The organism is Pseudomonas sp. B21-054, assembly GCF_026016345.1.
In the GTDB taxonomy this organism is placed as follows: Bacteria; Pseudomonadota; Gammaproteobacteria; order Pseudomonadales; family Pseudomonadaceae; genus Aquipseudomonas.
Genome location: NZ_CP087204.1, coordinates 1,432,047 through 1,546,893, shown reverse-complemented (window position 1 = coordinate 1,546,893; position 114,847 = coordinate 1,432,047). Strand labels below are relative to the sequence as shown.

The window sequence follows — 114,847 nt, the reverse complement described above, 5'->3', positions numbered from 1 at the left end:
TAGGTTACTTCGTCTTTCTGCCCTGGCACCTTACCGAGCCAGGGCAGGAACTTTTCCCAGAGCAGCGGAATGTCCTGGGCGGTTTCCTGGGTAAAACGGGCACCAAAACCCGCGATCAGCTGAAAGCGTCCGTGCTCAAAGCGTGGTTCGGCTGCGTTATCGCGCTTGTGCTCTTCCATGCGTCAACACTCCGGAAAACATGAGATCGGGCTTGGCAGTATAGAAGCCAAACCGTGATTGCCAGGCCGTTTCGCTTATCAGAGTCCAGGCAGTACGGTCGCAGCGGTTTTTCCTACAAACTCGTTGTACCCAGAAACAATCACATACACCGCGAAATAGCAGAAGATCGCCGCCGATGCCCAATAGGAGTAGCGCAACAGTTTATCGCCCAACAATTTGCCGCCCTGGGTCGCTGCCAGGCACAGGGCTGCGCACCACAACAGCCCGGCACAGAGAAAACCGCTGAGGAACAGCGCCGAGCTGAGCAATGTCCCTCCGCCTGAACGAGCAATGAGCGTGCCGCCCACCGCCGCGAACCAGAGAATGGCACTGGGTGATGACATGGCCAGGAAAATCCCGCGAAAGAATGCCTGGCCAGAGGAATCGCCCCGCCCCTCACCCGCCGGCGCCAACACTGCGCTGTGGTAAATCGCCGAATGGATCATTTTCGCCGCAAAATACAGCAACAACACCGAACCGCCGATCCACAGCACCCAGCGCACCGCTGCGTATTGCAGCAGCACGGTCATGCCGGCCAAGGCCAGGACGGCATAGACCAGGTCGCCCACGCAGGTGCCCAGGCCCAAGGCGAAACCCTGGAAATAGCCACGCTGCATCGCCAGGGTAATCATCGCGATATTGGCCACGCCAATGTCCAGGCACAGGGAGAGGCTCAGCAAGAAACCGCTGGAAAATTCCATCATCATTCCGTTCGAATTGTGGCTAGGGCGGGTTGAACCGTCCGCGGGCGTGGATGAAGGTCGCACGTGCGGGTCGACAGTGTCGTCGAAAATAGTTCTGCGCCGCTACTGGACAATTTGCCATCAGCCCCATTATCTTCCGCCGCAGGCCACCGCAGTGGCCAACGTCGCTCGGACGGTTCCGGGCGCTCACGTATTTCGAGGCAACAATGGCCGAACAAGGTTCGCCGCGCCGCTTTGCGCGCATCGATCGACTCCCCCCGTACGTATTCAATATCACTGCCGAGCTGAAGATGGCTGCGCGTCGGCGCGGCGAAGACATCATCGACTTGAGCATGGGTAACCCCGACGGCGCCACACCACCACACATCGTGGAAAAACTGGTCACCGTCGCCCAGCGCGAAGACACCCACGGCTACTCAACCTCCAAAGGCATCCCGCGCCTGCGCCGCGCCATTTCGCGCTGGTACAAGGACCGCTATGAAGTGGACATCGACCCGGAAACCGAAGCCATCGTCACCATCGGTTCCAAGGAAGGCCTGGCGCACTTGATGCTGGCGACCCTGGACCAGGGCGACACGGTGCTGGTGCCCAACCCCAGTTACCCGATCCACATCTACGGCGCGGTGATCGCCGGCGCCCAGGTGCGTTCGGTACCGCTGGTGCCTGGTGTGGATTTCTTCGACGAACTGGAGCGGGCCATTCGCGGCTCGATTCCGAAACCAAAGATGATGATCCTCGGCTTCCCGTCCAACCCCACCGCCCAGTGCGTGGAGCTGGATTTCTTCGAACGGGTCATCGCTCTGGCCAAGCAGTACGACGTGCTGGTGATTCACGACCTGGCCTACGCCGACATCGTCTACGACGGCTGGAAAGCCCCGTCGATCATGCAAGTGCCGGGTGCGAAAGACATTGCCGTGGAATTCTTCACCCTGTCCAAAAGCTACAACATGGCCGGCTGGCGCATCGGCTTCATGGTAGGCAATCCGGAACTGGTCAACGCCCTGGCGCGGATCAAGAGCTACCACGACTACGGTACCTTCACCCCGTTGCAGGTAGCGGCCATCGCCGCCCTTGAAGGCGACCAACAATGCGTGCGCGACATCGCCGAGCAATACCGCCAGCGCCGCAATGTACTGGTCAAGGGGCTGCATGAACTGGGCTGGATGGTGGAAAACCCCAAGGCGTCGATGTACGTCTGGGCCAAGATCCCCGAGGCCTATGCGCACCTGGGCTCGCTGGAGTTCGCCAAGAAGCTGCTGGCCGAAGCCAAGGTCTGCGTCTCGCCGGGGGTGGGGTTCGGGGAGTATGGGGATGATCACGTGCGCTTTGCGCTGATCGAAAACCAGGACCGGATCCGCCAGGCGGTGCGTGGGATCCGTGGGATGTTCAGGGCGGATGGGTTGGTAAGCAAACCTAACGCCTGACCTAAACCAGCGGCGGGGGTTGGCTCCCGCCCTGGCTCTGCTGATCATCCGAAACCAGTGTGGGAGCGAGCTTGCTCGCGATAGCGGTACAACAGTCAGCGAAGTATCGACTGTAAGTGCGCCATCGCGAGCAAGCTCGCTCCCACAATGGGTTACATACCGTCGGTTAGACCACCAACGACAGCAGCAGGATAAAGATCAACCCCACCACCGACAGGATGGTTTCCATCGCGGTCCAGGTCTTGAAGGTCTCGGCCACGGTCATGTTGAAGTACTGCTTGACCAGCCAGAAACCCGCATCGTTGACGTGGGACAGGATCAACGAACCGGCACCGGTCGCCAGTACCAGCAGCTCACGGTTCACACCCGGCATCATCCCTACCACCGGCACCACGATCCCGGCACCGGTAATGGTTGCCACTGTCGCCGAACCCGTGGCGATGCGAATCACCGCCGCCACCAGCCAGGCCAGCAGGATCGGGGAAATCTGCGCGCTCACGGCCATATGGCCAATCACGTCACCCACGCCGCTGGTCACCAGCATCTGCTTGAAGCCACCACCGGCACCGATGATCAGGATGATCGCGGCGGTTGGCGCCAGGCTGGCGTCCAGCCACTTGAGCATCTGGCTGGAACCGATGCCCTGCTTGTAGCCGAAGGTGTACAGCGACAGCAACAAGGCCAGCAGCAAAGCCGAGATCGGGTGGCCGATCATGTCCATCCAGGCGCGGAAGATATTGCCGTCCGGCAGCGCCACGTCAGCGAAGGTCTTGAGCAGCATCAGGAACACCGGCGACAGCACGGTGACCAGGGTGATGCCGAAGCTCGGCAGATCGGCGGAATCCGTCTCGCGCGCCAGTTGATCCACCAGTTCCTGGTTCGGATGGCCGGGGATGTGCTTGGCAATGAACGTACCGAAGATCGGACCGGCAATGATGGCCGTCGGCAGCGCGACGATCAGGCCGTAGAGAATGGTCTTGCCGATGTCGGCGCCAAATATGCCAATCGCCAGCAACGGCCCCGGGTGCGGCGGCACCAGGCCGTGGACCGCGGAAAGACCGGCCAGCAGCGGGATACCGATCTTGATGATCGACACGCCGGTGCGGCGCGCAACGATGAACACCAGCGGGATCAGCAGTACGAAGCCGATTTCGAAGAACAGCGGGATGCCCACCAGGAACGCGGCGAACATCATGGCCCACTGGACTTTATCCTTGCCGAAGGCGCGGATCAGGGTCTGGGCGATCTGATCGGCCCCGCCCGACTCGGCCATCATTTTGCCGAGCATCGTGCCCAGCGCCAGGATGATGCCGACAAAGCCCAGCACGCCACCAAAGCCGTCCTGGAAAGCCTTGATGATGGTGCCGGTCGGCATGCCCGACGTCAGGCCGAGGAACGCGGCGGCGATGGTCAGGGCAATGAACGGGTGGAACTTGAACTTGGTGATAAGGACGATGAGTCCGATCACCGTGACCACTGCATCAAGCAGTAGGAACGTCTCGTGGGACATGCCGAACATGGGAGGTGTCTCCTGATTTGTTGTTGTTATTGAAGCAGTTATTTGTAAGCCGTCGGGACAGCGCTATCTTTCTGACGCAAATAGATTGAAGCTCAACTGGCCAGCTTCAAACCGTGTTCCAGCCACCAGGTGTAAGCCTGATGAGCCAATTCATCGACGCTGTGGCTGGACGCGTCCAGAGCCAGGGTCAGGGGCTCGCCGACAGGGGATTCAAGGGTGGCAAACTGGCTGTCGATCAGGGTCGACGGCATGAAATGGCCTGGACGATGGGAAACACGATCGGCGGCCACTTCGGGGGTCAATTCAAGGAATACGAAGCCCAGGCCAGGCAAGGCGCTGCGCAGACGCTCGCGGTAACTGTGCTTGAGGGCCGAACAGGTCAGCACCGGGCGCTCGCCCGTAGCGTCGACACGGCGCAACTCATCGCACAGGCTGTCGAGCCAGCCGGCACGGTCGTCGTCGTTCAGGGGAATACCGGCGCTCATCTTCTGGATGTTGGCCGCAGGATGGAAAGTGTCGCCTTCGATGGCGGTGGCACCGCTCAATTGGCACAAGGCCTGGCTGACGCAGGTTTTGCCGCAACCGGCAACGCCCATGATGACCAGGGCAGTGATGGGATTAGTCATGTAACACCTCAGCGCGCAGACAGCGCTACCTTTGCCAGTTATGACACCGTAGCAAAAGCAGAAGTTGCCGACGCCTTCTTGTCATTTTTGTGGTTGCAGCATGTTCGTTCACGACACCAACGGACGGGGCTCAGGCAAACCCCACTCACGCATTTGCAGCCGCGTCGAGACAGCGCTACCTTAGTGCCTTGATTTTTGTTTGGCAAGCCGCCCTGATGACCGCCCCTAAAAACGATAAGAATACTCGCACCACCGGTCGCCCTACGCTCAATGAAGTCGCACGCCTGGCCGGTGTCAGCCCCATCACCGCCTCCCGTGCCCTGCGTGGCGTCAGCACCGTAGCTGCCGACCTGGTGGAAAAAGTCCGCCAGGCCGCCGTGGAACTCAACTACGTCGTCAATCCCGCCGCCCGCGCCCTGGCTTCGGCCCAGAGCCATTCGGTGGTGGTGCTGGTGCCGTCGTTGTCCAACCTGCTGTTCATCGACACCCTGGAAGCCATTCATCGCGTGCTGCGACCCAAGGGCTTCGAAGTGGTGATCGGCAACTACCACTACTCCCGGGACGAAGAAGAAGACCTGCTGCGCAACTACATGGCCTATCAACCGCGTGGTTTGCTGCTGACGGGCTTCGACCGCACCGAAAGCGCCCGACGCATGATCGAGGCGAGCAATATTCCGTGTGTGTACATGATGGAGCTGGATCCGGGCGCCGGCCTCAATTGCGTCGGCTTTTCCCAGCTCAAGGCCGGCGAGACAGCGGCCGAGCACCTGATCTCCCGAGGTCGCAAGCGCCTGGCGTACATCGGCGCGCAACTGGACCAGCGCACGCTGTTGCGCGGCGAAGGATTCCGGCGCGCCCTGCAGAAAGCCGGGCTGTATGACCCGGACCTGGAAATGTTGACACCGCGCCCGTCATCGGTGGGCCTGGGCGGCGAGTTGTTCCTGCAACTGCTGGCCAGTCATCCAGACGTCGATGCCATCTTCTTCGGCAACGACGACCTGGCCCACGGCGCCCTGCTCGAAGCCCTGCGCTGTGGCATCAAGATCCCCGAGCAGGTCTCGATCCTTGGCTTCAACGACCTGCCCGCCTCGGCCCACATGGTGCCGCGCCTGAGCAGCATCAACACGCCACGGGAAGCCATCGGCCGCCGTGCCGCCGAACAGATGCTGACGTTGATGGCGGGTAACCGCATCGCTCAGCCGGTGGTGGACCTGGGCTTTGAACTCAAGGTGCGCGAAAGCACCTGAGCCGGCAACCTCCCCACACGGAGGCGGTCGATCCATGCCGTCCGACGGCAAGGGTTGGCCGCCTGACTCGTAGCCCTTGCGTCCACCGCCGTTGAAATCCAGGAGGCTCACGGCGGCGGCATGGGTTTTGCTCCTGCCCATCGCTCAGCCATTACCCACAGGAATTCATCATGTTGGTCAGTGCAAAACAGCAAGCGATGGTCTTGCCGCTCAAACACCCGGGCGAGGATCCGACCGCCGAAGCCGCCAGCGGCCTGCAAAGCGCCGCGTTGCAGGCGTTGCGCGATAACGTCCAGGCCCAGGCCAGTCAAGGAAGTGCCCAGGTCCAGGAGTCCTTCACCCGCCGCGCCACCCAACAGGTCAGTGCGGCCGCCGCCATCAACGACAACGTCGATGAGGCTTTCGCCAAGACCCGCGTGCAATTGCAAACCCTGGCCTCATCAGCGTCCGATGCGGCCAAGGCGCTGGGCGGCTCTGCAACCGCCGAGTTCAAGGACTACATGAGCAAGACCCCCGAAGAGCGCCTGCGCGACAGCATCCTCGAAGAGATGGGCATTACTGAAGAAGAGTTCGAGGCGATGCCGCCCGAGAAACAAATGGCGGTCAGCCAAGAGATTGCCCAGCGCATGCAGGACAAGTCAGCGATGGCCCAGGTCGAAAAAGCGCAGCAGAACCGTAAGGGCGACAAGGACCTGGTCACGGATACGTTTCTCGCCTCGCTTTGAGCCTGGGGCAGCGCCACGCTGTAACGGTTTCAGCGCATGAGTTGGGGTGACAGCCCCAGCTCATCCCTGGGGTCAACCGACGCAGTACCGGTTCAATGACCGAACAGATTCACCTTCTTGGTCTTTTTGTCAGCGCGTTTTTCATCGGCAGTCTTCGCCGGTTTTTTCTTTGCCGCTTTTTTTGAATCCATGCCTTTGGCCATGATACGTACTCCACTCATACGGGATGTGAAGTCAGGTATACACCTATCGCCGCACTCGTGTTCTTTTATAATCGCCCTCCCCTTATCGTCCGCGACCCCGCCATGTCCGAAATCCACTACACACAGCTCGAAGAACCGCTGTGGCCGCTGATGAACAAGTTCTATCGCGCCCAGCAATCCTCGATGAAAGCGGTACGTGAAGCTCAGCTGTGGGTGGCACGTCGGGATGAAATCGTCGCTGCGCTGTGCCTGCGGCCGGTGTCGGGTGGGCATTGGTTGACGGGGTTGTTTGTCGATCCGGCATACCGCGTACAAGGAATCGCGGCGCGGTTGATCGCTGAAGCGGTGAGAGGTATTGAAGGGCCGGTGTGGCTGTTCTGCCACCCGGACTTGCGCGGCTTTTATGAACGGCGCGGCTTCAGCTGCGATCCCGAGCTGCCTTATGCGATGGCTGAGCGCCTGAGCCGGTATGCCCGCAGCAAGCCGATGATTGCGATGGGGTGGGAGCTAAATACCCTGTCCTGAATGCAATACAGATCTCATGTGGGAGCGGGCTTGCTCGCGAAGACGGCGGCACATTCAACATCCATGCAAGCTGACCTACCGCTTTCGCGAGCAAGCCCGCTCCCACAAGGTTTTGTGTCCGGCGATCAGTCGTCCGCTGCCGGATCCAGATCGGGAAACATCACTTCGGTAAAGCCGAACTTGCTGAAATCAGTGATGCGCGACGGGTATAAGCGCCCGATCAGGTGATCGCATTCATGCTGCACCACCCGCGCATGAAAGCCCGACGCGTAACGCACGATCGGCTCGCCCTTGGGATCGAAGCCTTCATAGCGAATGTGCTGGTAGCGATCGACCGCCCCGCGCAGGCCTGGCACCGACAGACAGCCTTCGAAGCCCTCTTCCATCAGGGGACCCAGCGGGGTGATCAACGGGTTGATCAAGATCGTCTGGGGCACTGCCTCGGCATCGGGGTAGCGTTCGCTGTGCTCGAAACCGAAGATCACCAGCTGCAGGTCAACGCCGATCTGCGGCGCCGCCAGACCGACACCGCCGACGCTTTCCATGGTCTGGAACATGTCGTCGATCAGTTGCCACAGCTGCGGGCTGTCGAACATTTCGACGGGCACTGGCGGGGCGATGCGCAGCAGGCGTTCATCGCCCATTTTCAGGATGTCGCGAATCATGATCGGGCTTCGTCAGTGTGGGTATGAGGAATGGAATGGTCGCGCCCAAGGCCCGACACATGCTGCTTTTCGTGCTCACCGGCGACCTTTTCGCCGCGGTCCTTGCCCTCGGTGGACATGTGTTCGATCACCGCATTCATTTCCGCACCAAGCAATAGCACCGCCGCGGAAATATAGAAATACAGCAGCAACACAATGATCGCGCCGATACTGCCATACATGGCGTTGTAGTTGGCAAAGGTCTTGACGTAAAACGCGAAGCCCAATGACGCGATAATCCACACCACCACCGCCAGCACCGATCCCGGCGTGATGAAGCGAAACTCTTGTTTCACGTCAGGCATCACGTAATAGATCAGCGCCACGGCGACCATCAATAGAAACACGATCACCGGCCAGCGCACGATGGTCCAGAGGGTGACGATGAACTCCTCCAGCCCGACCTGGGCCGCGATCCAAGCCATCACCTGTGGCCCAAGCACCATCAGTGCCGCGGCGGCCAGCAGCATGCCGGCAATGCCGATGGTGTAGAAAATCGACAGTGGAAAACGCTTCCAGGCCGGACGGCCCTCGACCACATCATAGGCGGCGTTCATCGCGCTCATCATCAACCGGACACCGGCGGAAGCGGTCCATAACGCAATGACGATACCCACCGACAACAACCCGCCCTTGGATTGCTGGAGCTGGTCAATCACCGGGTTGACCTGTTCCAGGGCCTGGGGCGGCAGCACCAGCTCCGATTGCAGGCGCAACCAGGAGAAGAAGTCCGGCAGGTGCAGAAAGCCAATCAGCGCGATCAGGAACAGGATGAAGGGGAACAGCGAAAACAGCATCTGGTAAGCCAATGCCGAGGCGTAGGTTGACATCTCGTCGTCGAGAAACTCGGTCACGGTGCGCATCATCACACGATGCAAAGGCAAGCCTTTCAAGGCCGGGAACATCATGTGCGTCTCCTTTCGCCGCAAAAAAAGGGGGTCGCCTGGCGACTCAAGGGCCGTTATGTACAACAAAGTAGCCTGTTTGGTGACTTTGGAGCAATTTCCCCGGTGCAAGTTCGAGCCGACATGAAAACGGCCACCCGCGGATGGCCGTTACAAACGCTTTTCACCAGGCCGGTTATGCCTCGTCGACGCCTTTCTTGACTGCATCCTTGGCCTTGCCCAGGGTTTGCTGGGCCTCACCTTTTTTCTCCTGGACCACACCCTCGGCGCGCATGCGGTCATTGTCGGTGGCTTTGCCGACGCCTTGCTTGATGTTGCCGACGGCTTCGTTGGCAACGCCCTTCACTTTATCGCTCGTGCTACCCATGGTGTCTCTCCTGTGAACAACTGTACGAAAAGTCATTACATAAGGGTTGACCGAGGCGGTTTGCGGGGAGTTTCATTTTTTCTGCGGCACATTTCATCGTCGAATGCAGGTTGCACTTTATGTTTGTCGATCAACCCCCGAGAATGCGCCACGTATTCAGGCTGCGGCCCGAAGCTCCAATCCGGTAGGAACGTTATGAAACTCGATAAAAAGCAGGCCATTGCCCGCAGAAACCAGGAACTGGGCGGCGCCGTACTGGGCGTCAATAACTGCCATTTCAGCGAATTGAACCGTAACCGCAACATCTTCTGGTTCGATATCCCCGTGGCGCGCCTGGCCATCGGTCAATACGAATGGATCCACCTGCTGTTGCACACGCCGACCACCGATGAACTGTTGCACCTGAAAGTGCCAACGGTATTCCTGCGCGAGAAACTGGAAGGCCTGGAAGTGCGCAACCAGGGCAAGCGCAAGGCCGCCCTGAGCCTGGAACTGAGCGCCGACAAGGACTCTTACCTGCAGGACATGCGGCCAGGTGGCACCAACCTGGATTTTGCGCAGTTCAGGTTGTAACCGGACCCGAAAAATTTGCGAGGAGCTGATTGTGGCGAGGGGATTTATCCCCGTTGGGCTGCGAAGCAGCCCCCACGATTCATCAGCTACTGCCGATGTGTCAGGCAGAACTCAGGGGCTTGCTGCGCAACCCAGCGGGGATAAATCCCCTCGCCACAAAGGCGCTCTCGCTTCAGGTCATCGCCCAACAAAAAGCCCCGCTTCTGCGGGGCTTTTTGTCTACAAGACTTTTACTTCTTCAGCCCCAGCTTCCTGAGTTCTTCGTCACGCAACTCGCGCCGCAGGATCTTGCCCACGTTGGTGGTCGGCAACGCGTCGCGGAACTCCACCGCCTTGGGCACCTTGTAGCCAGTGACGTTGGCACGCATATGCTCCATCACCTGTTCCTTGGTGAGCGTGACACCCGGCCGGGCGACGATGAAGATCTTGATCGCCTCGCCGGACTTCTCGTCCGGTACGCCGATGGCCGCGCATTGCAGCACGCCTGGCAACGTTGCCAGCACGTCTTCCAGTTCGTTGGGGTACACGTTGAAACCGGAGATCAGGATCATGTCTTTCTTGCGATCGACAATGCGCATGTAGCCGTCCGGCTGGATCACCGCGATATCGCCGGTCTTGAGCCAGCCGTCGCTGTCGAGGATCTCATCGGTGGCGTCCTGGCGCTGCCAGTAGCCCTTCATGACCTGCGGACCTTTCACGCACAGTTCACCGATTTCGCCTAATGGCAGTTCGACGCCCGCATCGTTGATCACCTTGCACAGCGTCGACGGAACGGGGATGCCGATGGTGCCGATCTGGATGTTCTGGATCGGGTTCACGGTGGCCACCGGACTGGTCTCGGTCATGCCATAGCCTTCGCAGATCGGGCAACCGGTTACCGCCTTCCAGCGCTCGGCTGCCGCCAGTTGCAGGGCCATGCCGCCGGACAAGGTAACTTTCAGGGCCGAGAAATCCAGCTTGCGGAAGGCTTCGTTGTTGCACAGGGCCACGAACAGCGTATTGAGGCCGACGAAACCACTGAACTTCCACTTCGACAGTTCCTTGACCATCGCCGAGAGATCACGCGGGTTGCTGATCAGGATGTTGTGGTTGCCGATCAGCATCATCGCCATGCAATGGAAGGTGAAGGCATAGATGTGATACAGCGGCAGTGGCGTGATCAGCACTTCGCAACCTTCATTGAGGTTGGAGCCCATCAGCGCCTTGCACTGCAGCATGTTCGCCACCAGGTTGCGGTGGGTGAGCATCGCACCCTTGGCCACGCCGGTGGTGCCGCCGGTGTATTGCAACACGGCCACATCATCGCTGGTGGGGTTGGCTTCGCTGACCGGCTGGCCGTGGCCCTTGCTCAGCACATCGTTGAACTTGATGGCCTTGGGCAAGTGATAGGCCGGGACCATCTTCTTGACGTACCTGATCACGCTGTTGATCAACAGACGCTTGAGCGGCGGCAGCAGGTCGGCGACTTCAGTGACAATGACATGCTTGACGCTGGTCTTGGGTACCACGGTCTCGGCCAGGTGCGCCATGTTCGCCAGGCACACCAGCGCCTTGGCGCCGGAATCGTTGAACTGGTGCTCCATTTCCCGCGCGGTGTACAGCGGGTTGGTGTTGACCACGATGAGACCGGCACGGATCGCACCGAACACGGCCACCGGGTACTGGAGAACGTTGGGCAATTGCACGGCGATTCGATCGCCCGGTTGCAAATCGGTATGCTGTTGCAGATACGCGGCAAAGGCACCGGACAATTCGTAGAGTTCACCGTAGGTGATTGTCTTGCCGAGGTTGCTGAATGCCGGCTTGTCGGCGAAGCGTTGGCAGGACTGCTTCAACACCGCCTGAATATTCGGATACTCATCTGGATTGATGTCGGCAGCAATCCCAGCTGGGTACTTATCCTTCCAAAAGTCTTCAATCATGGAAGCCCACTCCTCAGCAACGCGAATTCTCACCGCATTTGATGCGATTATTATTGGTGTGTTTATTGGTGAATCTGGCTTGAATGAAGGCCGAGAAGTCACAAAAGCGCGCCGAGAGTAGCAGCTTTGCCAAGGGTCGCCTAGAGCCAAAATAAGGCCCTACAGTCACAAACATGACCCATGAATATTTTATGGTCATTTTTAGAGTAAAAATTCTAAGCCCTGGGTAATGGGCCCCAATACATAAAAAACTGTGGGAGCGAGCTTGCTCGCGATGGCGGTGTATCAGCCAACATCTCTGTCTCTGACCTACCGCAATCGCGAGCAAGCTCACTCCCACAGGGTTTCCATGAGGCAGGCGCCTCAGGCGATATCCCGTAACTCCCGCCGCAGAATTTTGCCCACCGGCGTCATTGGCAGAGAATCTCGCAACACGATGTGCTTGGGTATCTTGTAGCCGGTGAAATTCTCCTTGCAGTAGGCCTTGAGTTCTTCAAGGCTGACCCCGGTTTCCCGCGCCACCACGAACAACTTCACCGCCTCCCCCGAACGCTCGTCCGGCACACCGATCACCGCGCAACTGGCGACTTTCGGGTGAGCCATCACCACGTCTTCGATCTCGTTGGGGTACACATTGAAACCCGAGACAATGATCATGTCTTTCTTGCGGTCGACGATGCGCACGAAACCGTCCGGGTCGATCACCGCGATATCCCCGGATTTGAACCAGCCTTCGCTGTCCAACACTTCGGCCGTGGCTTCAGGTTTGTTCCAATAACCTTTCATGATCTGCGGCCCCTTGATGCATAGCTCGCCGCGCTCGCCGAAGGGTTGCTCGACGCCGTCATCGCTGATCACTTTCATGAGCGTCCCCGGCACCGGCAACCCCACCGTACCCAACCGAGACTTGCCGCCATACGGATTGGCGCAGGCCACAGGCGAGGTTTCGGTCAGGCCGTAGCCTTCGGTGATGCCGCAACCGGTGATCTGCTCCCAACGCTCGGCGGTGGCCTTGACCAGCGCGGTACCGCCGGAATTGGTGACCTTGAGGTTGGAGAAGTCCAGGGTCTTGAAATCCGGATGGTCCATCAACGCCACGAACAAGGTGTTTAGCCCCAGCAACAACGAGAACCGCCAGTTCTTCAGTTCCTTGATAAAACCTGCGATGTCCCGCGGGTTGGTGATCAGCACGTTGTGGTTGCCGGTGACCATCATGCACATGCAGTTCGCCGTGAAAGCATAGATGTGGTACAGCGGCAGCGGCGCGATCATCACCTCCTGGCCTTCGCGCAACAATGGATGACCGTCGTCACCGACCTGGCCCAGGCACGCCCGGGTCTGTTGCATGTTGGCGACCAGGTTGCCATGGGTCAGCATCGCGCCCTTCGCCAACCCGGTGGTGCCGCCGGTGTATTGCAGCACCGCGATGTCATCGAGACTGACCTTCAGCGGCTTGATGCCATGGCCCCGGCCCAGGCGCAAGGCGCTCTTGAATGAAACGGCCTGGGGCAACGAATAGTCCGGGACCATCTTCTTGACCTTGCTGATCACCGTATTCACCAGCCAGCCCTTGGCGGTGGGCATCAGGTCGCCCATTTTTGCTTCGATCAGGTATTGCAGATCCGTGTCGGGCAGCACTTCCTGGACTTTCTGCCCGAACAGGTTCATGTACACCAGCGCCCGGGCACCGGAATCCTTGAACTGATGACGCATTTCCCGCGGGGTGTACAACGGATTGGTGTTGACCACGATCAGCCCGGCGCGCAAGGCACCGAACACGGCAATCGGGTATTGCAGGACATTGGGCATCTGCACCGCGATACGATCACCGGGGACCAGGTCGGTGTGGGCTTGCAGATAGCCAGCAAAGGCCGCGCTATAGCGTTCGACCTCGGCATACGTGAGGGTCACCCCCATGTTGCTGAACGCCGGACGGTCGGCAAACTTCTTACAGGAACGTTCGAACACCTCGACTACCGACTTATAGGCCCCCAGGTCTATTTCCGAGGGCACGCCGGTCGGGCGTTTGTCATTCCAGAAATCAGGCTGCATTGTTTTTGTCCTCTTTACCTGAGCGTATCCGGGCCGCTTCTGTGTTGCTTGCAGAGGCGGAGCTCTTGGGACACTAGCAGCTATGGCCAATCAGGCAAATATGGCGACCTGCGTCATAGATTGTGTGAATCTTCCTGCCACAGCATAGGCTGATCAGGCGAGACGCAACGGATGCGCTATACAATGCAGCAACCCTGCGCAAAGGAAACGCCATGATCCACCAGTCATTCTGGCTGACCGCGACCGACCACAGCCGCCTGTTCGTCAATCAGTGGTTGCCCGAAGCCGAGCCTGAAGCGCTCATCATGCTGGCCCATGGCATGGCCGAACACAGCGGCCGCTACGCGCGCCTGGCCCAGGCGCTGTGCGATGCAGGTTATGGTGTCTACGCGCCGGACCTGCGCGGCCATGGCAAAACCGGCGAAGAAGCGATTCTCGGCCACTTTGCCGACGGGGATGGTTGGACCAAGGTGGTCGGCGACCTGGCCAGCCTCAACCAACACATTGGCCAGCAACATCCCGATACCCCGATTGTGCTGCTGGGCCATAGCATGGGCAGCTACATCGCCCAGGGTTACCTGCTGCATCACAGCGCCAGCCTGCACGGTGCGATTCTCAGCGGCTCGAATTATCAACCGGTGGCGCTCTATCGCACCGCCCGCCTGATCGCCCGCTTCGAGCGCCGACGCCAGGGCGCCAGGGGGCGCAGCGCCTTGATCGAGTGGCTGTCGTTCGGCAGTTTCAACAAGAAATTCAAACCGACACGCACGCCCTTCGACTGGCTCAGCCGTGACCCGAGCGAAGTCGACAAATACGTTCACGACCCATTGTGTGGCTTTCGCTGCACCAATCAGCTGTGGGTCGACCTGCTCGGTGGCTTGCAGCAAATCAGCAAAGCGTCCAATCTCGCCCAGATCGATCCGGGCCTGCCATTGCTGATAATCGGCGGCGAATGTGATCCGGTGAGCGAAGGCAAGCGTCTGAAAGATCTGGCCGACGCCCTGCGCGAGGCCGGCAGCCGGCATCTGCAATTGACGATTTACCCACAGGCCCGGCACGAACTGTTCAACGAGACCAACCGCGACGAAGTGACGGCCGACGTCCTGGGCTGGATTGCCCAGGCCCTGAGCCACAAGCGACCGCCACGAAGCGAGTAGGTATTCAGCGTTTTCCTTTACCCTCACAGGATTTGAGACAGATGACCCAGGTTACCAACATCCCGTACGAAGCCCTCGAAGTCGGCCAGACCGCCAGCTACAGCAAGACCGTCGAAGAGCGCGACATCCAGTTGTTCGCTGCGATGTCGGGCGACCATAACCCGGTGCACCTGGACGCCGAATTCGCCGCGGCGAGCATGTTCAAGGAGCGCATTGCCCATGGCATGTTCAGCGGTGCGCTGATCAGCGCGGCGGTAGCCTGCGAGCTGCCTGGGCCGGGCACCATTTACATCGGCCAGCAGATGAGCTTCCAGAAGCCGGTGAAAATTGGCGACACCCTGACCGTACGCCTGGAAATCCTGGAAAAACTGCCGAAGTTTCGCGTACGCATCGCCACGCGCGTGTTCAATCAGCGCGATGAGCTGGTGGTGGACGGCGAAGCCGAAATCCTCGCACCGCGCAAGCAACAGACCGTGACGTTGCCGACGCTGCCGCCGATTACTGTTGGTTGATTCACATGCATCCAGGGTGAGTGACCTGTGGTGAGGGGATTTATCCCCGCTGGGCTGCGAAGCAGCCCTAAACCCTGAAAACGCCATATGTCTGGTGGATTGAGTTGGCAGTGTTGGGGGCGCTTCGCGTCCCAGCGGGGATAAATCCCCTCGCCACAAAATTACTGCTGGTCTTCGCGCACCTGCACACTCGCCGTCATCCCGGCGCTCAGATTCACGCCCTCCGGGATCTTGTCCAGTTTGATCCGCACCGGAATTCGTTGGGCCAGGCGCACCCAGTTGAAGGTCGGCTCAACCTCGGCCAGTAACTGCGCATCGGGGTTGGTGTTGCGGTCGGTGATACCGCGGCTGATGCTTTCGACATGGCCCTCCAGCGCATGGTCGGCGCTCATCAGCCAGACCTTGACCGAATCGCCTACGCGAATCCTCGGTAGCTTGGTTTCTTCGAAATAGGCCTGCACATAAAACGTCGAATCGTCAATCAGCGCCATGACCGGCTGCCCAGCGTTCACGTAATTGCCTTCGGCCAGGCGCAGGTTGGTAATGTGGCCACTGCGTGGGGCCAGCACTTGGCTGCGGGCCAGGTTGAGTTCGGCAACCTTGGCCTCGGCCTGGGCTTCACGCAGTTCGCCCCGGGCGATGCCCGCGTTGATCTGGGCATTCTCCCGCAGCTCGGCACTGATGGCCTGGGGCCCCAGGGCCGCGCGGCGACTGGCTTCGTGCTCGCGCAGACTCAATTGCTGCTGACGGGTCTGGACCACCGCCCGCGCTTTCTCCACCGCGGCCTCGAAACGCTCGCGGTCGATGCTCAGTAATAAATCACCGGCCTTGACCGCCTGGTTATCCACAGCCTTGAGCTCGCGCACCCAACCCGACACGTCGGGCGCGATCACCACCACGTCGGCGCGGATCCGCGCATCGCGGGTCCAGGGCGTGAGCATGTAGTACTGCCACAAATGAAACCCGGCGAAGATCGCCACGACCACCACGCCCAGCGTGACGGCGACACGTACGGAGGTACGCATGTTCAACTCCTATAGCGGCCCGAGGACCACGGTAATAACAGTCAGGACACAGACATAAAGGGCGCAGTCGAACAAGGCTTCATGCCAGATCCAGCGCCCGGCCGGTACCAGGCTGAGCAACAGGCGCAACGCACCGGTGACCAACAAGGCCAGCACCACATAAATCAGGAACGGGCTGAGCAACACCCCGCCGATCGACCACTCACGCAAGCCCATGGCTGTGCTCCTGTCGTTCAGGTTCGTGCTGGCGGCACCAGGCGCGCCAACTGTTCTGCAATTGCACCACTGCGCCCTGGGCCAACTTCAACGCATCCCCGGGCGGCTGCATCGACAACACCTTCAGGAACTCGGCGCTCGCCGGGGCCAGCGCATCGGCCTGCCTACCGACCGGACCGCGTTCGAGCACCTGTTCCAACGTGTCGAAATAACGGCGCTGGGCCAGGTTGTCGGGCACTTGGGCGACGGCCAGGCTCAGACGCAAATGCAGCAGCTCATCGCCCATGTCCAAGCCCAGCAATCCATCATCCCAACGGCTGCGCGCCGGTACCGGCAGCTCGGGATAGTGCCGCGCCAGTTGCAACAGCCGGTCAGCCATGCGCCCTCCGAACCAACTCTCGGCGCCACGCAGATTGCGCCGGGTCAGGCGCACCAGATCGTGGAGGGTCGCGGCCAGCAAGCGACGGCTGTGCCAGGCCGGGTCGCGCAGAATCAGCAGATTGAATGCCAGCACCGCCGCACCGACGCCGATCATCATCGCCTGGGCGTTGTTGAAGAAAGCCGCGACGTCGTACTTCATGGTGTTGAGCGGCGACACCAGCACCACGAAATGCAGGCAGAACGACGTGGCCGTGGCGAATATCTGCGGCTTGGCCATCCCCAGCGCCCCGAAAAACAACGGCACACCCATGGCCATGCAGAGCATCGCGAAGCTGCTCCACTGCGGCAGCACGACTTCGCCAATTACAAACGCCGTCGGCACCGCCAACAGGATGCCCCGCAGGAAGCTCATACCAATCTGCGCGCCGTTTTCGCGACTGGCGAACAGGCTGCACACCACGCAGGTGAGCACCAGCGCGCCCGAGGCGGCGGGCCAGGCGGTCGCCAGCCAGAAACAGGCCACCGCCAGGAACGCCAAGGCACTACGGGCACCGAACACCATGGCCAGGGACAGATCACGATGAGGCGTCAAGGTTCGCGGTGGATCCGTCGCCTCCCTGCCCTCTTGTACGGCCGTCAGCGCGGCGCAGGCGGCCAGGGCGGTATCGATCAACAACGCGAAACGGGCCAGGCAGTAACTTTGCGCCGAGCTGATCTGTGGATCGTGAGACGCATCCCATACCCGGGGGCGCAAGGCTTGCAGAGTCGTGCTGTCGGCGTCGAGGGCCTGGCGCACCTCGTTCATCCACGGCTGCAGAGCCTCGGCTTCCTGGGGTTCGAGCTGTTGCCATTGCCGACGCACCGAACGGGAAAGGCGCAACAGCATGAGCAGTTTCTGGCTCAAGCCGCTGATGGCCCGGGCCCGCTGCCGGCCAAGGCGGCCTTCGAACCAGGCGTGTTCGCGCTGGGCATCCACCGCGACGATCTTGCCAAGGATTTCCAGCAACCCTTTACGGGCCTGGGCATCGCCGGCCAGGGTGGCCCGGGCCGCCTGCATGCCGCTCTGCCAGGCGGCCCGGGCCTGACCGGCCAATTGCCGCTCGACCCGCAACGGCCAGAGCAAGGCACTGGCCGCCGTGGCGCAGACAATCCCCAGGCTGATTTCGGTACAGCGCGCCACCGCCTGATCGAACACGCCCAACGGATGGGAAATGGCCGGCAAGGCGATGATCGCCACCGTGTAGCCAGCCAACACGAATGAATAGGACCAGGCACTGCGCAGCAGTGTGGAACAGGCGGTGCACAACCCCAGCCATAGCGCCAGGGCTAGAAGGAACAACCACGGCGCCTGGGCGAACAAGCCCATGAACACCACCGACATGACCGTGCCCACCAAGGTACCGAGCAATCGCGCCAAGCCTTTTTGCACGACCATCCCGGACAACGGCTGAGCCACGATGAACGCGGTCATCAGGGCCCATGACGGCTGCTCCAGGCCCCAGCGCAATGCCAACCATAGCGCCAGTCCACCACCGAGTACGGTTTTGATGGCGAACTGCACAGCGAGGCGGTCGGGGGCGAACAAGGCCTGGAAGGTAATGGGCACGCAGGAAACTCTTCTGGGGGGACGCAATAACGATAGATGCAATATAGGATGGTTGGCAGGCGCTAATTATTAGCTAGCTAACTATATGAGTCCAGAGGTGATTACTGGCGAATTTAACAACACACTTTTTCTGGAGGACGCCCAGTTAAAGGGAATCCTCAGCAGCTACTGAAGCGAACGCTTTTGTGGCGAGGGGATTTATCCCCTCGCCACAACGGTGTTCACTTTCAATCTGAGCAGCCTCCCACAAAAAAACGCCAGGCAAGCTGGCGTTCTTTTAGTTCAGGGCGCGTTTAAGAACGGGCGCGTGCCTGGTTACGCAGCGCCTTGACCTGGTCATGGTTGCGTTGAACGCCGTGGTACTGACGCTCGACCAGATCGCGAATACCGACCAGGTTGTGCTTGGTGATTTTTTCCAGCGCTTCTTTGTAAGCCTTGAGCGCATGGTCTTCGCCACGCTCGGCTTCGTTGAGCACCGCTTCCTCGTCCTTGCCGGTGAACATGGACTTCACGTCCACCCAACGGCGGTGCAGGTCACCGGCTACGCTGGTAGAAGTTTCCGGGTCGCCGCCCAGCGCACGAACGGCCGCTTGCAGTTCGGCAGCAGCGGTGGCGCAATCGGCGGCGCGCTGGACAAACAGCGATTTGAGTTCTGGATGCTTGATGTCTTCAGCGCAGGTCTTGAAGCCTTCCTGACCATCTTTGCTGGTCTCGATCAGGTCATTCAGGACGGAAATGGATTCTTTATTAATGTCGGTCATTTTTCAGTTCCTTTGCTCGGTGAATAAAACCTACAAGGGATATTGCATCGGCCGTGCCAGCCTCAAGCCACACATAAATTCATTTAAATTCAATACGTTATAAAACACCCAAGAATCTGTATCCGCGTTATTTGCATGATCTGTCATTTGGCCTGCATGCAGAATGCCTGTATTTTCCAAGTGGTTTGAATCAAGACGATCGCCATGAACCCGGAAAAGCTCGAACTGCTGGTCACACGCCAGATGCCCTTTGGGAAATACAAGGGGCGAATCCTCGCCGACCTGCCTGGCCAATACCTGAACTGGTTCGCCCGCGAAGGTTTTCCCCACGGAGAATTGGGCGGTTTACTGGCATTGATGCAGGAAATCGACCACAACGGCCTGTCGGATCTGCTCGACCCATTGCGCGCCAAGCACGGCAAACCCAAGCCTCGCCACTAACCGATTGAGCCCCGCCCATGCCTGAAAATACCCTGCGCGCCCACGATGAAGCCTTCTGGCAGACCTATGTCGGCCGTTATGAGGTCGACACCGAGGGGCCGCTCAATCTGGAAAACGGCTACTTCGGTCGCATGTCGCGAACCGTGGTCGAGGAATACCAGCGCAATATCGCCTTCATCAACCGCAGCAATTCGGTGTATGTACGCCAGCATTTCGACCAGGAACAGGACGAAGTGATTCGCCAACAAGTGGCGCAACTGATCCATGTAGCACCGCAAACCGTGGCGATGGCCACCAGCGCAGTGGATGCTCTGCAATCGTTGATCCGCAACTACAACAGGCTGAAGCCGGGGGATCAGGTGCTGGTCTGTGACCTGGAGTACGCGGCGGTCAAAAGCGCAATGCGCTGGCTGGCCCGACAGCGTGGCGCAGAGGTGATCGAACTGGTCCATCAGCACCCCGCCAGTTTGGAAAGCCTGGTGGGCACCTATCGCAAAGCGTTCATTGACCACCCTCGCGTGAAGCTGATGGCGCTGACTTACGTCAACCACCTCACCGGCTTGGTGATGCCGGTCCAGGCTATTGCCGAGACGGCCCAGGAGTTTAACGTCGATATCATTCTCGATGGGGCCCATGCCTTGGGCCAGATCGATTTCGACATCAAGAAACTCGGCATTCACTTCGCCGGATTCAACCTGCAGAAGTGGATCGGCGGGCCCCTGGCCCTGGGTTTCTTATACATTGCTCCGCAGCGGCTGGCCGACATCGACCCGGACATGGACGAAGGGCATTATCCCGTCACCGACGTCCGCTCGCGCACCCCCCATAGCACGCCCAACATCCCGGCCCTGCTGACCCTACCCCTGGTATTCGAGGAGCACTATGCCCTGGGCGGCGCTGCGGCCAAGGGCGCGCGGCTCAAGTACCTGCGGGACCTGTGGGTGAACGCCGTGCGTGATGTACCGGGTATCGAAGTCATGACCCCGGACGATCCGAGCCTGTATTGCGGCATCACCTCGATGCGCTTCACCGCCCAGACGGACCAGCAGGCGATGGCCGATCGACTGCTCAACGACTATGGGATCTTCACCGTGGTCCGCCACACCAGCGTCGGGCCGTGCATCCGTATTACCCCGGGACTGACCACCCTGGCCGGTGATATCCAGCGGTTGGTCCAGGCGCTGATGGAATTGAGCCGAACATAATTGTGGCGAGGGGATTTATCCCCGTTGGGGCGCGAAGCGGCCCTGTTTTTTTGGGGTCTGCTGCGCAGCCCAGCGGAGCGGTGCGACGTTTCGCTAAATCCCCTCGCCACAGGTTTAATGTCAGGCCCATTTGACGCGACAAATCCCGGTCCAAAAAAAACGGCGCGCCGACCAAGCGCACCGTAAAGCCGTAGAACACCCAACGAGGTTTCGGTAAAGCTAATCAGTCCAGCAGCGCCAGCGCCTCGGCGGTGCATTCCTGGATGCGGGCCCAGTCGCCGTTCTTGATCCACTCCGGATCAAGCATCCAGCTACCGCCCACGCACATCACGTTTTTCAATGCCATGTAGCTCTTGATGTTGGCCGGGCTCACGCCGCCGGTCGGGCAGAATTTCACTTCGCCGAACGGGCCGCCCAAGGCCTTGATGGCCGCGACGCCGCCGCTGACTTCCGCCGGGAACAACTTGAAGCGGCGATAGCCCAGGCCGTAGCCTTCCATGATGCCGGAGGCGTTGCTGATGCCCGGCAGCAATGGGATAGGACTGGCAACGCTGGCCTCGAGCAGGTCACGGGTGATGCCCGGGGTGACGATGAACTGCGAACCGGCGGCCTCGGCGGCGGCCAGCATGTGCCGGTCGAGCACGGTACCAGCGCCGGTCACCAGTTCCGGACGCTGTTCGCGCAGCACCTGGATGGCCTTGAGGCCGTACTGGGAACGCAAGGTCACTTCCAGCGCCGTCAAGCCACCGGCAGCCAGGGCGTCAGCCAACGGCAGGATGTCCTGTTCGCGAGCGATGGTGATCACCGGCAGGATCCGCGCCTTGGCGCAGAGGCTGTCGATCAGGGTAACTTTGTCCGCCATGGAAACGGTCGGGGAAGGGTTTTTCATAGCGGCTGATCCTTGGTTCATGGGCACCAGTAAATCTCTAACGTAGGTTGCAGAAACGCGCGGATCGGCATTTCGGCGACATCGTCACCGGCCACTGCGGCGTTCAGGGTGGTCAATTTCGACTGACCGGAAATCGACAGCACTTTGTGTTTCGCCGAGGCCAGCAAGGCGCGGCTCATGGTCAAGCGCTGGTGCGGCACGGTCGGCGCCAACATCGGCCAGCAACGGCGCGTACCGTTGACATCCAGGGCTTCGGCCAGGTTCGGACTGCCAGGGAACAGCGAGGCGGTGTGCCCGTCATCGCCCATGCCCAAGATCAGCACGTCGATGGGCGGCAGCTCGGCCAGCAAGCGATCCGCTTGTTCGGCCGCCGCCTCCAGATTGGCGCTGGCACTGTAGAGGCTCAGGAACTGGGCCTTGGCCGCGGCACCTTGCAGCAGATAACGCTTGAGCAGGCCGGCATTGCTGTCGGCATGTTCAACCGGCACCCAGCGCTCATCGGCCAGGCTCACCACCACCTTCGACCAGTCCAGCGGCTGTTTGGCCAGGCTCTGGAAAAATGCCACCGGGCTACGACCGCCGGACACCACCAGGGTCGCCGCACCACGCGCATCAAGCGCGGCACGCAACTGCTCGGCCACTTTCAACGCCAAGCCTTCAGCCAACAACACCGGGCTTTTGAATTCGAGGGCGCTGACGCCCTGGGGCAGTTTCACTTCAGATATCGCCATACCATGACCTCCCATCCCGCGTGATCAGTGCAATGGAGCTCATCGGCCCCCAGGACCCGGCCGCATACGGCTTGGGTGCATCGCCGGATTTCTTCCACCCGGCGATCAACTGGTCACACCACGTCCACGCGGCTTCAATTTCATCTTTACGGACAAACAGGTTCTGATTGCCGTTCATGACTTCCAGCAACAACCGCTCATAGGCATCGGGTATCCGTGCGCTGCGATAGGTGTCGGAGAAGTTGAGTTGCAGCGGACCGCTGCGCAATTGCATGCCCTTGTCCAGGCCTTGCTCCTTGGTCATCACTCGCAAGGAAATGCCTTCGTCCGGTTGCAGGCGGATGATCAGTTTGTTGCTGATCTGCAGGCGCTGCTCGGGCGCGAAGATGTAGTGGGACGGTTCCTTGAAGTGAATGACGATCTGCGACAGCTTCTGCGGCATGCGCTTGCCGGTACGCAGGTAAAACGGCACCCCGGCCCAGCGCCAGTTGCGAATGTCGGCGCGCAGGGCGACGAAGGTTTCGGTGTCGCTCTGGGTATTGGAATTGGGTTCTTCGAGGTAACCCGGTACAGCCTTGCCTTCGCTGTGACCGGCGATGTACTGGCCGCGCACCACCTGGGTGGTCAGGCCTTCCGGGCTGATGGGCGCCAGGGCCTTGAGCACCTTGACCTTCTCGTCACGGATGCTATCGGCGGACAAGTCAGCCGGCGGATCCATGGCGATCAGACACAGCAGCTGCAACAGGTGGTTCTGGATCATGTCCCGCAGTTGACCGGCCTTGTCGAAATAGCCCCAGCGGCCTTCGATGCCGACCTTCTCGGCCACAGTGATTTCCACGTGGGAAATGTAGTTCTGGTTCCACTGGGTTTCGAACAGGCTGTTGGCGAACCGCAACGCGATCAGGTTCTGTACCGTCTCTTTGCCCAGGTAGTGGTCGATGCGATAGGTGCGGTTTTCCGGGAAGAACTGCGCCACGGCGTCGTTGACCTTGCGCGAGGATTCCAGGTCCGAGCCGATGGGTTTCTCCAGCACCACACGGGTGTTTTCGCTCAAGCCGACCTTGGCCAGGTTCTCGCAGATTGCGCCGTAGACCGCTGCCGGGGTGGCGAAATAGGCGATCACCTGCGGGGCCGAACCGACCCGCTCGGCCAGGGCGACGTAGTCGTCGGCCTTGAGGAAATCCACGTGCAGGTAACTCAGTCGCGCCAGGAAGCGCTCGAGCACGGTTTCGTTGAGGTCCTTGTCGCCCACGTAGCGGCGCAGTTCAGCGGCGATGAACGCCAGGTGCTGCTGCTCGCTGCCGGGTTCACGGGCCAACGCGATGATCCGCGTGTCCTCGTGCAGCAAGTCCGCGCCATCGAGTTGATAAAGGGCAGGAAAAAGCTTGCGCAAGGCCAGATCGCCCAACGCACCGAACAAGGCAAATGTGCACGGTTCAACCGTTATGGAATGCATGATGTTTGTTCTTTTATCAAGTTAAGCTACAAATACCTTTTTTCAAGGTATCACTCAAGGAAAAATGTAGTAATAACCACAACATTTTTCGAAAATTCCGATTCCGAGTGGTGGTCCGTCAGAGCCATCAGTAGGATAGGCCACCGCAAAGGGTCGTATCAAAGACCCGTCTTTCTAGGAATCTTGTATGGACCGCGTGCGAAATTTACTGGAGCAGATCCAGAGTCGCCTTGAAGACCTGAACAAGGCCGAACGCAAGGTGGCCGAGGTGATCCTGCTCAACCCACAGCAGGCCACCCGCTTCAGCATCGCCGCCCTCGCCCAGGCCGCGTCGGTCAGCGAGCCTACGGTCAACCGTTTCTGCCGTTCATTCGGCGTCAGCGGTTACCCGGAACTCAAGCTGCAACTGGCCCAGAGCCTGGCCAGCGGCGCCGCTTATGTCAGCCGTGCGGTGGAGGCCGATGACAATCCGGAAGCTTACACCCGGAAAATCTTTGGCAGTGCCATTGCCTCATTGGACAGCGCCTGCCAGGCCCTTGATCCGAATTTGATCAGCCGGGCCGTCGATCTGCTGATCCAGGCCCGCCAGATCCACTTCTTCGGCCTCGGTGCTTCGGCGCCTGTGGCGCTGGATGCCCAGCACAAGTTTTTCCGTTTCAACCTGGCGGTGACCGCCCACGCCGATGTGCTGATGCAACGCATGATTGCGTCGGTGGCCCATACCGGTGAGCTGTTCGTGATCATTTCCTACACCGGTCGTACCCGTGAGTTGGTGGAAGTGGCGCGCATCGCCCGGGAAAACGGCGCCTCGGTATTGGGCCTGACCGCCGAAGGCTCGCCCCTGGCCAAGGCCAGTACCTTGAGCCTGAACATTCCGCTGCCCGAAGACACCGACATCTACATGCCGATGACCTCGCGGATCATCCAGCTCACCGTGCTGGATGTGCTCGCCACCGGCATGACCCTACGCCGGGGCGTGGACTTCCAACCGCATTTGCGCAAGATCAAGGAAAGTTTGAATGCCAGCCGGTATCCGGTGGGGGATGAGTTCAACTGAACCGGCTTGAGTATTGTTTCGCCTGATGGATCGCTATCGCGAGCAAGCTCGCTCCCACAGTGGTTTTGTACCGGATACAAATCTTGTGTCCATCCAAACCCCAACGTGGGAGCGAGCTTGCTCGCGATGAGGCCAGCAGCGACACCCACAAACCTGAATCAAGCCCCCATCCGCGCCTGCAGACTCAGGTGCGCCCGTTCCCCCGGCGCCAGGCACAGGCTATCGGTGCCGCCACTGGCCGCTTCGACACAGACGAATTCCGACACCTCGTCCCAACTCACCCCCAGCAATGGCCGCGCGCCGGGATGCCACACCACGGTGTCGGCGCTGTCGCCCGTGTCGATGCACAGTTCCCGCTGCCAGGCGTGGTCCTTGAGCTGCAATTCTCCCTCGTGCTGGAACACCCGCTGACAACCACCCTCGACCCGCAACTCGCCTTCCTGCTGGCAAACTGCACGGCTCAACTGGTCGTATCCCTGCGCGCCTTCGAGCCCGGACAGCGCTACCTCACCGATGTCACCAATACGCCAATAGGCGTGCAAAGCCTGGCTCAGCTGGCAAGGCAAGCTGTCTTGATGCTCGGTGCTCAAGCGCAACTCCATGCGCTCACCCAGGTCGGCATGCAGATCAACCTGCCAGTCGCACAGTTGCAACTGCCAATGCAGGTGCACGCCTTCGTCATCACTGCGGCTGTCGAGCAGTTTCCAATCGATCAGGCGCGCCCAACCATGGGACGGCCAGGCGTTTTCGCTCGGATGACGGCCATACCACGGCCAGCACACCGGCACCCCGCCGCGTATCGCCCCGACCTGTGGCCACTTGGCCGCACACCACAACCAAGGCTTCTGGCCGCGCGGTTGAAAGTGCAGCAACTGCGCACCCTGGCGGCTGAACACCGCCTGGCACAGCGGATGATCGATCACCAGCACATCGCGCTGCCGATAACGCTCCCACGCAAACACCGGGCGTTCGCGCAAGGATCTGAAAAAGCGTTGTAGCGGATGCTCATGCATGGGCCGCGGTCCTGGAGATCATTGAATACTCAATTTTTTGTGACGCGCTAACCATGCGCTCCCCAAAAAAAAGCGGACAGCCTTGGCTGTCCGCAAATATGCGCACATAGAGAGGAGCTTATCGCAACAGCGTTAGAACACCGACTGAATTTTCAGGCCGGCCACCAGCGCGTTGTCGACTTCATCCACACCGCCCGGGTGAGTGATGTATTGCAGGTTAGGACGCACGGTCAGCCAGTTGGTAACGTGGAAACCGTAGTTGACCTCGTAGTTGTATTCAGTGCTACGCAACGGCGTGAACAGCGGATCATCGTAGTCGGAGACACCATTGGCAACGTTGACCAGCTCGGCGTTTTTCTTCACATCTTCGTTGACATGGATCCGGGAGAAACCGATCCCGACATCATCTTTAGGACGCGCATCGAACGGCCCCTTGTACACGAACATCAGCGACTGGTAGTTGTCGACGATGTTGGTTTCCTTGTCGTGGAAGGTGGCGTTGGCCGCAATGTTCAGACCGCGCGAAGCGTCACCGTTGTGAGTGGTGAGCTGTTGCTGCGCGACGAACCAGTAGCCGTCCTTACTGCTGTGGCTGCGATAGGCGTTACCGCTTCTCGCGGCGTCGTCACCATTGTCATCCTCACGGACGTCATCAGCCTTGGCCGTACTTTTGTAGTAACCCACACGGTACTCGCCCGGCAGATTATTGAGCTTGGGCGACCAGACCAACTCGACCGGAATGAGGGTGCCCTTGGTGCCACTGCCGCTGAGCTTGTAGCGGTTCTTGTTTTCCAACTGCGAAGGGTTCTGGTTGTACGCGCCGATTTGCGCATAAAGCTCAGGCGTGAGGTTGTATTTAACGCGAATGGCCGCCTGCATGATCGGCCAGTTGTACCAGATGCCAGTGGCCCAGTTACCCGCCTGGGAACCGCAGAACGCCAGGTTCTGGAACTCGCACGGGAAGGTGTTGAAGTCTTCGCCTTCACCGAAATAACCGGCTTTGACATCCAGCTTACTGTCGAAATACTTCTGCTTGATCCACAACTGGGTCAGACGGGTGGTTTGCCCACGACCCCACACTTCCTGGGAAGAACTGAGGGTACCGGCACGTGGATCACCGATACGGTCGTTGGAGATGTTGCGACCATCACGTCGGGTGAACTGTATCTTGGCCTCTGTATCTCCCCAACCCGCCAGCTTCTCCAGGTCGAGGGCTACGCCCAAGCCAAACTGCTGGGACCAGCGCGCTGTCTTGTCATCGTTGTAGCCGCCGTGGAGATTGGCACCCATCTCACCGACGAAGTCAGCCTTGATATCGATGCCTTGCTCGATCAGCTTGGTCCGTTCACCGCCCCAGTCACCCGTCATCCACTTCGAGTCGGCGCTGAACGCGTCGGCCGCGTGTGCGCTACCGGCCAGCATCATCGCCGCAACGGCTGACAGCTGGCAGATTAGCTGGGCGTTGTTTTTCTTCTTCATCCCTACATCCTCGTCTTTATTGTTATTAACTGTTTTTATCTAACGCGGTTTACAACGATTGCGGCGGGTGGTCCCCCACTCACCGCATACTCCTTCTTTGTGGGCGCACGCAGGCTCCCACATTTGTTCTTCATCGGCCTTTGAACTGCGCCACGTTGGCGCTCCGCACGTCAGCCTGTGGCTGGCCGGCCACGCCCAGGCGTTCGCCGGACTGGGCGTCGAACAGCAGCACTTTCGACGGATCGAATTGCAGCGTCAGGGTTTCCCCGGGCTGTGGCGCCACGTCCGGCGCCAGGCGGCAGCACACCTTGGTGTCGTTGAGGTTGACGAACACCAGGGTGTCCGGCCCGGTAGGCTCGGTGACCTGCACTTCAGCGCGAATGGTCGGCAAGCCATTGGCCTCGCTGCCCGCCAGCGCGATCTGTTCCGGACGCAGGCCGAGGATCACTTCGCGGTCTTCCAGGCCGGCGTCCTGCATGCCCATTGGCAACTCGCAACGGGCCTGGCCACTGTCGAGCAGCGCCAGCAGGCGGCCGTCCTTGCGTTGCAGGCGCAGGGGGATGAAGTTCATCGGCGGCGAACCGATGAAGCTCGCCACGAACAGGTTGGCCGGGTTGGTGTAGATGTCTTTCGGCGTGCCGAACTGCTGGATGATCCCGTCCTTCATCACCGCCACTTTGTCGCCCAGGGTCATGGCTTCGATCTGGTCGTGGGTCACGTAGACCGTGGTGGTCTTCAGGCGCTGGTGCATCAGCTTCATTTCGGTACGCATCTCGACCCGCAGCTTGGCGTCGAGGTTGGACAGCGGTTCGTCGAACAGGTAGATCTTCGGCCGCCGCGCCAGCGCCCGGCCCATGGCCACGCGTTGTTGCTGGCCGCCGGAAAGCTGGCCGGGCTTGCGATTGAGCAGGTGTTCGATCTGCAACAGCTTGGCCACGCGGTTGACTTCTTCGTCGATGGCCGACTGGTTCATCTTGCGGATCTTCAGGCCGAACTCGATGTTCTCGCGCACGCTCATGGTCGGGTACAGCGCATAGGACTGGAACACCATGGCGATGTCGCGATCCTTCGGGCTCATGCCGCTGACATCCTGGTCACCGATCATGATCGCGCCGCCGGTGATGGTCTCGAGGCCGGCGATGCAGTTCATCAGCGTCGACTTGCCGCAGCCCGAAGGGCCGACGAGGATCAGGAACTCGCCGTCCTTGATCGACAACTCGATGTTCTTCAGGGTGTCCGGCAGGCCGGCACCGTAGGTCTTGTTTACATTGCGAAGTTCGAGCGTTGCCATGATTACCCCTTGACTGCGCCGGCCGTCAGGCCGCGCACGAAATACTTGCCTGCGACCACATAGACCAGCAGGGTCGGCAGCCCGGCGATCATCGCCGCCGCCATATCAACGTTGTATTCCTTGGCCCCGGTACTGGTGTTGACCAAGTTGTTCAGCGCCACCGTGATGGGCTGCGAATCGCCGCTGGAGAACACCACGCCGAACAGGAAATCGTTCCAGATCTGTGTGAACTGCCAGATCAGGCAGACCATGATGATCGGGGTGGACATCGGCAGGATGATCCGCCGGAAGATGGTGAAGAAACCCGCACCGTCCAGCCGCGCAGCCTTCACCAGCGCGTCGGGAATGCTGACGTAGTAGTTGCGGAAGAACAGCGTGGTGAACGCCAGGCCGTAGACCACATGCACGAACACCAGGCCCGTGGTGGTACTGGCCAGGCCCATCTTGCCGAGGGTGAACGAGGCTGGCAGCAGGACGGTCTGGAACGGCAGGAAGCACCCGAACAGCAACAGGCCGAAGAACAGCTGCGAACCACGAAAGCGCCACATCGACAACACGTAGCCGTTCAGCGCTCCGATGGCGGTGGAGATCAGCACCGCCGGAACGGTGATCTTGATCGAGTTCCAGAAGTAGCCATCCACCGTGGCCCAGGCCTTGACCCAGCCGATGCCGCTGACCACGGTCGGCCAGCTCAGCAGGTTGCCGGTATTGATGTCTTCCGGCGTCTTGAAGCTGGTCAACAGCATGACCACCAGCGGCACCAGGTAAAGCAATACAGCGAGGATCAACACCGCGTAGATCGCGATCCGACTCAGGCTGATGGAAGGTTTGGCAGCGAGACTAGTCATGACGCTTGGTCCTCAGCTCGGAGTACAGGTAAGGCACGATGATCGCGAGAATCGCACCGAGCATCAGGATTGCACTGGCCGAGCCCATGCCCATCTGGCCGCGACTGAAGGTGAAGGAATACATGAACATGGCCGGCAGGTCAGAGGAGTAACCCGGGCCGCCGGCCGTCATCGCCGCCACCAGGTCGAAACTCTTGATCGCGATGTGCGCCAGGATCATCACAGCGCTGAAGAACACCGGACGCAGGCTTGGCAGCACCACTTTCCAGTAGATACGCGGCATGCTCGCGCCATCGATCTGCGCGGCACGAATGATCGATTGATCGACACCGCGCAGGCCAGCGAGGAACATCGCCATGATGAAGCCCGAGGCTTGCCATACCGCCGCGATCACCAGGCAATACACCACCCGGTCCGGGTCGATCAGCCAATCCAGGCGGAAGCCTTCCCAACCCCAGTCACGCAACAATTTGTCCAGGCCCATGCCGGGGTTGAGTAGCCATTTCCAGGCGGTACCGGTGACGATCATCGAGAGCGCCATCGGGTACAGGTAAATGGTGCGGATGAACCCTTCGCGACGAATACGCTGGTCAAGAAACACCGCCAGCAGTACGCCGATCACCAGGGTGATGCCGATGAACATGCCGCCGAACAGCGCCAGGTTCTTGCTCGCCACCCACCAGCGGTCGTTGTCCATCAGCCGTGCGTATTGCGCCAGGCCCGCCCATTTGTAGTTGGGCAGGAACGTCGACGTGGTGAACGACAGGACGAACGTCCACAAGATATAGCCATAGAAGCCCACCAGAACGATGAACATGCTCGGCGCCAGCACCAGTTTTGGGAGCCAGCGCTGCAATGCATCGAACGGCGAGGCCTTGCTGAACACAGCAACAGAACTCATGGGGAAATCCAGTACAGATGAAAGATTACAAGAACATTCCCTTGTGGGAGCGGGCTCTGTGGCGAGGGGATTTATCCCCGATCGGCTGCGAAGCAGCCGCAAAACCATTGCATGCGGTGTTTCTGACACTCCGCCATTGCAACTTTTCGGGGCCGCTGCGCGACCCATCGGGGCGGTGCGACGTTTCGCTAAATCCCCTCACCACAAAAACTCGCTCCCACAAGGGACCGCGGCGCAAATTACTTGGCAGACTGAACCGCTGCGCCCAGTTTCTTGGCGGCATCGGCAGGGTCGGCTTTCGGGTCGTTGATGTAGTTGGTCACCACGTCAAAGAACGCCCCCTGGACCGCCAGCGTGGTCGCCATGTTGTGCGCCATGCTCGGCTGCAGGCCGCCAGACTTGGCGTCAGTCAGGAAGTCCTTGGCAGCGGTCTGGGCGCAGGAATCGAAACCGTACTTGGCCATGTCAGCCAGCATGTCGGTACGCACCGGGATCGAGCCTTTGTTGATGCTGAAGACCTTTTGGAAATTTTCACCCAGCACAACCTTGGCGATATCCTGCTGACCGGCCGCAGTACCTTTGTCTTTCTGCTTGAACACCGCCAGGGAGTCGATGTTGTAGGTGAACGCCTTCTCGGTGCCCGGGAAGGCTACGCACTCGTAGTCCTTGCCAGCGACTTTCTTCGCCGCGGTCCATTCGCTCTTGGCCCAGTCACCCATGATCTGCATGCCGGCCTTGCCGTTGATGACCTTGGCCGCTTCCAGGTTCCAGTCCTGACCCTTGCCGTCGGCGTCCATGTAGGTCGCGACTTTCTTCAACTCGGTCAGCGCCTCGATCATGGCCTTACCGGTCAGCGCCTCGCTGTCCAGGTCGACCAGGGCCTTTTTGTAGCCATCGGCGCCCATGACCGAGAGCACCACGGCTTCGAACACGGTGCTGTCCTGCCAAGGCTGGCCACCGTGGGCGAGCGGAATGAAGCCCGCGGCCTTGAGCTTGTCACCGGCGGCGTAGAACTCTGCGAGGGTGGTTGGGTTCTTGGTGATGCCGGCCTTCTTGAAGACTTCCGGGTTGATCCACAGCCAGTTGACGCGGTGAATGTTCACCGGCACGGCCACGTAGTCACCTTCGTACTTCACGGTATCGGAGACTTTCTTGTCGAGCAGGCTGTCCCACTTTTCTGCTTTGGCAACGTCTTTCAGGATGTCGGTGTCGAGCAGCCCGGTGGACGCCCATTCCTGGATGTCCGGGCCCTTGATCTGGGCGACGCCCGGTGGGTTGCCGGCCACGGCACGACTCTTGAGCACAGTCATGGCAGTGGAACCGCCACCACCGGCGACAGCGCCGTCCTTCCAGGTAAAGCCATCTTTCTCTACCTGAGCCTTGAGCACATCGATCGCGGCTTTTTCACCACCCGACGTCCACCAGTGGACGACTTCCACGGAACCTTTGGATTCGGCGGCAAGGGTGGTGACAGGGAAGGCTGCGACGGGAAGCAGGGAAGCAAGAGAAATGACAGTAGCGAGGCGAGAAATCGCATTCATCTAGAAGTACCTTTCTTGTTGTTATGCATGCAAGTCTGGAGCTTGCGCTGCACGGATTCTAAACAGGGGAAATCCCTTCGCAGGTAACGAAGGGACGTGCAAATGTCACGACATGGTTACACAGGGGCGGGACTGGAGAGTCTCGCCAGGGCCGTGGCCATGCTGGGTGCCAGGGGCAAGCGTGGAATCAGCACCGCCTGCCAGGCGTGATACAGGTCCGGCTTGCCTGGCCAGATGTCGGCGCTAGGGCTGTTTTTCGGGTCGAGTTCGTGATGCCAACTGCCGTTGCAGCGGTCGATGAAATGCTTGTCACAAAACTCCCAGAACAGTCGGTACCAGGCTTCGTATTTCGCCTCGTCGGTGCGCTTGAGCAAGGCGCTGGCAGCGGCCGCCGCTTCGGCGTGCACCCAATGCAGGCGATGGCGAACCACCGCGCGATTGTCCCAATCCAGCGTGTAGACAATGCCTGGCGCACCATCGACATTCCAACCGTGACGACAGTTCTGGTCGAAGAGCTTTTGCGCATCCTGGGCCAACCAACCGGGGGTCAGCATACCGATCTGCACCCGCGCCGCTTCAAGGTGCAGCAGCAACCGCGCCCATTCGAAACCGTGGCCGGGGGTAGTGCCGTACGGGCGGAAACCGTCGGCGGGATTGTCGTGGTTGTATTCGCGCAACGGCTGCCAATCGCGATCGAAATGCTCCACCACCAGGTAGTCGTTGGCGGCGGCATGGCCGTGGATCACTCGTTCGACGATGTGCAGGGCACGGGCCAGCCAGCGCGGATCGTCGGTGGCATCGGCCAGGGCCAGGAACGCTTCGGTGGCGTGCATGTTGCTATTGGCACCGCGGTACGCCTCTTCCTCGCTCCAGTCACGATTGAAGGACTCGCGCAGGGCGCCCTCTTCCTCGCTCCAGAAATGCTCGTCGATGACCCGCACCGCTTCGTCCAGCAGTGCCTGGGCGCCGGGACGCTGGGCCACCACCGCGGAACTGGCGGCCAAGGCCACGAAGGCATGCAGGTAGGCGGCCTTGCCGGTGTTGTCTTCAGGGGGCTGCGCCGTGGCGAACCAGCCGCCATGTTCGGCGTCGCGCAAAGGGCCGCTCAGGGCCTCGACGCCGTGATCCACCAGCTCGGTGAACCCCGGCAGGCCCTGGATGTGTGCCATGGCGAAACTGTGGGTCATGCGCGCGGTGTTCATGGTCTCGGCCCGGGCATTGGCCGGCAGGCGCCCCAGCTCGTCCAGGTTGCCGAAGCCATCCGGCAGCTTCGATGCCTTGGCGAACGCCAGCAGTCGCAAGCCTTCGGCGGCCAGCCATTGCTGGTGGGCAGGCGCGTTCAGCCAACTGCTGAAGGCCGGTTGGAAGGTGTCCATCAAGCGGTACCTTTTTTGTTGTTTTGACGCAGGGAGTCTAAACAAGGGATGAGGAGTGGCAGGTAACGAAAGGGGCGAGTTATGTCACCGACTTGTGACATAACTCTGAATGAGAGATCGGAGCTACTGACGCTATCGCGAGCAAGCTCGCTCCCACACGGAGTACACAGTGTTCATGGATTCTATGTTCAACCCAAATCCCTTGTGGGAGCGAGCTTGCTCGCGATGAACGATAACGCGGTCCGGCTATTCCACACTGCGAGGCAACTGCAACGTCACCCGCAACCCACCCTCGCGCAGGTTCTGCAGGCTGACTTCGCCGCCATGGCTGTGGGCGATGTTGCGGGCAATGCCCAGGCCCAGGCCATAACCCTGCTGTTGCCCGGCGAGGCGGAAGTGCGGTTCGAAGACTTGCTCCAGGCGCTGTTCCGGCACACCCGGGCCTTCGTCGTCGACGTGCAGGATGAACGCGATTTCATCGTCATCGATGTGCAGATGGGCGTTCTGTCCGTATTTCAAGGCATTGTCGATCAGGTTGCCGATGCAGCGCTTGAGGGCCAGCGGCTTGCCGGGATACGGCGCCAGCGCCCGGCCATCCTGGGTCACCCGGCCGTTGCCGTTGGGCGCCAGGTAAGGCTCCACCAGGCAATCGAGCACATGGTTGAGGTCCACCGGCTCGATGTTCTCGTGGATGTCAGTGTCCTTGACGCATTGCAGCGCGCCTTTGACCAACAACTCCAACTCGTCCAGGTCGCGGCCGAACTTGGCCTGCAGGTTTTCGTCTTCCAGCAGCTCGACCCGCAAGCGCAAGCGGGTGATGGGCGTGCGCAAGTCATGGGAGATCGCGCTGAACAGTTGGCTGCGTTCGGTCAGGTAACGGCTGATGCGCTCGCGCATGGCATTGAATGCCCGGCCCACCTCCACCACTTCGCTGCCACCGCCCTCGGCCACCGGTTCCACTTCAGCGCCCAGGGACATGTCCCGCGCGGCCCGGGCCAAGCGCTTGAGGGGCCGGCTCTGCCAATGCACCAGCAAGCCAATGAACAGCAACAGCAGGCTGCTGGTGAGGACGATGAAGCCGACCTGTTGCTTGGGCAGGTCTTGCTCTTCGAGCGCGGTGTAAGGTTCGGGCAGCAACGAGGCGATGTACAGCCATTCGCCCGGGGCCATCTGGATTTGCGTGACCAGCACCGGCGGGTTCACAGGCTCAAGCGTCAAGGCGTAGTGGGCCCATGAACGGGGCAGTTCGTCGAGCTTGAGCCCGGCGTTGAAAATCCGCAGATCGTCCGGGCTGACAAAATTGACCGAGATATCGGCGCTATTACCCAGGGACCGGCGCAGCACATCGTCCACCGCCTTGAGCACCGCCAGCTTGCGCGGTGTGACCGGCAGCACGTCCATGCCCAGGGGCTTGTCGTTGAGCGTGACGACAAATCGCGTACCGCCCATGCTGCGCAACTGATCCAGCACCAGCGGCCGGTAAGCCACCGGCAGCGAGCGCAAATAGCTGACGCTGGCGGTCATTGAATGGGCCAGGCTGCGGGCGCTGGTGACCAGGCCTTCGAGCTGGGTGGCGCGCAACTGCGAGACCCAGATCAGGCTGGACAGGGTCTGGGCGAACAGCACCACCAGCAAGGTCAGCAACAGCATCCGTCCCAGCAGCGAGCGCGGCACCGGTATTCGTCGAGCGACTTTCCTGATCCAATCAATGACCATTGCTGGCAACCACACTGGCCGCCAGTTGATAACCACTGCCGCGTACCGTACGGATCAACCGCGGCGGCTTGTCGGTGTCACGCAGACGCTGGCGCAGGCGACTGACCGCCATGTCGACGATCCGATCCAAGGGCATCAATTCACGGCCACGGGTAGCATTGCCGATGGTGTCGCGGTCGAGGATTTCCTGGGGATGGTCGAGAAACAACTTGAGCAGGGCGAAATCGGCGCCGGAGAGAATCACCTCTTCACCGTCGGTGTGGAACAGCCGGTGACTGACCATGTCCAGCCGCCACTCATCGAAGGCCAGCACTTCGCCGCCGGAACGTTCCTGGCCGAATTGCGCCCGGCGCAGCAGGGCCTTGATGCGCGCCTGCAACTCCCGGGGGCTGAAGGGTTTGCCCAGGTAGTCATCGGCCCCCAGCTCCAGGCCGATGACCCGGTCGGCCTCGTCGGAACTGGCGGTGAGCATGATAATCGGCACGTGGGCCTGGCGCGGGTGTTGGCGAACCCAGCGGCAAAGGCTGAAGCCGTCCTCGTCGGGCAGCATCACGTCGAGGATCACCAGGTCGCTCGGCGCCTCGTTCAGCGCCTGGCGAAACCCGGCCCCATCAGGCGTGGTGCGCACCTGGAAACCCGCGCGGCTGAGGTAAGTGTCCAGCAGTTCGCGAATCTCCTGGTCGTCGTCGACCAACAAAATCGATTTGTTCACTGAACTCACGGGCCTCGTCCTTGTTATTTGGATTGGGGCGGATTATGCCTGATGGATGAGGACTACAAACACACTACAAACCCCCTGTGGGAGCGAGCTTGCTCGCGATAGCGGTGTAACAGTCAACCTTAATGGCGACTGACACTCCGTCATCGCGAACAAGCTCGCTCCCACAAGGTCCGCAGTTCAAACTTCAAGCTTGTGCCGATTGCTCCAACGCCACGCCCGCCCCCATCAAGCCCGAATACGGCGCGGTCACCAGCCAGACCGGAATGCCCTTGAAGTAATCGCTCATGCAGCCCTTGTCGGCAAAGCAACGGGCGAAACCGCTTTCGAGGAAGAAATCGGCAAAACGCGGGACCACGCCACCGACGATGTAGACGCCGCCGCGTCCGCCCAGGGTCAACACATTGTTGCCGGCCACGCGTCCCAGCCAGCGGCAGAACTGTTCGAGCACTTCCAGAGCAATGGGATCGCCAGCCAGGCCGGCTGCGGTGATGGATTCGGGGGTATCGAGCACCGGCGTGTGCCCGTCCACTGCGCAAATGGCTCGGTACACCCGAGGCAAACCGCTGCCGCTCAAGGCGGTTTCGGCGCTGACGTGGCCGATCTCGTTGTAGATGTGCTGCCAGAGCTGGGTCTCTCGCGGGCTGCTCATGGGCAGGTCGACATGGCCGCCCTCCCCTGGCAGCGCCGCGAAACGGCCTTCACCCAGGTCCAGCAGCGTACCGACGCCCAACCCGGTGCCCGGGCCGATCACCACCGCCGGGCGCATCGGCTCCGGGGTGCCTTCGCACACGACCCGGTATTCATCGGGACGCAGACAGGTCATGCCCAGGGCCATCGCCGAGAAGTCGTTGACCAGCAGCAGCTTCTCCACCTGCAAGGTCTTGCAGAACGCCTGGTTGCTCAGGCGCCAGTGGTTGTTGGTGAAGCGAAACTCATCGCCGCTCACGGGACCGGCCACCGACAGGCACACCGAACCGATGGCCCCCGGCTGCATGCCCAGGCCGCCCAGGTAAACCTGGATGGCCTCTTCGGGGCAGGCATAGTCTGCCGTCGCCAGCACCTGGATGTTCTCCAGGTTGTGGTTCTTCCACAACGCGAAACGTGCGTTGGTCCCACCGATGTCACCGACCAAAGCCAGTTTCAATTAAGCGTCTCCAGGGCAGAAGTGAAGGCGCTGGCGCCCTGCTCTGCCGAGCTGAAGGCCATGCGCATGAAACCAAACAGCTCGCGACCGGTGCCGATGTTGTTGCCCAACAGGCCCTTGGCAGGTTCGCGCGCTGCGAATTGCGCGGCGTCCACCTTCAATTCCAAGGTACCTTCGACGCCATCGACGCGAATGATATCGCCCTCCTGCACCCGGGCCAACGCGCCACCGACATAAGCTTCGGGGCTGACGTGAATGGCCGCCGGGATTTTCCCCGACGCGCCGGACATGCGCCCGTCGGTCACCAGTGCCACTTTGAAACCACGATCCTGCAACACACCCAGGAACGGCGTCATCTTGTGCAACTCCGGCATGCCGTTGGAGCGCGGCCCCTGGAAGCGCATCACCGCGACGAAATCCTTCTCCAGCAGACCGGCCTTGAACGCGTCGGCCAGGTCCTGCTGATCCTGGAAGACCATGGCCGGGGCTTCGACGACCTGGTTTTCCAGGGCCACGGCGGAGACCTTCATCACGCCGCGCCCCAGGTTGCCTTCCATCACCCGCAACCCACCTTCCGGCGAGAACGCGCGGGCCACCGGGCGCAGGATGTTTTCGTCGAGGCTTTCGATCGGGCCATCGCGCCACACCAACTCGCCATCTTCCAGGAACGGCTCCTGGGTGTAGCGGCTCAGACCGTGACCGAGCACGGTGTTGACGTTTTCGTGGAGCAGACCGGCTTCCAGCAATTCGCGGATCAGGAACGACATGCCGCCTGCCGCCTGGAAGTGGTTGATGTCAGCCTTGCCGTTCGGATAGACGTGGCTCAGGGTCGGCACCACCTCGGAGAGGTCGGCCATGTCCTGCCAGGTCAGCTGGATGCCCGCCGCCATGGCGATGGCTGGCATGTGCAGCGTATGGTTGGTGGAGCCGCCGGTGGCGTGCAAGGCAACGATGGAGTTGACCAGCGAACGCTCATCGACGATCTCGCCGATAGGCATGAAGTTGCCGCTCTGCTTGGTCAGGCGCGTGACCTGGAACGCCGCTTCGCGAGTCAGGGCATCGCGCAGCGGGGTGTTCGGGTTGACGAACGAAGCGCCGGGCAAATGCAGGCCCATCACTTCCATCAGCAATTGATTGGTGTTGGCCGTGCCGTAGAAGGTGCAGGTGCCTGGGCTGTGGTAGGACTTCATCTCCGATTCCAGCAACTCTTCGCGGGTGGCCTTGCCTTCGGCGTAGCGCTGGCGCACGTCGGCTTTTTCCTTGTTGGAAATGCCCGAGACCATCGGCCCGCCCGGCACGAAGATCGTCGGCAAGTGACCGAAGCGCAGCGCGCCCATCATCAGGCCCGGGACGATCTTGTCGCAGATGCCCAGCATCAACGCGCCGTCGAACATGTTATGGGACAACGCCACCGCCGTGGACAGCGCGATCACTTCGCGGCTCGGCAGGCTCAGCTCCATCCCCGCCTCGCCCTGGGTCACGCCGTCGCACATGGCGGGCGTGCCGCCAGCGAACTGGCCGACCGAGCCGATCTCGCGCAGGGCTTTCTTGATCTGTTCCGGAAAGGTTTCGTAAGGCTGGTGGGCCGAGAGCATGTCGTTATAGGAGGACACGATGGCGATGTTGGCGGCGTTCATCATCCGCAGGTGGTGCTTGTCTTCGGTGCCGCAACCGGCCACGCCGTGGGCGAAGTTGGCGCATTGCAACTTGCCGCGCATCGGACCGTCGCTGGCGGCTCCACGGATCAATGCAAGGTAAGCCTCACGCGTGGCGCGGCTGCGGGCGATAAGCCGTTCGGTGACCTCAAGGACGCGGGGATGCATGTGTAGAACTCCAGGCTAACGGGTGTGGCGACCTGATTGTCTATGCTGGTCAAAAGCCCCCTGGCGTTGGGCGACAGACGGTTTATTGACCATTCGGACCAGTTGATTCAGGTCACTCGTTGTAGATAAAACAAAATATTGCCACTAAAAAGGCTTGTTTTCTATTTTTATGCGAATAATCTTGTAATTCCAACAACAAATCGATGGCGGCGCAGTTAATGACTCTTCGAATTGCAATCAATGGTTTTGGCCGCATCGGCCGCAACGTTCTCCGTGCACTGTATACCCAAGGCTATCGCCGCGACTTGCAGATCGTCGCCATCAATGACCTGGGCGACAGTGCGATCAACGCTCATCTGCTCAAGTTCGACACGGTTCACGGCACCTTCGATGCCGACGTCCAGCACGATCACGAAAGCCTGACGGTCAATGGCGACCGCATCTCGGTCAGCGCCATCCGCAACCCGGCTGAACTGCCCTGGGCTGCCGAGAAGATCGACGTGGTGTTCGAATGCACCGGTCTGTTCACCGACCGCTCCAAGGCCGCGGCCCACATCACCGCCGGCGCCCGCAAGGTGATCATTTCGGCCCCGGCCAAGGGTGCCGATGCCACCGTGGTGTATGGCGTGAACCACGACATCCTGCGCCAGTCCCACCAGATCATTTCCAATGCTTCGTGCACCACCAACTGCCTGGCCCCGGTGGCCCAGGTGCTGCACCGCGAGCTGGGCATCGAGAGTGGCCTGATGACCACCATCCACGCCTACACCAACGACCAGAACCTGACCGACGTCTACCACACCGACCCGTACCGCGCCCGTTCGGCCACCCAAAACATGATCCCGAGCAAGACCGGCGCCGCCGAAGCGGTGGGTCTGGTACTGCCGGAACTGGCGGGCAAGCTGACCGGCATGGCGGTGCGTGTACCGGTGATCAACGTGTCCCTGGTGGACCTCACCGTGCAGCTCAAGCGCGAAGCCTCGGCAGAGGAAGTCAACGAGCTGCTGCGCCAGGCCAGCCAGCATTCGAAGATCCTCGGCTACAACACCCTGCCGCTGGTCTCCAGCGATTTCAACCACAACCCGCTGTCGTCGATCTTCGACGCCAACCACACCAAGGCCAGCGGCAAGCTGCTCAAGGTACTGGCCTGGTATGACAACGAATGGGGCTTCTCCAACCGTATGCTCGATAACTGCCTGGCGTTGTGCAACGCCGAATAACTGACACGGCAGTATTGAGCTTTTCTGTGGGAGCGAGCTTGCTCGCGATAGCGGTGTGTCAGTCAAAATAACTGTGCCTGTTACTCCGCCTTCGCGAGCAAGCTCGCTCCCACAGGGGGCATGGGCATGCCTGCACAAAGCCACATGAACCGCCGTCCCTCAAAACTCACCCAACTGCTCTTCGGCCTGCTCGCCTACACCAGCCTGGCCATCGGCCTGGTCGCCATCGTCGTGCCGGCTGCTGCCGCTGGGCCGAGAAGCGACCGCCAACGGAATTTTGATCTATGCTGGCCCTCTCGTTTTGGAGGGCCCTCGATGACCGATCTGCTCACGTCCATGCAAGCCGCGCTCGGCTTGCCCAAGACTCCGATCCCCTTCATTGGCGAAGGCGCCCTGCCCTCGGCGTTCGCCGTCACGGAGCTGGCTTGTGGCAGCATCGCTGCAGCCGGCCAGGCCGCCGCTGAGCTCATCCACCAGCAAACCGGTCGCCTGCCGCCCCTCGAAGTCGACCGGCGCCTGGCCGCGTTCTGGTTCTCCACGTCCCTGCGCCCCATCGGCTGGAGCGTGCCGCCGATGTGGGACCCGGTGGCCGGCGACTACGCCTGCGCCGACGGCTGGATTCGCCTGCATACCAACGCGCCGCATCACCGCCTGGCCGCCGAGAAAGTCCTCGGCCCCTGCATCGACCGCACCGACATGGCGAGCAGAGTGGCCCGCTGGAACAAGACCGAACTGGAACAAGCGGTGATCGACGCCGGCGGTTGTGCCGCCCAGATGCGTTCGTGGCAGGCCTGGCAGGCACATCCCCAGGGCGCGGCGGTGAATGCCGAGCCGCTGGTGCACTTGGACAAAAGCGTCGACGAACAGCACCAGCCCTGGCTCGGTTCCGTGGCCCAGCCACTGGCGGGCCTCAAGGTGCTGGACCTGACCCGCGTGCTGGCCGGTCCCATCGCCAGCCGCTTCCTCGCAGGCCTGGGCGCCGATGTCCTGCGCATCGACCCACCGACCTGGAACGAACCCGGCGTGGTGCCGGAAGTCACCCTGGGCAAACGCTGCACCCGCCTCGACTTGCATCGGCCCGATGATCGCGCGGTGTTCGAGGCGCTGCTCAAGGACACCGACATCCTCCTGCACGGCTACCGTGCCGATGCCCTGGAGCATCTGGGCTATGGCGCCGAACAGCGTCGGCAATTGGCCCCGGGCCTGATCGACGTCAGCCTCAACGCCTACGGCTGGAGCGGCCCGTGGCAGAACCGGCGTGGCTTCGACAGCCTGGTGCAGATGAGCAGCGGCATCGCCGAAGCGGGCATGGCCTGGAAACACACCGACAAACCGACTCCGCTGCCGGTGCAGGCGCTGGACCACGGCACCGGGTACCTGATGGCGGCCAGCGCCATCGTGTTGTTGTCCCGACGCCTGGAAAGCGGCCGCGGCGGCTCGGCACGTCTGTCATTGGCCCGCACGGCGAAGCTGTTGATTGAACAGGGAGCGCACGCCCAGCCCGCATTGCGGCCTGAAGACGAAGACGACCAGGGGTTGCTGATAGAACAAACACCGTGGGGACCGGCCCATCGGCTGCAAGTGCCGCTGAAAATCACCGGAACGCCGTTGCAATGGGCACTGCCAGCAGCCGAGCTGGGCGCCCATCGCCCACAGTGGTGATGGCCGCCCAATCGCGAGCAAACCTTGCCAACGTGTCGATCACAATCCGTTGTGGCGAGGGGATTTATCCCCGCTGGGGCGCGAAGCGGCCCTGAAACCTGGCGCCTCGGTGTGCCAGGAAAATCACGAACGTTCTCTGGGGGCGCTTCGCACCCCAGCGGGGATAAATCCCCTCGCCACACTGACCGCCTCTATTCGCTAGAAAGGCAACCTTCGCCTCACAACGCCAAAAACCCACTGTATAACCCATACGCCGCCACGCCTGCCCCGGACATCACACACACAAAGACGCCTTTCTCCACATGGGTGAACAACGGCTGCCGCTGCTCACGCTTGGCCTGGGCAAACAGGATGACCCCCGGTGCGTAGAGCAGCGCCGACAGCAACAGGTACTTCACGCCACCGGCATACAGCAGCCACACCGCATAGCACAGCGCAACGCCGCCAATGCACAGGTCTTTCAGGCGCTGGGCCGAGGCCTGCCCATAGGTTTCGCCCCGCGCGCAAAGCAACACCGCATAGGCCGCCGACCACAGGTAGGGCACCAGGATCATCGATGAGGCGAGGTAGATCAGGCTGGTGTAGGTGCCTGCGGAAAACAGGGTAATCAGCAAAAACAACTGGATCATGCCATTGGTCAGCCATAACGCGTTGACCGGCGCATGGTTGGCGTTTTCCCTGGTCAGGAACGCCGGCATGGTCTTGTCCCTGGCGGTGGCGTAGAGAATTTCGGCGCACAGCAGCGCCCAGGACAGCAATGCCCCCAACAGCGACACCGCCAGGCCCAGGCTGATCAACAACGCGCCCCAGGGTCCGACGATATGTTCCAACACGCCGGCCAGGGACGGGTTCTGCAACTGCGCCAGTGCGGGCTGGCTCATGATGCCCAGGGACAACACGTTCACCAGCACCTGCAGCGCCAGGACCCCGAGAAAGCCGATCACCGTCGCACGTCCGACGTCCGCGCGTTTTTCCGCCCGCGCCGAATAAACGCTGGCGCCTTCGATACCAATGAATACGAACACCGTGACCAGCATCATGTTGCGCACCTGGTCCATCACGCTGCCCAAGTCCGGATTCATTGCACCCCAGATATCCCGGGTGAATACCTCGGCCTTGAACGCCACGGCGGCGATGACGATGAACATGACCAGCGGCACCACCTTGGCGATGGTGGTCACCAGGTTGATGAACGCCGCCTCCTTGATGCCGCGCAATACCAGGAAATGCACCGCCCAGAGCAGCAACGATGCGCAGCCAATGGCCACTGGCGTGTTGCCCTGGCCGAACACCGGGAAAAAATACCCCAGGGTGCTGAACAACAGGACGAAATAGCCGACGTTGCCCAGCCAGGCACTGATCCAGTAACCCCAGGCCGACGAGAAACCCATGTAGTCGCCAAAACCCGCCTTGGCATAGGCGTAGACGCCCGACTCCAGTTCAGGCTTTCGATTGGCCAGGGTCTGGAACACGAAGGCCAGGGTCAGCATGCCGACGGCGGTGATCGCCCAACCGATCAGCACCGCCCCGACATCGGCCCGGGCCGCCATGTTTTGCGGCAGGGAAAAGATCCCGCCGCCGATCATCGACCCCACCACCAGCGCGACCAGCGCACCGAGTCGTAACTTTTCAATCGGCTGCGGCATCTTTTCTCACTGTCAATTAAGTAAATAAAGCGACATAACGTTTTTGAATAACGTCATGCGCTCAAAGTTCAAGACCTTATTAGCCGGTTATTCTCCAAGACGCTAATAAAAAAGTCATGACCCAGGATTATTTTGGTCATGAAAGCAGCCTGAAAAATAATTACGGCTGCGCAGAAATCAACTAGCTTGAATACCCTGTATTGGAGGAAACCGGCCTCGCCAGAGCCTGTGAAACAGGCCTTCCGGACATTTTTTGGAGATGAAGAAAGCTTCAACTCCTTCAATAACAATGGAATGTTGTCAGGCACTGACCTAGATCAGGAATTCAACTTTCAAATCGACTTAGGCTGTCGACTCTCTTCTCCTGCATTGGAGTCTCACACATGTCTGATACCCCCGGAAAACTTCGACTGGGTGCGCTGGTCGCACTGGTGGTCGGCTCCATGATCGGCGGCGGGATCTTTTCCCTGCCACAAAACATGGCCGCCAGCGCCGACGTCGGTGCCGTGCTGATCGGTTGGGCCATTACGGCCGTCGGCATGCTGACGCTGGCCTTCGTGTTCCAGACCCTGGCCAACCGCAAACCCGATCTGGACGGCGGTGTGTATGCCTACGCCAAGGCCGGTTTCGGCGACTACATGGGTTTCTCGTCGGCCTGGGGTTACTGGATCAGCGCCTGGCTGGGCAACGTCGGTTACTTCGTCCTGTTGTTCAGCACCCTGGGGTATTTTTTCCCGGTTTTTGGTGAGGGCAATACCGTAGCGGCAGTGATCGGTTCGTCTGTGCTGCTCTGGGCGGTGCACCTTCTGGTACTGCGCGGCATCCGGGAAGCGGCGTTCATCAACCTGGTGACCACCATTGCCAAGGTCGTGCCGCTGGTGCTGTTCGTGCTGATCGCCGTGTTCGCCTTCAAGCTGGATATCTTTACCGCTGACATCTGGGGCCTGAAGAACCCGGACCTGGGCAGCGTGATGAACCAGGTGCGGCACATGATGCTGGTCACCGTGTGGGTGTTCATCGGCATTGAAGGCGCGAGCATCTTCTCCGCCCGCGCCGAAAAACGCACCGACGTGGGCAAGGCCACCGTAATCGGCTTCATCACCGTATTGTTGTTCCTGATGCTGGTGAACGTGCTGTCCCTGGGGATCATGACCCAGCCTGAACTGGCCAAGTTGCAGAACCCGTCGATGGCCGCGGTGCTGGAGCATGTGGTGGGTCACTGGGGCGCGGTGCTGATCAGCGTCGGCCTGATCATCTCGTTGCTCGGCGCGCTGTTGTCCTGGGTGCTGCTGTGCGCCGAGATCATGTTCGCCGCCGCCAAGGACCACACCATGCCCGAGTTCCTGCGCCGGGAGAACGCCAACCACGTACCGGCCAACGCCCTGTGGCTGACCAACGCGATGGTCCAGTTGTTCTTGATCATTACCCTGTTCTCAGCCAGCACTTACCTGTCGCTGATTTACCTCGCCACCTCGATGATCCTGGTGCCGTACCTGTGGTCGGCGGCCTACGCCGTGCTGCTGGCGGTACGCGGCGAGACCTACGAAGGCTTCGTGGCCGAGCGGCGCAAGGACCTGGTCATCGGCGCCATCGCCCTGATCTACGCGATGTGGCTGCTGTACGCCGGCGGGATCAAGTACCTGCTGCTCTCCGCCCTGCTCTACGCCCCCGGCGCGATCTTGTTCGCCAAGGCCAAGCGCGAGGTGGGCAAACCGGTTTTCACCTCTGTCGAGAAGCTGATTTTCGCTGCAGTGGTCGCAGGCGCCCTGGTGGCCGCCTACGGGCTCTACGACGGCTTCCTGACCTTGTAGCTGGCTGACTGTTTTAACTGGAGGATTTGTAATGACCACGGAAAAAGTGAAATACGGCGTTCATTCCGAAGCCGGCAAATTACGCAAAGTCATGGTGTGTTCCCCAGGCCTGGCCCATCAACGCTTGACCCCGAACAACTGCGACGAACTGCTGTTCGATGACGTGATCTGGGTCAACCAGGCCAAGCGCGACCATTTCGATTTCGTCACCAAGATGCGCGAGCGCGACATCGACGTACTGGAAATGCACAACCTGCTGACCGATATCGTCGCCATTCCCGAAGCCCTCGACTGGATCCTGCAACGAAAGATCACCGCCAACTCGGTGGGCCTGGGCCTGGTGAATGAAGTCGGCTCGTGGCTGCGCAGCCTGGAGCCGCGCCATATCGCTGAGTTCCTGATCGGCGGCGTCTCGGCCGATGATCTGCCGGACAGCTTCGGTGGCAAGACCATCCAGATGTTCCGCGACTTCCTCGGGCATTCCAGCTTCATCCTGCCGCCGCTGCCCAATACCCAGTTCACCCGTGACACCACTTGCTGGATCTACGGCGGCGTGACGCTGAACCCGATGTACTGGCCGGCACGCCGCCAGGAAACCCTGCTGGCCAGCGCCATCTACAAATTCCACCCTGAGTTCACCCAGGCCGACTTCCAGGTCTGGTACGGCGATCCGGACCAGGAGCATGGCAACGCGACGCTTGAAGGGGGCGACGTGATGCCCATCGGCAACGGCGTGGTACTGATTGGCATGGGCGAACGCTCGTCACACCAGGCCATTGGCCAACTGGCGCTGAACCTGTTCAAGCACAACGCCGTGGAACGGGTGATCGTCGCCGGCCTGCCAAAATCTCGCGCGGCCATGCATTTGGACACCGTGTTCAGCTTCTGCGACCGCGACCTGGTGACGATTTTCCCCGAAGTGGTGAGCCAGATCGTCGCGTTTTCCCTGCGCCCTGACGAGAGCAAGCCCGGTGGCATCGACGTACGCCGCGAGAATGGCAGCTTCCTCGACACCGTGGCCGCCGCCCTCAAGCTGCCGGCACTGCGGGTAGTGGAAACCGGCGGCAACAGCTTCGCCGCCGAGCGTGAACAATGGGACGACGGCAACAACGTGGTGGCCGTGGAGCCGGGCGTGGTGATCGGCTACGACCGCAACACCTACACCAATACCCTGCTGCGCAAGGCCGGGGTGGAAGTCATCACCATCAGCGCCAGCGAGCTGGGCCGCGGCCGCGGCGGTGGCCATTGCATGACCTGCCCGATCATTCGCGACCCGATCGACTACTGACCTTCGAGCCTGGGCCGCGTTTATCGAACGCAGCCCAGGGGATAACCGAAACCCAAGGAGATCCATATCATGGCGTTCAACATGCGCAACCGCAGCCTGCTGAGTCTGATGCACCACACCAACCGCGAGTTGCACTATCTGCTGGACCTGTCCCGCGACCTCAAGCGTGCCAAATACACCGGCACCGAACAGCCGCACCTCAAGGGCAAGAACATCGCGCTGATCTTCGAAAAGACCTCGACCCGCACCCGCTGCGCCTTTGAAGTGGCGGCCCATGACCAGGGCGCCCACGTCACCTACATCGACCCGGTGTCGTCGCAGATCGGCCACAAGGAAAGCATGAAAGACACCGCCCGGGTCCTGGGACGGATGTTCGACGCCATCGAGTACCGGGGCTTCGAACAGGAGATCGTCGAGGAACTGGCCAAGTTCGCCGGGGTGCCGGTGTTCAACGGCCTGACCGCCGAATTCCACCCCACCCAGATGATCGCCGACACCCTGACCATGCGCGAACACAGCGACAAGCCGCTGCATGACATCAGCTACGCCTACCTGGGCGACGCGCGCTACAACATGGGCAATTCGCTGTTGATGATCGGCGCCAAACTGGGCATGGACGTGCGCATCGGCGCACCGAAAGCCCTGTGGCCGCATCAGGATTTCATCGACCAGTGCCAGGCCTTCGCCGTCGAAAGTGGCGCACGCATCACCATCACTGAAGACCCGAAAGAAGCCGTCAAGGGCGTGGACTTCATCCACACCGACATCTGGGTGTCCATGGGCGAGCCGGTGGAAGCCTGGGATGAACGCATCGAGCAATTGCTGCCCTACCAGGTCAACGCGCAGATGATGAAAGCCTCGGGCAACCCACGGGTAAAATTCATGCACTGCCTGCCCGCGTTCCACAACAGCGAAACCAAGGTCGGCCAGGACATCGCCGCCCGCTATCCGAACCTGGCCAACGGCGTGGAAGTGACCGAGGAGGTCTTCGAATCCCCGGCCAACATCGCCTTCGAGCAAGCGGAAAACCGCATGCACACCATCAAGGCGATCCTGGTATCGGCGCTGGCGGATATCTGAAGCCAACGCAGTTCCCTTGTGGGAGCGAGCTTGCTCGCGATGGCGCAGGAACAGGCAACATTGATGTCGACTGACACACCGCTATCGCGAGCAAGCTCGCTCCCACAAGGGACCGCGTTGTTCGTTCATTTTTTGGAAGGACAACACCATGCGCATCGTCGTTGCCCTGGGCGGTAACGCCCTCCTGCGTCGGGGTGAACCCATGACCGCAGACAACCAACGCAGCAATATCCGCACCGCGGCCGGACAGATCGCGAAAATCCACCCCGGCAACGAGCTGGTCATCGCCCATGGCAACGGCCCGCAGGTCGGCCTGCTGTCGTTACAAGCGGCGGCCTATACCTCGGTCACGCCCTATCCGCTGGACGTGCTCGGCGCCGAAACCGAAGGCATGATCGGCTACATCATCGAGCAAGAACTGGGCAACCTGTTGGACTTCGAAGTGCCGTTCGCCACGCTGCTGACCCAGGTCGAAGTGGATGGCAACGACCCGGCGTTCCAGAATCCCAGCAAGCCCATCGGCCCGGTCTACAGCAAAGCCGACGCAGAAAAACTCGCCGCCGAGAAAGGCTGGGCCATCGCCCCGGACGGCGACAAGTTCCGCCGGGTGGTCGCCAGCCCACGACCCAAGCGCATCTTTGAAATCCGTCCGATCAAGTGGTTGCTGGAAAAAGGCAGCATCGTGATCTGCGCCGGCGGTGGCGGCATTCCGACGATGTACGACGCCAACGGCAAGCTGCAAGGCGTGGAAGCGGTGATCGACAAGGACCTGTGCTCGGCGCTGCTGGCCGAACAGCTGGAAAGCGATCTGCTGGTGATCGCCACCGACGTCAACGCCGCGTTCATCGACTTCGGCAAGCCAACCCAGAAAGCCATCGCCCAGGCCCACCCCGACGAACTGGAGCGGCTCGGTTTCGCCGCCGGTTCCATGGGGCCGAAGGTGCAGGCCGCCTGCGAATTCGCTCGCAACACTGGCAAGGTCGCGGTGATCGGGTCGCTGTCGGACATCGATGCTATCGTCCAGGGCCAGGCCGGCACTCGCATCAGCACGGCCACAGCGGGCATCACTTATCGATAACAGGAAACTTGCAGGGCGGATCCGGGGTCTGCCCTACACCCACGCCCTTGAGGAGAGTCGTTTATGGCCATGTTCGAACCCGGTCACCTGCACATGGAACGCCATGCGCTGAACAAGGAAGATTTCAGCTACAACCTGTGCATCGATTACGAGGTTGCACAGGATCCCAAGGAAGGCACCGGCATGTCGTTCCGGGTGCATGGCACGGTGGAGGACAAGTCCCTGGACGAGACCTTCTTCCTGGCCAAGGACCAGGCCTTCGACTTCGCCCGCCACGCCACGCGTATCGCCCAGCAATATGGCCTGCCCAAGACCGCCAGCATCGGCTCGATGCACGAGTACTACGACAAAATGTTCGAAGACGTGCGCCAGCAACTGGACGTCAAGCCGGGCGATCCGATGAAGCCGGAACACCTGGCATAACTCCCCCGAAAAACACCTCTATCCCTGTGGGAGCGGGCTTGCTCGCGAAGACGGAGCAACAGTCGACATTGATGGTGACTGACACACCGCTTTCGCGAGCAAGCCCGCTCCCACAGGGGATATCAGCATTCTGAATGTCGGGTTAAATGCGACGCTTACCAGGCTGGCAACCCGCCACGGCTGACCTATGCTGAAAGTAGTACCCCCGGGTATTCGTTCAGAGGTCACCGCCATGAACATCAAAACAAAAAGACGCCTCGCCATATTTGTTACCTGCACCGCCACGCTGGCGCTGTATGGCACCGCGGCCTATCGGGTCGAGCAGACCCGGCAACTGCCTCGTGAATACGCCAGTTGCAACTTCGAACGCTGCATCCCTCACAGCGCGACCCTGAACGCGTTGCGCTGAGGCGTGGTCAGTCGTCCTGTTGATCGGTCTTGAGCCGGTCGCGGAAGGCTTTGGGCGAGATTCCCACGCGCCGGCGGAACAGTCGGGTGAAATTCGTCGGGTCGGAGAACCCGAGCATCTCGGAAATCTCGTAAATCGTCAGGCCGGTGTAGGTCAGCAGCCGCTTGGCTTCCAATAACTGGCGCTCATGCATGATCTGCAACGCCGGTTGCCCCGCCAGTTCCCGACAGGTGCCGTTGAGGTGCGACACGGAAATCCCCAGGCGATGGGCCAGGTCTTCGACCTTGACGTGCTGGCGATAGGTTTCTTCCACCAACTGAATGAATCCGTTGAGGTATTCCCGGGCCCGTTGCGGGCGCTGGGCCTGGGTGTGTCGCTGCATCACCTGGCGGCTGACCCAGACCATGATCACGCTGACCAGCGCATGCATCAGCATTTCCCGAGCCGGCTGATGCCCCATGTATTCATTCTGCAGGGCGCTGAACAGGCTGTTGAGGTACTCGGCATTCTCGAGGGCCGGGTAGCTTTCGGCCTGGGCCAGCACATTGACCGAATGCCCCAACTGCGCTTGCAGGTGCGTGACCAGCGGCGCCGCCAGGGTCACCACGTAACCTTCCACATCCTCGGAAAAACGAAAGCCATGAACCGACAGCGGCGGCAGGATCTGCACCGCCGGCTCGGTGAGCTGCGTGCGCCGGCCTTCGATTTCCAGTTCCGCCTGGCCCTTGAAGACAAACAGCAACTGACACAGATCGGCATGCCGATGGGGTTTGATTTCCCAGTGATGCTCGCGGCTGCGCTTGGAAATGGTTTCGCAGTGCAGCAGATCCGGGGTCGGCCAGTCCTGGCTTTCGCCGTAGAGCTTGAACACCGGGATCGAAGGCAGGTCAGGTTTTTTCATAACGTGGATCCGGGCCTGGGGTTGCGGGCGATAATCGCACCGATTGGCAGAAAGTACAGGTATCGGCTCAGTTTTCCCCTTCAATTGACAGGCCAGCAAGCGAAAAATGCAAGCACTCGGTCCATAACAATCAACACCGACCCTGGTCGCGTGCTTCGTGCGAGTCATAAGAACAATGAAAACCCTCAAGACCCAAGTCGCGATTATCGGCGCCGGCCCCTCTGGCCTGCTGCTTGGCCAGTTGCTGCACAACGCCGGCATCGACACTGTCATCCTCGAACGCCAGACCCCGGACTATGTACTGGGCCGCATCCGCGCCGGTGTGCTGGAGCAAGGCATGGTCGAACTGCTGCGCCAGGCCGGCGTCGGCCAACGCATGGACGCCGAAGGCCTGCCCCATGACGGCTTTGAACTGGTGCTCAACGATCGGCGGGTGCACATCGACCTCAAGGGCCTGACAGGCGGTAAAAACGTCATGGTCTACGGCCAGACCGAAGTCACCCGTGACCTGATGGCCGCCCGCGAAGCCGCCGGCGCCCGCACGTTGTACCTGGCCAGCAACGCCCAGCCCCACGACATGCAAACCGAGCACCCTTTCGTGACCTTCGAGCATGAAGGGCAAACCTTGCGCCTGGACTGCGACTACATTGCCGGTTGCGACGGTTTCCACGGCGTGGCGCGACAGTCCATTCCGGCGGAAAAACTCAAGGTCTTCGAACGCGTCTACCCATTTGGCTGGCTCGGCGTGCTGGCCGACACCCCGCCGGTTCACGAAGAGTTGGTCTACGCTCGGCACGCCCGCGGCTTTGCCCTGTGCAGCATGCGCTCCAAGACCCGCACCCGTTACTACCTGCAAGTCCCCGCCGAGGAGCAAGTGGCCGACTGGCCGGACGAGCGTTTCTGGGATGAACTGAAAAACCGCCTGCCCACCGACCTGGCCGAAGCCCTGGTGACCGGCCCGTCCATCGAGAAAAGCATCGCGCCGCTACGCAGCTTCGTGGTCGAGCCGATGCAGTACGGGCGGATGTTCCTGGTGGGCGACGCGGCCCACATCGTCCCACCCACCGGGGCCAAGGGGCTGAACCTGGCCGCCAGCGATGTCAGTACGTTGTTCAACATCCTGCTCAAGGTCTATCGCGACGGCCGTGTGGATTTGCTGGAAAAATATTCCGCCATCTGTCTGCGGCGGGTCTGGAAAGCCGAACGGTTCTCGTGGTGGATGACTTCGATGCTGCACCGCTTCGACGACGATGCCTTCAACCAGCGCATCAGCGAAGCCGAGCTGGAGTATTTCGTCGACTCCGAAGCCGGTCGAAAAACCATTGCGGAAAATTACGTCGGACTTCCTTATGAGGCTATCGAATAGCCGCCTACCGACTTAAACTGCGGGCTTCGTCCCATTCGCCGACTTGGCGTGATGCCCGCAGGTTCCTCCGTGACACAGCTCAACACCCTCCAAGCCCCGACGCCAGCCATCCGCAGCGTGCTGGTGGCCCTGATGCTGGCGATTTTCCTCGGTGCCCTGGACCAGACCATCGTCGCCGTGTCGATGCCGGCCATCTCCGCACAATTTGCCGACATCAGCCTGCTGGCCTGGGTGATTTCCGGCTACATGGTCGCCATGACCGTGGCCGTACCGATCTACGGCAAGCTCGGTGACCTCTACGGTCGCCGCCCCCTGATGCTGTTCGGCATGGGCCTGTTCACCCTGGCCTCGCTATTCTGTGGCCTGGCGCAAAACATGGAGCAACTGGTGCTGGCGCGGATCGTCCAGGGCATCGGCGCCGGCGGGATGATTTCCGTGAGCCAGGCGATCATCGGCGACATCATCCCGCCCCGCGAGCGGGGTCGCTACCAAGGGTATTTCAGCAGTATGTACGCGGTGGCCAGCGTGGCCGGGCCGGTACTCGGTGGCTACATGACCGAGTACCTGTCGTGGCGCTGGGTGTTCTGGATCAACCTGCCGCTGGGCCTCACGGCCTGGTGGGTGGCCCGCCGCACCCTGGTGGGGCTGCCAGTACCGCAACGCACGCCGATCATCGATTACCTGGGCACCGTGTTGCTGATCATTGGCTTGACCGCGCTGCTGCTGGGCATCACCGAAATCGGCCAGGGCCATGCCTGGCACAGCCGTGAAGTGCTGGGATTACTGGGTTGCGCGGGGATGGCCCTGGGAGCGTTCGCCTGGTACGAGCGCCGGGCGCGGGAACCGTTGCTGCCGATGCACCTGTTCGCCAACCGCAGCGCGGTACTGTGCTGGTGCACGGTGTTCTTCACCAGTTTCCAGGCGATTTCCCTGACGGTGCTGATGCCGTTGCGCTTCCAAAGCGTGACCGGCGCCGGTGCCGACAGTGCGGCGTTGCACCTGTTGCCACTGGCGATAGGGCTGCCGATCGGTGCGTATTTCGCCGGCCGCCGGACCTCGGTCACGGGGCGCTACAAGCCGATGATCCTGAGCGGTGCCCTGCTCTTTCCCTTCGCCATCCTCGGCATGGCCTTCACTGCGCCTGACGCGTTCTGGTTGAGCGGTCTGTTCATGCTGCTCAGCGGCATCGCCTCCGGCATGCAGTTCCCCACCTCATTGGTGGGTTCGCAGAACTCCGTACACCAACAGGACATCGGCGTCGCCACCAGCACTACCAACCTCTTCCGCGCCCTTGGCGGCGCGGTGGGCGTGGCGTTGATGTCGGCCTTGCTGCTGGCCTTGCTGCAGGACTCAAGCCTGGCCCAACTCGCCGGCGCGTCGCTGATCGGTGAAGGACATGCCGGCAACGTCTTGCTGGACGGCCTCAACGCCGCCCCGGGCGAAGCCCAGAACGCCTTGCGCCAGGCATTGCAGGCGACATTCCGGCAGTTGCTGTTGATCAGCGCGGCGGTATCGCTGTTGGGGCTGGCGGCCGCGGTGGCGATGCCCAATCGCTTGCTGCGTGGGCGGGATGAGAAGGTTCGCTAGGCACAATTTCGCTGCCATGCACAACCTGTGGCGAGGGGATTTATCCCCGTTGGGCTGCGCAGCAGTCCTAAACCCTACAGCACGGTGTGTCAGATTAATTGAGTGCTTTTGGGGGCTGCTTCGCAGCCCAACGGGGATAAATCCCCTCGCCACAAAAGCAGGCCCATCACCGGAGCTGAGTCAGGTGCTATCAAGCCGTCGCCGCGACACCCTGCGACATCACCTGCGCGCTCATCCCGTCCTTCATCCGCTTGGCATCGCGCACGAAGCAGCGTGACGCCAGGAACAGGAACACCATGGTCAACAGCAGCGCCACCGGGATCAGGTACATCGCATCGTGCAGGCCGATGGCCTTGAATGCTTCGGTCATCTGGTCGACACCCGCGCTGGCCATGGCCGTGCGGGCGAAGTAGTCGGACAAGCCGCCCACCACCACCGGCCCCAGGCCGCCGCCGAGCAAATACAACCCGGCAAAGTACAATGCCATCGCCGTGGCGCGCAAGCGTGGTTCCACCACGTCCTGGATCGCGGTGTAGACGCAGGTGTAAAAGTTATAGGCAAACAACCACCCCACGCTGAACACCGCTACGAACACACCGATTTCAATTCGCCCGGCATGCAATGCCCACGCCGTGGTGACCGTCGAAATGGCCAGGCTGAACGCCGCGAACAGCAGCCGACCATTGGCCACTCGCTGATGAATCTTGTCGGCGACCCAACCGCCAAGGGTCAGTCCGAACAACCCGGTCACGCCCACCATGATCCCAGTGGCCACGGCGGCCTCGTGCAGCGGCATCAGGAAGTAACGTTGCAGCATCGGCACGAGGAATGAATTGCAAGCATAGGTGGCGAAGTTGAAGCACAGCCCCGCCAGCACCAGCCACAGGAACGTAGGAATCGCCAGCACCCGACGAACCGGCCGGTCGACTTTTTCCTGGGACACCTGCACGGTTTCCGCCGCGCCGCGCTTGGGTTCCTTGATGAAGAACATGAACAGCGCCAGCACCAATCCCGGCACGGCTGCGATAAAAAACGGTGCGCGCCAGCTGTCGAAAGCCTTGACCATCGCCCCGATGGTGAAGAATGCCAACAGCAAGCCAATCGGTAGGCCCAACATGAAGATACCCATGGCCCGCGCCCGGCGATGGGCCGGGAACAGGTCGCCGATCAGCGAGTTGGCCGCCGGCGCGTAGCTGGCCTCGCCGATGCCCACGCCCATGCGCACCACCAGGAACGCCCAGAAACTGCCCACCAGGCCGTTCACCGCCGTCAGCCCGCTCCAGGCCGCCAGGCCCCAGCCCATCAACTTGCTGCGCGAACCGGTATCGGCCATGCGCCCCAGCGGCAAGCCGGCAATGGCGTAGACGATGGTGAAGGCGGTGCCGATGATGCCGATCTGGAAGTCACTGAGGCTCCATTCCATACGGATCGGCTCGATGATGATCGCCGGAATGGTGCGGTCGAAGAAGTTGAACAGGTTGGCCAGGAATAACAGGAACAGAATGCGCCAGGCATTCGCCGCTTGGGTCGAGTTCTGCATGGGTCCGTCTCTTTTATTGTTATGGGCCAACGGTCCGTGGCCTGGATATGCAATCTAGACAGCGACACGGGAGCTGTCTCCAATCATTCGCAAGGCTGATACCCAACCATGGGAAGTGGCGTATTTCTTGATGCTGATCAACTTGCTGCAACAATTGCCATCATTTCGCCTTTTGCGGGTTAAAGATCGAGGTCCGGTGGCCGATCCACCATGATCAGGAAAAAGATTATCCCGAGCGCTGCTCAGGCTGCAGCCCTGACCGCTTGGACCGACATTCGCGTTTATCCAGGCGTGAATTCCCATCCGCGAGGGTTCGATGACTGCAATCGTCGAGCCACCAGTTCAGGCACATGGCGCACAATGACCTCAAAAAAAACAGCCACTGCGGTATCCGATCTGACCTTGAGCCCGGCCGCCAACGGCCCTGAAGTCTCGAAGCCGTCGAGCCCCCCGCGCCCTCTGTCGAGCCAGCAGTACCTGTATTTCACCGAAACCAACACCGACCGTATCCTCGACAACCTCGACGGCCTGCGCGACACCGTATTCCCACGCCCGCCGCACCTGGTGGATGACAACAGCGAGCGTGACCAGCAGGAGTTCCCGTCGGTGTGCCTGATCGGCCTGGGTCGCTGCGGTTCCAACATCGCCCTGGACGTGGCCGAGTTGGTGTACAACGCCCGCAAGTTCTACCTCAACGAATTCAACGCCGAAGATAAAGGCTACAGCGACAAGGGCTACAGCCCTGCGCAGTGGATCCGCAACAACCTGCGCCTGGGCACCAGCAAGGCCAGCAAACCGGTGTTCCTGGTGGAACCGTTGGTGATGCTCGGTGACTTGGACAAGGACATCGCCGGGCGCATCCGCTTCTCACGCAAGGGCGAGAAAAGCGGCTTCTTGCGCGACTACAGCAAAATGAAAATCATGGACCTGTCGGAAGTCCATGCCGGTGGCGCCGGTAACGCGCCGATCCTGGGCCAGTACCTGGCCAAGATCATCCTGAACAAGGACACCCAGCGCTTCTCCAGCCCCGACTGGAAAATGATCCACTCGTACCTGATCGACAGCTGTGGCATCAAGGCCAACCAGTCGCGCCTGTACTTCTCGATTTTCAGTGCTGGCGGCGGTACGGGTTCGGGCATGGCCTCGGAGTTCGGCCTGGCCCAGCAGTATTCGTACATGAACAAGACGTTCGACACCAAGCCAATGGACGAACACGACAGCAAGAGCGGCCACTCCTTCGTCTTCGAGCCGATCTTCACCAGCGGCATCTGCGTGCTGCCGAACATCTCCGACCACCGTAGCGAAATGTCCGAAGCCCTGCACATCAACGCCGGACGCCTGCTGTGCAAATACCTGTCGGAAGAATGGGATTTCTCGTACAACTTCGCCAACGAAGACAGCAGCGAAGCCAGCGTCATGGGCCGTATCCGCCCGTGGAACGCGATGATGCTGATCTCCAACGACATCATGCGCTATGCCGAAGAAAGTGATGACGGCAACATCCAGAACATTGATGTCAATGCCATGGAAAAACACGCCAACCAGTACATCTCCCAACAGATCTTCAACATCCTGACGGCCCAGGCCGTGACCACCGACTACGACCAGAACTATTTCCGTCGTGCCGGCATCGACATCGGCGAAACCATTCGCCTGGACGCCAACGACCTGTTCATGAGCCTGGCCGGCCCAGTGGCGATTGCCTACGCCGAATCCGTCGTCCCGGAAACCCCGGCGCCAAGCGGCGACAAGTTCAAGGTGTTCGAGAAAGAGCCGCCGCGCCTGAACATCGACGACCTGTTCTTCCGCTCCATCGACCTGCCGCACTTCAACAAAGTCACCCAGGCCATCGAAGGCATCAGCCTGCTGCCAATCGAATCCAAGCGCTACCGCGCCTCGCTGGAGCAGTACAAGAACTCCGGCTACGACGCCGCGGCCCTGCATGACCTGCACTTCTTCAAGAACTGCTCGTCGGTGGTGTCCATCGTCTCGTTGCCCAAGGACTACAAGCTGTCCTACATGGACCTGAACCGGCTCAAGACCCACCTCAACAGCCTGTTCCCCAACACCACGCTCAAGCGTTACGCGCTGGTGATCGGCGCCTCGGCCAACTTGTCGCTGACCACCCTGATCGCCAAGAGTCCGTGCCTGTCGGATGATTTCCTGACCCTGATCGTGGCCTTTATCAAACGCTGCTTCGCCCGTAACCCGTACCGTTTCGACGACACCCTGGACAACTCGATCCTGGACTTCATCATCAATGAAGACTTCGACGAAGAACGGATCGACGAGCTGCTCAACGAATTCGAAAACCCGGCGAAAATCCTCGACACCAATTGGTACGCGATCAAGCCGATGTATGAGAAGAAGTACCGCGAGCTGATCAGCGACAAGGACAAGTTCGTCTCGATCAACGACATCCGCCTGTCCCGCGACTGCGTGAAGAAGGCCATCAAGTACCTGCGTGAGATTTACCGTCACCGCATCGGCAAGACCAAGGTTATTTCCCTGAATAACCATACGGGCAAGACTTACTGAGGCCCGGCGCAAGACCGAGTCGCCCCTTTCGCGAGCAAGCCCGCTCCCACATTGGACAGTGTTCACAACGCCTGTGGGAGCGAGCTTGCTCGCGATGGCGGCCTTAAAGCCCCCAAACAAACAACATCCAGAAACAATTGAGCAGCTCAAAGGCCACCCCATAAACTGTTCCCGTTACGTATACGTCACCCTACCCTGTGGCGTTTCGCCACGGCAGGCTGCCATCACGCTACTCACCTACACACTTTTGCGCGACCAAAATAACGACCCAAGTTGGTGCATTGATCAGTTCGACGCTCTTTCCTGGATCAAAATCCAGGGTGAAACCACCACTGCCCAAAGCCGCGGATCACGCTCCAGGAAATCCAGCGCCCGCGTTTCAGACAGCTTGGCGAGCTGCTCGGCGGCCAGCCAGGCGGCGACTTTGGTACCTTCGTCCCGGGCAACGGCCTCGGCAGCTGCGATCAAATCCAGTGCCGGATCGACCCACAATAGGGCACCCTTGGCGAAGAACGGCTCCAGCTCTTTCCAGGTAATGGGTGCGGTTTCACCAAGCAGTTTGGCATAGAGGGTGCTAGGTTCTTGATTCATGGGACCTGTCCGGAAAAGAAATCGGCGCGAATCATAACGTCGGTGGTCTGGCAGAAAAACCCGGTAGCAATTTGCAGCACCGATTGAAAAACGCAGGAAAGCCAAGGATTGCCGATATGTCCGGACAAACCCCGCCGCCATTCTGTCTTTTTCTTTCAATAAAGCGACACCCTCAGGTTTTGCCCCCAAGCGCCAGCTTCCCTTGCCAACAATCGGCGCTCTACACTGTACCGGTACAGTTGCCGGGGGCATTTTCCGCGGGGATATCCAAGATATCTGACCCGGTTCTGCTGCTACGGCGCCAGGACTATAAAAATTACAACAGCATGAGTGGAGCACTATGACTAAGGCTACTAAGCAGATTTCCAAACTGTTTGCCGCTATGGTTCTGGCCGGGGTTGCCAGCCATTCGTTTGCCGCCGACACCATCAAGATCGGCATCGCCGGCCCAAAAACCGGCCCTGTAGCCCAGTACGGCGACATGCAGTTCAGTGGCGCCAAGATGGCCATCGAACAGATCAACGCCAAGGGCGGCGTCGACGGCAAGAAGCTTGAAGCCGTTGAATACGATGACGCCTGTGATCCAAAACAAGCGGTCGCGGTCGCGAACAAAGTCGTCAACGACGGCATCAAGTTCGTGGTTGGCCACCTGTGCTCCAGCTCCACCCAGCCGGCTTCGGACATCTATGAAGACGAAGGCGTGATCATGATCACCCCGGCCGCTACCAGCCCGGACATCACCGCTCGCGGCTACAAGATGATCTTCCGCACCATCGGCCTGGACAGCGCCCAAGGCCCTGCGGCCGGCAACTACATCGCCGACCACGTCAAGCCGAAGATCGTTGCGGTCCTGCACGACAAGCAGCAATACGGCGAAGGCATCGCCAGCGCCGTGAAGAAAACCCTCGAAGGCAAGGGCATCAAGGTTGCCGTGTTCGAAGGCGTGAACGCCGGCGACAAAGACTTCTCCTCGATGATCGCCAAGCTCAAGCAAGCCAACGTCGACTTCGTCTACTACGGCGGCTACCACCCAGAGCTGGGCCTGATCCTGCGTCAATCCCAGGAAAAAGGCCTGAAAGCCAAGTTCATGGGTCCGGAAGGCGTGGGTAACGACTCGATCTCGCAAATCGCCAAGGACGCTTCCGAAGGCCTGCTGGTGACCCTGCCGAAATCCTTCGACCAGGATCCGGCCAACGTTGCCCTGGCTGACGCGTTCAAGGCCAAGAAAGAAGACCCGAGCGGTCCGTTCGTGTTCCCGTCCTACTCTGCAGTGACCGTGATCGCCGACGCCATCAAGGCTGCCAAGAGTGAAGACGCGGGCAAAGTGGCTGAAGCCATCCACGCCGGCACCTTCAAGACCCCTACCGGTGACTTGAGCTTCGACAAGAACGGCGACCTGAAAGACTTCAAGTTCGTGGTTTACGAGTGGCATTTCGGCAAACCTAAAACCGAAGCTTCGCCTCAGTAAGGCCTGGCCTGACTGACTGCCAATAAAGCCCACGGCGTGCCGTGGGCTTTGTTTTAAATGTATTGGGCCGCGCTGGCGTGATCCGCCAGTCTCCCCACCTGAAAATCTCAAAACCGTCATCAGCGGTTCGCTGGCAAACCTCGTGCTCGAAGTGGATGCAGATCCACGGGGCCGGGCGGGAAAATGACTCCACCAGTGAAATGCGTATCAGGTTTTTAGGAGCGCTGTAATGCCTGACATCTATCACTTCTTCCAGCAGCTGGTTAACGGCCTGACCGTTGGCAGCACGTATGCCTTGATCGCCATCGGCTATACGATGGTTTACGGCATCATTGGAATGATCAACTTCGCCCACGGCGAGGTGTACATGATCGGCTCCTACGTGGCGTTCATCGCCATCGCCGGGCTGGCCATGATGGGACTCGACAGTGTCCCGCTGTTGATGACCGCGGCCTTCATCGCGAGCATCGTGGTCACCAGTTCGTATGGCTACAGCATCGAACGGATCGCCTACCGCCCCCTGCGCGGCAGCAACCGTCTGATTCCACTGATTTCCGCCATTGGTATGTCGATCTTCCTGCAGAACACGGTTCTGCTTTCGCAAGACTCCAAGGACAAATCCATCCCCAACCTGATTCCGGGCAACTTTGCCATCGGGCCAGGTGGCGCACATGAAGTGCTGATTTCCTACATGCAAATCGTGGTGTTCGTGGTGACCCTGGTCGCCATGCTCGGCCTGACGCTGTTCATCTCCCGCTCCCGCCTGGGCCGTGCCTGCCGCGCCTGCGCCGAAGACATCAAGATGGCCAACCTGCTGGGCATCAACACCAACAACATCATCGCCCTGACCTTCGTCATCGGTGCGGCCCTGGCGGCCATCGCCGCGGTGCTGTTGAGCATGCAATACGGCGTGATCAACCCCAACGCCGGCTTCCTCGTGGGCCTCAAGGCCTTCACCGCCGCCGTACTGGGCGGCATCGGCAGCATTCCCGGAGCGATGCTCGGCGGGCTGGTGCTGGGCGTGGCGGAAGCCTTTGGCGCCGACATCTTCGGCGACCAGTACAAGGATGTCGTCGCGTTCGGCTTGTTGGTTCTGGTTCTGTTATTCCGGCCGACCGGCATCCTGGGCCGCCCGGAGGTTGAAAAAGTATGACTAGGCATCTCAAATCGGCGCTTTTCAGCGCCCTGCTGGTCTGGGCCGTGGCCTACCCGGTACTCGGTCTCAAACTGACCATCGTCGGTATCAATCTGGAAGTGCATGGCACCAGCCCGGCCATCCTGGCGACCATCGCCGTGTGTTCGGTCTTGATGTTCCTGCGCGTGCTGTTCAGCACGCAGATCAGCGCGGTGTGGAAGTCGTCTCCCGGCCTGCCGGTGATCCCGGCCAAGGCCAGCCACTTCCTGACCCTGCCGACCACCCAGCGCTGGATCGTGCTGGCCCTGATCGTTGGCGCACTGGTCTGGCCGTTCTTCGGCTCCCGTGGCGCGGTGGACATCGCCACGCTGATCCTGATCTACGTGATGCTGGGCCTGGGCCTGAACATCGTGGTCGGCCTGGCCGGCCTGCTGGACCTGGGCTACGTGGGTTTCTACGCCGTCGGGGCCTACAGCTACGCGCTGCTGTCCCACTACTTCGGCCTGAGCTTCTGGATCTGCCTGCCCATCGCCGGGATGATGGCCGCCACCTTCGGTTTCCTGCTGGGCTTCCCGGTGCTGCGCTTGCGCGGCGACTACCTGGCGATCGTGACCCTGGGCTTCGGCGAGATCATCCGGCTGTTCCTGCGCAACCTGACCGACATCACCGGCGGCCCGAACGGCATCAGCAACATCCCCAAGCCAACGTTCTTCGGACTGAGCTTCGATAGAACCGCCGCCGAAGGCCTGCAGACCTTCCACGAGTACTTCGGCCTGGAATACAGCTCGATCAACAAGGTGATTTTCCTCTACCTGGTTGCGCTGTTGCTGGCCCTCGCCGCGCTGTTCGTCATCAACCGCCTGCTGCGCATGCCGATTGGCCGTGCGTGGGAAGCGTTGCGTGAGGATGAAATCGCCTGCCGTGCGCTGGGTCTCAACCCGACCGTGATCAAGCTGTCGGCCTTCACCCTCGGTGCCGCGTTCGCCGGTTTTGCCGGCAGCTTCTTCGCCGCCCGTCAGGGCCTGGTGACGCCGGAATCCTTCACCTTCATCGAGTCGGCGATCATCCTCGCCATCGTGGTGCTGGGCGGAATGGGCTCGCAACTGGGGGTGATCCTGGCCGCCATCGTGATGATCCTGCTGCCGGAAATGATGCGTGAATTCAGCGAATACCGCATGTTGATGTTCGGCGCCCTGATGGTGCTGATGATGATCTGGCGTCCTCAAGGTCTGCTGCCTATGCAACGCCCCGTACTTAAACTAAGAGCGGAGCTGCGCAAATGAGCCGCGAGATCCTCAAGGTTGAAAATCTAAGCATGCGCTTCGGCGGTTTGCTGGCGGTCAACGGCGTGGCCCTGACCGTGAAAGAGAAACAGGTGGTGGCACTTATCGGGCCGAACGGCGCGGGCAAGACCACCGTGTTCAACTGCCTGACGGGTTTCTATCAGCCCACCGGCGGTACCATCCTGCTGGACGGCGAGCCGATCCAGGGCCTGGCCGGCCACCACATCGCCCGCAAAGGCGTGGTGCGCACCTTCCAGAACGTGCGGCTGTTCAAGGACATGACGGCGGTCGAGAACCTGTTGATCGCCCAGCATCGTCACCTGAACACCAACTTCTTTGCCGGCCTGTTCAAGACCCCGGCGTTCCGCAAGAGCGAACGCGAGGCCATGGAGTACGCCGAGTACTGGCTGGAAAAGGTCAACCTCAAGGAGTTCGCCAACCGTACCGCCGGGACCCTGGCCTACGGTCAGCAACGGCGCCTGGAAATCGCCCGCTGCATGATGACCCGTCCGCGGATCCTCATGCTCGACGAACCCGCCGCCGGCCTGAACCCGAAGGAAACCGAAGACCTCAAGGCGCTGATCGGCGTGCTGCGTGAGGAACACAACGTCACCGTGCTGCTGATCGAGCACGACATGAAGCTGGTCATGAGCATTTCCGACCACATCGTCGTGATCAACCAGGGCACGCCCCTGGCCGATGGCTCGCCGGAACAGATCCGTGACAATCCTGAAGTGATCAAAGCCTACCTGGGGGAAGCGTAAATGCTGCAGTTCGAAAACGTTTCCACCTTCTACGGCAAGATCCAGGCCCTGCACAGCGTCAACGTCGAAGTCCGCCAGGGCGAGATCGTGACGCTGATCGGCGCCAACGGCGCCGGCAAATCCACCCTGCTGATGACGCTCTGCGGTTCGCCCCAGGCCCACAGCGGCAGCATCCGCTACATGGGTGAGGAACTGGTGGGCCAGGACTCGTCGCAGATCATGCGCAAGAGCATTGCGGTGGTGCCGGAAGGCCGTCGGGTCTTTGCCCGGCTGACCGTGGAAGAAAACCTCGCCATGGGCGGTTTCTTCACCGACAAGGGCGACTATCAGGAACAAATGGACAAGGTACTGCACCTTTTCCCACGCCTGAAAGAACGCTTTACCCAGCGCGGCGGCACCATGTCCGGCGGCGAACAGCAAATGCTCGCCATCGGCCGTGCGCTGATGAGCAAACCCAAGCTGCTGCTGCTCGACGAGCCTTCCCTGGGCCTGGCACCGATCATCATCCAGCAGATCTTCGACATCATCGAACAGTTGCGCAAGGATGGCGTGACGGTGTTCCTGGTGGAGCAGAACGCCAACCAGGCGCTGAAGATCGCCGATCGGGCGTATGTGTTGGAGAACGGTCGGGTGGTCATGCAAGGCACCGGCGAGGCGCTGCTGACCGATCCGAAAGTGCGCGAGGCGTACCTGGGCGGTTGAGGCTGTAGCCATGGAAAAACGGCCTTCGGGCCGTTTTTTTTTGCCTGAATTTCCAGCGAACACAGCCCTGGTGGGAGAACACATTTGTGGAGAGGGGATTTATCCCCTCGCCATAGTTTTTCAGCAGTCGCTAGCGCTGGAGCCGATCCAACGCCTCCCCACTGCGCTTGAACCAGTCAATCAGATAGTCGGCCAACACCTGAGTACGCTTGGGCAACCCGCCTTGATACGGGTGCACCAGGTACATCGGCATGCGACGGGTCTGGTAATCGCGCAGCAACCAGCGCAGGCGCCCGTCAGCCAATTCTTCATGCAGCAGGTACGACGGCAACCGGGCGATGCCAGCACCAGCCAGGGCGGCTTTTTTCAACAGGCTGTAATGATTACTGGCGAACGGCCCCGACACCCGCACTCGCAACAATTCATGCTGCTGGTGATACAGCCATTCTTCGCGACCACTGTAGTGGCTGTTGAGCAGGCAACGGTGTTCCGCCAGGGCCTGGGGGGTTTCTGGTTCGCCATATTGATCGAGGTATGCCGGGCTGGCGCAGGTCATTTCGTGCCACGCCAGCAACGGCCGGGCTACCAATCGCTCATCGATGGCGGCGTCGGAGCGGATCGCCAGGTCGAAGCCATCGCGGGTCAGGTCGCGATAGCCGTTGTAGAGTTCCAGTTCAATCTGCACGTCGGGGTACGTGCGAGCGAACTCCAGCAGCAAACCTTCAAAGAAGGTTTCGCCCAACGAAACCGGAACCGTCATACGCACCGGCCCGGAAATATCGTCCTTCAACCGAGCCAATGCCTGACGCGCCCTCTCCACCTGCACCAGCAACGCCTGGGCCTGGGGCAACAACGCCGCACCGGCCGCCGTGAGGCTCAAGCGCCGTGTGGTGCGTTGCAGCAACACCACCGAAAACCGGCTCTCCAACAGGCTGATGCGCTTGGACAACTGGCCCTTGCTGCACCCCAACTGCTGGGCCGCCAAGGTAAAACTGCCGGCCTCCATCAACACGGCAAACGCCGCCAGGTCATCCATTTCGCTCATTGGATTGTTTCCAAATGAAAACCAAAGGTTGCCTATTAGCATGATTATCAATGGAAAGAACCCCTCTAGACTGAAAACTCGTTCAACCCACTAAGGAACAGCTCATGAAAATCCTGTTGATCGGCGCCAACGGCACCATTGGTTCGGCCATTGATAATGAACTGTCGCCGCGCCACGAAATTATTCGGATTGGCCGCCAGAGCGGTGAACTGCACGTGGATATCAGCGACAGCGCCTCGATCCGCGCCCTGTTCGAAAAAACCGGGCGCTTCGATGCGCTGATTTGCGCGGCGGGCAATGTCACCTTTGCGCCCCTGGGCGACATGACCGAAGAAAGCTTCGCCCTCGGTTTGAAAGACAAGCTGATGGGCCAGGTCAACCTGCTGCTGATCGGTCGCGAATTCGCCAACGACGGTGCGTCCTTCACCTTCACCACCGGCGTGCTCAGCCACGACCCGATCAAGAGCGGTGCTTCGGCGGCCTTGGTCAACGGCGCCCTGGACAGTTTCGTGCGCGCCGCGGCAATCGAGTTGCCACGGGGCATGCGGGTCAACTCGGTGAGCCCCAACGTGCTGCTGGAAGCCATGGACAAATACGCGCCTTATTTCCGCGGCTTCAAACCCGTACCCGCAGTGGATGTGGCATTGGCCTACGCCAAGAGCGTCGAAGGCCTACAAACCGGTCAGACCTTTCACGTGGGCTAATCCCCCTTGTGATGCAGGATCAGTCTGATAACGTGGCGGCACTTGTCTGGAGACCCAATGATGCGTGCCGCCCGCTCCCTGCTGTTTGTCGCCCTCCTGCCGCTCTTTGCCGGCTGCCAACTGCTCGATACCCGTCAGAGCGCCTCCCACGCTGGTCAGACGCGCATGCAAGGCGAACTCACGGCGGTCGATGGCAAGCTGGTGTTCCAGCCGTGCCAGGAACAGCGCCGCTACATCGTCAGCGACAGCGGTGGCACCAGCGTGCTGCAACAAGCCGCCAGCCTGGCCGATGACCGGGGCAAGCTGTTTGCCGATGTGCGTGGTCGTATCGTCTCCAGCGCAGCCGCCGGTACCGACAGCCAGCTGGACTTGGAACAGTTGTATCGCCTGGAGCGCTCGGGCACCGCTTGCGATGACGGGAACTTCAAGTTATTGATTCTGCGCGCCGCCGGCCATGGTCCCGAATGGAACCTCAAGGCCAGCGGCAAGGGCCTGGTTCTCGAACGTGAGGGCCAACCGCCGCTGGCCGTGCCTTTCATGGAGGAACAACTGGGCGATGGCCGCTTCAATCTCAGCACCGAGGCCAATGGCCAGAAGGTCGAGCTCTGGGTCACTCCCCAGCGCTGCATCGATAGCGTCACCGGCAGCGTTCAGCACATGAGCGCCGAACTGCGGGTCAACGGCCAGGTCCAGCGCGGCTGCGGTTACTTCGGTGGTGCGCGCGACGACTGATTCGACGGTTTTGGCTTATAATCGCCGGTTCACGCCTTGGCGCAGTTGTGCGCCCCGCGAACCGGATCCCGCCATGTTACGAATCACCGAACTCAAGCTGCCAATCGACCATCCCGAAGAAGACCTGCGCCCTGCCATCGTGCAGCGCCTGGGCATCGCCAGCGATGACTTGCTCGACTTCACCTTGTTCAAACGCAGCTACGACGCACGCAAAAAATCCTCCGAACTGTGCTTCATCTACACCATCGACCTGACGGCGCGCGATGAAGCCAGCCTGCTGCGCAAGTTCGCCGATGACCGTAACGTCAACGAAGCGCCGGATGTCAGCTACAAAGTGGTGGGCCAGGCCCCGGCCGACCTGAACCAACGGCCGATCGTGGTCGGTTTCGGCCCGTGCGGGATCTTCGCCGCCATGTTGCTGGCGCAGATGGGCTTCAAGCCGATCATCCTCGAGCGCGGCCCGGAAGTGCGCCAGCGCACCAAGGACACTTGGGGCCTATGGCGCAAAAGCGTGCTCAATCCCGAGTCCAACGTGCAATTCGGCGAGGGTGGCGCGGGAACGTTTTCCGATGGCAAGCTCTACAGCCAGATCAAGGATCCGAAGTTCCTGGGCCGCAAGGTCCTGCACGAGTTCGTCAAAGCCGGGGCGCCGGAAGAAATCCTCTACGTCAGCAAGCCACACATCGGTACGTTCCGTCTGACAGGCGTGGTGGAAAACATGCGTGAGCAGATTCGCGCCCTGGGCGGTGAAGTGCGCTTCCAGGAGCGGGTCACCGATGTGCTGATCGAGGACGGTCAACTGGTCGGCGTCGAGCTGGCCAGCGGCGAACGAATTCATTCAAGGCATGTGATCCTGGCCCTGGGCCACAGCGCCCGGGACACTTTCCGCATGCTCCACAGCCGCGGCGTGTACATGGAAGCCAAGCCATTTTCGGTGGGTTTCCGTATCGAACACCCGCAATCGCTGATCGACAGCGCGCGCCTGGGCAAGTACGCCGGCCACCCGAAACTGGGGGCCGCGGACTACAAACTGGTGCACCACGCCAAGAACGGTCGCTCGGTGTACAGCTTCTGCATGTGCCCGGGCGGTACCGTGGTGGCGGCGACTTCCGAGCCGAACCGCGTCGTGACCAATGGCATGAGCCAGTATTCACGCAACGAGCGCAACGCCAACTCCGGCATCGTCGTCGGTATTACCCCGGAAGTGGATTATCCGGGCGGCCCACTGGCGGGTATCGAGCTGCAAGAACGCCTGGAATCTCACGCCTTCGTCCTCGGTGGCAGCAACTACGAAGCCCCGGCGCAGTTGGTGGGCGATTTCATTGCCGGCAAACCGTCAACGGCACTGGGTAGCGTCGAACCGTCCTACAAGCCAGGCGTCTCGCTGGGCGACCTGGCCTTGGCCCTGCCGGACTTTGCCATCGAAGCCATCCGCGAAGCCTTGCCAGCGTTCGAAAAACAGATTCGCGGCTATTCCCTGCACGACGCCGTGCTGACCGGCATCGAGACCCGCACCTCGTCACCACTGCGCATTACTCGTAATGAATCGCTGCAGAGCCTGAACGTCAAGGGTCTGTTCCCGGCGGGTGAAGGCGCCGGTTATGCGGGCGGAATCCTCTCGGCGGGCGTGGACGGGATCCGGATTGCCGAGGCTGTGGCGCGGGACATTCTCGGCCTCGAGGCCTGACAGCAGTCCCCCTGTGGGAGCGAGCTTGCTCGCGATGGCGGCTTAACATTCAACACTGACGTTGACTGACCCACCGCTATCGCGAGCAAGCTCGCACACAGGGATTTCAGCGTCTGGAAGATTCAGATATTAGCCCGCAACACGCTTTCCGGCAGCGCCTCACCCCGCTCCACACTCGCCGCCACGGCAGCCATCAGCCCACTCAACTCATAGCCCTGGGCCTTGAGCCACGCCGGATCGTAATAGGTCGTGGCATAGCGCTCACCGCCGTCGCACAAAATCGCCACGATCGACCCCGACTCCCCCGCTTCAACCATCTGCCTCGCGGCGATCAGCGCGCCGATCAGGTTCGTACCACTGGACCCACCGACCCGCCGCCCCAAGCGCTCGGCCAGGTAATGCATGGCCGCCAGTGACAAGGCGTCCGGGACCTTGACCATCGCATCGATGACTTTCGGCAAGAACGACGCCTCGACCCGTGGCCGGCCGATACCCTCGATTCGCGAGCCGCAATCCAGGCGCAGGCTGGCATCGCCGCTGCGGTAGTAATCGAAGAACACCGACCGTTCGGCGTCGGCACACAGCACGCGGGTGCCATGCTGGCGATAGCGGACATAACGTCCCAGGGTGGCCGTGGTACCGCCCGTGCCGGGGCTGGAAATCAGCCAGCTCGGCTCCGGATGTCGCTCGAAGCGCATCTGCTGGAAGATCGACTCGGCAATGTTGTTATTGGCCCGCCAGTCCGTGGCGCGTTCGGCATAGGTGAACTGGTCGATGAAGTGACCGTCATGTTCACGGGCCAGGCGTTCGGACTCGGCGTATATCTGCGTAGGATCGTCCACCAGGTGGCTCTGGCCGCCATAGAAAGCGATCTGTGCGATTTTTTCCCTAGAGGTGGTCGCCGGCATCACCGCGATAAAGGGCAGGCCGAGCAGCCTTGCAAAGTACGCTTCCGAAATGGCTGTCGAGCCGCTGGAAGCCTCGATCACCGGCGCACCGGGCTTGAGCCAGCCGTTACACAACGCGTAGAGAAACAGCGAACGAGCCAGCCGATGCTTGAGACTGCCGGTGGGATGACTGGACTCATCCTTGAAATACAGCTCGATTCCCGGCAGGCCTGGCAGCGGCAGGGGAATCAGGTGTGTATCGGCACTGCGCTGGAAGTCAGCCTCAATGATGCGAATCGCTTCGCGCGCCCACTGGCGGTGGTCGTTCATGGTGTCCTCTCACTGGATCGGTTCGACGCGGGGAAACCTGACGGTCATGCAGGCGCGACGTGGTCTCGGAAAAACCAGGCGCAAGCTTAGGAAAAAACCGACATCACGCACAGGTACAGCTAAGGTCCAATATGCCCCGTAACTGCCCGACTGTGCGGCGCACGCGTCGTAACGACATATAACAAAAAAGAATATAACTTTTGTTTTAACAACTAACAGTACGGGTTAGGGTGTGCCATCTTTTTGATTCGATAGGGAGAGCGATCGTGCCTCTACGTAACTCCTTGACACGTTTTTTCCAGCTGGAAGCGGCCAGCGGCCTGCTGTTGATCGCCGCCGCCGTACTGGCCCTGGCCATCAACAATTCGCCGCTCTCCTGGTTGTACAACGGCCTGCTGGACACGCCGGTAGTGGCCCAGGTCGGGGCGCTGAAGATCGCCAAACCGCTGTTGCTGTGGATCAACGACGGCCTGATGGCAATGTTCTTCCTGCTCATCGGCCTCGAGGTCAAACGTGAGGTACTCGGCGGGCAATTGTCCAAACCCTCGCAAATCGTCCTGCCGGGTGCGGCAGCGATTGGCGGCATGGTCGTACCGGCGCTGATCTACTGGTTCCTCAACCGCGACAATCCCCCCGCCCTCGCAGGCTGGGCGATTCCAACGGCCACTGACATTGCGTTCGCCCTCGGCGTGCTGGCCTTGCTGGGCAAGCGGGTGCCGGTGTCGCTCAAACTGTTCCTGATGACGCTGGCAATCATCGACGACCTGGGCGCCATTATCATCATCGCGATCTTTTACTCCGGCGCTCTGTCCAGCTTGTCGCTCATATTGGCGGCCGTCTGCATCGCCGTGCTGGTGGCGTTGAACCGGATGGGCGTGGTCAAGCTCGGGCCCTACATGGTCGTCGGCCTGATCCTGTGGGTCTGCGTGCTCAAGAGCGGTGTCCACGCCACCCTCGCCGGGGTGACCCTGGCGTTCTGCATTCCGCTGCAGACAAAAAACGCCGAAACCTCGCCGTTGCTGACTCTGGAACACGCCCTCCATCCCTGGGTGGCCTACGGCATCCTGCCACTGTTCGCCTTCGCCAATGCTGGCCTGTCCCTGAGCGGCGTCACCGTCGAAAGCTTCACCCACCACGTGCCGATGGGCATCGCGATCGGCCTGTTGCTGGGCAAGACCGTCGGCGTCTTCGGCCTGACCTGGCTGGCGGTGAAAATCGGTATCGCCAGCCTGCCCGCCGGGGCTAACTGGGGGCAGGTACTGGGGGTGGCGATCCTGTGTGGCATTGGCTTCACCATGAGCCTGTTCGTCGGCTCCCTGGCGTTCGAGCCTGGTGTCAGCGACTACGCCGGCATGGATCGGATGGGGATCCTCACCGGTTCGATCCTGGCGGCGTTGCTGGGTTATGCGGTGACGGCGGCGGCCAGTCGTAAGCGGGCTGTGTTGTCTTCCTGATCTCTCATTCTAAAAGCTGAGGTTGGTGTGTATATCCGTTGCTGCGGTAACGGCTGCTGGCGGTTCCGCCCTGACGGCGGGTCACTTTCGAAAATCCGGAAGCCGGCCCAGGCGAAAGTAACCAAAGCGCTTCTGCCCCACCACTCGGTGCCTCGCCTAGGCTCGGCATGCCTGAACGCAGGCATTGCTCCGTGGGCCCGCCGCGAAGGGCCATCCATGGCCCAGCGCGGCTAACCCGGCATCCATGCCGGGTTGCCCACTGCGCAATACCTGCGTTCAGCCAGCGTGGTTAATGGGGCTCCGAGATCAACGTCCAGAGCAAAAGCAAGAGCAATAGCAAGAGCGTCTAAGTTGAATAGCAACTATCGCGAGCAGGCTCGCATTAAATTTTCAGCAAACACAAAACTTATATAAAACATAGACCACTGTGGGAGCGAGCTTGCTCGCGATGACGACAGCAGGTCCAACATCTATGTAACTGAACTACCGCCATCGCGAGCAAGCTCGCTCCCACAGGAGGAACGCGTTCACGCTAAGCCAGGTCGGCTATAAGGCCGCCTCGCGTACGCTTTTGATCGTGGGCGCCCCGTTAGACCACGCTGGCCGAACGCAGGCATTGCGCAGTGGGCATCCCGGCATGGATGCCGGGATAGCCGCGCTGGGCCATGGATGGCCCTTCGCGGCGGCCCACGGAGCAATGCCGGAGAGAGGGCATGCCGAGCCTAGGCGAGGCACCGAGTGGTGGGGCATGAGCGTTTTGCTTACTTTTGCGCTTCTCAAAAGTGAGCCGCCGTAAGGGCGGAACCGCCAGCAGCCGTTACGGAAATAACGGATATACACACCAACTCAGGAATCCCGCCCGTAAACCCGTAAATTAGTGCGACACGCGACTCGTGCCACCCACAGTGGAAATACGAACCCGCTCACCCACACGGAACACCTCGTTTTCCTGAACCTGCTGCACATAGGCACGCATGCTGCCATCGTCCTCACGAACAGTGATTTCCACACCCTGAGTACGAGTCAAGCCTTCTTCAGTAGCCGAGCCAATCAAGCCACCCGCCACGGCACCGATCACCGCCGCGACAATACTGCCACGGCCGCCACCAATGGCACTGCCGCCTACACCACCGACCACAGCACCGGCCGCACCGCCGATTGGGGTCTTGGTGCCTTCGATCTTGACCGGACGCAGGGATTCGATGGTCCCCATGCGAATTGTCTGCACGCGACGCGCTTCGTCACGGGAGTAGGAGTCACCGGTCAAGCTCGACTGACAGCCAGTGAGCAACATCGCCATCGTGGAAAAGGAAGCAACCAGCAAAACAGACTTACGCATAGCATCAACTCCAAAAGACAGGTATTCATTAAACTCCGCAGCTTGCCGCCTGTCACGGCCTCGCCGGGATAAAAAGGGTTTCATTCAGGTGGGATACAGGCATGCCCGAAAATTCATCTCACAGTAGCGCCAATTTCCGATATCCGCGTTACCGACCCAAGGATTTTTCATGGATTATTTCATCATAGTCGCTACCACCGTGGCCGGTCTGTACTTCCACTGGTGGCTATATGTACGCATCAAACGCTGGATGGATCGCGACCTGGCATTGTCGTTGGCGGGGCAGGATGAGCAGAAAAAAACCTACATGCTGCAACAACTGGCCCGCGCCAAAGAGCAAGGCATCAAGCGTCGGGACCTGCAGCCATGGCTTCAAACCGCTGCCGCAGGGTATCCCAATGCTAAGGCGCCAGACGCTCGCGAGTCCAGTTCGCCCCTTGCAGGCGGTAGTTGAGGCGGTCATGCAAGCGGCTCGGGCGGCCCTGCCAGAACTCGATGCGCTCGGGCAGTAGACGATATCCGCCCCAATGTTCGGGGCAGTGCGGCTGGTTGTCGCTGAAGCGCTGTTCCGTGGCCTTGAGCAAGTCTTCCAACTCGCCGCGACCGGCAATCACCCGGCTCTGAGGTGAGGCCCAGGCGCCGAGACGGCTGCCCAGCGGGCGCACCTGATAATAGGCGTCCGACTCCTGCGCCGTGACCTTGACCACTTTGCCTTCGATGCGCACCTGACGTTCCAGGGTCGGCCAGAAAAACGTCATGGCCGCGAAAGGATTCGCTGCCAGTTGCTGGCCCTTGGCGCTGTCATAATTGGTAAAGAACGTGAAGCCCTCGGCGTCCAGTCCCTTGAGCAGCAGGATCCGACAGTGCGGGCGCCCGTCAGCGTCCACCGTCGCCAGGGTCATGGCGTTGGCCTCTACCGGAGCCTGCTCGGTTTTCACCGCGTCGGCGAACCATTGGTGGAACAGCGCGAATGGCTCGGCCGGGGCTTGCGCCTCGGTCAGGCCGTCGCGGGTATAGTCGCGGCGCATATCAGCCAGCGCTTGGGTCATGGCGCGTTCCTTGTGGTTAGCCCATCACTGTTTGGGGGTATCGGCGGCCGCGACTTTCTTGGTATCGGTGGCGGCTTTGGCCGGTTGCGGTTTCTTCGCCGGAGTTGCCTTGGCCGGGGTTTTCTTCGTCGCAGCCTTGGCTACGGCTTTTTTAGCCGGGGCTTTTTTGGTCGTCGGGGTCACGGCTTTCTTAGCCGCAGGCGCTGGAGCTGGCGCCACCACCGGCTTCGCGTCCTGGGCAGCCACCAGCGTCACTGGCGCAGGCGCAGGCATGTTGTATTTGCTCAGCAGCGCAACCATGGTGTCCGCTGGCGTGACCAGCAGTTCCACGCGACGGTTCAAGGCACGGCCTTCCACGCTGTCGTTGGCCGCACGGGGCGCAACCGCGCCCATGCCACGCAGCATCAAGCGATCACGTTGCAAGCCGCTGAGACGGAAAATCGCCGCCACGGACTGGGCACGTTCCTGGCTGAGTTTCAGGTTGGCCGGCGCAGCGCCCGAGGTGTCGGCGTGGCCGAGGACCAGCACGGCGGTTTTCGGGTCGGCTTCGAGGATCTTGGCTACGCGCGTGAACGGGCCAAGGGTCACAGGCAGCAGCATCGCCGGACGGTCGGGGTTGAAGGAGCTGTCCACCGGCGCGGTCACCACCAGCACATCGTCGCGACGTTCAATCTCGAGCTTGCTGTCCTTGATAGCGGTGCGCAATTTCGGCTCGTAATCGTCGAGCCAGGCCTGGGTGACTTTCGGGTCAGGCATCGGCACCGCCTTCGCGGTTTCCTGATCCTTCCCACCGAACGGCCACCACCACTTGCCATTGTTTTCAGCAGCAGCTTCAGCCTTGGCAACGGCGACCGGTGCCTTGGCTTCAGGCTTCGGCTCGTCTTTTTTGGCGACATCCGAAGTCGCATCATCGGAAGAGAACGGCCACCACCAGTGAGTGGCGCCCTCGGCCTTCGCTTGCGGCGCAACGGCGGCCGGCTTCAAAGGCGCGGCTGGCGGCGTCTCTTTGACCGCCACTTTGTCCGAAGAGCCGAACGGCCACCAGCCACCGCTGCCCTCGGCATCATTTTGTGGGGTTTGAGCGCAACCGGTAATAGCGAAGCACAGCGCCAGAGCGAGGGTTTTATTCGATGACATTGGATATCCACAAAATGATGTAAATGAAAAAACAAAAGGCCATGTTTGGGCCGCATAAACAGACGCTTTGAAACTGGAAAGGGCACGAGGTTCCGGTACCCATCGCCTTCAATGGCGGTTTACAGACAAGTGGCAAGGACCCTCGCCAGGCTCTGCGCGCGCGGGTCCATCAACACGTAGGGCCCGAGTGTGTTCGTCACGAAGCCGAACGCCACATCATGCTCCGGATCGGCAAACCCGATGGAGCCTCCCGCCCCCGGATGACCGAATGCCCGTGGCCCGAGGCCGTAGGTGGCGTTCGGCACATCCGGCTGGTCGAGCATGCAGCCCAAGCCGAAACGGGTCTGGGTCAGCAATGTCTTGTCTTCGCCGAAGCTGTGCTGGCGAGTCAGCTCGTCGAGCATTTCCCCTTCCAGCAGGCTTCCGTCCAACAGACCGGCGTAGAACCCGGCGAGGCTGCGGGCATTGCCGTGGCCATTGGCCGCCGGTTGCTGCATGCGCCGCCATTCCGGCTTGTTGGTGCTGGTCATGATCGATGGCGGGTTGGTGAACGCCCGGGTGGTCATGGCCGTGGGTTCACGCATCGTCACCTGCAGCAGGCGCTGGGCCGCCGCATCGCCGACATTGCCTTTGCCGCGGGCGATGTGGGCCACGCGATGAAACTCTTCATCGGCCAGGCCAACGTGGAAATCCAGGCCCAACGGCTTGGCCACTCGGGCGCCGATAGACTCGCCCGGACCACGACCATCGGCCCTGCGCAGCAGTTCGCCGATCAGCCAGCCGTAGGTGATCGCGGCGTAGCCATGGCCCTCGCCTGGTGTCCACCAGGGGGTTTCAGCAGCCAGGGCATCGACCATGGCTTGCCAGTCATAAAGCGCCTCGGGCGGCAGCAACTCACGCAACGCCGGCAACCCGGCCTGATGGCAAAGCAATTGACGCAAAGTAATGGATTGCTTGCCGGCTACGGCGAACTCGGGCCAATAGCGGGCGACCGGGGCATCCAGCTGCAACTTGCCCTCGGCCACCAGTTGCAGCGCGGTGACGGCGGTGAACGTCTTGGTGCAAGAAAACAGATTGGCGATGGTGTCGCTGTGCCAGGCTTCACTGCCATCCTTGTCGGCCGTGCCGGCCCACAGATCGATGACGGTCCGGCCACCGACCTGAATGCACAACGCCGCGCCGCGCTCCTGGGGATCGTCGAACAGCGCCGCGAACGCTTCACGTACTGACTCGAACTGAAGCTCATAATGGCCTTGAATCTGCACCCGCAACTCCCTTGAAACAAAGACTTTTTAGAGTGGCTGGCATTGTTTCAGGCATTAGGTCATTTGGGAACCGCCACAGGACGGCTGGCTGGACACTGTCCTTGTGGCGAGGGGATTTATCCCCGCTGGGTTGCAAAGCAGCCCCCCCCCCGAACAGCCAATGCTATTTATCCTGGCACTCTGAGTCGCCTGGCTTCAGGGCCGCTTCGCGCCCCAGCGGGGATAAATCCCCTCACCACAAAATAAGCTTCCTGAACGCAAAATTACGGCGTATCAGGAAATCTCCCGCCGAAACGGCGGCAACGCATTGAGAATCGCCTTGCCGTAGCGCTGGGTGACCAGCCGTCGGTCGAGCAAGGTGATGGTGCCGCGATCTTCTTCGGTACGCAGCAACCGACCGCAGGCCTGGACCAGTTTCAGCGAGGCGTCCGGCACGGAGATTTCCATGAACGGGTTGCCGCCACGCGCCTCGATCCACTCGGCCAACGCCGCTTCCACCGGGTCGTCGGGAACCGAGAACGGGATCTTGGCGATCACCACATGCTCGCAATAGGCACCGGGTAAATCCACGCCTTCGGCAAAACTCGCCAGGCCGAACAACACGCTGGAATCGCCACCGTCGACCCGCGCCTTGTGCTTGTTCAGGGTTTCCTGTTTCGACAGGTTGCCCTGGATGAACACTTGCTTGCGCCAGTCACGGTCAAGGCCATCGAACACGTCCTGCATCTGCTTGCGCGAGGAAAACAGCACCAGGGTGCCCCGTGAGCCTTCCACCAGTTCTGGCAGGTCGCGGATGATCGCGGCGGTGTGGGCGGCGGCATCCCGTGGATCGGCCTTGAGATCCGGCACCCGCAGCACGCCGGCGTCGGCGTGGTGGAACGGGCTCGGGACCACGGCGGTCACGGCCTTCTTCGGCAAGCCGGCGCGCATGCGGAAACGGTCGAAAGTGCCCAGGGCGGTCAGCGTGGCGGAAGTCACCAGCGCGCCGTAGGCCACGTTCCACAGGTTGCGACGCAACATTTCCGCGGCCAGGATCGGGCTGGCATTGACCTCGATATCGAACAGCGAACCGCTTTCGGCCAAAGTCAGCCACCGCGCCATGGGCGGGTTGTCTTCCGGGTCTTCGGCGGTGAATGCTGTCCACAGCTCCCAGTTACCCTGGGAACGGGACAATAAGCTGCCGAACAGCGGGTACCACTCCTCGGCCTGGTTGCTGGCGATACCGATGTTGACCTCGCCATCCATGCCTTCCTTGAGCAAGTCGGTCAGACGCGTGAACAGATCGGTCAGGCGCGCAAAACCTTTCTTGAGTTCGATGCCCATTTCGCGCATGTGCTCTGGGATCACGCCACCGACGAAACGATGGCGTGGCCGCTCACGGCCCTCGACGTCTTCGCCTGGCTTGAAATCGGCCACTTGCTCGCAGGCGCTGAACATGAACTGCTGGTTCGTCTTGATTTCCCGCGCCAGCTCCGGCACTTGCTCGATGAACTTGCCCAAGTCGCCCGGCAGCGGGTGCTGGGCCAACAGTTTGGTGAGGTTCTTGGCGGTGGTTTCCAGCCAGTCGGCGGTGGACCGCAACCGGGTGTAGTGGGCGAAATGGCCGATGGCCTTGTCCGGCAGGTGATGGCCTTCGTCGAACACGTAGATCGTGTCCCGTGGGTCCGGCAGCACCGCACCGCCGCCCAGGGCCAGGTCGGCCAGGACCATGTCGTGGTTGGTGACGATGACGTCGACCTTGCCCATGCCTTCGCGAGCCTTGTAGAAGGCGCACTGGCCGAAGTTCGGACAATGTCGGTTGGTGCACTGGCTATGGTCGGTCGTCAGACGGGACCAGTCGGCGTCTTCCAGGGCCGTGGACCAGCTGTCGCGGTCGCCGTCCCACTTATTGCCCGCCAATTTCTCGATCATGCTGGTGAACAGCTTCTGGCTGGCCTCATCGACTTCGATCTTGAAGCCTTCTTCTTCGAACAGCTGGGCCGTGGCGGTCTGCGCCTGGCCTTCCTGGAGCAACATGTCGAGCTTGGACAGGCACATGTAGCGCCCGCGGCCCTTGGCCAGCGCGAACGTGAAGTTCAGCCCACTGTTGCGCATCAGGTCAGGCAGGTCCTTGTAGACAATCTGTTCCTGCAGGGCGACGGTGGCCGTGGCGATCACCAGGCGCTTGCCGGCGGCCTTGGCCGTGGGGATCGCCGCCAGGCTGTAGGCCACGGTCTTGCCGGTACCGGTGCCGGCTTCCACCGCCACCACGGCGGGCTCGCCACTGCGCCGGCCTTCGTCGTCGGTGTCGATGTCACCCAGGACTTTTGCCACTTCGGCAATCATCAGGCGCTGGCCATATCGCGGCTTGAGGCTCTTGGCTTCGAGAAAACGCGAATAGGCGCCCTGGATCGTGGTTTTGAGTTCGGTGCTGATCATGAATGGTCGGGCGCTAAAAACGCTGGATAAATTTTCAGTGGTTCGGATCGGCGGCTATCATACCCCGCTAATGAATCCTGCGCAGAACGGAGTAACTCAATGACACCCTTTGCCCTCGTCTACACCCTGCATTTACTCGCGGCCCTGGTCTGGGTCGGCGGCATGTTCTTCGCCTGGATGATCCTGCGACCCGCCGCAATGACGGCGCTTGAGGGCCCTGCCCGGCTCAAGTTGTGGGTCGAAGTGTTTCAGCGTTTTTTCGTTTGGGTCTGGGTGGCGGTGGTGCTTTTGCCGATCAGTGGCGTTGGCCTGATTCATCTGCGTTTCGCCGGTTTCGAAACCGCGCCGCGCTATGTGCAGGTGATGATGGGGCTGTACGTGGTAATGACGGCGCTGTTTATCCGCATTCAGGGCTTGCAGTTGCCGTCGTTGCGTACGGCTGTGACGGCACAGGACTGGCCGGCGGGCGCCGCGGTGTTGGGGAAGATTCGCAAACTGGTGGGGATCAATCTGTTGATCGGCTTGCTGGTAGTGGCGATTGGCGCGGCGCGGCCGATGTTCTGAAGAAAATCTTCAGGTATCACACAGAACCTGTGGGAGCGGGCTTGCTCGCGAAAGCGGTGGATCAGTCAACATTGATTAACCTGACACGCCCTCTTCGCGAGCAAGCCCGCTCCCACATTAGGCTCGTCCCACGCTTAGAACCGCTGCACCGTCACCGCGCCCGCCGCTCCAGCCGGTCCTGGCTGGCCATCGGCACCCGGGCGGCCGCTTTTACCGCCATCAGCGGTATAGACCAGGCAACCCTTGGCCTTGCCCCCCGTCCCAGGCTTGCCGCCAGGTCCGGCAGCACCACCGGCACCGCCGTCCACCGCCACCTTGATCTGTTCGGCGGGATACTCGCGAGGCACTTCGAGGCGCACCAGCGCACCGGCGGCCCCCGGTTGCCCATCGCTGCCGTTGCTGCCGTCGGCACCGCGACCGGCCGAACCCCAGGTGCAACCCGGCGCCTGGCCATTGGCACCGTCGAGGCCCACGAAACCCGGGGCACCGGTACCGCCGCGGGCATCCACCGACAACAGCGGTGCATTCAAGGCATTGAACCGCAGGTTGAGATCGCGCCCCGGCCGGGCCGCCTTCGTATAAGTGCCCGGCGCGCCCCGGGAAGTGATCTGGCTGCCGTCGGCCAATTCAGCCTGGGCGACCTTCATTTCCAGCGCCTGCTGCGCAGGCACAATGGCGATCCGCGCCTCGCGCCCCAAGTGCAATTGGCCGATGGACAGCTCAGTGACGTTGGAGGGCACCAGCAACGTGCCGTAATCAGCCACGTCCAGCCGCTCCAGGGTCAGGGTGCTGGTGGTGTTGGGCAGGCGCATCAACGAGTGGCTTTCTACCTGGAGCACTTGAGCCGACGCCCATGGGCACACGAAGGCGATGAGCAGACACAATTTACGCATGGGAAGCCTCTGGCGCGGTCGGGATGGTTTGCAGGTGAAAGAGGCCGAACAACAGTACCCTGAGGCGATCGCGGCCAGGCGAGGGGCGGCCACGAAAGCGGGCCCGGAACAACAAAAGCTCCAGCAAATGGACCGCCAGCAACATCGCTCCAGCGATGTTGACCAGCCCATGCAGCGGATAGACGAACGGCATGATCAGGTTGACCAGTACCACCAGCCAGAACAGCAGGGTCAGCAAGCGCCCCAGCCCCCAAAACACCTTCATACGCCCCCCGATGAGTATTATTCTTTGGGCGCACAGTAACGGCTTGCGCGCAGGATAAGCCAGAGGGAAAGGCAAATTTAATTTACCGTCGACCAGCGACCGCCGAACCGCCCTGGGCGCGATCCGACGGCTCTGGCTCAGGCCTCAACGCTGCAGATGCAGTTCAACCCGACGGTTCTGCGCCCGTCCTTCGTCGGTCTCGTTGTCGGCCACCGGCTCGCTTTCGCCCTTGCCTTCGCTGGTGAGTTTGTCCGGGGCCAGCCCCTGGGTCAGCAAGTACTCCACGACGCTGCTGGCGCGCCGTTCGGACAACCCCTCATTGTAGGCATCGGTCCCGACGCTGTCGGTGTGGCCCACCACTCGGATGCTGGCGATATTGGCCTGGCTCAATTTGCCCATCAGCCCATCGAGCTGGCGACGAGCCTCTGCCGTGAGATCGGACTTGTCGAAATCGAACAGCACCTTGCCGGCGTCATTGAGGGTGATGACTTCGGAGGCCGGTGCTTGAGGTTCGACCGGTGGCGCACTGGCCGGGTACTGCGGCAGCGGGCAACCGTGATGTTCGACGGGGGTATTGGCCGGTGTGTCGGGGCAACGGTCCCGGCGGTCGAACACGCCATCGTCGTCTTCATCGCCATCCTGGGCGTAACAGATCAAGCCGCCGCCCAGCAGCCCCAAGGCGGCGCCGCCAGCAGCCCAGCCGCTGCTTTCAATGGCGCCAAGCCCACCGCCGACCAGTCCGCCGATCAGACTGCAGATTGGCCAGGTGCGTTGATTGAGAGGGGCGCTGCCATCGCTGTGAGTGGCGCAACCGGACAACAGACTGCCCGCCAGCAATACCGGTAAGGCGGTCTTTATTAGAACATTCATGGTGAAGGCTCCTGTGTCACCGGCCCATACCGGTCACACAGGAGTAAAGACCCGCATCCGCGACTGTACAAGCCGCGGATGACAAGGGTTTCAGCGGTTTATCTTGATTTCCGTGCGGCGGTTCATCGCGCGGCCATCGGCGGTTTTGTTGTCGGCCACCGGCTGGCTCTCACCAGCACCGGACACCGAGACGAAACTGGCACGAGGCACGCCGTTTTCAACCAGGTATTGCACCACCGAATTGGCCCGTTTCTCGGACAACCGTTGATTATAGGCATCGCTGCCAACGCTGTCGGTGTGGCCAGTAACCCGCAACTGCGCGGTGGATGCTTCTTGCTTGAGCCGGGTCGCAACGGTACTCAGGACCTCCTTGTCGCCCGGGGTCAGCGTGGCTTTGTTGAACTCAAAGTGCACGTCACGGATCACGATGGTTTCTTCCTTGACCACCACGACTTCTTCAACCACCGGCGCCGGAACGGGCGGCGGGCAGCCGTCAGCATCGACCTGCACGCCCTTCGGTGTGCCCGGGCACTTGTCGCGGCTGTCCGGCACGCCATCGCCGTCTTCGTCGCCATCGCCGTGCACCCAGCAATAGGCCGCCGCCATGGTGCCGACGAACAGCGCTCCGCCGCCAGCCCAGGAGGTACTTTCGGTGGCGCCCAAACCCGCGCCGATTACGCCGCCGACGGCCGCACAGGTCGGCCAGTCGGTTTTCTGCAAACCTGCGCAACCAGTCAACACACCGGTTAGCAGAACCAGGGGTAACGCTGTCCGAACTATGCTCATCGGGTTTTCTCCTTGAGGGATCGGCGTGTGCGCCGATCCAGGGGAGTAAAGACCCGAGTTAGGATCTGCGCCAGCATCACGCTAGCGCCGGTTTCGCCCAGTGTTTACGGCACTTCGACAGGTTCAGGCGCAAACCGCTCTAGGCCGAGATGTCCGCGCAGGCTATCGTGATGATTCTGACTGAGGAACTTCGATGACCGTTGCCATTTCTTCGCGCACGCCCCAGCAAGCCCTGGCCGCCGTGCTTGATCGCTACGCCCCGCAAAAACTGTTGTTGATCGGAGCCAGCAGTTTCCCCGCACTCGAGGCGTTCCGGCAGGCGCATCCCGACACCGAAGTGGTCCATGCCGGCCCCGGCTCGCTGCCGGCGGACGTGGCGGCGCAGCGTTTCGACCTGGCCCTGGCACTCGATTGCCTGGAGCATTTGCCCAAGCGCGACGGTCTGAACCTGTTGGGTGGCATCCGCAATCTCAACGCCAGCCGCATCGCCGTGCTCGCCGACCTCAACGCCTGCGGCTGGCAAGAAACCGACTTTTTCTCCCTGGCCCTGCAAGCCAGTGAGCGATTCCAGCGCGAGGAGCAGGTGCTGACCCTGTTTACCTACGATCTGCTTGAATACAAACAGGTCCCCGACTGGCTCAACTCACGCTTTTGGGCCAACCCGGAAAACTTTGGAAAATACTGGTGGTAGCCGTGAACACAAGCATGCACACACCCATTTGCCCCTGCGGCAGTGGCAACCCATTGGACACCTGCTGCGGCCATTACCACGACGGACACCCGCCGCCCTGCGCCGAAGCCTTGATGCGCTCGCGCTATAGCGCCTATGTGCTGGGGCTGGTGGATTACCTGGTGGCCACCACCCTCCCGGCCCAACAGCAAGGCCTCGATCGCCAGTCCATCAGCGAGTGGAGCGCCAACAGCACCTGGCTGGGGCTGGAGGTGGAAAGCAGCGAGGTGTTCGGCGGCCAACCGGAACACGCCTTTGTCACGTTCACGGCGCGCTGGCATGACGGCCAGGGAGAGCATAGCCACCGCGAGCAGTCATCCTTCGTGCAGAATAACGGGCGTTGGTACTTCATCGACCCAACCGTGCCGGTCAAGATCGGACGCAACGACAGCTGCCCATGCGGCAGTGGACATAAATTCAAGAAGTGCTGTGCAGGCTACTTCACACGTTGATATCGGAATCGTCCGACGCTCGCCCGCCCACCAGCGGGCTAGACTGGGAATAGACCAGAGGCACGGACATGACTCACTCATCACGCTGGCTACGCCTCACTTGCCTGCTGCTGTTCGTCGGGCTTGGCGGCTGTGCGTCCTGGCAACGTGACGAAGCCCCTGAACCGCAGGTGCACCTGGTCAAGGTCGAGGTGGTGCGGGCCCGGTTGCTGGAACAGAAGTTCATGCTGCACTTTCGCGTCGACAACCCCGGCGACAGCGACCTCACCGTGCGCGGCCTGACCTACCGCATCCACTTGGGTGATCTGCTACTGACCGAGGGTGAGCATGAACACTGGTTCACCGTGGGTCCTCAACGCAGCGGCTACTTCAAGGTGCCGATCCGTACCAATCTGTGGCCACAAGTGCGGGACGTGGTGAAACTGCTCGAGAAACCCCGCCAGCAGATCCCCTATCGTCTGGAAGGTGAGCTGGAAACCGGATTATTCCTCGCTCACTACGTGCACCTGGAGCGCAATGGCGTGATAATCGCCGCCGATTTTATTGCGGAGTAACCCCGATGACCCAACAACCCCATGTTCACGGCCCTGATTGCAATCACGATCATGACCATCAACACAATCACGATCACGAGCACGGCCATGTCCACGGTCCGAACTGCGGCCACGCCCACCAGGAACCGGTGCGCAACGCCCTGAAGGATGTCGGTCGCAACGACCCTTGCCCTTGTGGCAATGGCAAGAAATTCAAGAAGTGTCACGGGGCTTGAGGGGCCAGGCGAAAATTTTCTTCGCCTGCTAGACCTTCATCGCGAGCAAGTTAGCTCCCACAGGGAAATGGCGGTGAGGCGATGTCCAGTGATCGCCGCAGACCCCATGTGGGAGCGAGCTTGCTCGCGATGAGGCCGGCGCTGTCAATACCTACCTATCAGCCCGCCTGCAGAATCCGCTTCACACTGGCCACGGTCGCATACTCGCCCTGCAAATTGCCCAGCGACATGGCATGCACCTCGCTGGCCGTACGGGCATTGCCGAAATAATCGGCCTTGTCGAAGGTAAAACAGGCGTCCTCGGCCACCCAGGTGTCGAATCCCAGGTTGCCGGCCGTACGCGCCGTGGACTCCACCGAGTTGTTCGTCGCCACGCCGACGATCACCAATTGCTCGATCCCGGCCTTGCGCAGATCCGCCTCCAGAGCGGTGCCGCTGAACGCGTCCGGCACCTGTTTCTGAATCAGGCCTTCCCCGGCCATCGGCTCGAACCGTTGCTGAACCTCCACGCCCGACTGCCCCGGCCAGAACACCGAGTCCGGAGAGCGGGACAAATGATGGACATGAATCACCGGCCGCACCGAATGCCTCCAGAACGCCAGCAATTCCAGCATGCGCAGCTCCGCCTCGGGATTGTTGCGAGGGCCGAGCCTGGGATGCAGGATGCCTTTCTGTTGATCGATGAGGATCAGTGCCGCGTTTTTCTGTAGCTCCACGCCAGTTTTTCCATTGCTCGTCATTGGATTTTCCGTACTTGAGCATTACTGTTTCCTACAGGCAAGCCTTATCCGGAACCGTGGCCCCGGGCTTTCATCGCCAAATCAACAAATAACCCTCGCCCCCGCTTGCGCGGCCCCCTCCTGCTCACTAACGTAGCGCCTTTATTGGTGCCCCCCCTCCCGCAGGAGCTTTGCCATGGCCTCGCCAGCCTCTATTTCTTTCATCCCCCGGCTCGGCGTTGCCGCCGCGGTGGCCAGTGTGCTCGGTTTGAGCGGTTGCCAGGCCTGGAACACGCAGGACACCGTAGCGCCCACTTCCGGCGTGCAGCCCCTCAAGGGGCTGGCGCAGAACGTCTCGGTTCGGCGCAATGCCATGGGCATGCCGCTGATCGAAAGCAACAGCTTCCACGACGCCCTGTTCACCCTCGGCTACGTCCACGCCAGCGATCGCCTCACCCAGATGGTGACCCTGCGCCTGCTGGCCCAGGGGCGGTTGGCGGAAATGTCCGGGGCCGAGCGGCTGGATGTCGACCGCTACATGCGCGCCATCAACCTGAAGAAAAACGCCGATGAGCTGTACAAAGCGTCTTCGCCCCGGCTCAAACGCTTCTTCGAAGTCTATGCCCGCGGCGTCAACGCGTACCTGTTCCGCTACCGCGACAAACTGCCATCGGACCTGGCCGCCACCGGCTACAAACCCGAGTACTGGAAGCCGGAAGACTCGGCGCTGATGTTCTGCCTGCTGAATTTCAGCCAGTCGGCCAACCTGCCGGAAGAAATCGCCAACCTGGTGCTGGCCCAGACCGTCACCCCTGACAAACTCGCCTGGCTGAGCCCGTCCTACCCGGACGAGCAACTGCCGATGGCCGAGGCCGATAAATTCCAGGGTATCCGACTCAACGGCCAAGTCCCGGGCCTGGACGAAATCAGCAAGGCCACCGGCCAGTTGGCCGGGCTGAATCTGTTGAATGTGACGTCTTCGAGCAACTGGGCCATCGCGCCGCAACGCAGCCGCGGCGGCAAGAGCCTGTTGGCCAGCGACAGCCATGGGCCATTGGGCACGTCGTCACTGTGGGTGCCGGTGCAGATCCGTGCGCCAAAGTACCAGGCGGCCGGGGTTTCCGTGGCGGGCATTCCCATGATTCTGGCGGGCTTCAACGGCAAAGTGGCCTGGAGCATGACCAGCGTACTGGGAGACAACCAGGATCTATTCCTGGAAAAAATCCGACGCCAGGGCAATGGCCTGTCCTACGAGGTCAACGGCAAATGGCAGCCGGTGATGGTGCGTAACGAAACCTACTTCATCAAAGGTCAGCGACCGATTCGCGAGGCCGTATTTGAAACCCGCCACGGCCCGCTCCTCAACAGCGCCCAGGGCCCGGCCATGGCCAACGGCTTCGGCCTGGCCTTGCAGACCCCGAGCTTCACCGACGACAAGACCCTCGACGCGCTCTTCGACCTGTCCCGGGCGCAGAACGTCGAGAAAGCCTCCGATGCCAGCCGGGAAATCCGCGCCATGGCGGTGAACATGGTATTCGCCGACGCCGGCAACATCGGCTGGCAAGTCACTGGCCGCTATCCGAACCGCCGCGAAGGCGAAGGCCTGTTGCCGTCGCCGGGTTGGGACGGTCGCTACGATTGGGACGGTTACGCCGACCCGATGCTGCATCCGTACGACCAGGACCCCGCCCAAGGCTGGCTCGGCACCGCCAACCAGCGGGTCATTCCCCACGGATACGGGATGCAGTTGTCCAATTCCTGGGCCGCGCCGGAACGTGGCGAGCGCATGGCCGAACTGGCCGGCGGGGGCAAGCACGACACCCGCAGCCTGACCGCCATACAGTACGACCAGACCACCACGTTCGCGGCCAAGCTCAAGAAAGTCTTCGAAGCACCAGGCATGACCCAGCCGCTCAAGCAAGCGATCGAAGCGCTGCCGGTGGCTGACCGGGCCAAGGCCCGCGAGGCTTACACCCGCTTGATGGCGTTCGATGGCCGGCTCAGTCCGACTTCCGCCGACGCAGCGATTTATGAGCTGTTCCTGCAAGAAAGCATGAAGCAGATTTTCCTCGACGAGTTGGGCCCGGACAGCAGCCCGGCGTGGAAAGCCCTGGTTGCCAACGGTCAATTGTCTTACTCGGCCCAAGCCGATCATCTGCTGGGTCGCGAGGACAGCCCGTTCTGGGACGATGTGCGCACACCGCAGAAAGAAGACAAGGCGGTCATCCTCGCCCGCAGCCTGGCAGCGGCCATCAGCGCTGGTGACAGCCAGTTGGGCGGCGATCACAAGGCCTGGCAGTGGGGCACGTTGCATCACTACGCCTGGAAAAACAGCAGTGGCCAGACAGTGCGCGGCCCGGTACCGGCCGGTGGCGACGCCACCACGCTCAACACCGCGGCGTTCGCCTGGGGCCAGGATTTCAACACCACCCTGGCGCCGGCGATGCGCTTTATCGTCGACTTCGGCCAGCCTGAGCCATTGATGATGCAGGGAGGCACCGGCCAGTCCGATAACCCGGCCAGCCCGAACTACGTCAATGGCCTCGACCCGTGGATCAAAGGGCAGTATCAGAACCTGCCCCTGCAACCGCAGAACTTCGATCGGGCGTATGGCAAGACGCGGTTGACCCTGGTGCCCGGCAAATAGACTGCCCCCTGTGGTGAGGGGATTTATCCCCGTTGGACTGCGAAGCAGTCCCAAAGCAGCCAACTCAATTTGCCTGACACACTGAGTTGCCTGGTTTCAGGGCTGCTTCGCAGCCCAACGGGGATAAATCCCCTCGCCACATTTGCCCATCCAGCCACCTGATCCTGCGCCTTCAAAACCTGATAGAACTTCTCTCCCCGCCTGCGCCTCTACCTGACAAGCCCATCGCCCCGGTGAATGCATGGATCTTGTCATTGCCCGCCCCGAAGGCCTGTACTGTCCGCCCGGAGATTTCTACATCGACCCGTGGCGTCCGGTTGAACGCTCGGTCATCACCCACGCCCACGGTGACCATGCCCGTGGCGGCAACCAACACTACCTGGCAGCGGCACCCGGCGAAGGCATCCTGCGTTCGCGGCTCGGCCAGGACATCAACCTGCAAACCCTGTCCTATGGTGAACGCCTGCTGCATCACGGCGTTATCTTGAGTTTTCATCCCGCCGGCCACGTGCTGGGCTCGGCCCAGGTGCGGCTGGAATATCAAGGTGAGGTCTGGGTGGCGTCAGGGGATTACAAAGTCGAGCCCGACGGCACGTGTACACCGTTCGAGCCGGTGAGATGCCATACCTTCATCACCGAATCCACCTTCGGCCTGCCGATCTATCGGTGGCAGCCACAGGCACAGGTCTTCGACGAAATAAACCAATGGTGGAGCGGCAACATCGCTGCGGGCCGGGCGAGCGTGCTGTTCTGTTATTCCTTCGGCAAGGCCCAGCGGATTCTCCACGGCATCGACGAAACCCTTGGCCCCATCCTCGCCCACGGCGCGGTGGAACCGCTGAACCGGGTCTACCGCGAGGCCGGGGTTCATCTGCCACCGACAATCTATGCCGGCGACGTGAAAAAGAACGACCCGATCATGAGCCGGGCGCTGGTGATCGCCCCGCCCTCTGCCGGTGGCAGCAGTTGGATGCGCCGTTTCGGCGACTACAGCGATGCCTTCGCCAGCGGCTGGATGCGCCTGCGCGGTACCCGACGGCGGCGCGGAGTGGACCGGGGGTTCGTGCTGTCCGACCACGCTGACTGGCCCGGGCTGCTCTGGGCCATCGAACAGACCGGCGCCGAGCGGGTCATGGTCACCCACGGTTCGGTGGGCGTGCTGGTGCGCCATTTGCGCGAACTAGGCCTCGACGCCCAGGGCTTCGTCACCGAATACGGCGATGATGAAGAAGACGTCGCCGCGGCCGCCGACACCGGCGAGGACGCGTCATGAAGGCCTTCGCCGAGTTGTACGCCGAACTGGACGCCACCACGTCCAGCAATGCCAAGTTGGCCGCCATGCAGGGCTATTTCACCCAGGCCCCGCCCCAGGACGCGGCGTGGGCGGTGTACTTCCTCTCCGGTGGCCGCCCACGGCAACTGGTACCGGTAAAAATCCTGCGGGAGCTGGCGGTGCAGGTGTCCGGATTGTCATTGTGGCTGTTCGAAGAAAGTTATCAGGCCGTGGGCGACCTGGCCGAAACCATCTCGCTGGTGTTGCCGGAGTCGCCCCATAGCTCCGACGAGGGGCTGGCGTTGTGGATCGAGGAGAAACTGCTGCCCCTGCGCGGTGAGTCACCCGAGGTGTTGGCACAGCGGTTACCGGCGTTGTGGGCGCAACTCGACCGGCCAAGCCTGATGCTCTGCATCAAGCTCATCACCGGCAGCTTCCGGGTCGGCGTGTCCAAACTGCTGGTAACCCGGGCCTTGGCGGGCATGGTCGGGCTTGACAGCAAACGGGTGGCCCAGCGCCTGGTGGGTTACACCGACCTGTCCCATCGTCCGACGGCGGCCGGTTACCTCAAGCTGATCGCCGCCGAATCCGACGACGAACATGCCCAACGCGGCGGTCAGCCCTACCCGTTCTTCCTGGCCCACGCTTTATCGCAACCGCTGGAGCAATTTGACACGTTGCTGGGCCCGGCCAGTGACTGGCTGGTGGAATGGAAGTGGGACGGCATTCGTGCTCAGGTGGTCAAGCGCGAGGGGCATTTGTGGGTCTGGTCGCGGGGCGAGGAGCTGGTGACCGAGCGCTTCCCCGAACTGCATGTCCTGGCGCAGGCGCTGCCAGACGGCACGGTGATCGACGGGGAAATCGTGGTGTGGAAAACCTCGCAACCGGTGACCGAGGACGCCTTCGATCCGGATACGCCGTTGCAACCGGCGGTCCAGCCTTTCGCCCTGTTGCAGCAGCGCATCGGCCGCAAGACCCTGGGCAAGAAAATCCTCGAAGACGCGCCCGTGGTGGTAATGGCCTACGACCTGCTGGAATGGCAAGGCGAAGACTGGCGCAGTCGTCCGCAAACCGAGCGCCGCCAACAACTGGAGGCATTGATTATCCGTAGCCACAGCCCGGTGCTGCTGTCGTCGCCGATTGTCACCGGGGATAATTGGTCCGACCTCGCCCGGCAGCGCGAGGCCTCACGCAGCCTGGGTGTCGAGGGCATGATGCTCAAGGCCCGCGATGCGCTGTACGGCGTCGGGCGGACCAAGGACATGGGCGTGTGGTGGAAATGGAAGATCGACCCCTTCAGCGTCGACGCGGTGCTGATCTACGCCCAACGCGGCCATGGCCGGCGCGCCAGCCTCTACAGCGACTACACCTTCGCTGTGTGGGACAACCCACCGGGCAGTCGCGAACGCACCCTGGTGCCATTCGCCAAGGCCTATTCAGGCCTGACCGATGAAGAAATGCGCCAGGTCGACAGCATCGTACGCAAGACCACTGTGGAAAAATTCGGCCCGGTGAGCAGTGTCGCCCCCACCCTCGTTTTCGAGCTGGGTTTCGAGGGCATCGCCTTGTCCAAGCGCCACAAGAGCGGGATCGCCGTGCGGTTTCCACGGATGTTGCGCTGGCGCCGGGATAAAAGCGTCGATGAAGCCGACACGTTGGCAACGCTGCAGGATCTGTTGAAATGTTGACCGCCCTCCTCCGGCCAGCGTCAGCTTCGGCCGGCGTCAGGACGCTCTCCACGTCAAGGCGAAAATGCTTTCAGCCGGTACTTCAACAATTGAGCAAGTCGCGCAAACCATCCCGGCCTGAGTTGAATTAAAGATAGGCAATCAAGTTCTTATTCATGCGTTTCTAAAAAACTATTGATACCCCGCGCACTGGCAGTTTTTCTGACGCCGTAATTGCGTCATCCGAGCATTCATCACGACAAGAAAAAACCGACTTGCTCTTTTAAAGCGCACTGCTAACGTGACATCAGATGCGTCATTTTATTTAAGTATCTCCAATCGTCCAGATCCTGCGCGGGCCCATTATGCAACCCTGAAAGGGATGCAATCATTCGGGAAGTGGCAGCCCCCTCTCAGGGTGAAGCCGAGCGGGACCGCCCCAATGGCGTGTTGATCGGAGCGACATTCAGAACGTGTCACCCACACGAGTAGGGAGCCTGCCATGCGCGCAGAGAAGCGGTTCCAGTCGCTGGACAGTTTCAGGGGGTTGATGGCCATTTCAGTGATGCTCTATCACTTACGCGTCAGCGGCAGCTTTACCGAATGGTTGTTATTTCGCCATGCCGAAGTATTTGTATCTTTCTTTTTTGTATTGAGTGGTTTTGTATTGACGCATGCTTATGGCAGCTCGGTGCAGTTTAATTTTCGAAAGTTCTTCATCACACGAACCTTCCGCTTGCTCCCCCTGCACCTCTTTATGTTAATTATTTTTATACTGCTGGAATGCGGGAGATACTTGGCTGCCCAAAAAGGCATGGACTTCAATAACTCACCTTTTACCGGGAAGTTTGCCCCTTCTGAAATCCTGCCGAATGCACTGCTGTTGCAATCCTGGACACATATGACTAACCCACTGTCGTTCAACTATCCGTCTTGGAGCATCAGTATCGAGTATTACACCTACATGATCTTCGCCCTGATCCTGGGTATCGCTTTCGGCGTCAGGACGTGGGTATGGGTGACGGTGGTATTCGTAGCCCTGGCGTTGATGTATGCAGGCAATGCTTTCTTTACCATCGAGTCGCTGCGGGGCCTCGCCTACTTTTTCACCGGCTGTCTGGCTTACGCCGTGTATCTGAAGCTCCCCCACCCCGCCCAGGCCCAAACCTGGTGGCTGACAACGCTTGAAGTGGTGGCAGTGGTAGTGGCGCTGGTTTTCGTGATCAACGATTTTGCAGCGAAGCAGTTGTGGGCCAGCCCGTTGTTCGGTGCCATCGTGGTGATATTCGCCTTTGATCGCGGCGCTGTGTCACGGCTGTTGGCGGGGCGTGGCTTCGGTTTTCTCGGCAAATTGTCTTATTCCATCTACCTGACCCACGCCGCCGTTCTGTTTTGCGTAGTGTCGGCATTCATGGTGGCGAAAAAAATCTCAGGCGTTGACATTGCACCGATGATCGACGGGACTCGTTACCTGGACCTCGGTAATGTGCCGCTTAATAACCTCATCGCTTTACTGATAGCGGGATCGGTCGTCCTGGTGTCGATGTTCACCTACCGATATGTCGAAATGACCGGGCAATCCCTTGGTCGAATGCTTAGTAGCACCTCCGCGCACAGCAGCCCGGCATTGAGACCTGATACTGAGGTTTGAAAAAACGCGGTTAAGCCCTTCAGGTCACTACGGCTTTCCTGGGAAGGGCCTGTTCCAGCGCGGTCGGCACACCGATGCTTTGAGCAGCGGCCATCCCCCCACCACTTGAGCGCCAGAACGCAGAGTCGGCGCCATCTTGGTGCACCTTTTGAAGCCTGCTCATCCCCGCGCACCATCATGCCCCGCCGGCAGTCACCAAAGTTTTTAAAACACTTGTTCGGCACTCTGGTTCGGAAATTGCTACCTTTATGCCGTCATACCGTTCTCGCCTTCACCGGTAACAATACTTACGCGCCACAAGCGCTCATATTGGTTTTAGGGATTGAATAATGAAAAAAGCACTGCTGACCCTTTCTGCACTGGCGTTGTGCATGGCCGCTGGCGTCGCCACGGCCAAGGAATACAAGGAATTGCGTTTTGGTGTCGACCCGTCCTACGCCCCGTTTGAATCCAAGGCCGCCGACGGCAGCCTGGTCGGTTTCGACATCGACCTGGGCAATGCGATCTGCGCGGAGCTGAAGGTCAAATGCAAATGGGTCGAAAGTGATTTCGACGGCATGATCCCGGGCCTCAAGGCCAATAAGTTCGACGGTGTGATCTCGTCGATGACCGTGACTCCGGCCCGCGAGAAAGTCATCGACTTCTCCAGCGAGCTGTTCTCCGGCCCGACGGCGTACGTATTCAAGAAAGGCTCGGGCCTGAACGAAGATCCCGCTTCGCTCAAAGGCAAAACCGTCGGCTACGAGCAAGGCACCATCCAGGAAGCCTACGCCAAAGCCGTGCTGGACAAGGCTGGCGTCAAGACCCAGGCCTACCAGAACCAGGACCAGGTCTATGCCGACCTGACCTCCGGCCGCCTCGATGCCGCCATCCAGGACATGCTGCAAGCCGAGCTGGGCTTCCTGAAATCGCCGAAAGGCGAAGGCTATGAAGTCAGCAAGCCTGTGGACAGTGAACTGCTGCCGGCCAAGACCGCCATCGGTATCAAGAAAGGTAACAACGAGCTGAAGGCACTATTGGATAAAGGTATCAAAGCGTTACACGATGACGGCAAGTACGCCGAAATCCAGAAAAAACACTTTGGCGATCTGAATCTGTACAGCGGCAAATAATGCGCTGCGCCCATCCGGTCTCGGATGGGCGCTTTCTTCCTGCCAAAGGCCTCTTTCATGTTCGAACAACTCCTACAAAATCTGGGGCTCTCTGCCTTCAGCCTGCAGGGCTTTGGCCCGCTGCTGATGCAAGGCACCTGGATGACCATCAAGCTGTCGGCCCTGTCCTTGTTGTTGAGCGTCTTGCTCGGCCTGCTGGGTGCCAGCGCCAAGCTGTCCCGCGTCAAACTGCTGCGAATCCCTGCCCAGCTCTACACCACGCTGATCCGCGGAGTGCCGGACCTGGTGCTGATGCTGCTGATCTTCTACAGCCTGCAAACCTGGCTGACGTCTTTTACCGACTTCATGGAATGGGAATACATCGAGATCGACCCATTCGGCGCCGGGGTGATTACCCTGGGCTTCATCTATGGCGCGTACTTCACCGAAACCTTTCGCGGCGCGATCCTCGCGGTGCCCCGGGGCCAGGTCGAAGCCGCCACCGCGTATGGCCTCAAACGTGGCCAGCGCTTTCGCTTCGTAGTGTTCCCGCAAATGATGCGCTTTGCCCTGCCGGGTATCGGCAACAACTGGATGGTCATGCTCAAGGCCACGGCGCTGGTGTCGATCATCGGCCTGGCCGACTTGGTCAAGGCCGCCCAGGACGCGGGCAAGAGTACCTATCAGCTGTTTTACTTCCTGGTGCTGGCGGCGCTGATTTATCTGCTGATCACCAGCGCGTCCAATTTCATCCTGCGCTGGCTTGAACGTCGCTACGCCGCCGGAGCCCGGGAGGCCGTGCGATGATCGAACTCCTGCAAGAATACTGGCGGCCGTTCCTGTACAGCGACGGCGTCAACGTCACCGGCCTGGCAATGACCCTGTGGCTGCTCAGCGCCTCGCTGCTGATCGGTTTCCTGGTGTCGATCCCGCTGTCCATCGCCCGGGTTTCACCCAGGATCTACGTGCGTTGGCCGGTGCAGTTCTACACCTACCTGTTCCGTGGCACGCCGCTCTATATCCAGTTGCTGATCTGCTACACCGGCATCTACAGCATCGCGGCGGTGCGCGCCCAGCCACTGCTCGACAGTTTCTTTCGCGATGCGATGAACTGCACGATCCTGGCCTTCGCCTTGAACACCTGCGCCTACACCACGGAAATTTTCGCCGGGGCGATTCGCAGCATGAACCATGGCGAAGTCGAAGCGGCCAAGGCCTACGGCCTGACCGGCTGGAAGCTCTACGCCTATGTGATCATGCCCTCGGCGCTACGACGCTCGCTGCCGTATTACAGCAACGAGGTGATTTTGATGCTGCACTCGACGACCGTGGCGTTCACCGCTACCGTTCCTGACGTGCTAAAAGTCGCCCGGGACGCTAACTCGGCCACGTTCCTGACCTTCCAGTCGTTCGGGATCGCCGCGCTGATCTACCTGACCGTCACCTTTGCACTGGTGGGCCTCTTCCGCCTCGCCGAACGCCGCTGGCTGGCCTTTCTCGGGCCGACTCACTAGGGCTTCCGTTCCAGGACACACAAGCAATGCGCCACCAGATTCATGACCTGCTGGCCCCGCTGCCGGGGACCGCACGCAAGATCCACAGTTTCCACTTCGGCCCGGAAAAAGCCGTCGGCAAAATCTATATCCAGTCATCCCTGCACGCCGATGAGCTGCCCGGCATGCTGGTGGCCTGGCACCTCAAGCAACGCCTGGCCGAACTCGAGGCGTCCGGGCATCTGCGGCACGAGATCGTGCTGGTGCCTGTCGCCAACCCCATCGGCCTTGAACAAGTGCTGATGGATGTGCCCCTGGGGCGCTATGAAATGGAGAGCGGACAGAACTTCAACCGTCGGTTCGTCGACCTGAGCGAAGAAATCGGCAACGAAATCGAAGATCTGCTCACCGACGATCCGCAGCACAACCTGATGCTGATCCGCACCAGCCTGCGCGATGCCCTTTCCCGACAAACCGCCAGCACGCAGCTGCAATCTCAGCGCCTGGTCCTGCAACGGCTGGCCTGCGACGCCGACATGGTGCTGGACCTGCACTGCGACTTCGAAGCCGTGGCCCACCTCTACACCACACCGGAAGCCTGGCCGCAGGTCGAGCCCTTGGCGCGCTACATCGGTGCCGAGGCCAGTTTGCTCGCCACCGATTCGGGGGGCCAATCGTTCGATGAGTGCTTCACGCTGCTCTGGTGGCAGCTCAAGGAACGCTTCGGCGAGCGCTTCGAGATTCCCTTGGGCAGCTTTTCGGTCACCGTTGAATTGCGCGGCCAGGGCGACGTCAACCATGGCCTGGCAAGCCTCGACTGCCAGGCCCTGATCGAATACCTGATCCGCTTCGGCGCCATCGACGGCGAACCGATGCCCTTGCCCGACCTGCCCTACCCGGCCACGCCGCTGGCCGGCGTGGAACCGGTCGCCACCCCGGTGGGTGGGCTGCTGGTCTACAGCGCCCTGCCCGGCGAATACCTGGAGGCCGGGCAACAGGTGGCAGAGATCATCGACCCGGTCAACGACACCGTCACGCCCGTTCATTGCCGCAACGCCGGCCTGCTATACGCCCGTTCGCTGCGCCGCATGGCCACGGCCGGCATGGTGATCGCCCATGTCGCCGGCACCGAAGCCTACCGCAGCGGCTACCTACTTTCGCCTTGAGGATGCATGCTCCATGTACAAACTGACCATCGAAGGCCTGCATAAAAGCTATGGCGAACATCAGGTGCTCAAAGGCGTTTCGCTCAAGGCCAAGACCGGTGACGTCATCAGCCTGATTGGCGCCAGCGGCTCGGGCAAAAGTACCTTCTTGCGCTGCATCAATTTCCTGGAGCAACCCAACGACGGCGCCATGAGCCTGGATGGCCAGGCGATCCGGATGATCAAGGACCGCCACGGCATGCACGTGGCCGATGCCGATGAACTGCAACGCATCCGCACGCGCCTGGCCATGGTGTTCCAACACTTCAATCTGTGGAGCCACATGACCGTGCTGGAAAACATCACCATGGCGCCACGCCGGGTGTTGGGTATCAGCAAACAGGAAGCCGACGACCGTGCCCGCCGCTACCTCGACAAGGTCGGCCTGGCGGCGCGGGTGGCCGAGCAATACCCGGCGTTCCTGTCCGGCGGCCAGCAACAGCGCGTGGCCATTGCCCGGGCGCTGGCCATGGAACCCGAGGTCATGCTGTTCGACGAACCCACCTCGGCCCTGGACCCGGAACTGGTGGGCGAAGTCTTGAAAGTGATCCAGGGCCTGGCCGAAGAAGGCCGGACCATGATCATGGTGACCCACGAAATGAGCTTCGCCCGCAAAGTTTCCAACCAGGTGCTCTTCCTGCACCAGGGGCTGGTGGAAGAAGAAGGCGCGCCGGAAGACGTGCTGGGCAACCCCACGAGCGAACGGCTCAAGCAGTTCCTCAGCGGCAACTTGAAATAGACTTACGCACATCTGAATTGAGGGGCCAGGTGCTGCTTTTGTGGCGAGGGGATTTATCCCCGCTGGGCTGCGCAGCAGCCCCTCAGTTGACCACCTCGGTGCACCTGGCAAATTATCCTTGAGCTTTTTTTGGGGCTGCTTCGCAGCCCAACGGGGATAAATCCCCTCGCCACAAGGTTTTAAAACCTTTCATATCTCGCCGTGGTCACTGAAGAAGGACCTTCAGGACGCACGCGGCAGGCATGGCGACATCCAACAACTTCGCAAACCAGTGGTTCAGCGTCCGCGGCTGGAAGCCGTTCGCTTTTCAGAAACAGGTCTGGACCGCCGTCAAGCGAGGGGAATCCGGGTTGCTGCATGCCAACACCGGTGCTGGCAAAACCTACGCCCTATGGTTCGCGGCGCTCAATCGTTTCGCCCGCCCGGCCCCTCCTACGGACAAACCGCGCAAACGCAAACCACCGGCCGAACCACTGACCGTCCTGTGGATCACCCCGATGCGAGCGCTGGCCGCCGACACCGGCAAAGCCCTCGAAGCCCCGTTGGCGGATCTGCAGCTGCCTTGGAGCGTCGGCCTGCGCACCGGCGATACCAACGCCAGCGAACGTGCTCGCCAAGGCCGACGACTGCCCACCACCCTGATTACCACCCCCGAAAGCCTGACCCTGATGCTCGTCCGTGCCGATGCGCAAACCGCCGTCTCGACCCTGCGCATGGTCGTGGTGGACGAATGGCACGAATTGCTCGGCAACAAGCGCGGTGTGCAATTGCAACTGGCCTTGGCTCGCTTGCGGCACTGGCATCCCGGACTCATCGTCTGGGGCATCTCCGCCACGCTGGGAAACCAGGCCCACGCCGAACAGGTATTGATCCCCCAAGGCAACGGGGTCAGCGTGCAAGGGGCCAACGACAAGACACTGCAGGTCGACACGCTGTTGCCGCCGGCCGTCGAGCGCTTTCCGTGGGCCGGGCACATCGGCCTGAAGATGCTGCCTCAGGTCGTCACGCAAATCGATACCAGCCGCAGTTGCCTGGTGTTCACCAACACCCGGGCGCAAGCGGAAATCTGGTACCAGGCCATCCTCGAAGCGAAACCGGATTGGGCCGGGCTGATCGCGCTGCACCACAGCTCATTGTCCCGGGACACCCGCGACTGGGTGGAACGCGCCCTCAAGGACGGTCAGCTTAAAGCCGTAGTCTGCACGTCCAGCCTGGACCTGGGGGTGGATTTTCTGCCGGTGGAGCGGGTGCTGCAGATTGGCTCGGCCAAGGGCGTGGCCCGGCTGATGCAACGTGCCGGGCGTTCCGGTCACGCGCCGGGGCGGACCTCGCGGGTAACGCTGGTACCTACCCATAGCCTGGAACTGATCGAAGCCGCCGCCGCCCAGGATGCCGTAGCCCAACGGCGCATCGAACCGCGTGAGTCGCCCCACAAGCCCCTGGATGTGCTGGTGCAGCATCTGGTCAGCATGGCCCTGGGCGGCGGCTTCGTTCCCGAAGAGTTGTTCGAGGAAGTGCGCGGCGCCTGGGCCTATCGCGACCTGAACGAAGCCGAATGGGCCTGGGCCCTGGCATTCGTGCGCCACGGCGGCCTGTCCTTGACCGCCTACCCCGATTACCGACGGGTCGAACCGGACGAACACGGGATCTGGCGAGTCCCCGACGCGCGCCTGGCCAGGCGCCACCGCATGAGCATCGGCACCATCGTCAGCGATGCCAGCCTGCAATTGAAGTTCTGGAGCAAGGGCGGTGGCGGCAAGACCCTGGGCAGTGTGGAAGAAGGCTTCATTGCCCGCCTGCGGCCCGGCGATGGCTTCCTGTTCGCCGGACGATTGCTGGAATTGGTCCGCGTCGAAGACATGACCGCCTACGTGCGTCGCAGCCAGGCGAAAAAAGCCGCTGTACCGCGCTGGAACGGCGGACGGATGCCGCTTTCCAGCGAACTGGCGGCTGCGGTGGTCGTGCGCCTGAGCGAAGCGGCCATGGGCCGCTTCGAAGGGCCGCAGATGCAAGCCGTGCAGCCGTTGTTGTTGACCCAGCAGCGCTGGTCCGGCTTGCCCACGCATACCACGTTGTTGGCCGAAGCGCTGAAGTCCCGGGAAGGCTGGCATTTGTTCCTGTACCCGTTTGCCGGGCGCCAGGTTCATCTGGGGTTGGCCAGCCTGCTGGCTTGGCGTGTCAGCCAGCAGCAACCGCTGACCTTTTCCATCGCGGTCAACGACTACGGCCTGGAATTGCTCAGCGCCACGGCGGTGGATTGGTCTCGGCACCTGAACCCGGCGCTTCTGGGAACCGACAATTTGCTGCCCGACGTGCTTGCAAGCCTCAACGCCGGAGAGCTGGCCCTCAGGCGCTTTCGCGAAATCGCCCGGATCGCCGGGCTGGTATTCGCCGGCTACCCCGGTGCCCCGAAAAGCACTCGACAAGTCCAGGCCTCCAGCGGCTTGTTCTTTCAAGTGTTCAAGCAATATGACGCCGACAACCTCCTGCTTGCCCAGGCTGGGGAGGAAGTCTTGCGGGAAGAATTGGATATTCGTCGACTGGAGCAGACCTTGGAACGCCTCAACACCTTGGAACTGGACCTGCATGTCATCAAGCGCCCCACCCCGCTCGGATTTCCATTGCTGGTGGAGCGGTTCAGGGAAAGCATGAGCTCGGAAAAACTTGCCGACCGGATCCGACGGATGGTCAGCGAGCTGGAAAAAACCGCCGATCGCGGTGACCGCTGATGCCCGCGCCTTATCCCGTCAACCTGGCCGGCGAAGAACTTTGGTTGCTGCCGGAGAAAGCCTTGTACTGGCCCGCCCAGGAAACCCTGATGGTGGCCGATGTCCACTTCGGCAAGGCCGCCGCTTACCGAAGCCTGGGTCAACCGGTGCCCCACGGCACGACCGCCAGCAACATTGCGGTACTGGATGCATTACTGGCCAGCCTGGCGTGTCGACAACTGATCTTTCTGGGGGATTTTCTTCACGGTCCCGGCTCGCATGCGCCAGGTACCTTGAAGGCCCTTTCCGATTGGCGTGAACGACATCAGCACCTGGCCGTGACGTTAATTCGCGGCAACCATGACAAGCGTGCCGGCGACCCACCGTCGGCGCTGGATATTCGCGTCGTCCCGGAGCCTTTGCTGCTGGGGCCATTCGCCGTGCAGCACGAACCAGACCCACACCCCTGCCGCCATGTGTTGGCCGGCCATGTGCACCCGGTCTATCGCCTCAGCGGCAAGGGCCGGCAACGCCTGCGGCTGCCGTGCTTCCGGCTGGGCGGTGAAGTCAGTCTGCTGCCGGCCTTTGGAGCCTTTACGGGCGGCTATCAGGTCGAGCAGGACAATGACTGCAGGATATTTGTCATCGGCGATAACGAAATATGGCCCGTTAACTGAACAACCAGGCAACGGGCCATGATCTCATCAGGCAACAGGCGCAGGAGGCGGCTCGTCCGGCAGAGTGGGTTCGCCGGGTTCGACAGGCTGTTCGTTGGGGGTATCGGGATCGGGCTGGCCGGGAATGCCGCCCGCCACTTCGGCAGGATGGGCCAGCAATGACCAGGCCATGACGCCGATCTGATTGGGCTCAAGCTTTGCCAGTTCGGCACTGATTCGCGGATCGATCTTCATAGAACAACTCCTGGGCGAAGCCCGGTGCGCTGACGCAAAAACGGGCAGTACACGCAATAGAGTGTCTGCCCGCCCAGGAATTCCAACAGTTCGTCTGAATCAGGTACGCGGCAGCGTCACACCGCGCTGCCCCTGGTATTTACCACCACGGTCTTTGTAGGACACTTCACACTCTTCATCGGACTCCAGGAACAGCATCTGTGCCACGCCCTCGTTGGCGTAGATTTTCGCCGGCAGGGTCGTGGTGTTGGAGAATTCCAGGGTCACGTGGCCTTCCCACTCGGGTTCCAGCGGCGTGACGTTGACGATGATGCCGCAACGGGCATAGGTGCTCTTGCCCAGGCAGATGGTCAGGACGTTGCGCGGAATGCGGAAGTATTCGACAGTGCGGGCCAGGGCGAAAGAGTTCGGCGGGATGATGCAAACGTCGCTCTTGACGTCGACGAAGCTCTTCTCGTCGAAGTTCTTCGGGTCGACGGTGGCCGAATTGATGTTGGTGAACACCTTGAATTCGTCGGCGCAGCGCACGTCGTAGCCGTAGCTGGAGACACCGAAGGAGATCAGCCGGTCGGCGCCTTCGCCACGCATCTGGCGCTCGACGAAGGGCTCGATCATGCCGTGCTCTTGCGCCATGCGGCGAATCCACTTGTCCGATTTGATGCTCATGGCGGGTTTCCTGAATAGCGAGGTGGAAAAATACGTCCGGCATCTTACCGGGGCGCGAGGCCGGGTTCAAAGCGCCGGACACAATTCTCGCCGATCCACCTTGATTTCCGGGTCCTGACGGCAATACCACGCGCCGCCAGTCACTAATTCTGAGAAACCTTCGCAAAGACCATTGGCACGTTCCGGAAAAAGGGTTAAGGTGGCGCCACTGTGCTGCTTGTGTCACTGAGAATCTCTACACGATATGTTGAATTTCGATCCAACCATCTACAAGAATTTTTCCTGCTCTTTGCACTCAGTCTCGGCCAGGGTTCTTCCTGAGTCGCAGTTATCTTTGTTCAAGGAGTTACACCATGTCTAATCGCCAAACTGGTACCGTTAAGTGGTTCAACGATGAAAAAGGCTTCGGCTTCATCACCCCACAATCCGGTGACGACCTGTTTGTTCACTTCAAAGCAATCCAATCCGACGGCTTCAAAAGCCTGAAAGAAGGCCAACAGGTCTCTTTCATCGCTACCCGCGGTCAGAAAGGCATGCAAGCTGAAGAAGTTCAAGTTATCTAACTTGTCCTTGCTTTAGTAAAAAGCCCCGCCCTCAAAAGCGGGGCTTTTTTGTGCCTGTCAGTTTTCCCCAGCGCACAAAAAACTGTGGGAGCGAGCTTGCTCGCGATAGCGGTGGATCAGCAACATCAACGTTGGCTGACAGAACGCAATCGCGAGCAAGCTCGCTCCCACAGGTGTGTGGGTGGGTGAGCCCGAATTACCAGGTCACGCCAAACCCTGCCGTGTAGCGCGTCTTGCTCAAGTCACTGTCTTCAGTGCCCTCGATGACATCCTTCTCGGCCTTGAGGTTGAGCGACGCCCAATCGGTGACCTTGTAACGCAACCCCACCTCGGCGTCGTAGGCGTAGTCCGCCACATCAGACAGCGGCTTGCCCACTTCGCCATTGGTGAAGAACTCGACGCGCTTGCCAATCAGGTAGCGGTTGTAGTCCCACTTCATGGCCACGGAATAGAAGTTGTCCTTGCCGCCATCGCGGTATTCATAGTCGGTGCGGTTGAGCAGCGAGCCCAGCGAGAACGCGCCGAGTTCGTCATCCCAGAACTGGTAGCCCGGACCGGTACCCACGACGCGCTGGCGCGCCAGGTCCTCGACCTTGTCGCGCTTGTAATTCAAGCGACCTTGCCAAAACCATTTATCGGTGAGAAACCGGTCGAGGGAATACTCCAGGCGCCAGTTGTCGGTCGACACCACGTCATCCTGGAATTCACGGTTGTATTCGCCTTCAGCGTTATGCCGCCATCTGCCGTGGCGCGCCGAGGTCTTGAAGTCGACGTCGTAATCGTCGGTATCGTTTTCCGCACGCTTGTAATCCAGCGCGGCATCGATATTGCCCTTCCATACCAGGTCCTCGACCACCGGCTTGGGCTTGAGGATTTGCTGGATGCTGGCCAGCTCGACGGTCTTGGGCGCATCGCCGTTGGCTAGCGTGACCTTGCCGTCCTCGGCGGCGTGCAGGGCCTTGGCTTTCTCACCCGTGTAGGCATCCTGCTTGACCAGCAATTGCTGGTCGCTCTCAAGGGTCTTGACCTGTTTCCAATCGATAGGAACCGCACCGGCGTAATCGGTCTGGATCAGCAATTTGCCGCCATCGAAAACGGTGATCTTACCGGTGAGCTTGTCGCCGTTCTTCAACCAGACGGTATCGGCAAGCAAGGGCATGGAGGCGCTGGTGACAGCTAGGCATAGCAGGGTTCTAGACAACATAAGCGATAATGGGCTCAAGTTTTCAGTGAAAAGGCGGCATTATCCCCCAGGATGACACCTCAGCAACGACTGACCCGCATATGGGTGATGAGTTCATTTCTCAACCAGCCTTGTAGGAATTAATCTACAGACGGACATCCCTTTCAGGAACCTTTTATGAGCGCGCCCCCAGCGGCCACCGAGAACGCCGCGCAAATCCGCCGCACCACCCTTTACCTGACCCTGGCCCAAGTACCGGCCGGCAAGGTGGTCACCTACGGTCAGCTCGCCGAAATGGCCGGCCTGGGCCGCGCCGCGCGCTGGGTAGGGCGCACCCTCAGCCAATTGCCGAACGACACCAAGCTGCCCTGGCATCGAGTGTTGGGTGCCGGCGGTCGGATCAGCCTGCCGGCGGGCAGCACCTCGGGGGACGAACAACGCGCACGGCTGCGCATGGAAGGGATCAGTGTCCTGAATAATCGTGTTGATATTCAGCGCCATGGCTGGCGCCCGGTAGAGCACAGCGGTTAGAGTGCGCGCTTTGTTTTCGCAATTTTTGAGGCAGACTCCAGCCCATGCCCCGTAAAACCTGGCGCGCCGCCCTCGCCGCCTATGCCAGTCCCTCGACGCTCGTGCTGTTGCTGCTTGGCTTCGCCGCCGGCTTGCCATACATGCTGGTGTTTTCCACGCTGTCAGTCTGGTTGCGCGAGGCCGGCGTGGCCCGCGAAACCATCGGATACGCAAGCCTGATCGGCCTGGCGTACGCCTTTAAATGGGTCTGGTCGCCCCTACTCGACCAATGGCGCCTGCCGCTGCTGGGGAAACTCGGGCGTCGGCGTTCATGGCTGGTGCTTTCCCAGGGCCTGGTGATCCTTGGCCTGATCGGCATGGGCTTCTGCGATCCGCAAAAACACCTGTCATGGTTGATTGCCATCGCCGTGATCGTGGCCTTCGCCTCGGCCACCCAGGACATCGCCGTCGACGCCTATCGCCTGGAAATCGCCGACGACACCCGCCAGGCCGCACTCGCCGCCAGCTACATGTCCGGTTACCGCATCGCCGCACTCCTGGCCACCGCCGGCGCCCTGTTCTTCGCCGAAGGCTTCGGTTCCACCGGTTTCAACTATAAGCACTCGGCCTGGGCCGGTACGTACCTGCTGTTCGGCGTATTGATGGTCCCGGCGCTGCTCACCTCCCTGTTCATGCGTGAACCGCCAGTGCCGCTGCGCACTCAATTGCAGGCCGGGCGCTACACGTTCGCTCACCAGTTGGCCTCGGTGTTTGTGCTGATCGTGCTGCTGGTGTCAGTGCCGGCGATGTTCACCCAGCTCTACAACACCGATTTCGCCAGCGTGCTGTTCGAAGGCGTCAGCCTGCTCGACCTGTTGCTCCAGGACCGCGCCTTCCTGCGAGCCATCCTCTATATCCTCCTCACGGCCTTGTGCCTGTCCGCCGTGGGCCGCCGTGGGCTGGCGCCGGTGCTGACGCCCGTCAACGACTTCATCCTGCGCTATCGCTGGCAGGCCCTTCTGCTGCTCGGGCTGATCGCGACCTACCGGATGTCCGACACGGTCATGGGCGTCATGGCCAACGTGTTCTATATCGACCAAGGCTTCACCAAGGACCAGATCGCCAGCGTCAGCAAGATTTTCGGCTTGATCATGACCCTCGTCGGCGCCGGCATGGGCGGCTTGCTGATCGTGCGCTTCGGCATCCTGCCCATCCTGTTCATCGGCGGCGTCGCCTCGGCCGGCACCAACATCCTCTTCCTGATGCTCACCGACATGGGCGCCAACCTGAAGATGCTGATCGTCACCATCTCCCTGGACAACTTCAGCTCCGGCCTGGCCACCTCGGCGTTCGTCGCCTACCTGTCGAGCCTGACCAACCTGAAGTTCTCCGCCACCCAATACGCCCTGCTCAGCTCGATCATGCTGCTGCTGCCACGCCTGATCGGTGGCTATTCCGGGGTGATGGTGGAGAAATTCGGCTATCACAATTTCTTCCTGATTACCGCCCTGCTGGGCGTTCCGACCTTGCTCCTGATTGCCTTGCACTGGTTCCAGGAGAACCGCCGCCAGGAGCCGGAACCGGCCAAAGAACCGACGCCAACCCGACCCGCGGAAGAGTCGTAGGAAACTTCAGCAGGCGCCGACGAAACCGGCGCTTGCACCTGGCGAGCGGCCACGCGCCTGTACGCCAGGGCATCTCGCCCGTACAATGCTCCGTCACTTCTCGTCATCAGCAACCGACAACGGCCAACCATGCGCACCAGTCAATATTTGCTCGCCACACAGAAAGAAACGCCTTCCGACGCCGTCGTGATCAGCCATCAGCTGATGCTGCGTGCCGGCATGATCCGCAAGCTCGCTTCCGGCCTGTACACCTGGCTGCCGATGGGTTTGCGCGTCATGCGCAAGGTGGAAGCCATCGTTCGTGAAGAGATGGACGCCGCTGGCGCCCTGGAAGTATTGATGCCGGGCACCCAACCGGCCGAGCTGTGGCAGGAATCGGGGCGCTGGGAAGAATACGGCCCTGAGCTGCTGCGCATCAAAGACCGTCACGGTCGCGACTTCTGTGCAGGCCCAACCCACGAAGAAGTGATCACCGACCTGATGCGCAACGAGTTGAGCAGCTATAAGCAGCTGCCGATCAACCTGTACCAGATCCAGACCAAATTCCGTGATGAGATCCGTCCACGCTTCGGCCTGATGCGCGGTCGCGAATTCATCATGAAGGACGCCTACTCGTTCCACAGCGACCTGGCCTCGCTGCAAGTCACCTACGACCGCATGCACCAGGCGTACTGCAACGTGTTCACCCGCCTGGGCCTGAAATTCCGCCCGGTTGAAGCCGATAACGGTTCCATCGGTGGCGCTGGCTCCCACGAGTTCCACGTACTGGCCGAGTCCGGCGAAGACGACATCGTCTTCAGCAACGGCTCCGACTACGCCGCGAACATCGAGAAAGCCGAAGCCGTGCCTCGGGAAACGTCCCGCGCCGCGCCGACCGAAGAGCTGCGCCTGGTGGACACGCCGAACACCAAGACCATCGCCCAGCTGGTGGAAGGCTACAACCTGCCGATCGAGCGCACCATCAAGACCCTGATCGTGCGGGCCGAAGAAGCCGGCAAGCTGATCGCCCTGATTATCCGTGGCGATCATGAGCTGAACGAAATCAAGGCCGGCAACCAGCCAGGTGTTGCCAGCCCGCTGGTCATGGCCACCGAAGCCGAGTTGCGCGACGCCATCGGCGCCGGTGCCGGCTCCCTCGGTCCACTGAACCTGCCGCTGCCGATCATCATCGACCGCTCGGTGGAGTTGATGAGCGACTTCGCCATCGGTGCCAACATCGACGACAAGCACTACTTCGGCGTGAACTGGGAACGCGACCTGCCGGTCCCAACCGTCGCGGACCTGCGCAACGTCGTAGCCGGCGATCCGAGCCCGGACGGCAAGGGCACCCTGGAAATCAAGCGCGGCATCGAAGTCGGGCACATCTTCCAGCTGGGCAACAAGTACAGCAAGGCGATGAAGTGCGAAGTGCTGGGCGAGAACGGCAAGCCGGTCACCCTGGAAATGGGCTGCTACGGCATCGGCGTTTCCCGCGTGGTAGCCGCCGCCATCGAGCAGAACAACGACGACAAAGGCATCATCTGGAGCGACACGCTCGCGCCGTTCCAGGTAGCCCTGGTGCCGCTGCGCTACGAGACCGACCTGGTTCGTGAGGCCACCGACAAGCTCTACGCCGAACTGACGGCGGCCGGCTTCGAAGTGTTGCTGGACGACCGCGACAAGAAAACCAGCCCCGGCATCAAGTTCGCGGACATGGAACTGATCGGCATCCCCCATCGGATCGTCGTCAGTGACCGTGGCCTGGCCGAAGGCAACCTGGAATACAAGAGCCGCACCGAGGCCGAGCCACAAGCGCTGCCGGTCGCCGACGTGCTGTCGTTCCTCCAGGCCCGTATCCGCCGCTGACACCAGATAGAGACGTCATGTTCAAGCGAAACACCTTAGGCCTCGGTGGCGCCGCCCTGTGCGGCGCCCTGCTGGTCAGCGGCTGTGCCAACCAGATGTCGCAGCGCAGCGAGCACGAAGAGCGGGTCGAGCGCAAACTGCTCGACCACAGCCTGCAGATTGATGTGGGCGAACCCAAGGTGCTCGACCTGCCGCAGCGTCGCGTACGAATCAACGAGCAGAAGACCTTCGAAGTCACTGAGTTCGAGGTCACCCGCCGTTACGATCGCTACACGCCCTACCAACCCTGGCGGGAGGTTTACGAGATCCCCCTGGGCGCGGTGGCGGTGGTGGCCGGCGTCGGCGCCAACGTGGTCAATGTGTTCGCCCTCGGCAGCCTGCCGGACAGCGTCACCCGTGACTGGATAAGCTACGGCTTCGCCGGGCTCAACCCGTTCATGAACGCGCCTTCCCATGGCCGTGCCCAACAGAACCTGGCAGGTATCGACGAAGTCCAGCGCGACAAGCGCACGGAACATTCGAGCCTGCCCTGGAGCGAACGCCCAGTGGAGGTCAAGGCCGCCCGGCAGACCTTCGAACTGAGCACCGACCGCAGTGGCGTACTGCGCTTGAACCTGCTGGAAAGCCCGTTCGCCGAGCAGGACCTGAGCCAGTTCGGCAAGTTGCAGATCAGCGTGACGGACGCCCAGGACGAGGTACACACCGACTCATCCCTGAGCATCAGCAGCACCTTGCGCAGCAAGCTGGTGGAAGCCCACGCCTTGATCTACGACGACCTGGAAGACGACGAAGTGAGCCAATGGGTTCACCGGGTCAAGCGCCTGTCGGAGCTAGGGCTTGAAGAAGAGGCCAGCGAGCTGGAACAGAGCCTGATCGAACTGACCCGCAATGATCCAGAGTTGCAGACTGAGTTCCTCAAAGCACTGACCAAGGATGGCGGACGATTGGTGGCGGATCCAGGGGCGAACTAGAGTGCTCCCCTTGTGGTGAGGGGACTTATCCCTTCACCACAGCAGCCCCACCGGGCCAGCCCTCACCGCTCAAACAACTCCAACTGCTCAAACCCACCCCGCAGATCCTCCAACCGTACTCCGATCCCCAACAACCGTACCGGCTTGCCGCCGCGGTTGAACGCCTGGGTCAGTAACAACTGATAGCTGCCCAAGTCCCGCCCTGCCCCGGCCTGCTCCAACGTGGTCTGGGTAAAGTCATGGAATTTCACTTTAACGAACGGCTTGCCCGGTCGATAACTGCTGTCGATGCGCGCCATGCGCCCGCTGAGGGTTTCCATCAGTTCCGGCAGCTTGTCGAGGCAACTGACCAGGTCGGGCAAGTCGACGTCGTAGGTGTTTTCGACACTGATGGACTGCCGCCGGCTGTCGTTATGCACCAGGCGCTCATCGATCCCACGGGCCAGGCTCCAGAGCCGCTCACCGAAACTGCCGAATTCACGCACCAGCGCCAACTTGTCCCACTGACGCAATTGCTGGCAATCGACAATACCGAGCCTGTTCAACTTGTCGGCGGTGACCTTGCCCACGCCATGGAGCTTGCTCACCGGCAGGGCCGAGACGAAGTCCTCGACCTGGTCCGGGGTAATGACAAACAGGCCGTTGGGCTTTTTCCAATCGCTGGCGATCTTGGCCAGGAACTTGTTCGGCGCAACGCCGGCGGACACGGTGATGTGCAACTGATTGGAAACGCGCCGGCGAATGTCCTGGGCGATGCGGGTGGCACTGCCGCCGAAATGGTCGCTGGCGGAGACGTCCAGGTAGGCTTCGTCCAGGGACAGCGGCTCGATCAGGTCAGTGTAATCGCTGAAAATCGTATGAATTTCCTTCGACGCTTCCCGGTAGGCATCCATCCGAGGCTTGACGATGGTCAGGTCAGGGCAAAGCTTCAAGGCGTGACCGGAGGACATGGCCGAGCGCACACCGTAGGCCCGCGCTTCGTAGTTACAAGTGGCAATCACCCCTCGCCGATCCGCCGATCCGCCGACCGCCAGGGGTTTGCCAGCCAGCCGCGGGTCATCGCGCATCTCGATAGCGGCATAGAAACAGTCACAGTCGACGTGGATGATTTTACGTTGCGTCATAGAAGAGCGGAGCGTGCGACGAATCGGGCCACCAGTATCGCATCGACACCTGTATATAGCACCAGTAGTTTGAAAGATCCTTCGTAAAGGCCGGAAAGAACCTACATAAATTTACTTCTTCAATCGCAACGAACCGCTCAATAGAGCGCCAGCCCTTGCCAGGCCTGCGTCACAGCGCTGTCACAATGCCTTGAGCGAAGGCTAAGCGCTTGAAGCGGAACAGGTTTTTATCACATCAGGGTTGACAGCTGCTCGATCCTCTGTAGAATGCCGCCACACAGACGCGGGATGGAGCAGTCTGGTAGCTCGTCGGGCTCATAACCCGAAGGTCGTCGGTTCAAATCCGGCTCCCGCAACCAAACATCAAGAAAGGCTACTCGAAAGAGTGGCCTTTTTTGTGCGCGCCTGTTTTGTCACGGCGCCCCATCGCGGCCTCCCCTCGCTTGAAAGCTGTAGGACAATTTCCTTTTGATTTCGCGCATTTACACCGTCCCAGGGCCGACGGGACACTTATTTGACCCCACGACCTTTTAACGGTTGACACTCAAGCGTTCGCCTGTAGAATGCCGCCACACAGACGCGGGATGGAGCAGTCTGGTAGCTCGTCGGGCTCATAACCCGAAGGTCGTCGGTTCAAATCCGGCTCCCGCAACCAAATATCAAGAAAGGCTACTCGAAAGAGTGGCCTTTTTTGTGTGTGTCAAAAAAGACTACATTACAAAGATTTTGTAATTATTTTCTTCCGCAGGGATTGGTAACTTGGCTGGATAGCCCCATCCTGTCGCGCATAGCTCAAGAGGTGATTGATGCGCGCTCACTCGTCTGACCCGCAAGACTCCGTTACTGCGACACAACCGATCAAGGCCGAGCGATTGCGCTGGCTGGATCGGATCAGTCAATACCGCCAGCCGATTGGCCTTGCCGTCACGCTGCTGCTGTTTGCGATTGCATTAATTGCCTGCCGTCATCTGCTGAGCGAACTCGATCTGTATGCCCTGCACGACTCGATTCTGGAAGTGCCCCGGCCGGCCCTGCTTGGCGCGATAGCCGCCACGGTGGCCGGTTTCATCATTCTGCTGGGTTATGAATGGTCCGCCAGTCGTTATGCCGGCGTGACGCTGCCACCGCAGACCATGATCCTGGGAGGGTTCACGGCGTTTGCCATCGGCAATGCCATCGGCCTGTCGTTGCTGTCGGGCGGTTCGGTTCGGTACCGCTTGTATGCGCGTCATGGCCTGGGGGCATCGGATGTCGCCCACATGACCCTGTTCGCCAGCCTGTCACTGGGCTGCGCGCTGCCGCCACTGGCGGCCCTGGCAACACTCAGCAACTTGCCCGCCGCGTCTGCCGCACTGCACCTGCCAGCCATCTTGCTGGGGGCGATTGCCCTGGCCGTGCTGCTGCTCACCTGCGTGCTGGCCATCGGCATTTATCGCCGGCGCCTGCCGGAACAACCCTATCGCGACGCCCTGCTGGTCAAGGCCGGGCGCCGTACGCTGCGTATGCCAGGCCGACGCCTGACTCTTCTGCAATTGGTCATCACCGCCCTGGATGTCGCCGCGGCCGCCACGGTGCTGTATCTGCTGCTGCCCGAAGCACCGCCATTCGGCGCGTTCCTGCTGGTGTACCTGCTGGCGCTGGCCGCCGGTGTACTCAGTCACGTACCAGGCGGGGTCGGGGTATTCGAAGCGATCCTGCTGGCCGCGTTTGCCGACAAACTGGGGGCCGCGCCACTGGCCGCCGCCCTGCTGCTGTATCGCCTGATCTATGTGCTGCTACCGATGCTGGTGGCCTGCGTGCTGCTGCTGATCAACGAGGCACAACGGCTGTTCCAGACGCGCCAGACCCTGCGCGTGGCGTCTGGTTTCGCGGCACCGATCCTGGCGGTGCTGGTGTTCCTGTCTGGCGTGGTGCTGCTGTTTTCCGGGGTGACACCGGAGATCGATACTCGCCTGGAACACATTGGTTTTCTGATCCCTCATCGCTTGGTCGACGCGTCACACTTCGGCGCCAGCCTGGTGGGCGTGCTGTGCCTGTTGCTCGCCCAAGGCTTGCGCCGTCGCCTGTCGGCCGCCTGGATGCTGACCACTGTGCTGCTGCTGGTGGGCGCCCTGCTCTCGCTGCTCAAGGGCTTCGACTGGGAAGAAGCCACGCTGCTGACCTTGACCGCCGCCCTGCTGGCGGTGTTCCGGCGCTCCTTTTATCGTGCGAGTCGCCTGACCGAGCTGCCATTTTCCCCACTGTTCCTGATCGCCAGCCTTTGTGTGCTCGGCGCGTCGATCTGGCTGCTGCTGTTTGCCTACCAGGACGTGCCCTACAGCCATCAACTCTGGTGGCAGTTCACCCTCGACGCCGACGCCCCTCGCGGCCTGCGCTCGCTGCTGGGCGCCGCGGTCCTGCTGGTGGTGGTATCCCTGACCTGGCTGTTGCGTACCGCGCGGCCGGTGATCCACGTGCCAACGGCTGAAGAGCTGGAGCGGGCCAAAACGATCCTCATGGCATCGTCGCAACCCGACGGCGGCCTGGCCCTGACCGGTGACAAAGCGTTGCTGTTTCACCCCAACGACGAAGCGTTCCTGATGTATGCCCGCCGTGGCCGTAGCCTGGTGGCGCTGTACGACCCGATAGGGCCCACCCAGCAACGGGCCGAAATGATCTGGCAATTCCGCGACCTGTGCGACATCCACCACGCCCGCCCAGTGTTCTATCAGGTGCGCGCCGAGAACCTGCCGTACTACATGGACATCGGCCTGACGGCGATCAAGTTGGGTGAAGAAGCGCGGGTCGACCTCAAGCGTTTCGATCTCGAGGCCAAGGGCAAAGAGATGAAGGATTTACGCTACACCTGGAACCGTGGCACCCGTGACGGCCTGTCGCTGGAAATCCACGAGCCGGGACAGGCGCCGATGGATGAGCTCAAGGTCATTTCCGATGCCTGGTTGACGGGCAAGAACGTGCGCGAGAAAGGCTTCTCCCTGGGCCGTTTCAGCGATGACTACCTCAAGCATTTCCGCATCGCGGTGATCCGTTTCGAAGGCCGTCCGGTGGCATTCGCCAACCTGCTGGAGACCCACAGCCACGAGCTGGCCAGCCTCGACCTGATGCGCGCCCACCCCGAAGCCCCGAAGCTGACCATGGAATTCATGATGGTCGGTCTGATCCAGCATTATAAAAACCATGACTACACCCGCTTCAGCCTCGGCATGGTCCCGTTGTCGGGCCTGCAACCGCGTCGCGGCGCGCCACTGACCCAACGCCTGGGTTCGATGGTGTTCCGCCGTGGCGAGCAGCTCTACAACTTCCAAGGGCTGCGCCGCTTCAAAGACAAATTCCAGCCTGACTGGGAACCTCGTTACATGGCAGTGCCCGCCGGACTCGATCCGCTGGTGGCCCTGGCCGATACCGCTGCCCTGATTGCAGGCGGCCTGACTGGATTGGTGAAACGCTGATGATGCAACGCTCCTGGCGATACATAGTGGCCGCCCTGCTGGTGCTGGCAGTGATTCTCGGCGGCGGTTATTGGTACTGGAACCGCCCGGCCCCACAACCCACCCTTGAACAACTGGAGCCCGCCGATGGCGTGCCGATGACCCGGGTCATCCCCGGCACCAAGGCTCGCGCCCAAGTGCTGGTGGCCGTCAATGAAGACCAGAAGCTCAGCGACACGCAGTTGACGACCCTCAGCCGCAGCGGCTCGGCGCAGATCGTCCAGGTGATCCTGCCCAAGGACTGCATGCTGCAAGGTCGTGCCCTGCAGGCAGGCCTGCGGCAGCTCCAGGGGCCGGCCACGCTGGTCAGCGGTATCGGCCCGGGCGCCGTGCTGGCCTGGCGCTGGCTGGCGGAGCAGAAGGACGACAAGGCCAAGGCCGTGTCGGTGGACCTGGCCCTGGAAAAGCCCGGCTGCACGCACTTGCTGCCCAAAAGCGCAGCCCATGGCCACTGGCTGGTGGCCTGGAACGATAACCCTGACGACACCAGCGCCGGTTTCGTACGGGATCAGTCGAATGCCGAAACCAGCATCAGCGACTACGACATTAACCTGCCGCAGGTGTTGAACAACGAACTGCGCAAAATCCTGGTAGGCACCGACAAGGCCAAGGGCGGCCTGAGCATCCCTGTGGTGGAAGTACCCGCCAGCCAGGCGCGGGACACCGTGACCCTGTTCCTTTCCGGAGACGGCGGCTGGCGTGACCTGGACCGCGACGTGGCCGATGAAATGGCCAAGATCGGCTACCCGGTGGTCGGCATCGATACCCTGCGCTACTACTGGCAGCACAAGAGCCCGGAGCAAAGCGCGACGGACCTGACGGAACTGATGCAGCACTACCGCCAGATCTGGGGCACCAAGCGCTTCATCCTGACCGGCTATTCCTTCGGCGCCGACGTACTGCCAGCGATCTACAATCGTCTGCCGGCCACCGAACAACAGCGGGTCGACGCAATTATCCTGCTGGCCTTCGCCCGCACCGGCAGCTTCGAGATCGAAGTTGAAGGCTGGCTCGGCAACGCTGGCACCGAAGCCGCCACCGGTCCGGAAATGGCCAAGCTGCCGGCCGACAAAGTGGTGTGCATCTACGGCGGCGAAGAAGCCGATGAAAGTGGCTGCACCGAGAAGACCGCCGTAGGGGAAGCGATCAAGCTGCCGGGCGGGCACCACTTCGACGAAAACTACCCGGCCCTGGCCAAGCGCCTGGTGGACGAGATCAACGAGCGGCAGAACAAGATTGCCGAACAGTGATCTGATGCAAACCTGAGAAAAAGCCCCGGCAACCGTGCGGTTGCCGGGGCTTTTTTTCACCGCAGTGTCTACACGGAACCCTCATGTGGGAGCGAGCTTGCTCGCGATGGCGGTGGCAGATTTAACATCTTTGCAAACTGACACTCCGCTATCGCGAGCAAGCTCGCTCCCACAGGGGCTTGACTCTGGCATCAGCCTTTGTGTCGCCCATAAAAAAGCCCCCGCCGCCGTAAGGCAACGAGGGCTTTTGTTTTCCTGATGCTACATCTCGACCTGCGTCCCCAGTTCAATCACCCGGTTCAACGGCAGATTGAAGAAGCGCAGGTTGCCGTTGGCATTTTTCAGCATGAAGGCGAACAGTATCTCGCGCCAGCGGGCCATGCCCTCAAGCTTGGAAGCGATGACGGTCTCGCGACTGAGAAAGTAGGTAGTGCGCATCGGGCTGAAGTCCAGGTCATCGAGATGACAGAGCTTGAGCGCCTGCGGAACGTCCGGCTCGTCGGTGAAACCGAAGTGCAGGATCACCCGGAAGAACCCTTCGCCATAAGCATCGACCTCGAAACGCCGCTGCGGCGGCACCCGGGGAATGTCTTCGTACACCACCGTCAGCAGCACCACTTGCTCATGCAACACCTGGTTGTGCAGCAGGTTGTGCAACAGCGCGTGGGGCACCGCGTCCGAGCGTGCGGTCAGGAACACGGCGGTGCCCTGCACGCGATGAGGGGGTTGCACGCGGATGCTGCTGATGAAGATCGGCAGCGGCAGCGCCCCTTCGTCCAGGCGCTCCACCAGCAATTGCTTGCCGCGCTTCCACGTGGTCATCAGCACGAACAAGGCAATACCGGCGATGACCGGGAACGCACCGCCCTGGATGATTTTCGGCACGTTGGCGGCGAAGTACAGGCCGTCCACCAAAAGAAAACCGATTAGCAACGGAATAGCCAACAGCGGCGGCCACTTCCACAACAGCAGTATCACGGCGGACACCAGGATCGTGGTCATCAGCATCGTACCGGTCACGGCCACGCCGTAGGCCGAAGCCAGCGCGCCGGAAGATTCGAAACCCAGCACCAGCAGCACTACACCCACCATCAACGACCAGTTCACCGCACCGATGTAGATCTGGCCCTGCTCGGCGCTGGAGGTGTGCTGGATGTACATGCGCGGGATGTAACCGAGCTGGATCGCCTGTCGCGTCAGGGAGAACGCGCCGGAAATCACCGCTTGCGAGGCAATCACCGTGGCCAGGGTCGACAGGCCCACCAACGGGAGCAGCGCCCAGCTCGGCGCCAGCAGATAAAACGGGTTGCGCGCCGCTTCCGGGTCACCCAGCAACAACGCGCCCTGGCCGAAGTAATTAAGCACCAGCGCCGGCAACACCAGGATGAACCAGGCACGGGCAATCGGTTTGCGGCCGAAGTGGCCCATGTCGGCGTACAGCGCTTCGGCGCCGGTCAGCGCCAGCACCACGGCACCGAGGATCGCCACGCCCATGCCCGGGTGGACGATAAAAAAACGTACGGCCCAGGCCGGGCTCACCGCCTGCAACACTTCCGGATGTTGAGCGATGCCGTACACGCCCAGGGCGCCAAGCACCAGGAACCAGGTCACCATGATCGGGCCAAACAGGGTGCCGATCCGGGCCGTGCCGTGGCGCTGGATCAGGAACAGCCCCACCAGCACTACCAGCGACAAGGGCACCACCCAGTGATCGATACCTTCGAACGCCAGGCCAAGGCCTTCAATGGCCGAGAGTACGGAAATCGCCGGCGTGATCATGCTGTCGCCGTAGAACAGCGCCGCGCCGATCAGGCCGCAGACCACCAGGAACGTCCGCAGCCGCGCCCGCCCCGCTGCCGCCCGCCGCGCCAAGGCGGTGAGCGCCATGATCCCGCCCTCGCCCTGGTTGTCGGCGCGCAGGACGAACATCATGTACTTGATTGACACGACCCAGATCAGCGACCAAAAAATCAGCGACAGAATCCCCAGCACCCCGTCGTGATTGACAGGAACGCCATAGGCACCGGAAAACACTTCTTTGAGGGTGTACAACGGGCTCGTGCCGATGTCGCCATAAACCACCCCGACCGCCGCGACCAGCATGCTCACCGGCTTCGCTGCCGAATGCTCGGCACCCGCCGCCTGACTACTTGCATGACCCATCCAACACTCCTGATTGCCAAACCTGCCTGCCTGAACGAAGCACTTTGCCTTGTAGAAGCAGCATGCGCTGTTTTACGCGTTGTTACAGACGTTTTGTTGACTATAGAAATCTACAGAACGTAAAGGCGCGAAGCATAGCGCAGCACTCGTCGTATTTCCCGGTATAAAGCTGGTCAAGTGCGTCGGCCATGGATAGAATTGCGCACTTTTTGATCAGAGGCGCGCCAGGCGCCCTGTCTCGGCAAGAGACGATCCCCCCTACACCGAGGTTAGACATGTCCACCACTACCGCGCCAGCCAATCCGAAGGTTGGCTTCGTATCCCTGGGTTGCCCGAAGGCTCTGGTCGACTCCGAGCGCATCCTGACCCAGCTGCGCATGGAAGGCTATGACGTTGTGTCCACGTACCAGGACGCCGACGTGGTGGTGGTCAACACCTGCGGCTTCATCGACTCGGCCAAGGCTGAATCCCTGGAAGTGATC

Annotated in this window: 104 protein-coding genes and 2 tRNA genes (2 of these 106 only partly in view); 57 read left to right on the top strand and 49 right to left on the bottom strand. The window is 61.0% G+C overall.

The genetic code is table 11. The features are described 5' to 3' along the window. Both LOY70_RS06850 and LOY70_RS06845 read right to left on the bottom strand, forming a co-directional pair. Positions 1-179 carry the start of a GyrI-like domain-containing protein gene (locus LOY70_RS06850; RefSeq protein WP_265034892.1) on the bottom strand. The gene continues 310 nt to the left of window position 1, outside the view, so 179 of the gene's 489 nt are visible here — the first part of the coding sequence; the start codon lies at positions 177-179; its stop codon lies beyond the left edge, outside the window. A 78-nt stretch (positions 180-257) separates the two neighbouring features. Continuing rightward, positions 258-920 (bottom strand): LysE family translocator, encoded by a 663-nt coding sequence (locus LOY70_RS06845; protein WP_265034890.1) that lies wholly within the window; start codon positions 918-920, stop codon positions 258-260. 209 nt (positions 921-1,129) lie between these two features. On the opposite strand from LOY70_RS06845, the gene alaC reads away from it, so the two are divergent. Continuing rightward, the gene (gene alaC, locus LOY70_RS06840) at positions 1,130-2,347 is read left to right on the top strand and encodes an alanine transaminase (protein ID WP_060738844.1); all 1,218 of its coding nucleotides are present in this window, start codon (positions 1,130-1,132) and stop codon (positions 2,345-2,347) included. A gap of 166 nt (positions 2,348-2,513) precedes the next feature. On the opposite strand, the gene LOY70_RS06835 is transcribed toward alaC, so the two are convergent. Beyond that, a complete protein-coding gene (locus LOY70_RS06835) occupies positions 2,514-3,866 on the bottom strand; it encodes a GntP family permease (protein ID WP_123417220.1) in 1,353 nt (450 codons plus the stop codon). Positions 3,867-3,958: 92 nt separating this feature from the next. Further along, positions 3,959-4,492, bottom strand: a complete 534-nt coding sequence (locus tag LOY70_RS06830; RefSeq protein ID WP_025212268.1) for a gluconokinase — start codon at positions 4,490-4,492, stop codon at positions 3,959-3,961. A 215-nt stretch (positions 4,493-4,707) separates the two neighbouring features. On the opposite strand from LOY70_RS06830, the gene LOY70_RS06825 reads away from it, so the two are divergent. The 3 genes from LOY70_RS06825 to LOY70_RS06815 all read left to right on the top strand — a co-directional run bounded on the left by LOY70_RS06825 (position 4,708) and on the right by LOY70_RS06815 (position 7,192). Beyond that, positions 4,708-5,739: a LacI family DNA-binding transcriptional regulator gene (locus tag LOY70_RS06825; protein ID WP_123342390.1), complete on the top strand. Its 1,032-nt coding sequence runs from the start codon at positions 4,708-4,710 to the stop codon at positions 5,737-5,739. A 170-nt stretch (positions 5,740-5,909) separates the two neighbouring features. Next, positions 5,910-6,464 carry a hypothetical protein gene (locus LOY70_RS06820; RefSeq protein WP_265034884.1) on the top strand — a complete coding sequence of 185 codons (555 nt, stop codon included), beginning with the start codon at positions 5,910-5,912 and terminating at the stop codon, positions 6,462-6,464. Positions 6,465-6,769: 305 nt separating this feature from the next. After that, entirely contained in the window at positions 6,770-7,192 is a 423-nt protein-coding gene (locus LOY70_RS06815) for a GNAT family N-acetyltransferase (RefSeq protein ID WP_265034882.1), read from the top strand. 125 nt (positions 7,193-7,317) lie between these two features. On the opposite strand, the gene def is transcribed toward LOY70_RS06815, so the two are convergent. From def to LOY70_RS06800, 3 genes are all read right to left on the bottom strand, one after another. Beyond that, positions 7,318-7,857 (bottom strand): peptide deformylase, encoded by a 540-nt coding sequence (def, locus tag LOY70_RS06810; RefSeq protein WP_265034880.1) that lies wholly within the window; start codon positions 7,855-7,857, stop codon positions 7,318-7,320. Then, entirely contained in the window at positions 7,854-8,804 is a 951-nt protein-coding gene (locus tag LOY70_RS06805; protein ID WP_123417223.1) for a YihY/virulence factor BrkB family protein, read from the bottom strand. The genes def and LOY70_RS06805 overlap by 4 nt, the downstream gene beginning before the upstream one ends. 172 nt (positions 8,805-8,976) lie before the next feature. Continuing rightward, positions 8,977-9,168: a CsbD family protein gene (locus tag LOY70_RS06800; RefSeq protein WP_123417224.1), complete on the bottom strand. Its 192-nt coding sequence runs from the start codon at positions 9,166-9,168 to the stop codon at positions 8,977-8,979. Positions 9,169-9,363: 195 nt separating this feature from the next. Here LOY70_RS06800 and LOY70_RS06795 point away from each other — a divergent pair, with 195 nt between their 5' ends. Next, positions 9,364-9,741, top strand: coding sequence for a hypothetical protein (locus LOY70_RS06795; protein ID WP_123342396.1), 378 nt, complete (start codon positions 9,364-9,366; stop codon positions 9,739-9,741). Positions 9,742-9,971: 230 nt separating this feature from the next. Here LOY70_RS06795 and fadD1 read toward each other — a convergent pair whose 3' ends face one another. Next, positions 9,972-11,663, bottom strand: a complete 1,692-nt coding sequence (gene fadD1 / locus LOY70_RS06790) for a long-chain-fatty-acid--CoA ligase FadD1 (protein ID WP_265034875.1) — start codon at positions 11,661-11,663, stop codon at positions 9,972-9,974. A gap of 363 nt (positions 11,664-12,026) precedes the next feature. After that, entirely contained in the window at positions 12,027-13,715 is a 1,689-nt protein-coding gene (gene fadD2, locus LOY70_RS06785) for a long-chain-fatty-acid--CoA ligase FadD2 (RefSeq protein WP_265034874.1), read from the bottom strand. Positions 13,716-13,927: 212 nt separating this feature from the next. On the opposite strand from fadD2, the gene LOY70_RS06780 reads away from it, so the two are divergent. Together LOY70_RS06780 and LOY70_RS06775 are read left to right on the top strand one after the other, a co-directional pair. Next, entirely contained in the window at positions 13,928-14,872 is a 945-nt protein-coding gene (locus tag LOY70_RS06780; RefSeq protein WP_265034872.1) for an alpha/beta hydrolase, read from the top strand. 41 nt (positions 14,873-14,913) lie between these two features. After that, positions 14,914-15,384 carry a MaoC family dehydratase gene (locus LOY70_RS06775; protein WP_186635354.1) on the top strand — a complete coding sequence of 157 codons (471 nt, stop codon included), beginning with the start codon at positions 14,914-14,916 and terminating at the stop codon, positions 15,382-15,384. 161 nt (positions 15,385-15,545) lie between these two features. On the opposite strand, the gene LOY70_RS06770 is transcribed toward LOY70_RS06775, so the two are convergent. The 4 genes from LOY70_RS06770 to LOY70_RS06755 form a co-directional block, all read right to left on the bottom strand. Then, positions 15,546-16,409: an HlyD family secretion protein gene (locus tag LOY70_RS06770; protein ID WP_265034868.1), complete on the bottom strand. Its 864-nt coding sequence runs from the start codon at positions 16,407-16,409 to the stop codon at positions 15,546-15,548. A 9-nt stretch (positions 16,410-16,418) separates the two neighbouring features. Next, on the bottom strand, positions 16,419-16,625 hold the full coding sequence (locus LOY70_RS06765) for a DUF1656 domain-containing protein (RefSeq protein ID WP_003198565.1): 207 nt from the start codon (positions 16,623-16,625) through the stop codon (positions 16,419-16,421). Continuing rightward, the gene (locus tag LOY70_RS06760) at positions 16,612-18,612 is read right to left on the bottom strand and encodes an FUSC family protein (RefSeq protein WP_265034861.1); all 2,001 of its coding nucleotides are present in this window, start codon (positions 18,610-18,612) and stop codon (positions 16,612-16,614) included. Before LOY70_RS06760 ends, LOY70_RS06765 begins: the two co-directional genes overlap by 14 nt. A 293-nt stretch (positions 18,613-18,905) precedes the next feature. Continuing rightward, the gene (locus tag LOY70_RS06755) at positions 18,906-19,373 is read right to left on the bottom strand and encodes a ferritin-like domain-containing protein (RefSeq protein ID WP_265034859.1); all 468 of its coding nucleotides are present in this window, start codon (positions 19,371-19,373) and stop codon (positions 18,906-18,908) included. Between the two features lie 204 nt (positions 19,374-19,577). On the opposite strand from LOY70_RS06755, the gene LOY70_RS06750 reads away from it, so the two are divergent. Together LOY70_RS06750 and LOY70_RS06745 are read left to right on the top strand one after the other, a co-directional pair. Further along, positions 19,578-19,814, top strand: coding sequence for a DUF3820 family protein (locus LOY70_RS06750; RefSeq protein ID WP_025212254.1), 237 nt, complete (start codon positions 19,578-19,580; stop codon positions 19,812-19,814). A 17-nt stretch (positions 19,815-19,831) separates the two neighbouring features. Continuing rightward, on the top strand, positions 19,832-21,019 hold the full coding sequence (locus LOY70_RS06745) for an aminotransferase class V-fold PLP-dependent enzyme (protein ID WP_265034856.1): 1,188 nt from the start codon (positions 19,832-19,834) through the stop codon (positions 21,017-21,019). Positions 21,020-21,242: 223 nt separating this feature from the next. Here the strand turns inward: LOY70_RS06745 and LOY70_RS06740 are convergent, their stop codons facing one another. The 3 genes from LOY70_RS06740 to zwf are packed head-to-tail and all read right to left on the bottom strand — an operon-like array spanning position 21,243 to position 24,095. Beyond that, on the bottom strand, positions 21,243-21,908 hold the full coding sequence (locus LOY70_RS06740; protein WP_123417234.1) for a bifunctional 4-hydroxy-2-oxoglutarate aldolase/2-dehydro-3-deoxy-phosphogluconate aldolase: 666 nt from the start codon (positions 21,906-21,908) through the stop codon (positions 21,243-21,245). Positions 21,909-21,925: 17 nt separating this feature from the next. Continuing rightward, entirely contained in the window at positions 21,926-22,639 is a 714-nt protein-coding gene (gene pgl, locus LOY70_RS06735) for a 6-phosphogluconolactonase (protein ID WP_123417235.1), read from the bottom strand. Further along, a complete protein-coding gene (gene zwf, locus LOY70_RS06730) occupies positions 22,626-24,095 on the bottom strand; it encodes a glucose-6-phosphate dehydrogenase (RefSeq protein ID WP_265034851.1) in 1,470 nt (489 codons plus the stop codon). Before zwf ends, pgl begins: the two co-directional genes overlap by 14 nt. A 196-nt stretch (positions 24,096-24,291) precedes the next feature. Between zwf and LOY70_RS06725 the strand changes: the two genes are divergently transcribed. Then, positions 24,292-25,152, top strand: coding sequence for a MurR/RpiR family transcriptional regulator (locus LOY70_RS06725; RefSeq protein WP_171061416.1), 861 nt, complete (start codon positions 24,292-24,294; stop codon positions 25,150-25,152). A 158-nt stretch (positions 25,153-25,310) separates the two neighbouring features. Here LOY70_RS06725 and LOY70_RS06720 read toward each other — a convergent pair whose 3' ends face one another. From LOY70_RS06720 to edd, 11 genes are all read right to left on the bottom strand, one after another. Continuing rightward, positions 25,311-26,165, bottom strand: coding sequence for a D-hexose-6-phosphate mutarotase (locus LOY70_RS06720; protein WP_265034849.1), 855 nt, complete (start codon positions 26,163-26,165; stop codon positions 25,311-25,313). A gap of 132 nt (positions 26,166-26,297) precedes the next feature. Then, on the bottom strand, positions 26,298-27,644 hold the full coding sequence (locus tag LOY70_RS06715) for a carbohydrate porin (protein ID WP_265034847.1): 1,347 nt from the start codon (positions 27,642-27,644) through the stop codon (positions 26,298-26,300). A 130-nt stretch (positions 27,645-27,774) separates the two neighbouring features. Then, positions 27,775-28,935 (bottom strand): ABC transporter ATP-binding protein, encoded by a 1,161-nt coding sequence (locus LOY70_RS06710; RefSeq protein WP_123342410.1) that lies wholly within the window; start codon positions 28,933-28,935, stop codon positions 27,775-27,777. Between the two features lie 2 nt (positions 28,936-28,937). Beyond that, positions 28,938-29,783 (bottom strand): carbohydrate ABC transporter permease, encoded by an 846-nt coding sequence (locus tag LOY70_RS06705; protein WP_025212245.1) that lies wholly within the window; start codon positions 29,781-29,783, stop codon positions 28,938-28,940. Further along, positions 29,776-30,684: a carbohydrate ABC transporter permease gene (locus LOY70_RS06700; RefSeq protein ID WP_135844059.1), complete on the bottom strand. Its 909-nt coding sequence runs from the start codon at positions 30,682-30,684 to the stop codon at positions 29,776-29,778. Before LOY70_RS06700 ends, LOY70_RS06705 begins: the two co-directional genes overlap by 8 nt. Before the next feature lie 239 nt (positions 30,685-30,923). Beyond that, positions 30,924-32,225, bottom strand: a complete 1,302-nt coding sequence (locus LOY70_RS06695; protein WP_265034842.1) for an ABC transporter substrate-binding protein — start codon at positions 32,223-32,225, stop codon at positions 30,924-30,926. A gap of 116 nt (positions 32,226-32,341) precedes the next feature. Beyond that, entirely contained in the window at positions 32,342-33,601 is a 1,260-nt protein-coding gene (locus LOY70_RS06690) for an AGE family epimerase/isomerase (RefSeq protein WP_265034840.1), read from the bottom strand. A gap of 246 nt (positions 33,602-33,847) precedes the next feature. Then, positions 33,848-35,317, bottom strand: coding sequence for an ATP-binding protein (locus tag LOY70_RS06685; protein ID WP_265034838.1), 1,470 nt, complete (start codon positions 35,315-35,317; stop codon positions 33,848-33,850). Continuing rightward, a complete protein-coding gene (locus LOY70_RS06680; RefSeq protein WP_025212240.1) occupies positions 35,307-36,038 on the bottom strand; it encodes a response regulator in 732 nt (243 codons plus the stop codon). The genes LOY70_RS06685 and LOY70_RS06680 overlap by 11 nt, the downstream gene beginning before the upstream one ends. Before the next feature lie 184 nt (positions 36,039-36,222). Beyond that, positions 36,223-37,182, bottom strand: coding sequence for a glucokinase (locus tag LOY70_RS06675; protein WP_265034835.1), 960 nt, complete (start codon positions 37,180-37,182; stop codon positions 36,223-36,225). Then, positions 37,179-39,005 carry a phosphogluconate dehydratase gene (gene edd / locus LOY70_RS06670; protein ID WP_265034833.1) on the bottom strand — a complete coding sequence of 609 codons (1,827 nt, stop codon included), beginning with the start codon at positions 39,003-39,005 and terminating at the stop codon, positions 37,179-37,181. The genes LOY70_RS06675 and edd overlap by 4 nt, the downstream gene beginning before the upstream one ends. A gap of 218 nt (positions 39,006-39,223) precedes the next feature. Here edd and gap point away from each other — a divergent pair, with 218 nt between their 5' ends. Beyond that, a complete protein-coding gene (gap, locus tag LOY70_RS06665) occupies positions 39,224-40,225 on the top strand; it encodes a type I glyceraldehyde-3-phosphate dehydrogenase (protein WP_025212237.1) in 1,002 nt (333 codons plus the stop codon). Positions 40,226-40,540: 315 nt separating this feature from the next. Continuing rightward, complete coding sequence (locus tag LOY70_RS06660) at positions 40,541-41,887, top strand: CoA transferase (protein ID WP_265034830.1); 1,347 nt, start codon at positions 40,541-40,543, stop codon at positions 41,885-41,887. 218 nt (positions 41,888-42,105) lie between these two features. Here LOY70_RS06660 and arcD (LOY70_RS06655) read toward each other — a convergent pair whose 3' ends face one another. Then, a complete protein-coding gene (gene arcD, locus LOY70_RS06655; protein ID WP_265034828.1) occupies positions 42,106-43,533 on the bottom strand; it encodes an arginine-ornithine antiporter in 1,428 nt (475 codons plus the stop codon). Between the two features lie 383 nt (positions 43,534-43,916). Between arcD (LOY70_RS06655) and arcD (LOY70_RS06650) the strand changes: the two genes are divergently transcribed. The 6 genes from arcD (LOY70_RS06650) (at position 43,917) to LOY70_RS06625 (ending at position 49,622) form a co-directional block, all read left to right on the top strand. Next, complete coding sequence (gene arcD / locus LOY70_RS06650; protein ID WP_265034826.1) at positions 43,917-45,344, top strand: arginine-ornithine antiporter; 1,428 nt, start codon at positions 43,917-43,919, stop codon at positions 45,342-45,344. Between the two features lie 31 nt (positions 45,345-45,375). Next, entirely contained in the window at positions 45,376-46,632 is a 1,257-nt protein-coding gene (gene arcA / locus LOY70_RS06645) for an arginine deiminase (RefSeq protein WP_265034824.1), read from the top strand. 69 nt (positions 46,633-46,701) lie between these two features. Beyond that, positions 46,702-47,712, top strand: a complete 1,011-nt coding sequence (locus LOY70_RS06640; protein WP_123417251.1) for an ornithine carbamoyltransferase — start codon at positions 46,702-46,704, stop codon at positions 47,710-47,712. Positions 47,713-47,860: 148 nt separating this feature from the next. Then, entirely contained in the window at positions 47,861-48,790 is a 930-nt protein-coding gene (gene arcC, locus LOY70_RS06635) for a carbamate kinase (protein WP_265034822.1), read from the top strand. Positions 48,791-48,853: 63 nt separating this feature from the next. Beyond that, positions 48,854-49,213 (top strand): DUF5064 family protein, encoded by a 360-nt coding sequence (locus LOY70_RS06630; RefSeq protein ID WP_265034820.1) that lies wholly within the window; start codon positions 48,854-48,856, stop codon positions 49,211-49,213. A 232-nt stretch (positions 49,214-49,445) separates the two neighbouring features. Further along, positions 49,446-49,622, top strand: a complete 177-nt coding sequence (locus LOY70_RS06625) for a hypothetical protein (protein ID WP_185045826.1) — start codon at positions 49,446-49,448, stop codon at positions 49,620-49,622. Between the two features lie 7 nt (positions 49,623-49,629). Here the strand turns inward: LOY70_RS06625 and LOY70_RS06620 are convergent, their stop codons facing one another. Further along, a complete protein-coding gene (locus tag LOY70_RS06620; RefSeq protein ID WP_265034817.1) occupies positions 49,630-50,523 on the bottom strand; it encodes a helix-turn-helix domain-containing protein in 894 nt (297 codons plus the stop codon). Positions 50,524-50,698: 175 nt separating this feature from the next. Here LOY70_RS06620 and pobA point away from each other — a divergent pair, with 175 nt between their 5' ends. Together pobA and LOY70_RS06610 are read left to right on the top strand one after the other, a co-directional pair. Beyond that, positions 50,699-51,889 carry a 4-hydroxybenzoate 3-monooxygenase gene (gene pobA, locus LOY70_RS06615; protein WP_265034815.1) on the top strand — a complete coding sequence of 397 codons (1,191 nt, stop codon included), beginning with the start codon at positions 50,699-50,701 and terminating at the stop codon, positions 51,887-51,889. A gap of 51 nt (positions 51,890-51,940) precedes the next feature. Then, on the top strand, positions 51,941-53,476 hold the full coding sequence (locus LOY70_RS06610; RefSeq protein ID WP_265034813.1) for an MDR family MFS transporter: 1,536 nt from the start codon (positions 51,941-51,943) through the stop codon (positions 53,474-53,476). Positions 53,477-53,666: 190 nt separating this feature from the next. Here the strand turns inward: LOY70_RS06610 and LOY70_RS06605 are convergent, their stop codons facing one another. Then, on the bottom strand, positions 53,667-55,016 hold the full coding sequence (locus LOY70_RS06605) for a spinster family MFS transporter (RefSeq protein WP_265034811.1): 1,350 nt from the start codon (positions 55,014-55,016) through the stop codon (positions 53,667-53,669). 360 nt (positions 55,017-55,376) lie between these two features. On the opposite strand from LOY70_RS06605, the gene LOY70_RS06600 reads away from it, so the two are divergent. Next, positions 55,377-57,554, top strand: a complete 2,178-nt coding sequence (locus LOY70_RS06600; RefSeq protein ID WP_265034809.1) for a hypothetical protein — start codon at positions 55,377-55,379, stop codon at positions 57,552-57,554. A gap of 285 nt (positions 57,555-57,839) precedes the next feature. Here LOY70_RS06600 and LOY70_RS06595 read toward each other — a convergent pair whose 3' ends face one another. Beyond that, entirely contained in the window at positions 57,840-58,145 is a 306-nt protein-coding gene (locus tag LOY70_RS06595; protein WP_265034807.1) for a DUF2288 domain-containing protein, read from the bottom strand. Positions 58,146-58,485: 340 nt separating this feature from the next. Between LOY70_RS06595 and LOY70_RS06590 the strand changes: the two genes are divergently transcribed. From LOY70_RS06590 to LOY70_RS06570, 5 genes are all read left to right on the top strand, one after another. Then, entirely contained in the window at positions 58,486-59,613 is a 1,128-nt protein-coding gene (locus LOY70_RS06590; protein WP_265034805.1) for a branched-chain amino acid ABC transporter substrate-binding protein, read from the top strand. Positions 59,614-59,842: 229 nt separating this feature from the next. Beyond that, positions 59,843-60,766 carry a high-affinity branched-chain amino acid ABC transporter permease LivH gene (gene livH, locus LOY70_RS06585; protein ID WP_014336891.1) on the top strand — a complete coding sequence of 308 codons (924 nt, stop codon included), beginning with the start codon at positions 59,843-59,845 and terminating at the stop codon, positions 60,764-60,766. Next, positions 60,763-62,031, top strand: a complete 1,269-nt coding sequence (locus LOY70_RS06580) for a high-affinity branched-chain amino acid ABC transporter permease LivM (RefSeq protein WP_265034797.1) — start codon at positions 60,763-60,765, stop codon at positions 62,029-62,031. The genes livH and LOY70_RS06580 overlap by 4 nt, the downstream gene beginning before the upstream one ends. Next, positions 62,028-62,795, top strand: coding sequence for a high-affinity branched-chain amino acid ABC transporter ATP-binding protein LivG (livG, locus tag LOY70_RS06575; protein WP_265034795.1), 768 nt, complete (start codon positions 62,028-62,030; stop codon positions 62,793-62,795). Before LOY70_RS06580 ends, livG begins: the two co-directional genes overlap by 4 nt. Beyond that, positions 62,796-63,497: an ABC transporter ATP-binding protein gene (locus LOY70_RS06570; RefSeq protein ID WP_123342436.1), complete on the top strand. Its 702-nt coding sequence runs from the start codon at positions 62,796-62,798 to the stop codon at positions 63,495-63,497. Positions 63,498-63,627: 130 nt separating this feature from the next. Here the strand turns inward: LOY70_RS06570 and LOY70_RS06565 are convergent, their stop codons facing one another. Further along, positions 63,628-64,542, bottom strand: a complete 915-nt coding sequence (locus tag LOY70_RS06565; protein ID WP_265034792.1) for a LysR family transcriptional regulator — start codon at positions 64,540-64,542, stop codon at positions 63,628-63,630. A gap of 104 nt (positions 64,543-64,646) precedes the next feature. On the opposite strand from LOY70_RS06565, the gene LOY70_RS06560 reads away from it, so the two are divergent. The 3 genes from LOY70_RS06560 to LOY70_RS06550 all read left to right on the top strand — a co-directional run bounded on the left by LOY70_RS06560 (position 64,647) and on the right by LOY70_RS06550 (position 67,665). Beyond that, positions 64,647-65,246, top strand: a complete 600-nt coding sequence (locus LOY70_RS06560) for a short chain dehydrogenase (protein ID WP_265034790.1) — start codon at positions 64,647-64,649, stop codon at positions 65,244-65,246. A 60-nt stretch (positions 65,247-65,306) separates the two neighbouring features. Continuing rightward, the gene (locus tag LOY70_RS06555; RefSeq protein ID WP_265034788.1) at positions 65,307-65,978 is read left to right on the top strand and encodes a COG3650 family protein; all 672 of its coding nucleotides are present in this window, start codon (positions 65,307-65,309) and stop codon (positions 65,976-65,978) included. A gap of 73 nt (positions 65,979-66,051) precedes the next feature. Beyond that, positions 66,052-67,665, top strand: a complete 1,614-nt coding sequence (locus LOY70_RS06550) for an NAD(P)/FAD-dependent oxidoreductase (RefSeq protein ID WP_265034786.1) — start codon at positions 66,052-66,054, stop codon at positions 67,663-67,665. A gap of 122 nt (positions 67,666-67,787) precedes the next feature. On the opposite strand, the gene LOY70_RS06545 is transcribed toward LOY70_RS06550, so the two are convergent. Continuing rightward, complete coding sequence (locus LOY70_RS06545) at positions 67,788-68,882, bottom strand: PLP-dependent cysteine synthase family protein (RefSeq protein ID WP_072349337.1); 1,095 nt, start codon at positions 68,880-68,882, stop codon at positions 67,788-67,790. A gap of 266 nt (positions 68,883-69,148) precedes the next feature. On the opposite strand from LOY70_RS06545, the gene nhaA reads away from it, so the two are divergent. Then, positions 69,149-70,336 carry a Na+/H+ antiporter NhaA gene (nhaA, locus tag LOY70_RS06540; RefSeq protein ID WP_265034783.1) on the top strand — a complete coding sequence of 396 codons (1,188 nt, stop codon included), beginning with the start codon at positions 69,149-69,151 and terminating at the stop codon, positions 70,334-70,336. A gap of 589 nt (positions 70,337-70,925) precedes the next feature. Here nhaA and LOY70_RS06535 read toward each other — a convergent pair. Together LOY70_RS06535 and LOY70_RS06530 are read right to left on the bottom strand one after the other, a co-directional pair. Then, on the bottom strand, positions 70,926-71,051 hold the full coding sequence (locus tag LOY70_RS06535; RefSeq protein WP_256211728.1) for a hypothetical protein: 126 nt from the start codon (positions 71,049-71,051) through the stop codon (positions 70,926-70,928). A gap of 159 nt (positions 71,052-71,210) precedes the next feature. Then, positions 71,211-71,675, bottom strand: coding sequence for a glycine zipper 2TM domain-containing protein (locus tag LOY70_RS06530; RefSeq protein WP_024776354.1), 465 nt, complete (start codon positions 71,673-71,675; stop codon positions 71,211-71,213). Between the two features lie 169 nt (positions 71,676-71,844). Here LOY70_RS06530 and LOY70_RS06525 point away from each other — a divergent pair, with 169 nt between their 5' ends. Next, complete coding sequence (locus LOY70_RS06525) at positions 71,845-72,129, top strand: hypothetical protein (RefSeq protein WP_123342446.1); 285 nt, start codon at positions 71,845-71,847, stop codon at positions 72,127-72,129. Here LOY70_RS06525 and pdxH read toward each other — a convergent pair. The 4 genes from pdxH to dinG all read right to left on the bottom strand — a co-directional run bounded on the left by pdxH (position 72,077) and on the right by dinG (position 77,544). Further along, on the bottom strand, positions 72,077-72,724 hold the full coding sequence (gene pdxH / locus LOY70_RS06520; RefSeq protein ID WP_265034780.1) for a pyridoxamine 5'-phosphate oxidase: 648 nt from the start codon (positions 72,722-72,724) through the stop codon (positions 72,077-72,079). The two genes, LOY70_RS06525 and pdxH, sit on opposite strands and share 53 nt — an antisense overlap. 24 nt (positions 72,725-72,748) lie before the next feature. Next, complete coding sequence (locus LOY70_RS06515; RefSeq protein WP_265034778.1) at positions 72,749-73,861, bottom strand: OmpA family protein; 1,113 nt, start codon at positions 73,859-73,861, stop codon at positions 72,749-72,751. A gap of 119 nt (positions 73,862-73,980) precedes the next feature. Beyond that, positions 73,981-75,126 (bottom strand): serine hydrolase domain-containing protein, encoded by a 1,146-nt coding sequence (locus tag LOY70_RS06510; RefSeq protein WP_265034776.1) that lies wholly within the window; start codon positions 75,124-75,126, stop codon positions 73,981-73,983. Positions 75,127-75,399: 273 nt separating this feature from the next. Beyond that, entirely contained in the window at positions 75,400-77,544 is a 2,145-nt protein-coding gene (gene dinG / locus LOY70_RS06505) for an ATP-dependent DNA helicase DinG (RefSeq protein WP_123342450.1), read from the bottom strand. A 99-nt stretch (positions 77,545-77,643) separates the two neighbouring features. Here dinG and LOY70_RS06500 point away from each other — a divergent pair, with 99 nt between their 5' ends. Continuing rightward, the gene (locus tag LOY70_RS06500; RefSeq protein WP_123342451.1) at positions 77,644-78,108 is read left to right on the top strand and encodes a CopD family protein; all 465 of its coding nucleotides are present in this window, start codon (positions 77,644-77,646) and stop codon (positions 78,106-78,108) included. Positions 78,109-78,242: 134 nt separating this feature from the next. On the opposite strand, the gene LOY70_RS06495 is transcribed toward LOY70_RS06500, so the two are convergent. From LOY70_RS06495 to LOY70_RS06480, 4 genes are all read right to left on the bottom strand, one after another. After that, entirely contained in the window at positions 78,243-79,001 is a 759-nt protein-coding gene (locus tag LOY70_RS06495) for a collagen-like protein (RefSeq protein WP_265034773.1), read from the bottom strand. Then, on the bottom strand, positions 78,994-79,266 hold the full coding sequence (locus LOY70_RS06490) for a DUF1145 domain-containing protein (RefSeq protein ID WP_025212203.1): 273 nt from the start codon (positions 79,264-79,266) through the stop codon (positions 78,994-78,996). The genes LOY70_RS06495 and LOY70_RS06490 overlap by 8 nt, the downstream gene beginning before the upstream one ends. Before the next feature lie 144 nt (positions 79,267-79,410). Beyond that, the gene (locus LOY70_RS06485) at positions 79,411-80,136 is read right to left on the bottom strand and encodes an OmpA family protein (protein ID WP_265034771.1); all 726 of its coding nucleotides are present in this window, start codon (positions 80,134-80,136) and stop codon (positions 79,411-79,413) included. Positions 80,137-80,226: 90 nt separating this feature from the next. After that, positions 80,227-80,922 (bottom strand): OmpA family protein, encoded by a 696-nt coding sequence (locus LOY70_RS06480; RefSeq protein ID WP_265034770.1) that lies wholly within the window; start codon positions 80,920-80,922, stop codon positions 80,227-80,229. A 193-nt stretch (positions 80,923-81,115) separates the two neighbouring features. Here LOY70_RS06480 and LOY70_RS06475 point away from each other — a divergent pair, with 193 nt between their 5' ends. From LOY70_RS06475 to LOY70_RS06460, 4 genes are all read left to right on the top strand, one after another. Then, a complete protein-coding gene (locus LOY70_RS06475; protein ID WP_025212200.1) occupies positions 81,116-81,613 on the top strand; it encodes a DUF6231 family protein in 498 nt (165 codons plus the stop codon). A 14-nt stretch (positions 81,614-81,627) separates the two neighbouring features. Next, positions 81,628-82,104 carry a YchJ family protein gene (locus tag LOY70_RS06470; RefSeq protein ID WP_123417277.1) on the top strand — a complete coding sequence of 159 codons (477 nt, stop codon included), beginning with the start codon at positions 81,628-81,630 and terminating at the stop codon, positions 82,102-82,104. A gap of 68 nt (positions 82,105-82,172) precedes the next feature. Beyond that, positions 82,173-82,658, top strand: coding sequence for an LEA type 2 family protein (locus LOY70_RS06465; RefSeq protein WP_265034766.1), 486 nt, complete (start codon positions 82,173-82,175; stop codon positions 82,656-82,658). Positions 82,659-82,663: 5 nt separating this feature from the next. Further along, positions 82,664-82,873: an SEC-C metal-binding domain-containing protein gene (locus LOY70_RS06460; RefSeq protein WP_123417279.1), complete on the top strand. Its 210-nt coding sequence runs from the start codon at positions 82,664-82,666 to the stop codon at positions 82,871-82,873. Between the two features lie 158 nt (positions 82,874-83,031). Here the strand turns inward: LOY70_RS06460 and LOY70_RS06455 are convergent, their stop codons facing one another. Next, positions 83,032-83,589, bottom strand: a complete 558-nt coding sequence (locus LOY70_RS06455) for a cysteine hydrolase family protein (RefSeq protein ID WP_265037981.1) — start codon at positions 83,587-83,589, stop codon at positions 83,032-83,034. Positions 83,590-83,788: 199 nt separating this feature from the next. On the opposite strand from LOY70_RS06455, the gene LOY70_RS06450 reads away from it, so the two are divergent. The 11 genes from LOY70_RS06450 (at position 83,789) to pdeM (ending at position 98,743) form a co-directional block, all read left to right on the top strand. Then, on the top strand, positions 83,789-86,239 hold the full coding sequence (locus LOY70_RS06450) for a penicillin acylase family protein (protein ID WP_265034763.1): 2,451 nt from the start codon (positions 83,789-83,791) through the stop codon (positions 86,237-86,239). Positions 86,240-86,480: 241 nt separating this feature from the next. Then, positions 86,481-87,512: a ligase-associated DNA damage response exonuclease gene (locus LOY70_RS06445; RefSeq protein ID WP_265034761.1), complete on the top strand. Its 1,032-nt coding sequence runs from the start codon at positions 86,481-86,483 to the stop codon at positions 87,510-87,512. Next, positions 87,509-89,200: an ATP-dependent DNA ligase gene (locus LOY70_RS06440; RefSeq protein WP_265034759.1), complete on the top strand. Its 1,692-nt coding sequence runs from the start codon at positions 87,509-87,511 to the stop codon at positions 89,198-89,200. The genes LOY70_RS06445 and LOY70_RS06440 overlap by 4 nt, the downstream gene beginning before the upstream one ends. 481 nt (positions 89,201-89,681) lie before the next feature. Continuing rightward, on the top strand, positions 89,682-90,830 hold the full coding sequence (locus LOY70_RS06435) for an acyltransferase family protein (protein ID WP_265034757.1): 1,149 nt from the start codon (positions 89,682-89,684) through the stop codon (positions 90,828-90,830). A 329-nt stretch (positions 90,831-91,159) separates the two neighbouring features. Next, entirely contained in the window at positions 91,160-91,942 is a 783-nt protein-coding gene (locus LOY70_RS06430; protein ID WP_265034756.1) for a transporter substrate-binding domain-containing protein, read from the top strand. Between the two features lie 57 nt (positions 91,943-91,999). Beyond that, the gene (locus tag LOY70_RS06425) at positions 92,000-92,728 is read left to right on the top strand and encodes an ABC transporter permease (protein ID WP_060743074.1); all 729 of its coding nucleotides are present in this window, start codon (positions 92,000-92,002) and stop codon (positions 92,726-92,728) included. After that, on the top strand, positions 92,725-93,435 hold the full coding sequence (locus LOY70_RS06420) for an ABC transporter permease (RefSeq protein WP_123417283.1): 711 nt from the start codon (positions 92,725-92,727) through the stop codon (positions 93,433-93,435). The genes LOY70_RS06425 and LOY70_RS06420 overlap by 4 nt, the downstream gene beginning before the upstream one ends. Before the next feature lie 26 nt (positions 93,436-93,461). Further along, the gene (locus LOY70_RS06415; protein ID WP_265034752.1) at positions 93,462-94,580 is read left to right on the top strand and encodes a succinylglutamate desuccinylase/aspartoacylase family protein; all 1,119 of its coding nucleotides are present in this window, start codon (positions 93,462-93,464) and stop codon (positions 94,578-94,580) included. A 13-nt stretch (positions 94,581-94,593) separates the two neighbouring features. Then, positions 94,594-95,358 carry an ABC transporter ATP-binding protein gene (locus LOY70_RS06410; protein ID WP_123342466.1) on the top strand — a complete coding sequence of 255 codons (765 nt, stop codon included), beginning with the start codon at positions 94,594-94,596 and terminating at the stop codon, positions 95,356-95,358. 242 nt (positions 95,359-95,600) lie between these two features. Continuing rightward, positions 95,601-98,087, top strand: coding sequence for a ligase-associated DNA damage response DEXH box helicase (locus LOY70_RS06405; protein ID WP_265034750.1), 2,487 nt, complete (start codon positions 95,601-95,603; stop codon positions 98,085-98,087). Next, positions 98,087-98,743: a ligase-associated DNA damage response endonuclease PdeM gene (gene pdeM / locus LOY70_RS06400; protein ID WP_265034748.1), complete on the top strand. Its 657-nt coding sequence runs from the start codon at positions 98,087-98,089 to the stop codon at positions 98,741-98,743. The genes LOY70_RS06405 and pdeM overlap by 1 nt, the downstream gene beginning before the upstream one ends. Before the next feature lie 27 nt (positions 98,744-98,770). Here pdeM and LOY70_RS06395 read toward each other — a convergent pair whose 3' ends face one another. Further along, complete coding sequence (locus LOY70_RS06395) at positions 98,771-98,977, bottom strand: hypothetical protein (protein WP_265034746.1); 207 nt, start codon at positions 98,975-98,977, stop codon at positions 98,771-98,773. 99 nt (positions 98,978-99,076) lie between these two features. Next, positions 99,077-99,643: a dCTP deaminase gene (gene dcd, locus LOY70_RS06390; RefSeq protein ID WP_003184751.1), complete on the bottom strand. Its 567-nt coding sequence runs from the start codon at positions 99,641-99,643 to the stop codon at positions 99,077-99,079. Positions 99,644-99,996: 353 nt separating this feature from the next. Here dcd and LOY70_RS06385 point away from each other — a divergent pair, with 353 nt between their 5' ends. Next, a complete protein-coding gene (locus tag LOY70_RS06385; RefSeq protein ID WP_002554837.1) occupies positions 99,997-100,206 on the top strand; it encodes a cold-shock protein in 210 nt (69 codons plus the stop codon). Positions 100,207-100,402: 196 nt separating this feature from the next. Here the strand turns inward: LOY70_RS06385 and LOY70_RS06380 are convergent, their stop codons facing one another. Beyond that, on the bottom strand, positions 100,403-101,410 hold the full coding sequence (locus LOY70_RS06380) for a DUF481 domain-containing protein (protein WP_265034236.1): 1,008 nt from the start codon (positions 101,408-101,410) through the stop codon (positions 100,403-100,405). Between the two features lie 156 nt (positions 101,411-101,566). Here LOY70_RS06380 and LOY70_RS06375 point away from each other — a divergent pair, with 156 nt between their 5' ends. The 4 genes from LOY70_RS06375 (at position 101,567) to LOY70_RS06360 (ending at position 106,340) form a co-directional block, all read left to right on the top strand. Then, positions 101,567-101,920, top strand: coding sequence for an MGMT family protein (locus tag LOY70_RS06375; RefSeq protein ID WP_265034235.1), 354 nt, complete (start codon positions 101,567-101,569; stop codon positions 101,918-101,920). 44 nt (positions 101,921-101,964) lie between these two features. Further along, positions 101,965-103,524, top strand: a complete 1,560-nt coding sequence (locus tag LOY70_RS06370) for an AmpG family muropeptide MFS transporter (protein ID WP_265034234.1) — start codon at positions 101,965-101,967, stop codon at positions 103,522-103,524. A gap of 129 nt (positions 103,525-103,653) precedes the next feature. After that, positions 103,654-105,369 (top strand): proline--tRNA ligase, encoded by a 1,716-nt coding sequence (locus LOY70_RS06365; protein WP_265034233.1) that lies wholly within the window; start codon positions 103,654-103,656, stop codon positions 105,367-105,369. Positions 105,370-105,386: 17 nt separating this feature from the next. Continuing rightward, a complete protein-coding gene (locus LOY70_RS06360) occupies positions 105,387-106,340 on the top strand; it encodes a hypothetical protein (RefSeq protein ID WP_265034232.1) in 954 nt (317 codons plus the stop codon). Between the two features lie 62 nt (positions 106,341-106,402). Here the strand turns inward: LOY70_RS06360 and dinB are convergent, their stop codons facing one another. Continuing rightward, on the bottom strand, positions 106,403-107,464 hold the full coding sequence (gene dinB, locus LOY70_RS06355; protein ID WP_123342475.1) for a DNA polymerase IV: 1,062 nt from the start codon (positions 107,462-107,464) through the stop codon (positions 106,403-106,405). Positions 107,465-107,746: 282 nt separating this feature from the next. On the opposite strand from dinB, the gene LOY70_RS06350 reads away from it, so the two are divergent. The 4 genes from LOY70_RS06350 (at position 107,747) to LOY70_RS06335 (ending at position 112,202) form a co-directional block, all read left to right on the top strand. Beyond that, positions 107,747-107,823 (top strand) — tRNA-Met (locus tag LOY70_RS06350). 219 nt (positions 107,824-108,042) lie between these two features. Further along, positions 108,043-108,119: transfer RNA gene (locus LOY70_RS06345), tRNA-Met, on the top strand. Positions 108,120-108,270: 151 nt separating this feature from the next. Beyond that, on the top strand, positions 108,271-110,913 hold the full coding sequence (mprF, locus tag LOY70_RS06340) for a bifunctional lysylphosphatidylglycerol flippase/synthetase MprF (protein ID WP_265034229.1): 2,643 nt from the start codon (positions 108,271-108,273) through the stop codon (positions 110,911-110,913). Further along, positions 110,913-112,202 carry a virulence factor family protein gene (locus LOY70_RS06335; RefSeq protein ID WP_265034228.1) on the top strand — a complete coding sequence of 430 codons (1,290 nt, stop codon included), beginning with the start codon at positions 110,913-110,915 and terminating at the stop codon, positions 112,200-112,202. The genes mprF and LOY70_RS06335 overlap by 1 nt, the downstream gene beginning before the upstream one ends. A gap of 261 nt (positions 112,203-112,463) precedes the next feature. On the opposite strand, the gene LOY70_RS06330 is transcribed toward LOY70_RS06335, so the two are convergent. Further along, on the bottom strand, positions 112,464-114,305 hold the full coding sequence (locus LOY70_RS06330) for a potassium transporter Kup (protein ID WP_413776638.1): 1,842 nt from the start codon (positions 114,303-114,305) through the stop codon (positions 112,464-112,466). A gap of 335 nt (positions 114,306-114,640) precedes the next feature. Between LOY70_RS06330 and rimO the strand changes: the two genes are divergently transcribed. Beyond that, positions 114,641-114,847, top strand: the beginning of a protein-coding gene (gene rimO, locus LOY70_RS06325) for a 30S ribosomal protein S12 methylthiotransferase RimO (protein WP_025212174.1). The gene runs 1,134 nt beyond the window's last position; only the first 207 of its 1,341 coding nucleotides appear in the window; it begins with the start codon at positions 114,641-114,643; the stop codon falls past the right edge of the window.

Coding starts and splice junctions, on each gene's coding strand:
- LOY70_RS06845 (WP_265034890.1), bottom strand. CDS start 920: ATGGAATTTTCCAGCGGTTTCTTGCTGAGCCTCTCCCTGTGCCTGGAC.
- alaC (WP_060738844.1), top strand. CDS start 1,130: ATGGCCGAACAAGGTTCGCCGCGCCGCTTTGCGCGCATCGATCGACTC.
- LOY70_RS06835 (WP_123417220.1), bottom strand. CDS start 3,866: ATGTTCGGCATGTCCCACGAGACGTTCCTACTGCTTGATGCAGTGGTC.
- LOY70_RS06830 (WP_025212268.1), bottom strand. CDS start 4,492: ATGACTAATCCCATCACTGCCCTGGTCATCATGGGCGTTGCCGGTTGC.
- LOY70_RS06825 (WP_123342390.1), top strand. CDS start 4,708: ATGACCGCCCCTAAAAACGATAAGAATACTCGCACCACCGGTCGCCCT.
- LOY70_RS06820 (WP_265034884.1), top strand. CDS start 5,910: ATGTTGGTCAGTGCAAAACAGCAAGCGATGGTCTTGCCGCTCAAACAC.
- LOY70_RS06815 (WP_265034882.1), top strand. CDS start 6,770: ATGTCCGAAATCCACTACACACAGCTCGAAGAACCGCTGTGGCCGCTG.
- def (WP_265034880.1), bottom strand. CDS start 7,857: ATGATTCGCGACATCCTGAAAATGGGCGATGAACGCCTGCTGCGCATC.
- LOY70_RS06805 (WP_123417223.1), bottom strand. CDS start 8,804: ATGATGTTCCCGGCCTTGAAAGGCTTGCCTTTGCATCGTGTGATGATG.
- LOY70_RS06800 (WP_123417224.1), bottom strand. CDS start 9,168: ATGGGTAGCACGAGCGATAAAGTGAAGGGCGTTGCCAACGAAGCCGTC.
- LOY70_RS06795 (WP_123342396.1), top strand. CDS start 9,364: ATGAAACTCGATAAAAAGCAGGCCATTGCCCGCAGAAACCAGGAACTG.
- fadD1 (WP_265034875.1), bottom strand. CDS start 11,663: ATGATTGAAGACTTTTGGAAGGATAAGTACCCAGCTGGGATTGCTGCC.
- fadD2 (WP_265034874.1), bottom strand. CDS start 13,715: ATGCAGCCTGATTTCTGGAATGACAAACGCCCGACCGGCGTGCCCTCG.
- LOY70_RS06780 (WP_265034872.1), top strand. CDS start 13,928: ATGATCCACCAGTCATTCTGGCTGACCGCGACCGACCACAGCCGCCTG.
- LOY70_RS06775 (WP_186635354.1), top strand. CDS start 14,914: ATGACCCAGGTTACCAACATCCCGTACGAAGCCCTCGAAGTCGGCCAG.
- LOY70_RS06770 (WP_265034868.1), bottom strand. CDS start 16,409: ATGCGTACCTCCGTACGTGTCGCCGTCACGCTGGGCGTGGTGGTCGTG.
- LOY70_RS06765 (WP_003198565.1), bottom strand. CDS start 16,625: ATGGGCTTGCGTGAGTGGTCGATCGGCGGGGTGTTGCTCAGCCCGTTC.
- LOY70_RS06755 (WP_265034859.1), bottom strand. CDS start 19,373: ATGACCGACATTAATAAAGAATCCATTTCCGTCCTGAATGACCTGATC.
- LOY70_RS06750 (WP_025212254.1), top strand. CDS start 19,578: ATGAACCCGGAAAAGCTCGAACTGCTGGTCACACGCCAGATGCCCTTT.
- LOY70_RS06745 (WP_265034856.1), top strand. CDS start 19,832: ATGCCTGAAAATACCCTGCGCGCCCACGATGAAGCCTTCTGGCAGACC.
- LOY70_RS06740 (WP_123417234.1), bottom strand. CDS start 21,908: ATGAAAAACCCTTCCCCGACCGTTTCCATGGCGGACAAAGTTACCCTG.
- pgl (WP_123417235.1), bottom strand. CDS start 22,639: ATGGCGATATCTGAAGTGAAACTGCCCCAGGGCGTCAGCGCCCTCGAA.
- zwf (WP_265034851.1), bottom strand. CDS start 24,095: ATGCATTCCATAACGGTTGAACCGTGCACATTTGCCTTGTTCGGTGCG.
- LOY70_RS06720 (WP_265034849.1), bottom strand. CDS start 26,165: ATGCATGAGCATCCGCTACAACGCTTTTTCAGATCCTTGCGCGAACGC.
- LOY70_RS06715 (WP_265034847.1), bottom strand. CDS start 27,644: ATGAAGAAGAAAAACAACGCCCAGCTAATCTGCCAGCTGTCAGCCGTT.
- LOY70_RS06710 (WP_123342410.1), bottom strand. CDS start 28,935: ATGGCAACGCTCGAACTTCGCAATGTAAACAAGACCTACGGTGCCGGC.
- LOY70_RS06705 (WP_025212245.1), bottom strand. CDS start 29,783: ATGACTAGTCTCGCTGCCAAACCTTCCATCAGCCTGAGTCGGATCGCG.
- LOY70_RS06700 (WP_135844059.1), bottom strand. CDS start 30,684: ATGAGTTCTGTTGCTGTGTTCAGCAAGGCCTCGCCGTTCGATGCATTG.
- LOY70_RS06695 (WP_265034842.1), bottom strand. CDS start 32,225: ATGAATGCGATTTCTCGCCTCGCTACTGTCATTTCTCTTGCTTCCCTG.
- LOY70_RS06690 (WP_265034840.1), bottom strand. CDS start 33,601: ATGGACACCTTCCAACCGGCCTTCAGCAGTTGGCTGAACGCGCCTGCC.
- LOY70_RS06685 (WP_265034838.1), bottom strand. CDS start 35,317: ATGGTCATTGATTGGATCAGGAAAGTCGCTCGACGAATACCGGTGCCG.
- edd (WP_265034833.1), bottom strand. CDS start 39,005: ATGCATCCCCGCGTCCTTGAGGTCACCGAACGGCTTATCGCCCGCAGC.
- gap (WP_025212237.1), top strand. CDS start 39,224: ATGACTCTTCGAATTGCAATCAATGGTTTTGGCCGCATCGGCCGCAAC.
- LOY70_RS06660 (WP_265034830.1), top strand. CDS start 40,541: ATGACCGATCTGCTCACGTCCATGCAAGCCGCGCTCGGCTTGCCCAAG.
- arcD (WP_265034828.1), bottom strand. CDS start 43,533: ATGCCGCAGCCGATTGAAAAGTTACGACTCGGTGCGCTGGTCGCGCTG.
- arcD (WP_265034826.1), top strand. CDS start 43,917: ATGTCTGATACCCCCGGAAAACTTCGACTGGGTGCGCTGGTCGCACTG.
- arcA (WP_265034824.1), top strand. CDS start 45,376: ATGACCACGGAAAAAGTGAAATACGGCGTTCATTCCGAAGCCGGCAAA.
- LOY70_RS06640 (WP_123417251.1), top strand. CDS start 46,702: ATGGCGTTCAACATGCGCAACCGCAGCCTGCTGAGTCTGATGCACCAC.
- arcC (WP_265034822.1), top strand. CDS start 47,861: ATGCGCATCGTCGTTGCCCTGGGCGGTAACGCCCTCCTGCGTCGGGGT.
- LOY70_RS06630 (WP_265034820.1), top strand. CDS start 48,854: ATGGCCATGTTCGAACCCGGTCACCTGCACATGGAACGCCATGCGCTG.
- LOY70_RS06625 (WP_185045826.1), top strand. CDS start 49,446: ATGAACATCAAAACAAAAAGACGCCTCGCCATATTTGTTACCTGCACC.
- LOY70_RS06620 (WP_265034817.1), bottom strand. CDS start 50,523: ATGAAAAAACCTGACCTGCCTTCGATCCCGGTGTTCAAGCTCTACGGC.
- pobA (WP_265034815.1), top strand. CDS start 50,699: ATGAAAACCCTCAAGACCCAAGTCGCGATTATCGGCGCCGGCCCCTCT.
- LOY70_RS06610 (WP_265034813.1), top strand. CDS start 51,941: ATGCCCGCAGGTTCCTCCGTGACACAGCTCAACACCCTCCAAGCCCCG.
- LOY70_RS06605 (WP_265034811.1), bottom strand. CDS start 55,016: ATGCAGAACTCGACCCAAGCGGCGAATGCCTGGCGCATTCTGTTCCTG.
- LOY70_RS06600 (WP_265034809.1), top strand. CDS start 55,377: ATGACCTCAAAAAAAACAGCCACTGCGGTATCCGATCTGACCTTGAGC.
- LOY70_RS06595 (WP_265034807.1), bottom strand. CDS start 58,145: ATGAATCAAGAACCTAGCACCCTCTATGCCAAACTGCTTGGTGAAACC.
- LOY70_RS06590 (WP_265034805.1), top strand. CDS start 58,486: ATGACTAAGGCTACTAAGCAGATTTCCAAACTGTTTGCCGCTATGGTT.
- livH (WP_014336891.1), top strand. CDS start 59,843: ATGCCTGACATCTATCACTTCTTCCAGCAGCTGGTTAACGGCCTGACC.
- LOY70_RS06580 (WP_265034797.1), top strand. CDS start 60,763: ATGACTAGGCATCTCAAATCGGCGCTTTTCAGCGCCCTGCTGGTCTGG.
- livG (WP_265034795.1), top strand. CDS start 62,028: ATGAGCCGCGAGATCCTCAAGGTTGAAAATCTAAGCATGCGCTTCGGC.
- LOY70_RS06570 (WP_123342436.1), top strand. CDS start 62,796: ATGCTGCAGTTCGAAAACGTTTCCACCTTCTACGGCAAGATCCAGGCC.
- LOY70_RS06565 (WP_265034792.1), bottom strand. CDS start 64,542: ATGAGCGAAATGGATGACCTGGCGGCGTTTGCCGTGTTGATGGAGGCC.
- LOY70_RS06560 (WP_265034790.1), top strand. CDS start 64,647: ATGAAAATCCTGTTGATCGGCGCCAACGGCACCATTGGTTCGGCCATT.
- LOY70_RS06555 (WP_265034788.1), top strand. CDS start 65,307: ATGCGTGCCGCCCGCTCCCTGCTGTTTGTCGCCCTCCTGCCGCTCTTT.
- LOY70_RS06550 (WP_265034786.1), top strand. CDS start 66,052: ATGTTACGAATCACCGAACTCAAGCTGCCAATCGACCATCCCGAAGAA.
- LOY70_RS06545 (WP_072349337.1), bottom strand. CDS start 68,882: ATGAACGACCACCGCCAGTGGGCGCGCGAAGCGATTCGCATCATTGAG.
- LOY70_RS06535 (WP_256211728.1), bottom strand. CDS start 71,051: ATGCCCTCTCTCCGGCATTGCTCCGTGGGCCGCCGCGAAGGGCCATCC.
- LOY70_RS06530 (WP_024776354.1), bottom strand. CDS start 71,675: ATGCGTAAGTCTGTTTTGCTGGTTGCTTCCTTTTCCACGATGGCGATG.
- LOY70_RS06525 (WP_123342446.1), top strand. CDS start 71,845: ATGGATTATTTCATCATAGTCGCTACCACCGTGGCCGGTCTGTACTTC.
- pdxH (WP_265034780.1), bottom strand. CDS start 72,724: ATGACCCAAGCGCTGGCTGATATGCGCCGCGACTATACCCGCGACGGC.
- LOY70_RS06515 (WP_265034778.1), bottom strand. CDS start 73,861: ATGTCATCGAATAAAACCCTCGCTCTGGCGCTGTGCTTCGCTATTACC.
- dinG (WP_123342450.1), bottom strand. CDS start 77,544: ATGATCAGCACCGAACTCAAAACCACGATCCAGGGCGCCTATTCGCGT.
- LOY70_RS06500 (WP_123342451.1), top strand. CDS start 77,644: ATGACACCCTTTGCCCTCGTCTACACCCTGCATTTACTCGCGGCCCTG.
- LOY70_RS06495 (WP_265034773.1), bottom strand. CDS start 79,001: ATGCGTAAATTGTGTCTGCTCATCGCCTTCGTGTGCCCATGGGCGTCG.
- LOY70_RS06490 (WP_025212203.1), bottom strand. CDS start 79,266: ATGAAGGTGTTTTGGGGGCTGGGGCGCTTGCTGACCCTGCTGTTCTGG.
- LOY70_RS06485 (WP_265034771.1), bottom strand. CDS start 80,136: ATGAATGTTCTAATAAAGACCGCCTTACCGGTATTGCTGGCGGGCAGT.
- LOY70_RS06480 (WP_265034770.1), bottom strand. CDS start 80,922: ATGAGCATAGTTCGGACAGCGTTACCCCTGGTTCTGCTAACCGGTGTG.
- LOY70_RS06475 (WP_025212200.1), top strand. CDS start 81,116: ATGACCGTTGCCATTTCTTCGCGCACGCCCCAGCAAGCCCTGGCCGCC.
- LOY70_RS06470 (WP_123417277.1), top strand. CDS start 81,628: ATGCACACACCCATTTGCCCCTGCGGCAGTGGCAACCCATTGGACACC.
- LOY70_RS06465 (WP_265034766.1), top strand. CDS start 82,173: ATGACTCACTCATCACGCTGGCTACGCCTCACTTGCCTGCTGCTGTTC.
- LOY70_RS06460 (WP_123417279.1), top strand. CDS start 82,664: ATGACCCAACAACCCCATGTTCACGGCCCTGATTGCAATCACGATCAT.
- LOY70_RS06450 (WP_265034763.1), top strand. CDS start 83,789: ATGGCCTCGCCAGCCTCTATTTCTTTCATCCCCCGGCTCGGCGTTGCC.
- LOY70_RS06445 (WP_265034761.1), top strand. CDS start 86,481: ATGGATCTTGTCATTGCCCGCCCCGAAGGCCTGTACTGTCCGCCCGGA.
- LOY70_RS06440 (WP_265034759.1), top strand. CDS start 87,509: ATGAAGGCCTTCGCCGAGTTGTACGCCGAACTGGACGCCACCACGTCC.
- LOY70_RS06435 (WP_265034757.1), top strand. CDS start 89,682: ATGCGCGCAGAGAAGCGGTTCCAGTCGCTGGACAGTTTCAGGGGGTTG.
- LOY70_RS06430 (WP_265034756.1), top strand. CDS start 91,160: ATGAAAAAAGCACTGCTGACCCTTTCTGCACTGGCGTTGTGCATGGCC.
- LOY70_RS06425 (WP_060743074.1), top strand. CDS start 92,000: ATGTTCGAACAACTCCTACAAAATCTGGGGCTCTCTGCCTTCAGCCTG.
- LOY70_RS06420 (WP_123417283.1), top strand. CDS start 92,725: ATGATCGAACTCCTGCAAGAATACTGGCGGCCGTTCCTGTACAGCGAC.
- LOY70_RS06415 (WP_265034752.1), top strand. CDS start 93,462: ATGCGCCACCAGATTCATGACCTGCTGGCCCCGCTGCCGGGGACCGCA.
- LOY70_RS06410 (WP_123342466.1), top strand. CDS start 94,594: ATGTACAAACTGACCATCGAAGGCCTGCATAAAAGCTATGGCGAACAT.
- LOY70_RS06405 (WP_265034750.1), top strand. CDS start 95,601: ATGGCGACATCCAACAACTTCGCAAACCAGTGGTTCAGCGTCCGCGGC.
- pdeM (WP_265034748.1), top strand. CDS start 98,087: ATGCCCGCGCCTTATCCCGTCAACCTGGCCGGCGAAGAACTTTGGTTG.
- LOY70_RS06395 (WP_265034746.1), bottom strand. CDS start 98,977: ATGAAGATCGATCCGCGAATCAGTGCCGAACTGGCAAAGCTTGAGCCC.
- dcd (WP_003184751.1), bottom strand. CDS start 99,643: ATGAGCATCAAATCGGACAAGTGGATTCGCCGCATGGCGCAAGAGCAC.
- LOY70_RS06385 (WP_002554837.1), top strand. CDS start 99,997: ATGTCTAATCGCCAAACTGGTACCGTTAAGTGGTTCAACGATGAAAAA.
- LOY70_RS06380 (WP_265034236.1), bottom strand. CDS start 101,410: ATGTTGTCTAGAACCCTGCTATGCCTAGCTGTCACCAGCGCCTCCATG.
- LOY70_RS06375 (WP_265034235.1), top strand. CDS start 101,567: ATGAGCGCGCCCCCAGCGGCCACCGAGAACGCCGCGCAAATCCGCCGC.
- LOY70_RS06370 (WP_265034234.1), top strand. CDS start 101,965: ATGCCCCGTAAAACCTGGCGCGCCGCCCTCGCCGCCTATGCCAGTCCC.
- LOY70_RS06365 (WP_265034233.1), top strand. CDS start 103,654: ATGCGCACCAGTCAATATTTGCTCGCCACACAGAAAGAAACGCCTTCC.
- LOY70_RS06360 (WP_265034232.1), top strand. CDS start 105,387: ATGTTCAAGCGAAACACCTTAGGCCTCGGTGGCGCCGCCCTGTGCGGC.
- dinB (WP_123342475.1), bottom strand. CDS start 107,464: ATGACGCAACGTAAAATCATCCACGTCGACTGTGACTGTTTCTATGCC.
- mprF (WP_265034229.1), top strand. CDS start 108,271: ATGCGCGCTCACTCGTCTGACCCGCAAGACTCCGTTACTGCGACACAA.
- LOY70_RS06335 (WP_265034228.1), top strand. CDS start 110,913: ATGATGCAACGCTCCTGGCGATACATAGTGGCCGCCCTGCTGGTGCTG.
- LOY70_RS06330 (WP_413776638.1), bottom strand. CDS start 114,305: ATGCTGGTCGCGGCGGTCGGGGTGGTTTATGGCGACATCGGCACGAGC.